Raw genomic sequence first — 114,539 nt, forward strand, 5'->3', positions numbered from 1 at the left:
CTTGCCGGGATTGAGCAGCATCTCGCTGATGCGAGAGGCCGGACAGATTTTCTTGATCGGGTTGCGGCCCTGGCCCAGACCGGCGGGCATCGCTGCGCCGGACTGCGGCATGCCGCCGCTGCCGTAGTGCCAGCTGAAGCCGACGCCCTGTCCCGGCAGGCCGATCTTGCCCGTCATGCAGGCGAAGTTGATGATCGCCCAGTGGGTCATCTCGCCGTGGTGGGCGCGCTGCAGCGCCCAGGCGCCGGCGATCTCCGTGCGCTTGGCGGCCATGAGTTCGGCCAGTTCGCGGATCTTCTCGGCCGGCATGCCGGTGATCTTGGCGGCCCATTCCGGCGTCTTGGCGACCCCGTCCGGCCCCTTGCCCTCCAGATGCTCGATGAACCGGTCCGCGCCCACCGTGTGGGTCTTCAGGAACTCCTTGTCGTGCTTCCCGGTCTTGTAGACATGGTAGCTCATGGCCAGGAACAGGGCCGTGTCCGTGTTCGGGATGATCTTCACCCACTCGGACCCCAGCGCCTCGTCCGTCGGCGTGACCTGCGGGTTGATGGAGATGAACTTGACGCCGGCCTTCTTGATCTCCATCCAGCGCGGGTACATCTGGTGGTCGGCCACCGTGTACTCGATGCGGTTGTTCTTGAACGGATCACAGCCGACGAAGACGAACACCTCGGTGTTGTCGCGGATCTGCTCCCACGAGGTCTGCGCCGAGTAGACCTCCATGTCGCCGATGACGAAGGGCAGCAGGATCTGCGAGGCGCCGGCCGAATAGTCGCCGGTCGTCATCGAGCAGCCGCCGATGATGTTGAAGAAGCGCCCCTGCAGCGCGTTCGGCCGGAAGATGCCGGAGTGCGACCAGCCGCCGTAGGACGAGCTGAAGATCCCCTCGTTGCCGTACTGGTCGATGGTGTCGAGGATCGCCTTGGAGGTGAGGCCCAGCGCCACGTCCCAGGACACGCGGACGAAGGGCTCCTTGCCCCGCAGCTCCGGCTTGGTGCCGGTGCCGGTCTCGATGCCCTCCAGGTAGGACTTGCGCACCATCGGGTAGAGGACGCGCGTCTTGTCGTAGGTGCGCTCGATGATGCCTTCGGTGAGCATCGGCGTCGGCATCGCGTCGTACTTCTCGGCGAGCGGGCGCACGGCGGTCAGCCGGCCGTTCTGGACGACGGCGTGGAAGGGGCCGTAATGGCTCGCGTGCGGGATCGTCGTCGGAACGCTGCCGGCGACGGCCTTCGCTGCGGAGGCAACGCCCCCGGGGATCAGCGCGCCGGCGGCGACGCCGGACGACAGCGAGAGGAAGAAGCGCCGGGACAGGTTCATGAGGGGCCTCGCGATGAGGGTCGGCGCGCCGGAGCGCGGTCGAACGGATCTGCGTCTGGGACCAAGCGTCTTGCCGAGGCCCCGTTTCCCAATCAGGATACGGCGGCGATGCGAACGAGATTCCGGCCAGGTATGAACAGGGCGAAAGAAATTGTAAGCGGATGTAACAAGCGCCGGGCGTGGGTGCCGCTTGCCGCCGCGCTTGTCCTCGGGCTGTCCAGCGCGCCCAACGCGGTTGCGGAAACCTGGCGCCTGGAGGCGTGGGAGCGCATGCTCGACTACAGTTCGCCGTCCCGCCGGCTGGACCACCAGCCGCTCGACACGGCGGCGCGCCCCTGGCGGCTGTGCGCGCTCTATCCGCACCTCAAGGACTCCTATTGGCTCAGCGTGAACGCTGGGATGATCGAGCAGGCGCGCCGGCTCGGCGTTGCGCTGACCGTGAAGGAGGCCGGCGGCTACGACCACGCCGAGGGCCAGCGTGAGCAGTTGAAGCAGTGCGCCGACGGGCGGGCCGATGCGATCATCCTGGGTTCGGTCAGCGCCGACCTGCATACGCCGGCCATCGTCGAGGTCGGGCGTCGCATTCCGGTTCTGGCGACCGTGAACAGGGTGCGGCCGGAGGGCGTCGACGCGATGGCCGGGGTGGATTGGTACCGCATGGGTTACCTGACCGGCCGCTTCCTGGCCGAGCGTCACCCGAAGGGCTCGCCCATGGTTCGGGCGGCCCTGTTCCCAGGCCCGCCGGTCGACGGCGGTTCCGCCGGCAAGATGCGTGGCTTCACCGATGCGCTCAGCGACGCGGCGGTGGAGATCGCCGCAGTGCGTTACGGCGACACCGGCAAGCTGGTGCAACTGTCGCTGATCGAGGATGTCCTGGAGGAGGATCCCTCGATCGACTACATCGTCGGTGCCGGCGTCGCCGCCGAGGCGGCGGTGGGAGCACTGCGGGCGCGCGGTCTCCAGGGCCGGATCCATGTCGTGGCCGACTATTTCACCCACGGGGTCTATCGGGGCATCAAGCGCGGGCACATCCTCGCGGCGCCGACCGACCAGCCGCTCCTGCAGGGGCGCATCTCCATCGACCAGGCGGTGCGCGTGCTGGAGGGACTCCCGGTGCCCAAACATGTCGGCCCCGAGGTGATCCTGGTCACCCAGGACTCCGTCGACGGCATCGACCTTGGCGCCTCCCTGTCGCCGCCCGAATTCAAGCCGACCTTCGGCGTGCCGGTGCCGGGTGCCGCGGACGGGATGGCCGATGACCGCGCCTCAAACAGGCACCTTCAACCAAACAGACACCTTTGAAGTGTGACGCCGCCATGAAGCCACCGGGTCATCCCGTCCGCCTGCTGGTCGTCGAGGACGAGGCCGTCTCGCGCGAGAAGCTGGCCGCCTATCTGGCGGCCGAAGGGTTCGAGGTCCTCACCGCGGAGGACGGCAACGCCATGGGCAAGCTCATGCGCGACTACGCCGTCGATCTTGTGCTCCTCGACATCAACCTGCCGGGCGAGAGCGGATTGACGCTGGCGCGCGAACTGCGTGCGAGGTCGGACATCGGCATCATCCTGGTGACCGGGCGGGCCGACGAGGTGGACCGCATCGTCGGCCTGGAGATCGGCGCTGACGACTACATCACCAAGCCCTACAGCATGCGCGAGCTGCTGGTGCGAGTGCGCAATCTTCTGCGCCGGACCACCGGCGTGACGCGCCCGGCCGGCGAGGCGTCAGCGATCCGTTTCGAGGGGTGGAGCTTCGCCCCCGAACGGCGGCGCCTGGAAGCGCCCACCGGGGACCTGATCAAGCTGACGCGCGCCGAGTATGAGCTGTTGTCGGCGCTGGTCAGTCGGCCGGGGGTTGTGCTCAGTCGCGACCATCTCATGGACCAGATCAACCACCGGATCTGGGCGCCCAACGACCGGTCGATCGACGTCCTCGTCGGCCGCCTGCGGCGCAAGCTCGAACCCGATCCGCGCAGCCCGACGATCATCGTGACGGCCCACGGCGAGGGCTATGTCTTCACCGCCGAGGTCACGCCGGGCGGCTGAGCCGCCGGCGCTCCCCGTCGAGCAGCGCCCGCCCGGCGTCGAGCGCCTTGCGGAGGTCCGCGAGGTCGGTCTCGGACGGCGGCGTGCCGGACCGGCACAGCGTCTCAATGCGGCGGGCCTGTGCGCTGGCCGCCATCAGCCCAACCTGCGCGCACGCACTTTTGAGCGCGTGCGCCGCGTCGCCGACCGCCGTCCAGTTCCCCACCGCGGCGGCGCGCTCCAGAAGGCCGGCCAGCCGGCCGCTTTCCCGTTCGAAGGTCGCGAGCAACGCCGACACGGTGCCGTCGCCCAGCCGGGCGCGGTCGGTGGCGAGCACATGGGCGTCGAAGGCGGGCAGGTCCAAGGCGAACGCCGCGTCGGACGCATGGAACGCCTTGTGCCCGGCCAACACCGCGCGCATCGCCGCGAGCAGATGGACCGGGTCCACCGGCTTGCCGACCAGCCCGTCCATCCCGGCTTCGGCGTAACGGCCGACATCGCGTTCGATGACGTGCGCCGTCAGCGCGATGATCGGCAGCCGGGCGACGCGGGGGGCCGGATGCGCCCGGATCGCACGGGTGGCGGCGAAACCGTCCATGACCGGCATGCTGATGTCCATCAGCACCAAGTCGGGCAGCACGCGGTCGGGACCGCTCCGGTCGACCGCAGCTAGCGCCTCCCGGCCGTTCACCGCTTCGACGACGGTGTGGCCCATGCGCTCCAGGAGGGTGCGTGCCACCAGACGATTGACTTCGGTGTCCTCGACCAGCAACACGGTCATCGCGGGCAGCGGGTCGCCCTCGCCATCCAGCAGGTCCGGCGCTTGTGGCTCCCGCCCGGCCGGCAGCGGCAGGGTGAAGTGGAAGGCGCTCCCGCGCTGCGGCGCGCTGTCGGCGCCGATCGTCCCATTCATGCCGTGGACGAGGCGTTCGCAGATGGCGAGTCCGAGCCCCGTCCCGCCGTACCGGCGCGAGGTGGAGTTCTCCGCCTGTGTAAAGGCGTCGAACAGGCCCGGAAGCTTGTCTGCGGCGATGCCGATGCCGCTGTCGGCGACCTCGAAGCGCAGGGTCCAGACCGGCTCGCCGTCGGCCGCGCGGACCGGCCCCTCGCCCTCGACGGAAACGTAGATTTCCCCTTCCTCGGTGAACTTGATGGCGTTACCGATGAGGTTGGCCAGGATCTGCTGGATCCGCCCAGGGTCACCGCGGAACCACGGCGGCAGGTCCGGGTCGATCTCGAAGCCGAGCAACAGACCCTTGGCCTCGGCCTCCGGCGAGAACAGGTCCCTCAACCGCTCGATCACCGCTTCGAGGGAGAAATCCACGGACTCGAACTCGAGCCGCCCGGCCTCGATCTTCGAGTAATCCAGCACGTCGTTGAGGATGCGCAGCAACATCTGCCCGGAGTCGACGATGGTAGCGAGGTAGCGGCGCTGCTCCGCGTTCAGCTCCGTGCCGCACAGCAGCGTCGCGATGCCGAGCACGCCGTTCATCGGCGTGCGAATCTCATGGCTCATGGTGGCGAGGAAAACGGACTTGGCCCGGTTGGCCGCTTCCGCCCGTTCCGCTTCGTCGGCGAGGCGGGCGTTGGCGTCGCGGAGCATCGCCGTGCGCTCCGAAACCAGATGCTCTAGGTCGGTCTGGTAGTGGCGAAGTTTCTCGTTGGCCAGAACCTGTTGGATCTCCAACTGCCGGCGGCTGATGGCGGTCTGCCGGAACACCTCCAGCGACCGTGCCATGCTGGCCAACTCGTCGCTGCCCTGGATGCCGATCGCGGCGTTGAGATCGCCCTCGGCGAGGCGATCCATGGCGTGGTGCAGCCCGGTCATCCGCCGCAGCAGGTTGCCTTGCACGTAGAAGACGACAATGGCCGCCGACACGAGCAGGGATACGAGCGCCAGACCCAGCAGCGTCGCACGGGCTCCGGACATCGTCCGTACCATGCTGGCGTTGGCGTCGGCGATGAGCGCGTTGGAGTGGGCGGTCACCTGCCCGACGAGGTCCGACAGCGCGTCGATGTCGCTGCGGCTGTCCGCCGCCAGCCGCTCCATCGTCTCGGCGAGCGCGAGGATGTCGAGGCGGAGCCTGAAGATGTTGCCGGGCGTGCCATCGTCGGCGTGCGGCTGCAGCACCGCCAGATGTGCCGCCGCCGCGGCCCGCCGCTCGGGATCGTCGGCGAAGCGGAGGCGACGCTCGATGATCGTCCACGATCGTCGGTACCCCGCCCGCAGGTCCTCGATCTCCTGCTGGCTGGTGAGTCGCGCCAGCCGTCCGATCTGCTGACCGAGGATGCTGCTGAGCAGGCGCAGCTCCGTCATCCGCTGCAATTGGTCCAGGTCCTCCTCGACCAGCTGGTCGAGCACGTCCATCGCCTGAGCGGAGCCTTCCGGCCGCTCGATCAAGCGGTAGATCTGGGCGATGGCGGCGATGGCGCGGGTGTCGGCGTTCTCCACCAGCGTGCGCGACAGATCGACGATATGGTCGGTGGCTTTCAGCACCTGCCCGGTGGCGTCGGCGAACCGCTGTTCGAGGTCGACCTGCGTCAGCAGCAGGTCCTTCTGCCGATCGACGTTGGATGACAGCCGGTTCACGATGGTTCGCAGTTCGGCCATGGTCGCCGGGGCCGCGCCCTGCGCCTGCAGGTCATCCACGAGAGCCGCCAGGGTCCGGCCTCCCGTGCTCAGCAGCCGGGATCGCTCCTCGACCTCGCGCACGGTGGTCGCGCGCCCGAGGACGATGAGATCGGAGGCCACCCGCGCGCTGACCTCGGACACCTGATGCGCCGTCGCCATAGCCGGGACGGCGCTGCCGATCATCAGGGTTTCGGCATCCTCCACCGCGCCAAAGCCCAGCCACGCGGTCAGCGCGGCAATGAACGCCAAGGCCGCCACCGCCCCGAAGGCGAGCAGCAGCCGTTCGCGAATTCCCATGCCATGCAGCCGAACCATGCGGCGCTCCCACCCGTGCTGGAGGTGACGTGCAATCCACCGATATCGTGCCGCCACGACCGGGCCATGGCGGCTGGGCACAGACGGTTATGGCCTTTGTTTTCGCGCGAGGCAAAGGAAGTGGAGCGGAGGGAGCGTAACACCCTTGGCCGCTGACGAGGCAGCGCGCTGATACGGCGCTCTGATGTTCAGTTCTGCGTCCAGTGAACTGATGGGCTACCGGGACCGGACCTGGGAGACGCGCGCCGGCGCCATCGACCTGCGCATCCCCAAGCTGCGGCGCGGCTCCTACTTCACGGCCTTTCTGGAGCCGCGCCGCACCGCGGAGAAGGCGCATCTCGGGCTGAAGGCCGCCGCCTCCAAAGTGCTGGGGGCGACACTCCAGAGGTATCGAGTTCATTGCATGAGGAATCTCCTCGCCTGGGTCGGCAAGGCGCACCAGACGATGGTCGCCGCCACCATCCGCACCGCCTTCGCCCAGGAGACCGCCGAGGCGGCGCATGAGCCGTGGCGCCGGGTGGCGGACAGCCTGCGGCCGCGGTTCTCCAAACTGGCAGCCCTGATGGACGAGGCGGAGTTCGATGTGCTGGCCTACGAAGTACCCCAAGGACCTGCGCACCAAGTTGCACAGCACGAACCCGCTGGAACGTCCGAATGGCGAGATCAAGAGGCGCACCAATGTCGTCGGCATTTTCCCTGGCGAAGGGGCGGTTGTGCGCCTCGACGGCGCCTTGCTGCTGGAACAGCACGACGAGTGGGCGGTGTGCTGGCGCTACATGACCATGGAAGGCATGATTGACCTGTGCCACCGCTCACAGCGCTGACTCGCTGCCCACCGCCGCGGAGTAGACCGGCGGCCTCAACCCGCCGAAGAGAACTGAGGCCCCCTCATACCGCCGAGCGTAAGTCCTGACTTATGCTCGGAGGTAAAGGCCGCGACTGCGGCCCCGCAGGCCCATGCCTGCGAAGGCAAGCGGCCGGACGGCCGCGCCCGCCGTCTGAGGGCGAGCGTAAAGTCTGATGTGTCAGAATTTACGCTCGATGATATCAGACACCACGCCTCGGGGCACGATCCAACCTGATCGGAAACCGCTCTAGCTTCTGGCGCAAAGCCGACGACATCGCCCTGTGGAAAAGGAGAGGGGTTAACTGTTCAGATTGCCATCGGCGGCAAAGTCAACTCTCGGTGGGTACGCCCCCTCGCAACCAACGACACTCGACAGCCCGCCTCACATGAGGAGGCCTGTCGGCGTTTGGCGTTATGTTTCGCCGATTCAATTCACGAGCAATATCTCATGCCGAGCCGTGGTGTAGATTATTTCAAACACCCTTTGTTCAACGTCATGATCCGCGCGTCGATGGCGTGAAGCAGGGCTGCATCGTGAGAAATGGCGATGATTGCCAATTTGCGGGCCCGGATCACCTCCAGCATTGCGTGCCAGAGCCGGGCTTGGGAGATGGCGTCGTGCATCGCCGTCATCTCGTCGGCGATCAGCACCCGGGTGGCGGGGCCGAGTGCCCGGACGATGGCGACGCGCTGGAGTTCCCCGCCGGACAGTTCGTGCGGGTAGCGGCCGTGCCAGTCCGGTTCGATGCCGAAGCGTTGCAGGGTAGCGTCGTCGGGCCGCCACCCTTCGGCCAGGATGCGGCCGACCTTCCACCGGGGGTTCACGGCGGTTTCCGCATGTTGGAAAAGAACCTGGACGGGTGAAACCCCGGTCGCGGGCAGTGGCGCGCCGTCGAGCCTGACCTCGCCCCGGATCGGCCTGAGAAAGCCGCCGAGGATGCGGGCCAGTGTCGTCTTGCCTGTTCCCGATGGTCCGCGGATGCCGAGCACCTCCCCCGGCGCCGCGGTCAGCGAAACATCATCCAGAACCTTTGGGCCGGAGGCGGACCAGGCGAAATCGATGCTGCGCGCCTCAAGCATGATGGCAGCGCACCTGCCCTCGACCGCGCTCGGTCCATTCCGGAGGGATGGCGCAGGTTCCGCTGGCACGGTCGCACTCCCCGCGATGCCGGCAGCCGTCTCCGGCCACGCCGGAGGCTTGTGTTTGCGCCGGGGCGGAGAACCCGTGTTCCGGCAGGGCGGAGCGCAAGGCCCTGGAATAGGGATGAATGGGCTGGCCGTCGCGGAAGGTCCGGGCGTCGGCGATCTCCACCGTGCGGCCGCCGTGAAGGATGGCGACACGGTCGGCGAAGGGCAGAACGGCGGACAGGTCGTGGGTGATGACGACGACCATGCACCCCTCGTCCGCCAGACGGCGCAGCAGGGTCAGCGCCACCCGGCAGGCGTCCGGATCGAGGCCGGTGGTCGGCTCGTCGGCGATCAGCAGCTCGGCCTGGGATACCGTGGCGATGGCGGTCAGTACCCGCCGCGCCATGCCGCCCGACAACTGATGGGGAAAGAGCCGGGCGGTCGCGGCGGCGAGATCGAAACGGGCGAGTTCCCCGGCTATGGCGGCCGGTCCGTGCGGCCGGCCGGCGGCTCGGGCCCCCCAGCCGACCTGCCGGCCGGCGGTCGCGGTCGGGTCGAGCCAGGTCACCGCCTGCGGCACCAACGCGATGCGCCGCCCACGCAGGCGCCGTTGCCGGGCGAGGTCGAGAGGCTCTCCGGCAAAACTCATCCGCCCCTCGACGCTGGCGTTCGCCGGCAGGATGCCGAGGACGGCATGGGCGAACAGGCTCTTGCCGGCGCCGCTCTGCCCGATCATCGCCACCAGTTCGCCGGGCCGGGCATCGACATCGACCCCGTCCAGCACGGTCATGTCCTGTCGTCGCAGCAGACCGCGGTAGCGGGTGAAGCGGACCCGGAGGTCTTTGACGGCCAGCATCGGCTACTCCTGCGAACGGCGGGGATCGAGGATCAGGCGCACGCCGGCCGCGACGCGCTCGAAGGTGAGCACCATGACGAGCAGCGACAGGCCGGGGAGCAGGCCGAGCCACCACAGCCCGGCGGTCAGATAGCGCATGGATTCGGACAGCAGCACGCCGATGGCCGGCAGGTGGGGCTCCAGTCCGAAGCCGAGGAAGGTCATCGCGGCCTCGTGCAGGATGGCGTGGGGAAACAGCAGGATGGCACCGACCAGGGCCTGCGGCAGCACATGCGGCGCGATATGGCCGACGGCGATGGAGAGGCGCGAGCGCCCGAGCTTGCCGGAGATCGCAACATAGTCGGAGATCAGCACCGATTTCACCTCGGCGCGCACCACGCGGGCGAGACTCGGCCAATGGGACAGCACCACGGCAATGATCACGCCCCGCGTCCCACCGCCGAAGGCGAAGGAAATCAGGATCAGCAGCACCAGATGCGGCAGCGCCATGGTCAGGTCGATCAGCCCGCCCACCAGGAAATCGAGACGCCGGTCGACGGCGGCGACCACCCCCAGGATCACCGCCAGCAGGGCCGCGAAGCCGGCCGACATCAGCCCGATGCGCAGGCTGACGGCCAGACCCTTGACCGTGCGCACCAGCATCTCCCGGCCGAGCGGATCGGTGCCGAAAGGGTGGTCGAGGCTGGGCGCCAGCGACCGTTGCGACAGGTTGCTGCGCAGCCCGTCGTCCGGCAGCAGGGCCGCGGCGACGGCAATCGCCGCCAGGGTCGCCAGTGCCGCCCCGGCGCCGATCAGCGTGCGGCCGCGGCCGGTCGAGGCCAGCGGCACGGAGGCCGCCGGGGCGCTGTCCACGGCGAGGCTCATCGGACGGCATCCGCAAGGCGGCGCTGACGCGGGTCCAGCGCGTGGTGGAGAATGTCGGCGATCAGGTTGCCGGTGAACACGAAGACGGAGGCGAAGAGCGCGATGCCGAGCAGGAGCGGCGCGTCGCTGCGCGTGCCGGCCAGTACGGTGGCCTGTCCCAGGCCGGGATAGGCGAACACCGTCTCAGCCAGGATCGAGCCGCCGAACAGTTCGCCGAGATGGGCGAATTGCAGCGTCAGCGCCGGCAGCGCCGCGTTGCGCAGCCCGTGGCGCATCGCCACCGGCAGGCGCCGCAATCCCTGTGCGAAGGCCAGGGTCGCGTAGTCGCTGGCCATCACCTCCCGCACCTTGTCCCGCGTGTGCAGCGTCACCTGCGCGATGCCGAGCAGCGACAGGGTCAGCGCCGGCAGGGCGAGATGGGCAAGCCGGTCGGCCAAGGTGACGTCCGCGGCGACCACCCCCGGCGGGCCGGCGCAGCAGAAGGGCGCCCAGCCCAGGGCGACCGAGAACAGCATGAGGAAGAGGATCCCCATCCAGAAGGTCGGCGCCGAGGCGAGGGCGAAGCAATAGGTCCGGATGGCCCGGTCGATCCAGGAGCCCTCAAGCGCCCCGGCGACGATGCCGAGCGCGAAGCCGATGGCGCCGGCCAGCAGCCAGGACAGCGTCATCAGGGCGAGCGACGTGCCCGCCCGGTCGATCAGCACCTCGGCCACCGGCTGGGAGAAGATCATCGAGGTGCCGAAATCGCCCTGCAGCAGGTTGCCGGCCCATCGTCCGAACTGGACCAGGGGCGGCTGGTCCAGGCCCCATTTGGCGGCGATCAGGGCCTGCTGCTCCGGTCCGACCCGGTTCATGCGGTCGCCGACATAGGCGCGCACCGGATCGACCGGCGAGACGGACAGCAGCGTGAAGGCGCTGCCTGCGACCAGCGGCAGGAGAATCGCCAGGCGGATCAGCCGGCCGGCGAGAAAGCGCATCCAGAAGCGGCTGGTTCGTGTCACCGCCATCCTCCCGGGTTCGGGGCCGGATCGTGGATCACGGGCAGGTCCAGCGCCAGTCTTCCAGATTGTAGGTGATGGGGAAGCCGTGGCCGTGCGGCTCGATCTGGCGGGGCCCGATGTCGAGGCATTCGGAGACGAAATAGACGTGATCGATGTTGACCATCCAGGCCCAGGCGGCATCGCCCTTCATGCCGTAGCCGGTTTTGCCGTCCCAGGCGGCGGCCTGCCATCCGGGAACCAGATCGGCCATCGACGCCGCCGACAGCGCCTTGTCGAAATGGGCCTTCACCGCCGGATTGTCGTAGAGCCCGGTGTTGAACCACCAGCCGCCCTCCGCGCCGGTTCCGACATAGAGGTTGTAGGCCTCGAACGGATCGTGGCTGCCGGCGCCGAAAACCACGACGTTGGAATGCATCCTCGGCCGGATCTCGTCCCAGCTCCGGCCCAGCACCTCCACCTCGATACCGAGTGGACGGATCATGTCGGCGCTCGCCAGGGCCAGGGACTGCCGGGTGGAATCGGCGGCGGAATAATATATGCTGAACTTCGCCCGGACGCCGTTCTTTTCCAGGATTCCGTCGGCACCCGGCTTCCAGCCGGCGTCGGCCAGGATCTTGCGGGCAGCCGCCGGATCGGCGTCGGCGAGGCGATGCGCGGGGTTGTCCCAGGGCAGGTCGTCGGCGGGACCGTAGGCCGGCCGGCCGAAACCGTTCAGCACGGCCGCCGCCAGGGCGTTGCGGTCCAGCGCCACGTTCACCGCCTTGCGGATGGCGGGATCGGCGGTCACGTTGTTGCCGATGGGATAGCCCTTGCCGGTCTTCCGGCCGGTGTCGGGCTGGATCGGGAAGGCGAGGCCGCGGTTGTCGACCGTCTTGGCAACGACCTGGACCATGCCGGCCGGGACGGTGCCGGCGAGCGCATTGGAGATCGCCGCCACGTCGATCTTGCCGGTCCTGGCGGCGGCATAGGTGGCGTCGTCCTTGGTGAAGAGGAAGGTCACCTTCGAGAAGGCCGGCTTGGTGCCGTAGTAGAGGGGGTTCGGTTCGACGATCGCCTGCTCGCCCCCGGTCCAGGACACCAGCCGGAACGGGCCGGAGCCGATCGGCGCGCGGCCGTAGGTCCTGGCGTCGTACGCGTGCTCGGGAACGATCCCGAGGATGGAGAGCGTATTGAGGAAGGTGATGCGGGGCGCCTTCAGTTCGAAGACCACGGTCTGCTGGTCGACGGCCCGGACGGAGACGAGTTCGGTGAGGTCGAGCACCGACCCGGTCTTCTTCGCCGTCTCATAGGTGAAGGCGACGTCCCTGGCGGTCAGCGGCCGTCCGTCGGAGAATTTCACGTCGCCGCGGATGGTCACGGTCCAGGATTTGCGGTCGTCGGACAGGGTCCAGGCGGTCGCGAGGTCGGGAACGAAGTCCAGCTTGGCGTCGCGCTTCAGCAGCGTCGACTGGAACAGGGGATAGCCGTATTCACCCCAGCCGAGCGTCGGGTCGAAGCCGCTGTCCGGCTCGCCATGCACCGCCAGCATCAGCTCGGTCTTGGGCGCGGCGGCGGCGGGAAAGGTGGCGGAGGAGACGGCCAGCAATGCGGCGGCGAGAACCGGATACAGCAGGGATCGCATTGCGTGTCCTCTCGGTGGTCATGGCCAGGGGGCGCGGCGGCCCGGAAAGGCGTCGCCAACGTGCCCCCTGCTCCCTTCGGGCAGCTTCAATTCACCTGTATGATATATTTCAAAAAACGTCATACCGGAAATGGGGGATTTGACGCAGTTCCGGTACGGGGAGGCACGACTGGGAATTTTCACGGCGACAGTCGATGCACGCGGCCCTTGGCTTGGCCTCTCCTTGATCGGTCGGCCGGCCGGTTGGGCATGGTTCCGGCCCGCCCGTCCTGCATGAATGGACGGGTGAAGCGACCGGGCTTATGGTTGATGAGGGGAACGGTAATCCCAGCCGAATGTGATGTCTATCGAGAATCGTCATACCCTGCTCGACAGGGTAGGGTGATTCGATCCGAGATCGAAGCAATGAGGATGCCATGCAACGGGTGACCATCACGCTGGACGACGATCTGCTCGCCGACATCGACCGTCTGGTGGAAACCCGCGGCTATCAGGGCCGGTCGGAGGCGATCCGCGATCTGGCCCGTGCGGGACTGGCCGAAACCGCCCTGGAGGAAGGCGAGGCGGGGAATTGCGTGGCGGCACTGGTCTATGTCTACGACCATGCGGCGCGGGAACTGTCGAAGCGGCTGACCAACGCCTTCCACGACCATCACGAATTGTCCCTGACCACGCTGCATGTCCACCTCGACCACGGCAGCTGCATGGAGGTTTCGGTTCTGAAGGGGGACGGCGATGCGGTGAGGAAGATGGCCGAGCGGGTGATCGCCGAACGCGGCGTCCGCCACGGGCGGGCCGTGATCATCCCGGTGGGCGACGACGATTCAGGCGCCGGGCATGAACATGGGCATCACCATCATCACCACCGGGATAAGCCGTAGACCGGACGGAACCGCGGTGATCCCATGCTTCTAAACGGCCCGGTACAGGCAGGTCCGCTTGCCGCTCAGGGCAAGATCCGGCCATCAACGTGGCGGCCTGTGAAATCCGGCGTGGCTTGGCTCCCTCAAACCTGCAGCAATCGCGCCGAATATCGACGGATATCGACTGTATCCTTCATGACCAGACATGAATTGGTTCATCGCGGGCTTTGCGGTGAAAGGGCGGCTCGTCCGGCACCGGTCAGGATCATGTCGTTCTGCGGAGCATGGACGCGGGCGCAAAGCACGTCGCGATAGTGGCGCTCCAGCGGATTGTCGCGCGAAAGGCCGGGATTGCCGGTGACCTCGATAGCCCGTGCCACCGCGTCGATGGCGTTGTTGGTCACCGTGTATTTCACCAGCAGGGCGTCGCTTTGCGAGGGCGGAGTGCCGCCGTCGAGCGCCGCCGACAGCGAACGCAGAAGGATGCGGTTGGTCAGCAGCAGCGCCTCGATCCCGCCCAGCGCCTCCTGCAGGCGGGGAACGGTCGCCAGCGAAGCCCCGCCGAGCCCGGTCGGCTTGCGGGCGTGCAGGAAGCCGATCAGCCAGTCGCGTGCGGCACGGGCGATACCGTCATAGACGCCACTGAACAGTGTGGACATCCAGGCGGTGGCGATCGCATCGGGGGCGGTCCAGCCGGCGGGCGGGCGCAGTTCGCCGGCATGGTCGTCGGGAACGAAGACGTCGTGGAACACCACCTCGTGGCTGCCGCTGGCCCGCATGCCGATGTGGTTCCAGCTTTCCCGCAACTCGATCCCCTGTTCGGCCAGGCCACCGCCGCGCGGAACCACCCAGGTGCCGACCAGCGGTTCCGGGTCGTCGGTGCGCGCCCAGACGCCGAGCCAGGACAGGGCGGGACTGCCGGTGGAGTAGATCTTGGTGCCCGAGATGCGCCAGCCGCCCGGTACCTTGCGCGCCGTCGTCGCCGGCAGGCCGCCGCGGTGGGGCGTGCCCAGCTCCGGCTCCACCCGCAGGATGTTGATCAGGGCACCGTCCGTCGCGGCGGAGCGGGCGATACGCTCACGCAGAGCCTCCGGCCAGGCGGACCCGCGCCAGAGCTGGCTGTGGATGACATACTGCAGCACCAGAACCAGCGCGGTGGATGGCTCGCCGCGGGCGATGCCGTTCACCACGGCCAGGGCATCGCCCAGCCCGCCGCCCCTGCCGCCTGCGGATTCCGGCGTGACCAGCGCCGGAATTCCCACCTCCGCCAGCCGCTCGAAATTCTCGAACGGGAAGCTGGCGGCGGCGTCATGCTCGTCGGCGCGCTGCGCGAACTCCGCCGACAGGGCCGCGATCAGCAACGGGTCGACTGCCGGAGCAGTGCGGGACTCGCCAAAACTGGCGGCCGGAAAGGGCAGGTCGTCGAAGGGCATGGCAGGCGGTTCCGCTACAGGTGTGGGATCAGGCGAGGTCGACCGTGATGCGCCCGGCGAAGCGCTGGCTGTCGGTGGAGCGCTTTATGACCGACACGCTCTTCAGTTCGTCGGTGTAGAGCGCCAGCTGCTGGCGCAGCTCGTCGCCGATGGGGGTGACGTTGTGGGCGTGGCTGCGCAGCATCGCCTCCAACTCCTCCACCGGGAATTTCGGGGCGTAGGGGGCGTAGGCCGCAGCGGCGGCGCGCAGGTCGGCATAGGCGGCGTGCTGCGCCTCGATCAGCGCCGTGGTCAGCGCCTTTGCCGCCGGGCGGTTCTCGCGCAGCAGGCTGCCGCGCACGCCGACGAGGCAGCAGGTGCGGGTGGCGAACTCGCCGCAGACGTTGTTGGTGATCTCCGCCATCCGCGGATCCTTGGTGTGGCGCCAGACCAGCGGATCGCCGTCGGCGATGGCGTGGATCTCGCCCTTCTCCACTGCCAGCCCCAGCAGGTCGGCGGGGAACTGGCGCCATTCGACGTCCTTGTTCGGGTCGATGCCGAATTTCGTCAGCACGACGGAGAAGAAGTTCTTCGACGGGCTGGCCATGTCGCTGACGCCGATGGTCTTGCCGGGCAGGTCCAGCACGGTCTTCACCCCGGCTTCCTTCGCCCCGAACAGCCGCATGCAGCCGCCATGCAAGCCGGCGGAGATCTTCACGTCGAAGCCCTGCTCCAGCGGCTTCAGCCAGCGCAGGGCCATGCCGACGCCGGCATCGGCCTTGCCGGTGGCGATGGCTTCCAGAAGCTGGTCGGTGGAACCGGTGAAGTTGATCAGCTCCACCTCCAGCCCGTGCTTCTTGAACAGGTCGAGCTGGAAGGCCAGCGGCACGGCGGAGAAGCAGACGGCTCCGGCGTTCCAGGACAGGCGCAACGGCTCGGCCGCCACCGCCCGCCGGCGCAGGACGAAGGGAGCGGCGAGGGTGACGGCGCCAGCGGCGATCAGGTCGCGGCGGGAAAGCGGGCGGGAAAGAGGAATAGCCGAATTCGCGGTCATTGTTTGTGGGCTTTCGCGAAGGGTGGGGAGGCGGGGAGGGGCGGTTTTTGGAACGGCGCGCCGTCACTCCGCCGCGACGGCCCGGGCGCGCCGGCGCTCGGCCAGCAGCTGATGGACGCGCGGCAGAAGATCCCGGCCATAGGCGATGGCATCGGGCAGCGGATCGAAGCCGCGGATCAGGAAGGTGGTGACGCCGAGGTCGTAATAATCCAGCAGCGCGTCGGCGACCTGATCGGGCGTGCCGACCAGAGAGGTGGAGTTGCCCTTGGCCCCGGTCAGGGCGGCGATGGCGGTCCACAGGCGCTTGTCGTGGCGGTGCCCCTTGTCGGCGATGGCCAGCAGGCGGCGGGCGCCCTCGTTGTTCGGCAACCCGCCACGGCTGAATCCGGTCTTCTCCAGCAGCGCCTTGGCCTTCTCGTAGATGGCCTCGGCCTTGGCCCAGGCGGCGTCCTCGGTGTCGGCCAGGATCGGGCGCAGCGACAGGCTGAAGGCCGGCTGCGGACGGCCGGCCTTGGCGACGGCGGCACGCACGCGGGCCAGCAGCTCCCGCACCTGATCCTGGGTTTCGCCCCACACCGCATAGGTGTCGGCATGGCGCCCGGCGACCTCGACGGCCGCCGAGGAGGCGCCGGCGATCCACACCGGGATGCCGGACGGGTTGTAGGGCTTCACTTGCGAGAAGGCGTTTTCGACCTGATAGAAGCGGCCCCGGTAGTCGAAGGGCTTGTCGCTGGTCCATTCGGCGCGGACGATGTCGAGGAATTCCGACGTGCGGGCATAGCGCTCGTCCTTGTCGTCCACCGTGTTGCCGTCGCGGGCAAGCTCGCCGCGCTCGGCGCCGGTGATGACGTTGATGGCGACGCGGCCGCGGCTGAGCTGGTCGAGGGTCGCCAGTTGGCGGGCCAGGATCGTCGGCGCCTGGAATCCGGGCCGGTGGGCGATCAGCACGCCCAGCCGGTCGGTGACGCCGGTGATGTGCTGGCTGACCTGCAGGCTGTCGGGTGCGTCGGCGTGGAAGGCCTGGAGCACCGAATCGAAGCCGCCCAGCTCATGCGCCTTGGCGACCGTCTCGATATAGTCGCGGTCCACCACCGGACCCTGGCGCGGGATGATCTCCGACGAATTGTGGTTGCCGACGAAGCCGACGAAGCGGATCGGGTGGGATGGCGGGGTATGGGCAGCGGTCATGACGATGGTCCCCTTTTCACGGCTGGCGAAGGTGCAGGGCGGTGCCGGCCGACACGCCGATGGCTGTCTTGGAGCTTCCGAGGCCGGTCGATTGTTTGCAGTGGATACGGGAGAAATCTTATCCCTATTGCGTGAATAGGAAAAATAAAAACACCGAGAAAACTGTTGAGAAAAACTTAAGTAACAGTAATTTTTAGTTAAATTTGTGCGCCCAGCTCACGCAGGGCTTCGCCCATTGATTCCGTCAGGGGTCCATGCAGCCGGTCGACCGCCGCCCACAGGGCGGACAGGCTGTGGCTGGTGAAGGTGATGCGCCCTGGGCGTCCGACGCCCGGCCCCGGGCGGCCGACAGCGCCTCGTCGTTCAGGGCGACGATGCGGCGGGCATAGCCGAGCAGCAGGTGGCCGGCTTCGGTCGGCGCCACCGTCCGCCCGGCCTTGCGGAACAGCGGCTGTCCGACCTGCTCCTCCAGTTTCTTCATTCGCAGGCTGATGGCCGACTGGGTCCGTCCCAGCCGTTCGGCGGCGCGGGCGAAGCTGCCATGCTCCATGGCGATCACCAGCGCCCGCAGCACGTCCATGTCGAGGTTGATGGGGAGCATCGCCGCCTCGCCGCCTCCCTGCCGTCAGGCCGGAAGCGCGCTGTTGAAGCCGGGAGCGAAGTTTTCCCCCGTGTCCGGCCGTTTGGGGATATTGCCGAACTCCCGCCGAATATCGGTCTTTGTCCGTCGCCGGTCCGCCGGCACCGCGATCTGGGTACGGTGCATGCGGCGGCGCTGGTCGTCGGGGAAGGGATCGCGGCGGTGCATGGTCCAGCGGTTGTCCCACATCACCAGATCGCCCATCCGCCAACGGTGGTGCCAGGCAAGCTCCGTCCGCACCGCCGCGGCCCAGATCTCGTCGAGCAGGGCCTCGCTTTCCGCGACGGACAGGCCGGGGATATGGGCATGGGGACGGCGACCCAGCAGCAGCGCCTTGGCCCCGGTCACGGGGTGGGTGATGACCAGCGGATGCACCGTGCCGGGCGAGGTGGCGACATCGGCCGGCGCGGCGAAGCCCTGGCGCAGATAGCCGCCGCTGTTGGTCGTGCTGTCATGCTTGATCGACAGCCCCTCCACCCGCCGTTTCAGCGCGTCGGGCAGGGCGTCATAGGCGGCGAACATGCTGAGGAAGCCGGTGTCGCCACCCTCGGCCGGCACCTCCAGCGCATAGAGGCTGCTGGCGTAGGGCGGCGTCTCCAGATAGGTCATGTCGGCGTGCCACACCGACTCTCCCGCCCCCAACGCGCCGATGGGCCGGCCGTTCTCCGTGATGTTGGAGATGACGTAGACCTCCTCGTAACCCGGCGCGTGCAGCCGTCCGTTCTCGGTGATCGGCGCCTTGTCGAGCGGGCCGAAATGAGCGGAGACGCGGACGAGGTCGGCGTCCGACAGGGTCTGGTCGCGGAACACCAGCACCAGATGGCGGTCCAGTGCGTCGGCCAGCGCCGATGCGGTGTCGGGGCCGAGCGGCTGCGACAGGTCGAGGCCGTGGATCTCGGCGCCGAGCGTGGGCGAGACCGGGTGGGCGGTGAAGTCGGTCTGAGAAGTAATTGTCTTGGACATGATGGGGCCTCAGCTGCCGGCGCGGTCGTGGATGCCGGCGAAGAACAGGTCGCGCCAGTCCGCCGGCCGGTTGCGGAGGGAGCCGATGCGCGCCATGAAGTCGGTGAAGGTGCCGATGCCGCGCGGGGCGAGATCGTAGGAGATTTCGGGATGCGCGATCATCGCCGCCACCTCCTCCACGCCCAGCTTGGAGTTCTCGATGCGGATGTAGGCGCGGGCCGCTTCCTGCGGGTCGGCCTTGATCTGCGCCACCGCCTCCTCCAACGCCGCCAGCACCGCCTTGGTCAGTTTCGGGTTGGCATCGTGGAAGGCGGTGGAGGTCCACAGCGCGCTGAAGGAGGCCGGGCCGCCCAGCACGTCGTAGCTGCTCAGCACCTTGTGGATCCTCGGATCGCGCAGCTGCTGGTCCTGGAAGGGCGGGCTGGTGAAGTGCGCCGTGATTTCCGTCCTGCCGGACAGCAGGGCGGCGGTGCCGTCGGGATGGGCCAGCGAAACGGTCTGGGGGTCGAGCTTCGCATGCTGGCCGGGGCCGAAGGCCTGCTCCGCCGCGATCTGCAGCACGATCGCCTGATAGGAGGCGCGGACCGACGGGACGACGATGCGGTCCTTCGCGGTGAAGTCCTTCAGGCTCTTCACGTCGGCGCGGTTCGTGTTGAGGTAGGCCGGCTGGGCGTTCAGCGCCGCCAGGCCGCGCAGGTTGGCGTTCCCCTTCGTCTTGTCCCAGGCGATGATGAAGGCCGGAACCCCCGCCGCGCCGAAATCGGCGTTGCCGGACAGGGTGGCCTCGGTGATCGTCGTCGGATTGCCGAGCGGGGTGTAGCTGGCCTTCACCTCGCCAAGACCGGCGGCGCGCGCCTGCTTTTCCACCAGCCCCTTGTCCTGCATGACATAGAGCGGCAGATAGCCGAGGCCGAGGTTGCGGGCGAAGCGCACCTCCGTCGCCTCCGCTTGCGCCGGTGCCGGCGTCAGGCCGGCGATTCCGGTGGCGAGGAGCAGCGCGGTGCCCAGCAGGCTCCGGCGCAGGATGGATACGGGCTTGGTCATGATGGGTCTCACCGGGTGCATCAGATGACGTGGAAGTTGTGGGCGCCGTCGCGCTTCAGCTGATCGACCAGTTCAAGCTCCCAGTCGATGTAGGCCTGCATGGCGGCGGCGCTGTTGTCGGTGCCCTCGTAGGGGCGCTTGTAGACGTCGTCGGGCTCACCCCCCAGCCGGCCGGGGTCGGTGCTGAGCGGCAGCCCGGCGGCGACCCAGCCCCTGGTGCCGCCCTCCAGCAGCGGCGGGCGCTGGCCAGCGGGGAAGTCCGCGACGGCGTATCGGGTCAGCGTGCCGTCGCCGCAGGTCAGCACCGGCCGGACGCCGGAAGGCAGGCGGGCGATGGTCTCGGCCAGCCGGGCGCGGGTGGAGAAATAGGCGCCGGGAATGTGGCCGGCGCGGTAGCGCGGGCTGCGGGTGATGTCGATCACCGCCGCCTCGCCATTCTCCAGCAGGGCCAGCAGGGCGCGCGGCGCGATCGTCTCCGCCCCCACATCCGGCTCCGGCGGCAGGCGGCGGCGGTCCGCGCCCGCCTCGCTGCCGAGCGCGGAGACGTCACCCTCCAGCACATGCACCTCCCAGCCGAGCTGGGCGAGCCAGGAGGCGGTCATGTCGGCGCGCGGACCGCCGCCCCCGGCCGGATCGTCGGTCAGGACGATGCGGGCGCCGCGCACCGCCACATGCTCGTCGGTCGCCTGGACCAGCTGGCCGCCGGCGGCATGGCGGAAGCCCGGCAAATGTCCCGCCTCATATTCCTCCGGCGTGCGCACGTCGAAGAGGTGGAGCGTGCGGCGCTCGTCGCCGCGGAAGCGGTCGAGCGTCTTCGCATCGATCCGGCCGACACCGGCCCGGTCGGCCACCGCGCGGGCCGCCCGGCGGCCGGCGGAGTCACCCTCGGCCGACACCTCAGGGAAACGGTCCTCCCGTCCGCTGTCCAGCGTCAGCCCGGCCAGGGTCCAGCCGATGGTGCCGTTGCGCAGGGCGGCGACCCGGTTGGGGATCCCGGCATTCACCAGGGATTGGGTTCCGATGATCGACCGCGTGCGGCCGGCGCAGTTGACCACCACCAGCGTGCTCGGGTCGGGGGCGATGTCGTGGACCCGCTTTACCAGCTCCGCCCCCGGCACGCTGATGCCGCCGGGGATCGACATGGTGCGGTATTCCTCGAAACGGCGGGCGTCGAGGATGACCAGATCGGCCTTGGCGTCGATCAGCGCCTTGACCCCCGCCGCCGGCAGCGAGGGGGTGCGGCGATGGTGTTCGACCCATTCGCCGAAGGCTTTGCTCGGCACGTTCACGTCCCGGTAAACCTCGAACCCGGCGGCGATCCAGCCGGCCAGCCCGCCTTCCAGCAGCGTCACGTCGCCGTATCCCAGCGCCCGGAGCCGGCGGGCGGCGGGTTCGGCATAGCCCTCGCCATCGTCGTAGACGGTGATCGGCACGCCGTGCCGCGGCAGCAGGTCGTAGGCCAGCAGTTCCATCCGGCTGAACGGGACGGAGACGGCGAACAGCGGATGGGCCAGCGAGTAGGGGCCTTCCTCCCGCACGTCGAGCAGGGCGACCTCGTCGCGCCCGATCCAGGCGCGGCGGATGTCGGCGGGTTTGCGGATGGCGAAGGGGGCGGCTGCGGTCATGGTGTCTGGTGATCCTCAGGCGGCGTGGTGGACGGGCTGCGAACGGTCCCACAGGTTGGGCAGGGCAGCGTTGGCATAGCCGGAGATGAAGGGCTTGCGCCGGCCGGTCAGCGGGTCGAACATCGAGCGCCGGATGGCGCCGATGTTGCCGCCATAGACGTGGATGCTGATGGATGGCCGGTCGGCCAGCGCATTGGCGATGGCGTGGACATCGCCGATGCGGGGCGACACGGCCTCGACCGAACCCGTGTTCAGGATTTCGGGCGGATGGGCCAGGAGCGGGCCCTCCTGCGGCTGGAGGTCGTATCGTTGCGAGCGCTCCGCCCCGCGCAGAACGCCGACGAGGCCCCAGACGGTGTGGTCGTGGATCGGCGTCCGCTGCCCCGGCCCCCAGACGAAGCTGACGACGGAGAAGCGCTCATACGGGTCGCAATGCAGCAGATACTGGCGGTAATGCACCGGATCGGGCCGGGCATAGGCATCGGGCAGCCAGTCGTCGACGGCGATCAGGCCGGCCAGCAGGCCGCGGCCGGCATCGAGCACCGCCGCCTCGTCGTCGCCGTGCCGTTCCACCAGCCGGGTGAGATCGGCGATGAATCCGCGCAGGCGGGGCAGGTTGGGGGCGGCTGTTTCGGTTGAGAGGCTGTCGGGCATGATCGGGAATCCTCACCAGGTCTCGGCAAGGCCGAGCAGTTCGAGAATGCGGTGGCGCAGGTCGGTCAGAACGGGATCACCGCGGTGGCGGGGATAGGGGCGGTCCACGGCCAAATCGGCCTTGATGCGGGCGGGACGGCCGCTGAACACGATGACGCGGGTCGCCATGAACAGCGCCTCCTCGACGTCGTGGGTGACCAGAAGCCCGGTGAAGCGATTGCTGCGCCACAGATCGACCAGCTCGCTCTGCATGGCCAGCCGCGTCAGGCTGTCGAGCTTGCCCAGCGGTTCGTCGAGGATCAGCAGGCGCGGATCGTTGACCAGGGCGCGGGCCAGCGCCGCACGCTGCGCCATGCCGCCCGAAAGCTGGTGCGGATAGGCCTTCTCGAAGCCGGTGAGGCCGACCAGGGCCAGCGCCTTGTCCACCCGATGGCCCTGGGCGCGCAGCAGGCCACGCGCCTCCAGCCCCAGGGCGACGTTGTCGCGCACGGTGCGCCAGGGATAGAGAGTCGGATCCTGGAACACGACGACGCGCGACGGGTCGGGGCCGTCGATCGGGCGGCCGTCGGCCAGGATGCGGCCATGGCTGGGCGGCTCCAGCCCGGCGACGAGGCGCAGCAGGGTGGATTTGCCGCAGCCCGACGGTCCCAGCAGGGCGACCAGCTCGCCCGGTTCCACCCGCAGCTCCACCCCGTCCAGCACCGGCAGCGGCGCGCCGTGCAGTTCGAAGCTGTGGCTGACCGCCTGCACGTCGATGGTCATGCCCGCGGTTCCGGTGTGTTCGAGCGCTACCATTTGAGCATTCCCTTCTGCCAGGCGAGCAGGCGGTCGCGGACGCGGAACAGCAGCGCCACCAGACCGGAGCAGAGCAGCGCCATCATCAGCAGCGCGGCATACATGTTGCCGTAGGCGGCCCAGCCCTGGGCCCATTGCAGGTACCAGCCGACCCCCGACTTCACGCCCAGCATCTCCGCCACCACCAGCACGGCGAAGGAGGCGCCGAGTCCCATGAAGAGCCCGACGAAGACATGCGGCATCGCCGCCGGCACGGCGACCTTCAGCACCAGGAAGCGCTGGGACGCGCCCAGCGTGCGGGCGATGTCGTAATAGGCGCTGTTGACCCCGGCCACGCCGGACCAGGTCAGCACGGTCACCGGCACGCCGCTGGCGAGCGCGATCAGGAAGACGCTGGCGCTCCAGCTGGTGGGGAAGGCGAAGAAGGCGATGGGGAGCCAGGCGGTGGCCGGCAGCGGGCCGATCAGCCGCAGCACCGGGTGGACCCAGTAGCCGACCGCCCGCGACCAGCCGATGGCGACACCCGTCACCACCCCCAGCACCGAGCCGACGGCATAGCCGGTGACCAGCAGAGTCAGCGAGGCGGCGAAGCAGTCGAGCAGCCGCGGCCAGTCGTCGAGATAGACCTCCAGCAGCGCCTGCGGCGGCACGAAGAAGGGGCGCGGCAGCAGGCCGAGCTTGGCGGTCAGGATCTCCCAAGCGATGACGCCCAGCGCCAGGGCGATCAGCCAGGGCACCGATGCCGAAAGTCCCGCAATGAAGGATCCCAGCCGGCTGCGCGGCGCCGGGCGGATGACCGCGGTCAGCGGGGCGACCAGCGCCAGCAGCCCGGCGGCGACCACCAGCAGGCTGGCGAACTCTCCGGTCCGTTCCCATGCCACGGCATCGACGGAATCGGCGGCATCGGGCCACAGGGCGGTGACACCGGATGCGGCGAACCACAGCAGGGCGGCGGCGGAAAAGCGCAGCGGGAGGTCGGATGGCAGTAGGGTGAATGACGGGGAGGCGCCACTCGGCAAGGCTCCGCCGTTGGCCGCCGGCAGGGCGGCGGCCGTGTCGTTAACGCTCATGATTGGTCTCCGGTGCGGCCGGTTCGGTCGTTGGATGGGCCGGCCGTTACGGCGTTTGGATCACAGTCCCCTGAATCACAGGATCACCACGGCCTTCGACGCATCCAGCCGCGGCGCCCGCGGGCGCGACGGCGGTCCGTCGGCATGGCCCAGCGCCACCAGCAGATTGGTGCGCAGCCGGCCGTCGGCGAAGAACTCCCTATCGACCGCTTCGGCGTCGAAGCCGGACATCGGCCCGGCATCCAGCCCCAGCAGGCGGGCCGCCAGGATCAGATAACCGGCCTGGAGCGATCCGTTGCGGAACGCCGTGGTCTCGGCCAGCGACGGCTCGTCGCTGAACATCGCCGATGGGTCGTAATGCGGGCTCAACAGCGGCAGATGTTCGAAGAAGCGGCGGTCATAGGCAATGATGGCAATGGCGCCGGCCGTCAGCTTGGACTGGTTGCCGCGGCTCAGCGCCGGGCGCAACCGCTCCTTCGCCTTCGGCGTCGTCAGGAAGACGAAGCGCGCCGGGCTGCCGTTGAAGGCGGTCGGCGCCAGCCGGACCAGATCGTAGAGGCGGAGGAGCGCGTCCTCCGGGACCGGCCTGTCGGACCAGGATTGCGGCGTGCGGGCACCGAGAAACAGGCGGTCGGCGGCCAGGGCGATGTCGTCCGGCAATGGTTCGGTGACGGGAAGATGGATGTCCGGCATGGGAGCGGTCTCCGTCGGGGAATTGGGTCACGACCACGCAGGCTGGCGGCGGTCGTCGATAGGTTTGGCCTTGGGGACGGCGCGGGGCAGGGTGCCGGTAGGCGTCACGGTCCTGAACCGCCACTTCTTCTTGGTGAGTGTGGAGGCGGCCGCCAGCCCGATCAGGCCAGCGCCGCCAGCGCCGCCAGAAGTATGGCCGAGACGATGCCAAGCCCCAGGGGCAGCAGGCCACCGTCCTGATCGCCGGTGTCCGTGACGCCATCGTCGGCCACCCCCGCAGCCGGGGCTGCGGCCGGCCCGTTCGGCGGCAAAGGCGGCAGCACGAGCGCGCCGGAGGGGCAGAGCGACGCCATCACCATCCGGTCGAAATCATCCAAACCCTGCATGGCAGATCCCCTTGTCAGGTGGTGGGTTGTCAGGTGGTGGGAGCCGTGGCGCTTCCGATCGGCCGCGGGAATAACACAAAGCCATAGCGTTTAATTTCTGAATTACCTATAGGAAAATAGGAAAATGGGACGAGGTCAAGCGCCAGCTTCGTATCGTGTGATGTTTTTAGGGGAACCCGTACCGCCGACGGCGTCAGGAGGCGTCCTGCAGCAGGGCCCCCAGGCGGCGCAGTCCCGGTTCGATCCGGTGGGTGGCGATGGAGGTGAAGCCGAGGCGGAAAAAGCGGCGTCCCTCGGCGGGGTCGAGGAAGAAGATGTCGCCGGCCTCGATCAGCACGCCCTGGTCACGCGCGCTGCGGACGAGATCGCGGCTGTTCAGGCCGGGCGGCCCCTCGATCCAGAAGCTCTTTGCGCCGAAATCGCGGCGGAAGCGGCAGCCGGGCAGCAGGTCGGGCAGCAGGTCGGCGATCCGCGCCGCCCGCTCCTCCAGCACGGCGGCGGTCCGGCGCAGGTGGTGGCGGTAGTGGCCGAGCTGGATGAAGGTGGCGAGGCTGCGCTGGTTGTTGGTCGGCGGGTGGCGCAGCATCAGCCGGCGCAGGACGCGCAACTCGTCGATCACCGGCTTCGGCGCCACGACGTAGCCGATGCGCAGGCCCGGCGCCAGAATCTTGGAGAAGCTGCCGGTGTAGATCACCCGGTCCGCCCGGTCGAGGCTCTTCAGGCAGGGCAGGTCGGCATCCCCCTCCACCGACAGGTCGGATTCGTAATCGTCCTCGATCAGGACGACGTCGTGGCGGGCGGCGGCGTCCAGCAGGGCGCGCCGCCGCGCGATCGGCATGACCGCCGTGGTCGGGCATTGGTGGCCCACCGTCACGAAGGCGACCCGCCGGCTGGCGAACACCGCGTCGGGCACGACGCCGAAGCCGTCGGCGGTCAGCGGCAGCATGTCCGCCGTCACCATGCCGACCATGTGGCGGACGTCGGGATAGCCCGGATTCTCGATGCCGACCGGCGTTTCGCGCCCGACCAGCAACTGGACCAGCATCGACAGCGCATGCTGCGAGCCGATGGTGATGATGATCTCCCCCGGAGCGGCGAAGATGCCGCGCCGCGGCAGCACCTTGTGGCGCAGCTGGTCGATCAGGTCGGGATCGTCGTCGTCGATCATGTCGCGGGCCCAGCGGGTGATCTCCTGCACGCTGGACGCCGCCTTGACGCTCTCGCGCCAGGGGTTGGTCGGGAACAGGCTGGGATCGAACTGCCCGAACAGGAAGGGATAGGGATAGTCCATCCAGTTGCGCGGCTTGCTGATCTGCGGCATCCGCGACGGACGGATCGCGAAGCGCGCCGCCCAGCCGCCGGCCCTGTCCGCCGTGGTTGCGGCGTCGGCCTGTCCCGATCCGCGCTTGTCGTCCGCCGTTGCGACGAAGCAGCCGCTGCGCTCCCGCGAGACCAGCAGGCCGTCGTCGATCAGAAGCTGGTAGGCGGCATTGACGGTGTTGCGCGAGATGCCCAGCGCCTCGGCGAGGCTGCGGCTTGAGGGAACCCGCATGTCGGGCGCCAGCAGGCCGGTCCTGATGGCCTCCGCGATGATGGCGCCGACACGCGCGCTCAACCCCTGCGGGTCACGCTCCATCCCGCCGAACAGCAGCCGCCAGGCGGTGTCGATCTGCATGGTGCAACCGTCCTTCTCTTTCCGGCCCTGTCGAATGGATCCGCCTGCTGCGGGATGCGGAAAAAGCAAGAAGGATGCCGGTTCGCGGGCGGCTGGAACTCCGGCGGCAGGGCGGTTGCGGCGCTTGCCGGACGGGCACTTGCCCAAACAGGCGCCACATGGCGCGGGATGCGGCAGTGCAACAGGCGGCGGACCAGTCACCGCCGCAAACCGCATGGATCTGGACCTTTCGGCGGGGAAGGGGCTGCGTCCTAATGACCGCATCGGATTGATCGGCCTCGACGGAGAACCCGCCATGACCTTCAGCAAGACCCTGCTCGCCACCGCCTTCGTCGCTATCGGCGCGCTGTTCGGGGCCTCCGCCCCGGCCATGGCCGCGGAGAAGACCGTCACCTTCGCCTATCAGGACATGATGACCCCCATCCGCGTCCTGATGGAGAGCGGGGAGTTGGAGAAGAAGACCGGCTATGCCGTGAAGTGGGTGAAGTTCGGCGGCGGCGGCGACGTGATCCGCGCCATGGCGTCGGGCAACGTCGACGTCGGCGAGGCCGGTTCCTCCCCCATCGCGGCGGCCGCCTCGCAGGGGCTCCCCATCACGCTGTTCTGGATCCTCGACGACATCGCCAACGCCGAGCAGCTGGTCGCCCGCAACGGCAGCGGCATCAAGTCCATCGCCGACCTGAAGGGCAAGACGGTGGCGGTGCCCTTCGTCTCAACCGCTCATTACCAGTTGATGTATGCGCTGCAGGAGGCCGGGCTGTCGGGCAAGGACGTCAAGCTGCTGAACATGCGTCCGCCGGAGATCGCCGCAGCCTGGGAGCGCGGCGACATCGACGCCACCTTCATCTGGGCGCCGGTCCTGGCCGCCGCGAAGAAGAACGGCACCGTCATCGCCAGCGCCGGCGATTTCGCCAAGAAGGGCAAGGCGACCTTCGACGGCATCGTCGCCACCAAGGCCTTCATGGCCGCCAACCCGGACTTCATGACCACCTTCGTGAAACTGCTGGCCGCCGCCGACGCCGATTACGCCGGGACCGGCGACAGCTGGACCGCGACCTCGCCCCAGGTGGCGGCCATCGCCAAATGGACGGGCGCCGCGCCGGCCGACGTGCCGGACGGGCTGGCGGCCTACCGCTTCCTGAGCCTGGAGGAGCAGTCGTCCAAGGAGTGGCTGGGCGGCGGCGCCGCCGAGGCGCTGAAATCGACAGCGGAGTTCCTGAAGAGCCAGGGTCGCGTCACCGAACTGGCCCCCGACTACGGCCCCTTCGTGACCGCCGACGTGGTCAAGGCGGCGGCCAAGTAACGGCCCGGTTCCATCCCTACGCGTCAGGAGGCCCAGCATGCTCGAAGTCCGGAATGTCAGCGTCCAGTATGGCGGCGGCGAAACTGGCACCGTCGCCCTGTCCTGGGTCAACCTGACCATCGGGCCGGGGGAGTTCGTGGTGGCGCTCGGCGCGTCGGGCTGCGGCAAGACGACCCTGCTGTCCTGCATCGCAGGCTTCCTGCCGGCGACGGACGGAGACATCCTGCTGGACGGCAAGCCGGTCACCGGGCCGGGAGCCGACCGCGGGGTGGTGTTCCAGCGCCATGCCCTGATGCCCTGGCTGAACGTGGTCGACAATGTCGCCTTCGGCCTGAAGATGCAGGGCATCGGCAAGGCGGAGCGGACGCAGCGTGCCCGCAACATGCTGGAACTGGTCGGGCTCGCGTCCTTCGCCGACAAGCGGATCTACGAGCTGTCGGGCGGCATGCAGCAGCGCGTCGGCATCGCCCGCGCGCTGGCCGCCGATCCTCGCATGCTGCTGATGGACGAACCGCTGGGCGCCCTCGACGCCTTCACCCGCGAGCAGATTCAGGAGTTGATCCTGCGGGTGTGGGCGGAGACGCGCAAGATGGCCTTCTTCATCACCCACGAGGTGGAGGAGGCGATCTTCCTCGCCACCAAGCTGATCATCATGACCCCGCGCCCCGGCCGGATCGCCGAGACGATCCCGCTCGACTTCAGCCGGCGCTTTCTGGCCGGGCAGGATGCGCGGTCGGTCAAATCCTCCCCCGACTTCATCGCCATGCGCGAAAGGGTTCTGGGCTTCATCCACGACCGCACCGGCAGCCATAGCGACGCCGCCACAGGAGAGGCCGCATGAAACCCACCACGACGGACTCCACCCTTCCGGACTCCACCCTTACGGATCGGCCGAAGTCCTCCGACGCCCTGGCCGGCATTCCGTCCGGCATGGTGCCGCTGAACCGTCTGCGCCGCCGGATGCAGGGTTTCCGCTCCCAGCCGGCGCTTATCAGCATGGCGGCCATCCTGGCCGCGCTGGCGTTGTGGGCGGCGCTGACCGGCCAGGGCGTGGTGAAGCCGCTGTTCCTGCCGAAGATCGGAACGGTCTTCCAGGCCTTCCTCGACGCGGTGGACGGGCAGATCGACGGGGCGCCGCTGACCGAGCACATCGCCATGAGCCTGCTGCGCGTGGTCAGCGCCTTCCTGCTGGCGGCGCTGATCGGCATCCCGGTGGGGCTGGCGACCGGGCTCAGCCCGTCCTTGCGGGCGGCGCTCGATCCCTTCATCGAATTCTACCGGCCGCTGCCGCCGCTGGCCTATCTGCCGCTGGTCATCATCTGGTTCGGCATCGGCGAGACGTCGAAGATCCTGCTGATCTTCTTCGCCTGCTTCGCCCCGGTGGCGCTGGCCGCACGGGCCGGCGTCACGGCCGCCGCCGCCGATCAGGTCAATGCCGCCCGCGCGCTGGGCGCCAGCCGCTGGCAGGTGGTGGTGCATGTGGTGCTGCCGGCGGCCTTGCCCGACATCCTGGTGGGGCTGCGAATCGGCATGGGTGTGGGCTGGACGACCTTGGTCGCCGCCGAGATGGTCGCCGCTTCCACCGGCATCGGGCAGATGGTGCTGAACGCCTCCAACTTCCTGCGCACCGACATCGTGCTGATGGGGATTTTCGTCATCGGCGCCTTCGCCGCCCTGTTCGAGTTCGGCATGCGCTGGCTGGAACGCCGGCTGGTGCCCTGGAAGGGCAAGGTCTGAACCCGCTGCGGGAAGGTCGCGCGCAGGATGTCCACTTTCCCGCAGTCCATCGTTCCGCTGTCGATGATCCTCTTCGGCGGCGTGACCTTCATCGCCGCCGCCTTCCGCGGGGTGACGGGGTTCGGATACGCCCTGATCGCCGCGCTGGGGCTGCTGTTCCTGCCCTCTCCCGCCGCCGGGATTCCCTTCATCCTGATCAGCGACCTGTTGCTGACCTTCTTCCTGCTGCTGGACCGCGAGCAGGGGAGGGTCGACTGGGCGGTGTCGGGGCTGCTGCTGGCGATGGGCTTCGCCGGCGCGCTGTGCGGCAGCCTGATCGCCGCCGGCCTCGACGACGAAACCGCGCGGGTGCTGGTCGCCGTGACCATCTTCGTCGCGGCCTGCGTCGCCCTGGTGCGCGAGCCGCCGCCCTGGCTGCGGCACCGGGCGATCGGCGCCGGCCTTGCCTTCGTCGTCGGCGTGCTGCTGGCCGCCTTCGCCGTCGGCGGACCGCTGATCGCGGCGTGGCTGCTGGCCGGCGGGCGGGACCGGCGGACGATCAAGGGCACGCTGGCGGTGTTCTTCGGCGCGGTCGATGCGCTCAGCCTCGCCGGCCGCGCCATGGTCGGAGCCATCGACCCCGGCGTGGTCGGGCTGCTGGCGACCTACATGGGGCCGACGCTCGCCGGCTACGCCGCCGGCCGGCTGCTGTCCGCCCGCATCGGCTTCGACGGCTGGCGGCGGCTGGCCTCCGGGGGGCTGCTCGCCGTGGCGGTCGCCGGGCTGATCCAGACCGCCGTCACACTGGGCCTGAGCTTCACCACTCCGTCATGAGGAAAGATCACGCAATGTCGAACTTAGCCCCGCAGATCGCTCTCGTCACGGGCGCCACCTCCGGCTTCGGCGACGCCATCGCCCGGCGGCTGGCGGCGGAGGGCTGGCGGATCGTCGCCACCGGCCGGCGCTGGGACCGGCTGGACGCCCTGGTCGAGGCGCTGGGCGGGCCGGCGGTGGTCCATCCGCTGTGCTTCGACATCCGCGACGAGGAGGCGACGCGCGCCGCCCTGGCCTCCCTGCCGGCGGAATTCGCCGGCATCTCCGTCCTGGTCAACAACGCCGGGCTGGCGCTGGGCACCGGGGCCGCGCAGGACTGCGGCCTGGAGCAGTGGCGGGCCATGATCGACACCAACGTCACCGGGCTGGTGACCATCACCCGGCTGCTGCTGGACCGGCTGATCGCGCGGCGCGGGCTGATCGTCAATCTCGCCTCCATCGCCTCCAACTGGCCCTATCCCGGCGGCAACGTCTATGCCGGCACCAAGGCCTTCGTGAAGCAGTTCTCGCTCGGCCTGCGCAGCGATCTGTCGGCGCAGGGCGTGCGCGTGACCTCCATCGAGCCGGGCCTGTCGGAAAGCGAATTCACCCTGGTCCGCACCGGCGGCGACAAGGCGGCCTATGACGCGCTCTATGCCGGCGCCGACCCGCTGCAGCCGGAGGACATCGCCGAGACGGTGCGCTGGGTGGTGTCGCTGCCGCCCCACGTCAACATCAACAGCGTGGAGGTCATGCCGGTCAGCCAGTCCTGGGCGCCGTTCAGAATCCACCGCCAAACCCCCGCCTGATCCCGCCCTGAGCGGCACCGCATAACACCCGAGGAGATGACCGATGGATGACGTCCTTCGGAACCACCAGTCGCGCACCAACGATATCCGCCACGTCATCGAGGCCGACCGCGCCCATGTCTGGCATCATCTGACCCAGCACAAGGGCTTCGAGACGACCGACCCGCGCATCTTCGTCGAAGGCAAGGGGATGCGGGTGTGGGACGCCACCGGTCGCGAGTATCTCGACGCGGTGTCGGGCGGCGTGTGGACGGTCAATGTCGGCTATGGCCGGGCCAGCATCGCCGACGCGGTGCGCGACCAGCTGGTGAAGCTCAACTATTTCGCCAACTCCGCCGGGTCGATCGCCGGCGCCCGCTTCGCCGAGAAGCTGATCGGCAGGATGCCGGGGATGAGCCGGGTCTATTATTCCAACTCCGGTTCGGAAGCGAACGAGAAGGTGTTCAAGATGGTGCGCCAGATCGCGCACCGGCACCATGGCGGCCGCAAATCCAAGATCCTCTATCGCGAGCGCGACTATCACGGCACCACGCTCGGCACGCTGGCGGCGGCGGGGCAGGCGCAGCGGCGCGCCCAGTTCGGCCCCTTCCCCGACGGCTTCGTCGAGGTGCCGCATTGCCTGGAATACCGCAGCCAGTACGGCGCGGTGGAGAATTACGGCGAGATGGCCGCCGATGCCATCGAGGCGGTGATCCTGCGCGAGGGGCCGGACACGGTCGGCGCGCTGTGCCTGGAGCCGATCACCGCCGGCGGCGGCGTCATCACCCCGCCGAAGGGGTATTGGGAGAAGGTGCAGGACATCTGCCGCCGTCACGACGTGCTTCTGCACATCGACGAGGTGGTGTGCGGCGTCGGGCGCACCGGTGCGTGGTTCGGCTATCAGCATTACGGCGTGCAGCCGGATTTCGTCACCATGGCGAAGGGGGTGGCGTCCGGCTATGCCGCGATCTCCTGCACCGTGACGACCGAGCGGATCTTCGAGCTGTTCAAGGACGATCCCGCCGACCCGCTGTCCTTCTTCCGCGACATCTCGACCTTCGGCGGCTGCGTCGCCGGGCCGGCGGCGGCGCTGGAGAATATGCGGATCATCGAGGACGAGCATCTCATCGCCAACACCCAGGCGATGGGGGAGCGGCTGCTGTCCGGGCTGTGGGAATTGTCGGAGCGTCATCGCGCCGTCGGCGACGTGCGCGGCAAGGGGCTGTTCTGCGGCGTCGAGCTGGTGCAGGACCGGGCGACGAAGGAACCGGCGGAGGAGAAGCTGGTGCAGGCGGTCGTCGCCGACTGCATGGCGAACGGCGTCATCATCGGCGCGACCAACCGTTCGCTGCCCGGGCTGAACAACACGCTGTGCCTCAGCCCGGCATTGATCGCCACCGCCGACGACATCGACCGCATCGTGGCTGCGATCGACGGCGCATTGTCGCGCGTCTTCCCCTGATGATCCTCCCTCGCTTCGGTGGTTCTTGCGCAAGTCCGAGGCTTCGAAGAAGATCGGCGCAAAATGCACAAGAGCCACCGGCCGGGCAGGATGGCTCAGCCGCGTTCCTCGGCTAGAAAGCGCGCGAATGCCTGCAGCGTTTCCGCGCTGACATGGTGCTCGATGCCCTCGGCGTCGATCCGCGCGTTCTCCGCACTGACGCCGAGCGCCAGAAGGAAGGTCTCCACGATCTGGTGGCGTTCGCGGGTGCGCTCGGCGATGTCGCGGCCCTCGCCCGTCAGGAAAACGCCGCGATAGGGGCGTTGCGTGATCAGCCCGCCGTCGGCCAGCCGCTTCAGCATCTTCGCCACCGTCGGCTGCGTCACGCCGAGAGCGGCCGCGATGTCCACCTGACGGGCTTCGCCCTGCTCGTCGATCAGGTCGGCGATCAGCTCGAGATAATCCTCCTGCAACTCCAAGCGCCGCGCGCGCCGGGCCTGCCGAAAGCTCTCGACACGATCGTCGGCCTCTTCCGTGCCGGTGGAGTGTTGTTTCTCGCTGGTCATCTGCATTGGCCTTGCTCCGGGCACGGACCGTAAGCAACTTGCGGAATTATAGCAAAGGCTTTGATTCGGACGCGCACGCGAAATGGAGGCCACCCTCCACTATAGAGCAAAGCCTGGCCTCTTGAAATTAGCCGAGGCTATAACAAATCGACTGGGCATCAGAAATGGGGGACTCCGTGGCGCGGCACGCTCCGGCAGCCGGTCCCGAACGCGGGAGGACAGTGACCGATGCGAGTGTCGAGGCGATGTCTCTTGGGGGCGGCCACCGCCTTTCCGGTCATGGCGGCCATGCCCTTCGCGATGGCCCCCGAGCCGGCGCGGGCGCAGGCCGCCCCGCTCTCCGTGGTGGCGACGACCGGCATGATCGCCGACGCGGCGCGGCAGGTCGGCGGCGGGCTTGTGGAGGTCCGCGCGCTGATGGGGCCGGGCGTCGACCCCCATGCCTACCGCCTGACCCGGACCGACATCGTCGCCATGACCAAGGCGGACCTCGTGCTTTGGCACGGCCTCTATCTGGAAGCCCAGATGGTGGACTTCATGCGCGACCTCGCAAGGAAGCGGCGTATCGTGGCGGTCGCCGAGACCCTGCCGCGCGAGCGGTTGCGAGCGCATGAGGACTATGCCGACAAGTTCGACCCTCATGTCTGGATGGATCCGAACCTGTGGTCCCTCGTCGTGGTGGCGGTGCGGGAGGCGCTGATCGAGGCGAAGCCCGACGCTGCCGACGCCTTCCGGGCCAACGCCGACAGGCATCTGGCCGAGTTGACGGAACTTGCCGGCTATGCCGTGGGCGCACTCTCCTCCGTGCCGGCCGAAAGCCGGATCCTGCTCACGGCCCATGACGCCTTCAACTACTTCGGCCCGGCCTACGGCTTCGAGGTGATGGGCATCCAGGGGATTTCCACGGAGAGCGAGGCGGGGATCAGCCGCATCTCCGAACTCGTCGATCTTCTCGTGACGCGGCGCATCGGCGCGGTCTTCGTGGAATCGTCGGTCTCGGAACGCAACATCCGCGCGCTGATCGAGGGGGCTGCGGCAAGGGGCCACAAGGTCGTCATCGGTGGCGAGCTTTTCTCCGACGCCATGGGAGCCGACGGCACCTACGAAGGCACCTATGTCGGCATGATCGACCACAACGCGACGGTCATCTCCCGTGCCCTGGGCGGCGACGCGCCCGAGCGCGGCATGAAGGGCCGCCTGTCGGCCGGTAGCTGAGGGAGAACGCGGCGATGACATCCTCCGCGCTCAAGCTCGCCGCCGCGCATGGCCAGGCCGTGCGGCGGGACGCCGCGACGGAAAGCCCGCTGGCGGTTCGGGGCATGACCGTGTCCTATGGCGGGAAGCCGGCCATCTTTTCGGTGGACGCCACCGTGCCGGCCGGCTGCATGGCCGCCATCATCGGTCCCAACGGCGCCGGCAAGTCGACGCTGCTGAAGGCTGTGCTGGGCATCGTGCCGGCGCTGTCGGGAACCGCCACCGTGTTCGGGCTGCCGCTGGCGCGGGCACGCAGCCGCATCGCCTATGTGCCGCAGCGTGCCAGCGTCGACTGGGATTTCCCCACGCGGGTGATCGACGTGGTGCTGATGGGTTTCTACCGCGAAGTCGGCCTGCTGCGCCCGATACGGGCGCGCCACCGGGAGGCCGCGCGCGCCTGCCTCGACCGGGTCGGCATGGCCGATTTCGCGGAACGGCAGATCGGACAGCTTTCGGGCGGGCAGCAGCAGCGCGTCTTCCTCGCCCGCGCGCTGGCCCAGAACGCCGACCTCTACCTGCTCGACGAGCCGTTCGCCGGGGTGGACGCGGCCACCGAGAAGGCCATCATCGACGTGCTGAAGTCCCTCAACGCGGAGCGCCGCACGGTGGTGGCCGTCCATCACGACCTCGCGACGGTGGCCGACTACTTCGATCATGTGCTGTTCATCAACGTGCACAAGATCTCCGAGGGGCCGGTGGCGAGCACCTTCACGGCCGAGAACCTGCAGGCGACCTATGGCGGGCGGCTGGCGACCTCGCATATCGAGCAGTTTCTGCCGTCCGGAGCGTGATCCATGCCGATCGGCGCCTTCCTTGACGCTTTGCTTCTCCAGGCCGGCTACAACGCCGCCCTGGTCGCTGTCGGCGCGGCGCTGCTGGGGGTGGCGGCCGGCAGCGCGGGTACCTTCCTGTTCCTGCGCAAGCGCGCGCTCGTCAGCGACGCGGTGGCGCATGCGACCCTGCCGGGCATCGGGCTGGCCTTCATGGCGATGGTCGCGCTGGGGGGCGACGGGCGCAACCTGCCGGGCCTCCTGCTGGGTTCGGCCGCTTCCGCCGTGGTCGGCCTGCTGCTGGTCGAATGGATCACCCGCCGCACCCGTCTTGCCGAGGACGCGGCGATCGGGGCCGTCCTGTCGGTGTTCTTCGGCTTCGGCATCGTGCTGCTCACCGTCATCCAGACCATGTCCGGGGGGCGGCAGGCGGGGCTGGAGAGCTTCCTGCTGGGCTCGACCGCCGGCATGCTGTTCCAGGACGCCGTGGTCATCGCCGCAGGCGGCGCCCTGGCGGTCGGCGCGGTGGTGCTGTTGCGCCGGCCGATGACGCTGGTGGCCTTCGACCCAGGATACGCGGTGGCCTCCGGCGTCCGGGTGCGCTGGATCGATCTGGCGATGATGGGGCTGGTGATGGCCGTAACGGTCATCGGGCTGAAGCTGGTCGGGCTGATTCTGGTGGTGGCGCTGCTGATCATCCCGGCGGTCACGGCGCGCTTCTGGACCGACCGCACTGACCGCGTCCTGTGGATCGCCGGGCTTCTGGGCGGTACGGCCGGCTATCTGGGCGCCGCGGTCTCCGCCTCCGCGCCGCAGCTGCCGACCGGGCCGATCATCGTTTTGATGTGCTTCGCCCTGTTCACCGTCTCGCTCCTGTTCGCGCCGACGAGGGGCGTGCTGGCGGCGATCCTGCGCCACCGGCATTATCGGGTGCGCGTGCACCGGCGCCAGGGGCTGCTGGCGCTCGCGCGGGGCGAGGCGATCCTGGATCCGCTCACCATCGCCGTCCTTCGGCGCGAGCGGCTGATCCGCCGCGACCGTGTTCCGACCGAAGCCGGCGTGGCGCAGGCGGCGAAGGTGCTGCGCGACGAGAAGCGCTGGGAGATCGCGCGCCGCATCCATTGGGACGATGCCGTTGCCGGCCAGTACGACGGCCTTACGCCGATCGAAGCCGTGCTGACGAGGGACGAGATCGCCGAGATCGACCGCAGGATCGGCGGTCCCGCGATGGTCGGGGGAGGGGCCTGATGGGTGCGGAGTTCGTTCAGCTGAGCCTGACGCCCATGGTGATCGGCACCTTGGCGGCCATTGCCTGTGCGCTGCCCGGCAATTTTCTGATGTTGCGGCGGCAGGCGCTGATCGGCGACGCCATCAGCCACGTCGTCCTGCCGGGGATCGTGGTGGCCTTCCTGGTCGCGCGGTCGGTCTCGACCTGGCCGATGATGATCGGGGCCGGCGGCGCGGCGGTCGTGGCCGTGATCCTGATCGAGGCGATCAAGCGGTTGGGCCGCATCGAGCCCGGAGCCGCGATGGGGGTCGTTTTCACCTCCATGTTCGCGGCGGGCGTGCTCCTGCTGGAACAGACCGACACCAGCACGGTCCATCTGGACGTGGAGCATGCGCTGCACGGCAATCTGGAAAGCCTGATCTGGCTATCGGCGGAAGGCTGGCATTCCCTGCTCGACCGGCAGGCTTTGGCCGAACTGCCGCCGGAGCTGTGGCGGCTGGCCGCCGCCACCACGCTGATCGTCCTTCTCACCCTGCTGTTCTGGCGCCCGCTGAAGATCTCCACCTTCGACGACGGCTACGCCGATGCCATCGGCATTCCCACGGCCCTGCTCGGCTTCGGGTTGGTGGTGACGGCTGCCGTCGCGGCCGTTGCGGCCTTCGACGCCGTCGGCTCGATCATCGTGATCGCCATGTTCATTTGTCCGCCCGCCGCCGCGAGGCTGATGACGAACCGCCTGGAGGCGCAGGTCCTGTGGAGCGTGGCCTTCGCCGTGTTGTCGGCGATCGTCGGCTACACGCTGGCCGGCTACGGCCCCCTGTGGTTGGGCGGGCAGTACGCGGTCAGCGCCGCCGGCATGATCGCCACCGTTTCCGGGGTGATCCTGGGGCTGGCCTGCCTTTTCGCCCCCCACCGCGCGCGCGTCGGCATGGGGCGCGAGACGGCCGGGTAAGGGGAGCAACTCGTCTTTCTTGCGAGGCGGCCGGTTTCAAAGGCCTGGAGCGACCCCATGTCTACGGCTCCCGACCCGGACTTCCTGGCCGGGTCTGGTCTTTCCTGCGCCAGCCCTTGAACCCCAACGAGGAAGGGAACGATGAGCAACCTGAGCAAAGTCCTCGGCGTCATCCTGGCCAACGGGCTTGCCGGCCGCACGGGCCGGGGGCCGGCCTTTGCCGCTGCGATGCCTCTGCTCCTCGGCAAGAAGGGCAAGAAGAAAAAGATGAAGCACCTCTACGGCCACGGCTATGGCGGTCCGCATGGAACTCCCTATGGACCGGCCGCAGGGATGGGCGGGCTGGCCGGCGGATTGACGGGCGGCCATGGTTCGGGGCTGCTTCAGAAGGCGGGGCTCGCCTCGCTGGCCTACCTCGCCTACCGCGCCTATCAGGACAGCCAGAAGCCGGCGCCGGCCGGATCGCAGCCTCCTCCCGCCGCCGGCGGGCCGCTGGGCGGCATCCTCGACCGGTTGGGGCTTGGTGGCGCGTTTGGCGGTGCCATGGGGGGCGGCGCCGCGGGAGGTGGTGCCATGGGGAGTGGCAGCGTCCTGGGCGGCGGTGCGGCGGGTGGTCTCGGCGACCGTCTGGCCGGGGTGCTGCGCGGCGGTGCGCCGGAACCCGATATGGGCGACGCCAAGGCGCTTCTGCTGATCCGCGCCATGATCGCCGCGGCGAATGCGGACGGGCGGATATCGCCCGATGAACAGAGCCGTATCCTCGACAGCCTGGACGCCGCCCAGGCCGATCCGGAAGACCGGCGGATCGTCGAGGCGGAATTGCGGTCCCCGCGCCCGATGGACGACATCGTCCGCGAGGTGCGCGACCCCGATACGGCGGAGCAGGTCTATCTCGCCTCCGAACTGGCGGTGCGCGGCGGCAGCGAGGTCGACCGTCAGTATCTGGCCTACCTCGCCGCCCGCCTCGGCCTGTCGGACTCCCGGCGGCAGGAGTTGGACTCGATGGTGTGACCCGTGGGTATTCCGTCAGGGGCGTGCCGGCGGGTCGGTGACGATGCGCACCGGAACGCCCTTGGCGGCGGGGGTTTCCGACGCCTCGTCGTGGTACCAGAGCGGGATCAGCGGGTTCATCTCCGGATAGTAGGAGCCGACGCAGCCGCGCGGCAGCTGGAAGGGCGTCACCGTCAAACCGTTCACCCGCCGGTCGACGCCGTCGCCGGCATCGCCGGCAAGCCCGACCACCTGCCCCTCCCATAGCCCGGCGGCGGCGATGTCGGCCGGGTTCATCAGCAGCACGTCGCGTGTGCCCTCGATCCCGCGCAGCCGGTCGGAATAGCCGTAGATCGTGGTGTTGAACTGGTCGTTGGACCGCATGGTGATCAGCCGGTAGCGGCCCGGCGCATCTTCGAACCCGATCGCGCGCAGATGCCCCGGCGGGGTGAAATGGGCCTTGCCCGACGGCGTCTTCCACACCCGGTCGCGCGCCGAATTGCCGCGGTAGAAGCCGCCCGGCGTGAAGACCCGTTCGTTGAAGCGGTGGAACTGGTCGGGATAGGTCTCTTCGATCAGGGCGCGGATGCGGCGGTAGTCGGCCACCCATTCATCCCATTTGACCTTCGGGTTCGCCGGCAGGGTCGCCTTGGCCATGCCGGCGACGATGGCGACCTCCGATTTCAGATGGGGGCTGGCCGGCGTGTTGTTGCCGAGCGAGCCGTGGATGCAGCTCAGGCTGTCCTCCATCGTCACCGCCTGCGCGCCGCTTTCCTGCAAATCCTCCTCCGAGCGGCCCAGGCAGGGCAGCAGGAAGGCGACCTCGCCGTTGATCAGGTGGCTGCGGTTCAGCTTGGTCGCGATCTGGACGGTCAGGCGCATGCGGGGCCAAGCCGCCTCCATCCGGTCGCGCTCGGGAATGGCGCGGACGAAGTTGCCGCCCAGCCCGATGAAGGCCTTGACCTCGCCCGACAGGATCTTCTCGCAGGCCTTGACGGTGTTCAGCCCCTCCTTGCGCGGCGGCTCGAAGCCGAACTGTTCGGCCAGCCGGTCGAGCGGCACCAGTTCCGGCTTTTCCGCGATGCCGACGGTGCGCTGGCCCTGGACGTTGGAATGGCCGCGGACCGGCGAGATGCCGGTGCCCTCGCGCCCGATGTTGCCCTTCAGCAGCCACAGGTTCACCAGCGCGGCCAGCGTTTCCGACCCGCGCACATGCTGGGTCAGGCCCATGCCGTACATGGCGATGGAGCGGTCGGCCTCGATGTAGACGTCGGCGGCCTGCTTCAGATCCTCGCGCGTCAGACCGGATTCCCGTTCGATCTCGTCCCAGCTCACGGCCTCCACCCGCGCCTTCATCTCCTCGAAGCCGACGGTGTGCTGCGCGATGAAGTCGGGGTCGATGACGTGCCGCTTCTGGCTGGACCAGCGCGCATCCTCCGCCGCCAGCACATGCTTGATCAGGCCGGTGATCGCGGCGATGTCGCCGCCGGCCTTGACCTGGAAATAGAGCGTCGAGATCCGCGTGTCCTTGCCGGTCAGCATCTCCAGCGGGCTCTGCGGATTGCGGAAGAACTCCAGGCCCTTTTCGCGCACGGGGTTGAAGGTGACGATCTTCGCGCCGCGCTTCACCGCCTGCTGCAGCGGGTGGAGAAGGCGCGGGCTGTTGGACCCGGTGTTCTGGCCGAAGAAGAAGATGGCGTCGCAGCTTTCGAAATCGTTCAGAACGCTGGTGCCGACCGGCGATCCGATGACCTTTTGCAGTGCGACCGAGGTCGTCTCGTGGCACATGTTGGAGCTGTCGGGCAGGTTGTTGTGCCCGTACAGCCGCGCGAACAGCGCGTAGAGGTAGGAGGTCTCCAGGCTGGCGCGGCCGGAGGCGTAGAAGACCGCCTGTTCCGGGTCGATGGCGCGCAGTTCCGCGCCGATGGCGGTGAAGGCTTCCTCCCAGCTGCAGGGCACATAGCGGTCGGTGGCGCGGTCGTAGCGCATGGGGTGGGTCAATCGCCCCTGCTGCTCCAGGTCGTGGTCGTTCCAGCCCTTCAGTGCGCTGACCGTATGTTGGGCGAAGAACTCCGGCGTGCAGCGCCGGCTCGTCAGCTCCCAGATCGTCGCCTTGGCGCCGTTCTCGCAGAACTCGAAAGTGTGCGGCTCGGCCGGCTTGCCCCAGGCGCAGGATACGCACATGAAGCCGCCGGGCTTGTTCTGCCGGCGCAGCGTGTCGAGCACGGCGGGCGTCGGCCTCTCATTCCCCATGATCCGGGTTATGGAGCCGACCGAGCCCCAGCCGCCGGCGGGCCTATCGTAATGCAGGGTGTTCTCGTCGTCCGACAGTCCGTCGATGCTCATGGCGCGGGTCCTTCAGCGGATTGGTCTTGAGGTCAGGACGGGCATGATCTTTTGGGCGGCGTGGCCGCCGGACTCCCGGTTACGTCCAACCGGCCGCGAGGCGACTGGTTCCGCACCACGGCCGCGCGGGCGGAGCGTCCGCCCCCCCCCAGGCCCACGCTGCCGCAACGACATAAGCCCTCCGTTGAGCGGGGGCCGGGCGTAATGGAGCCGCGCCTGTTCTGTTGGCGAGGGGGACAGGCTGCCGTGCCGCATCCAGCAAGGATCGCCGGAAGCGGCACGGCGGCGTCCGGGGAAGCGCCCCCGGAAAGAAATCCTCAGGTCAGTGGAGAACCATTCATGCCCAACGCCAAAGACAACCTGATCGCATGGCTGCGCGACGCCCACGCCATGGAAAGCCAGGCGGTCGAGATGCTTGAGCGTCAGGTCGATCGTATCAAGAACTACCCGGAGATGCTGGCGAAGGCCCAGGAGCATATTCAGGTTTCCAACCGCCAGGCGGAACGGCTGAGCCAGTGCCTGCAGTCGCTCGGCAGCAGCACCTCGTCGATCAAGACCGGGGTCGGCATGCTGATCGGCAATGCGCAGTCCCTGTCGGGCGTGTTCGCCGACGACGAGGTCGTGAAGGCCGGAATCTTCGATTATGCCTTCGAGCATTTCGAGATCGCCAACTATCGCGCCCTGATCGCCGCCGCCAACCGGGCCGGCGAGACGGAGATCGCCCGCACGCTCCAGCAGAGCCTGGACGAGGAGATCGAGATGGCCTCCTGGCTGGAGCAGCGCCTGCCCCAGGTCACCGAAACCTACCTGTCGCGTCAGGAAGCCGGGGAGCCCGCCGAAGCCAAGCGCTGATCGCCGGAACACCGGAGAACGGGCCGGGGAACGGGAAAGCAGGGGCACGCCGGGGCCGCGCCGATGGGCGCGGTTCCCGGCTTGCCCGTTTTCGGATCAGCGCTTCTTCTGCTCGCTGGTCCGCTTCACCTCAGGTTTGGACAGAACGCTCCGCAACAGTTCTGCGTTCTGCCGTGCTTCCTGCATCTGCTGGTCCCAATTGGCGGCGATCTGGCTCTGGCCGCGTTCCCTGGCATGAGCCGCCAGCCGCCGGAACAGTTCGACACGCTCTTCATGGGTGCGCAGGGCCACCCAAAGGGCCTTTTCCATCGTCTCCGTCTGCGCTTCCTCCATGCTGTCGGGGCTGTAGGCATGGCCGACCTGGCAGCGGAAGCGCAGCACCGGGCCGTCCTGGATCTCGGAGAGGCCGCCGCCGCATTCGGGGCAGGAGAGGGTGGTCGGCCTGCCGACCGCCCTGGTATCGTCGGACATGGTCGTGAACTCCTGCTCAGCGATCCGCGCCTCGGTCGCGATGTCGAGCGGGACGGGAGGGCTTGGCGGTGCCGACTCCGCGGCAAGCCGGACGAGCAGGGCCGGCATACCGTCCAACGGCAGGACATGGTCGACCTCGCCCCGTTCCACGGCGCTCCGCGGCATGCCGGACCATTCGGCCTCCTCCGGATCCTGGGCTATGCCGATCCCGCCGCAGCGGCGGATCGCCCGCAACCCCGAGGTGCCGTCGTCCAGCGTGCCCGACAGCACGATTCCGACCACCCGGCTGCCGAAGGCGACGGCGGCGGAGCGGAAAAGCGGATCCGCCGCCGGCCGGGTGCGGTTTTCGCGGGGGCCGCGGCGGATCAGCACGCGGTCGCGGTGGACCAGCAGATGATGGTCGGGCGGCGCCACATGGATATGGCCTGGGCGGATGGGCTCTTCATCGGTCGGGTGGAAGGCCGGCAGCCAGCCGATCCGGTCGAGCAGTTGAGGCAGCGCGCTTTTCGCCGTCGGAGCGATATGGACGACGACGAACACCGTCGGCGCGCATTCCCTCGGCATGCCGCCGAACAGCCGCGTGAGGGCGCCCAGCCCGCCGGCCGATGCGCCGATGACGATGATGTCGCGATTATCCATCGAACCAGAACAGTGCCGGGCTTGTAGCGTTTCAACAGCCCGACAATATTTTCCGGCACTCCTTCTACGGTTCACGCATGCGGCCTAGAACCTCGCACCGCTTGAGTGGAATGCACGCCGGCGACTATGCTGCGTCCCACATGGTGGGTATGCAAGACGATGACGAAAAACATGGAAGATGCCGACAGCGATTTCGGCAGCCTGATTCGCCACATCCAGGAAAGCCGTGGAATTGACTTCCGCGGTTACAAGCGCACGAGCCTGGAACGGCGCATCCGCCGGCGGATGGAAGAGGTCGGCTGCGACAGCTTCGCCGCATACCATGCTTTCCTGGAGGCCCATCCCCAGGAATTCGTCGATCTTCTGAACACCGTCCTGATCAACGTCACATCCTTCTTCCGCGATAGCGACGCCTGGGACGTGCTGCGGCGCGATGTCGTTCCCCGCATTCTGGAGCGGAAGGGCAGCAATGGACCAATCCGCATCTGGAGCGTCGGCTGCGCGTCGGGTGAGGAGCCCTACTCCCTGGCGATGCTCTTCGCCGAGGTGCTGGGAACGACGGATTTCTGCCGGCGGGTCAAGATATACGCCACCGACCTGGACGATGCGGCCCTGAACACGGCACGCCACGCCACCTATGCGTCGCGCGAGGTCGAATCCGTTCCGCAGCCGCTGCTGGAACGCTATTTCGAGCGAACCAACAACCACTACGTGTTTCAACGCGAACTGCGCAAATGCGTCATCTTCGGCCGCCACAACGTGGTCAGTGACGCGCCCATCTCCCGGATCGACCTGCTGGTCTGCCGCAACTTGCTGATCTACCTGGAGGCCGATACCCAAGGCATCGTTCTTCCCCGTCTGCATTACGCGCTGGTCAATGACGGTTTCCTGTTTCTGGGGAAGGCGGAGACGCAGCTTGCACGGTCGCGCATGTTCGAGCCGGTGGATCTCAAGAGCCGCATCTTTTCCAAGGTGCCGCAGGAATGGCGCCGCACCGCCGGGGGCAGCCTGGCGCTGGCCAATGACGCCGCTGGCACCCGGGCCAACCAGCAGGCCCGACTGCTGGAAAGCATCGTCGACAGCAGTTCCACCGGCTATCTGGCGGTCAATGCCGAAGGCGTGCTGGTGTTCGCCAACGTCCATGCCCGCCGCCTGTTCGACATCGAGGAAACCGATATCGGCCGCCCCTTCCACGACCTGACCATTTCCTACCGGCCGACGGAGCTGCGCAGCCGAATCGAGGAAGTGCGCAATTCCGGCCGCATGGTGCGCATCGAACATCAGACCTTCACGCGGGCGGGGTCGGAGCCGGTACGGCTGACCATCGAGGTGGCGCCGCTCTACAGCCGGGATGGCAAGGCCTTCGCCACGCTGCTCAGCTTCTTCGACACCAGCCGCATCTTCCTGCTCCAGCAGGAGATCGAGGCGGCGCAGGAAAGCCTCGAGACGACCATCGAGGAGCTTCAGTCTTCCAACGAGGAGCTGGAGACGACCAATGAGGAACTCCAGTCTTCCAACGAGGAGTTGGAGACGACCAACGAGGAACTCCAGTCCACCAACGAGGAACTGGAGACGATGAACGAGGAACTGCGCTCCACCAACGAGGAACTGGAGGTCGCCAACGAGGAGATGCGGCGCCAGAGCGAGGAGGCCGGGGAGTACCGCCGCTACTCCGAATCCATCCTCCGCAGCATCGACGTCGGCATCATCGTTCTGGATGAAAACCTTACCGTTCAGTCCTGGAATCGCTGGAGCGAGAACATCTGGGGGCTTCGGAACGAGGAAGTGACGGGTGAGCCTTTCCTGGACCTCGACATCGGCCTGCCGGTGCCGCGGCTGCGCCGTCCGCTCCAGGACATTCTGAAGACCCAGGCTCCCGTCGATCCGGTGGAGATGGAGGCGATGGACCGCCGCGGCCGGCGGATCACCTGCCGCATCCGCATGTCCCCGCTGCTCTACGACAACCGTCTCGACCGCGGTGCCGTCCTGATCATCGAAGACGTGACCGAACGGGCGCGCTCCGATGCCTTCGCGAATTACCTCGGCCGCATCGTCGGGCAATCGTTGAACGAGGTTTATTTCCTCGACCCCATCACCTTCACCTTCCATCTGGTCAACAAGGGTGCGGAAGAGAAGCTGGGCTATTCTCTGGATATCTTGAGGCAGATTCCCCTGCACGACATGATGCCCAGCATCGATGCGATCGCTTTCGACAGGCTGGTGGCGCCGCTGCTGTCGGGAGAGAAGGCGGAAATCGTCTTCGAGACGACGATCGAACGCAGCGACCAGTCGGTTCGCCCGGTCGAGATCTGCATGCAGTATTTTGCCGAGGAGCAGCCGCCCATCCTGGTGGCGCTCGCTCACGAAGTGACGGAGCGCCAGCGCATAGGATCGGACGGCGACAAGGTGGAGGCGATGCCCGGATGATGGTGGAAGCGCGGGACGCCCGATCGGTCGCCTTGCGTCGTCCCAACTTGTCGTTCGATATTGAACATTTGTATTACCACTCGGAACTTTGGCGGATGCGGATAGTTTATAGAGTTCAATATATGTTGCCGTAAGCTCCCCGCTTGTTGCACCGTAGCTCGTCCTTGGGTGGAAGGAACATGGTGCCATGTCGGAAACGCATGGTTTGCAAACCGGTCGCTCTGTGAAGGCCAAGCCTTTGATCGTCCAGCCGATCTGGGATTGGCTCGATCATGCGGTGATCGTGACCGACTGCAACCTCGCGGCACCCGGCCCCACCATCCGATATGTGAACCGCGCCTTCACCCGCCTTACAGGCTACCGCGCGGATGAGGTGATCGGCAGGTCTCCCCGCCTTTTGCAATGTCCCCGCACCGATCGGGCGGTGGCGGCGGCGATCAGGCGCGACCTGGGCGAATGCGAGATCGCCCGCGGCACGCTCGTCAACCGCCGCAAGGACGGCACCGAATATCTGTGCGATCTGGTCATAACCCCGCTGGTCGGACCGACTGGCGAAACCGCGCATTTCATCTGCGTCGCCAGTGATTTGAAGGAGGATCAATCCCAAACCGCCGTCACGCGTCTCTCGGGCGAACTGGAGCAGGCGGTAACCCTGATCGAGGATCTGGAAAGGCGCCAGGAAGAGGCGGACGAGCTTATCGCCCGGCAGAAAAGCGAACTGGCGGCGCTTGCCGAACGGTACAGGGCGATGCGTGTTCGGCTGGACGATACGCAGGAACGTCTGTCGTTGCGCGAAAGCGCGTTGGATCGCTCCGATAGGGAAATTCACCGGTCCGGCTCGGAATTGGATGCTTCCATGGAAGAGCTGCGTGCGATGGACGAGGAACTGCGCGTCGCGCTGGAGCAGATGGAAGAAGCCAATGAGCATCTTGCCCGCTCCAACGAAGAACTGCGCCGTCTTCAGGCCGCCGATGCCGACAAGCTTCATCTGCTCGCTTCCGCCAGTCACGACCTGCGCCAGCCGGTGATGTCGATGGGGCTGTTCCTTGACGTGCTGCGCAGCCGCCTCGGCGAAGCCGAGCGTCCTATTCTCGGCGGTCTTATGGCCGCCCATGTTTCGATCCGCACGCTGTTGGAAGGCATGCTGGACACCGCGAGGCTTGATGCCGGTGCGTTGGAACCTATGGTCGAACCGGTGCGGATGTCGGTCATGCTGGATGTCATCCAGGGCGAGTTCATGCTCCAGGCCGAAATGCGCGGGCTGCGCTTCCGCGTGATCCCTTCCACCGCCACCGTGTACAGCGACGCTCAGCTTCTGGAGCGCATCCTGCGGAATCTCGTCGCGAATGCGCTGAAATACACCACGGCCGGCGGTATTCTCCTGGGAGGCCGCCTGTGCCGCGATGCCGGGAACCGCAGGCATCTGCGCATCGAGGTGTGGGACACCGGCCCCGGCATCGCCGAACATAACATGCAGTCGATTTTCGAGGAGTTCCGGCAACTCGACAACTGTGATCGGGACCAGAAACGCGGCGTCGGGCTTGGGCTGGCCATCGTGTCGCGGTTGGCCCGGCAGTTGAGCCATGAGGTCGGCGTCCGGTCTTGGCCGGGGCGTGGATCCGTCTTTTCGGTGACGGTTCCGTTGGAGCCGATGCACCGCAGCTGATGTTGGGCGGTCACACGCTGGGCGGGCCTGTTGAAGCGGCGCTGTCCGCACCCGGCTACGCCACCTTTGGTCTATGTGTTGCCTATCCAAACGCACCTAAAGACTAGAGCATCGCGCCTGAAATCTGAATCGACAGTTGCGCTTGGGCCGTTGACGTGATTCACCGTTGTTGGAGGTGGATCATGGGGCGCAGCTATTCGTCGGACCTTCGGGTTCGGATTTACGGAGAGGTCGAGAAAGGCGGTTCGCGTCGGGCGGCGGCGCGCCGGTTCGATGTGAGCGCGAGCACGGGCGTGCGGCTTGCTCAGCGCATGGCGGCAACGGGCTCGCTGGACCCGGCCCGGCAGGGGCGCCCACCGGGCGGTGGCAAGCTGGCCCCGCATGCCGAACTTCTGATCGGCTGGGTGGAGAAGCAAGGCGACATCACCATGCCCGAACTGGCGGCCAAGCTGAAGGCCGAGCGCGGGGTCACGGTCCACCCCGCCTCGCTGTCGCGCTTCCTGCTCGCCCGCGGCTTCACTGTCAAAAAAAACGGTGCTGGCGAGCGAGGCCGGTCGCGCTGACGTTGCTGAGGACCGCCGGAGTTGGCGCAGCCACCGTCAGCCCCGGATGCGCGAGGAGCCGGATCGGCTGGTGTTTCTCGACGAGACCGCAACCACCACGAAGATGACCCGACTGCGCGGACGGGCCAAGCGCGGCCAGCGGTTCAAGGCCACGGCGCCGTTTGGCCATTGGGACACCCAGACCTTCATCGCTGCCCTGCGCTGCGACGGGCTGACCGCCCCGTGGATCATCAAGGGCGCGATGAACCGGACGCTCTTCGAGACCTATGTCGAGACACAACTCGCCCCGACCCTGCGGCCGGGCGATGTCGTCATCCTCGACAACCTATCCAGCCATAAGAGTGAAAAGGCCAAGGCCATCCTCAAGGAACGTGGCGCTTGGTTCCTCTTCCTGCCGCCCTACAGTCCCGACCTCAACCCTATCGAAATGGCGTTCGCCAAGCTCAAAGCTCATCTCCGCCGCATCGGCGCCCGTACCATCGAGGAGTTGTGGAGGGCTGTCGGCTCTATCTGCGACCTCTACACACCAGACGAATGCTGGAACTACCTCAAACATGCAGGATATGCGTCAGATTAAACGCTCGAAACTCTAGCAGGATGGGTGGTTTATCCCGTCCGTCCGTTGGCACTAAGGTTGCGACGTTGCCCTGCCTCTCCGCGGAGGTCGACACTTTTTATGAATGAAAGGGAACAAACGTGGATCATCATGCGCAGCATGTCCATGGTTCCGTGGAGCAGGAACTGGCCTCCGCCCGCCGGAGTCCGTCCGACGATCCCTTCAAGTTCCTGATCGTCGACGACCATGCCCTGGTCCGTTACGGATTGTCACTGGCGCTGAGGCAGCGCTACGAGGGGGCCGTGATCGTGGAGGCGGGATCGCTTGCCGAGGCGATGCGCAAGGCCCGGTCGGAAAGTGATCTCACCGCCATTCTCTACGACCTGCAGATGGGCGACAGCGACCAGCACAGCGGCCTTGCCGATATGCTGGAGGCGGCGGGAGACGTGCCGGTGATCGTGGTGTCGGGAGCGACCGACGGCACGGTCATCGCCTCCTGCATCCGTGCCGGCGCCCGCGGTTTTGTCCATAAGGGCTGTGAGGGGGTGGTGCTGGATCAGGCGCTTCCCATCGTGCTGGACGGCGGCATCTTCGCCCCTGCGCCGCCCGCAGCGCGCGACGGCCGTCCGGTGCGCATCGCCATGGCCGCATCCGTGCCGGTGAGGACCGATAGCGATGCCGTCAACAGCCTGACCGAGCGCCAGCGCGAAGTGCTGCGGCTGCTGCTGGAAGGCCAGTCGAACAAGGAGATCGCCCGTGCCCTGGGCGTGCTGGAGGGGACGATCAAGGTGCATCTGCGCACGGTGATGCAGCGGCTGGGCGTGCGCAACCGCACCCAGCTGGCGCTTGCCACCGTTCGGGCGGGGATCAAGCTGCAGTCCTGATCCGCGCTGTCGGCGCCGCCCCTATGCGGCTGCGGGTCCGATCCCGCGCTGTTGGGCGGCATCCAGCAGGCTCACCAGTTCGCCCGACACCCACCAGCGGCATTTGCGCCGCTCCTCCGCTGCGACGGTCACCACGCGCTCGATCAGCCGGCTTTCCCCGGCATTGAGCTCGCGGCCGTCGCGCAGCGCCCGTTCGACGATGGCCAGCAGGGTCTTGTCGATGGCGGTGATCTCGATGGGGTAGCCGGTTTCCTCCGCCAATTCGCACAGCTCGGCCATGGCGGACAGCGCGTCGTCGCGCCCATAGCTGCCGATCTGGCGGAACAGCCCGGCCAGATGTTCGCCGATGGCGGTCAGCCAGGGATTGGTCGAGGCGGCGATGCCGCGGCGGCGCAGGCGATGATTGAAGCCGTTGATGAAGCGCACCGGCTCGATCAGCGGACGAACCGACGAGCTGGCGTTGAGAGTCAACAGGCGATGGCTCAGCACCGGCACCACCTCCCCCTCCACCAGTCCGGTGACACGGCCGACGGCGGCGGACACCGCGGCCCAGTTCCGGCCGCCGCGCTCCACCCCGAAACCCTGCAGCGTGTCGTACCAGCGGAAGGCGCGTTCCTGCAGGCGGTCCACCGTCTCGCCCGCGGTGAGTTGCGGCGGGGCGGGGCGGCCGAGATGGAGATCCTCCAGCTTCTGGCGCAGGCATTGCCAGGCGAACTGGACATGGCCCACCGCCGCCTCCACCAGCGGCGAGTTCGGGAACAGGCCATAGAGCGCCAGCGCCTGATCGGGATCGCGCGCGCCGTTCACCAGGGACAGGGCGTAGAACAGGGCGCCGTCCGGCGTCCCCGCATGCTGCGCCATCTCCGACACGGTGTGGAGGATGCCGATGGTGTCGCGCGGACGCACCGCTCCGCGCCACAGCGGCGCGTGCTCCAGCATCGCGTCCAGCATCGCCAGATCGCCCATCGACAGCGGCGCGACGCTGGTCAGGCCGCGCTTGCGCAGCAGGGTGATCCGCTCGGCGTTGGCGGTCGCCAGCAGCGTACCCGCCCCGCCGCGCTGGCGCAGGACCGCGAGCGAGCCGAGGCGAAGCTCCTCCGCCCATCCGGCCGCGGCGGGGGAGGCGAGGACGGCATCGAGCGGATGCTCGCTGGCCCGCGCGGCGATGTCGGCCTGCACCCGGCCGGCCAGTTCGCGCAGGTGGGGCAGCAGGGCGAACCACCAGGCGCTGGCATCCACCACATGCATGCAGCCGGGCGGCCGTGTCTCGGCCATCATCAGCGCATCGGTGCGCAGCATCACCGGGTCGAACCAGCCGGTCCAGATGCGGCGGGCGTGTTCGGTGCGCGGGCCGTTCAGCATGGCGACGATCAGGCGCCCGATCTCCACCGTCATCTGGTCGTCTTCCAGATGCCCGGCCTGCACCAGTTCGAACAGCTTGGATTTCTGCGCGCGGTCGAGCGGGGCCAGGATCGCCTTGACCTTTTCAAGGCTGACGGTCGCCGGATCGGGTTCGGCAGCGTGAAGCTGGGCGGTCTGAAGGGAGGCGCTGCGGTTTGGGCGGCCGGCCATGGGCGTTCACGGGCGCTGCTGAATCGACGCAATTTTAGGTACTAGCAGCGATCATTGCTACTGATATGTAGTGACATATTCTGTCGAGCTGTGTCGGTACGCTGCCGCGCGGCGCACAGCGCGGCCGTCCGGCAGCCATGGGGCGGCATTGAAACGACTTGTGTCAAATGTTGCATAAATTTATTTCATTTAAGGGCCAAATCGCGCCTTCCCGCCCAGTGGTTGTGGGCTCATTATCCACGCAGGCAACGCTTCCAGCACGAAGGCGGTCCCCATGGTCCCGCAGCAAATCGCCGACACCACCCTCAGGTTGTTTCCCGCCATGAGCCAAGCCGAGTCCAGCAGGGCCCAACAGGTCGCGGATGATGTCGTCGCCCGTCTGACCGGCAGTGGACTGTCGGACGCCGGCCTGTCGGACGCCGAGCGTGCGGAGGCTTGCGAGGCGGCGCTGAAGCAGCTGATGGAATACCTGATCGAGCGCGAAGGCTGGGTGGCGGAGGAGTTCACCGCCATCGCCCGTTCGCTGGGCGCCTATTGAAGGTCAGCCGGCTTCGAACCGAAAGGCTGTCCTTCGGCCTGTTGCAAGGTCCCTCCATCGCAGGCAAGGTCCGAGGAAGCCTCATCGGTTGCGGAGCGGAACAGCGTGTCGCAGAAAGTCATCGGCCTCATCGGAGGGATGAGCTGGGAAAGCTCGGCCGAGTACTACCGCATCATCAACGAGCGGGTGCGCGACCGCCTGGGCGGGCTGCACTCGGCCCGCTGCCTGATGTGGTCCTTCGACTTCGCCGAGATCGAGGCGCTCCAGCATGCCGGCCGCTGGGACGACGCGACGGCCCTGTTGATCGACGCCGCCCGGCGCCTGGAGCGGGGAGGGGCCGACTTTGTCGTCATCTGCACCAACACCATGCATCGCATGGCCGATGAGGTGCAGGCGGCCATCGGCCTGCCGTTGCTGCACATCGCCGATCCGACGGCGGAGCGCATCCGCGCCGCCGGCCTGGGGCGAGTCGGTCTGCTGGGCACCGCCTTCACCATGGAACAGGACTTCTACAAGGGGCGGCTCGTGCAGAAGCATGGGCTGGAGGTCCTGGTTCCCGACGAAGACGACCGTGCCGCCGTTCACCGGGTGATCTACGACGAACTGGTGCAGGGCCGTGTCGTGGAATCCTCCAGGCAGGCGTACCGCGGCGTGATAGAGCGCCTTGTCGGGCGCGGGGCGGAGGCGGTGATCCTCGGCTGCACCGAGATCATGCTGCTGGTCCGCCCGGAAGACAGCCCGGTGCCGCTCTATGATACCACCGCGATCCATGCCGAGGCTGCGGTGGAGCTGGCGCTTTCCAACATCTGAAGCCGGCATCCACCGCCATCCCCTATCGTTTCCCGTTCGCTCCATTCTCCCCGTTCGCCACGACAAGGTCGGGGTGGATGCCCAGGACCTCCGCGGCCATCTTGGCGACGTTGATGTCGATGGGGGGCGGGGCGATGTTGACGCCCTCCTTCAGGGCGGCGGTGACGATCTCCAGCACCTTGATGCGGGCATGCCATTTGGAGTTCGCCTCCACCGCATGCCAGGGCGCGTGGGGGGTGGAGGTGCGGTCGAACATCGTCTCCGTCGCCTTGACGTAATCGTCCCATTTGGCGCGGTTGCGCAGATCCTCCTCCGTCAGCTTCCAGCGCTTGTAGGGGTTCTTCATCCGCTCGCGGAAGCGTTCCAGCTGTTCATCCGGGGTGATGTGCAGGAACAGCTTGACGATGCGCGCGCCGTCGTCGGCCAGCAGCCGCTCGAACTCGTTGATCTCGTCATAGGCGCGCTTCCACTGGTCCTTGTTGGCGAATTTCTCCACCCGCTCGACCAGGACGCGGCCGTACCAGGAACGGTCGAAGATGGCGAAGCTCCCGGCGCCCGGCAGCTTGGTCCAGAAGCGGTAAAGGTAATGCTTGCTCTGCTCTTCCGGCGTGGGGGCGGAGATCGGCCAGACGTGGAAGCCGCGGGGATCGAGCGGCTCGGTCATGCGGCGAATCGCCCCGCCCTTGCCGGCGGCATCCCAACCTTCGAACACGATGATCGCCCGGCGCTTCTCATGCCAGTAGGTCTGCTGGATGTGCAGCAGCTCCTTCTGCAGCTTGCCGAGTCGGCGGTCGTAATCCTCCGCGTTGTCGTACCGCGTCGTGTTCTGATCCAGTTTAGCGAGGCGGATTTTCGCGACCTTGCCGGACTTTTCGGCCATACGGGGCATCCTGTTCTGGTAGGTTTGGTGCGATTGTCGCGTGCGGCGGGCGGAACCTTCACCGCTCCGCCGGGTTGACCGGCGGGGGCATGTGCCGGCCGTCGCGCCGGTCCGGTCGCCTCCCCGGAAAGGGTGAGGTCATCCCGTCCGGTCGATCCCACATCGGGACCGGCGGGCTGTCAACGGAGAAGCAGGGCCAAGGAAGGGGGTTTCATGAGCATCGTCGGGCCGCGCATCTATAACCTGTTTCCGACCCTGGCGGGACCGGTCCGCGATTGGGCCGGGCATCTGCCGCGGATCCAGGGGATGGGATTCGACTGGATCTTCCTGAACCCGATCCATCAGCCCGGATTCTCCGGCAGCCTCTATGCCATCAAGGATCCCTACCGGTTGCACGACGCGCTGCGCGGCGGATCGCAGGAAAGCGACGACGAGCTGCTGCGCCGCTTCACGGCCGAGGCCGGGGCGCATGGCCAGTCGGTGATGATGGATTTCGTCATCAACCACACCTCGCGCGACGCGCTGCTGGTCGAGCGCCATCCCGACTGGTACAAGCGCGGCCCCGACGGCGACCTGCATCGCCCGGGCGCGGTCGATCCCAACAACACCAACCACGTCACGGTGTGGGGCGACCTCGCCTCGCTGGACTACGACCGGGCGGAGTCGCGCGCCGGGCTGATCGGCTATTGGTCGGACTATCTGCGCCATTACATCGGGCTGGGCGTGAAGGGCTTCCGCTGCGACGCCGCCTATCAGGTCCCCGCGGAGGTGTGGAAAAGCCTGATCGACGCGGCCCACGCCGTCGACCCGCAGGTGAAGTTCTTCGCCGAGACGCTGGGCTGCACGGTGGAGCAGGTGCGCGAGCTGTGCGGCGCCGGCTTCGACTTCCTGTTCAACAGCGCCAAATGGTGGGACTTCAAGGCCGACTGGCTGCTGGACCAGTATGAGGAGTTCCGCTGGATCGCGCCGTCCATCGCCTTCCCCGAGAGCCACGACACCGACCGTCTGGCGGCGGAGGTCGGCAGCCAGGACGCGGTGCGGCTCGCCGCCCAGCTGAAGATGCATTACCTGTTCGCAGCCAGCTTCTCCACCGGCGTGCTGATGCCGGCCGGCTACGAATACGGCTTCACCCGCAAGCTGGACGTGGTGCGCACCAGCCCCGCCGACTGGGAGCAGCCGAAGCTGGATCTGACCGGCTTCATCGGCGCGGTCAACGCCATGAAGGCCGCCACCCCGGCCCTGAACGTCGAGGGGCCGCAGCGCCGCGTGACCTCCCCCCACAGCCCGGTGCTGGGGCTGATCCGGCAGGTGGACGGCGCCGCCCTCGACCAGCCCGACGGCTGCGCCATCCTGGTGCTGAACCCGGATGAGAACCGGCCGCACACGCTGGACGTCGGCCCGATCCTGGCCGCCACCGGCGGAACCTACGAGGCGTTCGAGGATGTGACGCCGGAGGCCGATCCGCTGCCGATGGAGCCTGGCGCGCCGATGACGCTGCGCCCGATGGAACTGCGCGTCTTCCGCGCCCGCGCCGCCCGCAGCCACCCGGTCGAACTCCACGACGTGGAGGAGCGGGAGTGGATGGATTCCATCGCCGCCGGCCGCATGACCATCGAGAACGTCTATCCCGAACTCGACGGCGGCCGCTTCGCGGTCAAGCGCGCGGTCGGCGACGTGATGGAGGTGTGGGCCGACATCTACACCGACGGCACCTTCGTGCTCGCCGCCTCCGTCATGTACAAGGCGGACGGCGACGACGAGTGGAGCGAAGCGCCGATGCGCTTCTACGAGAACGACCGCTGGGTCGGCCGGGTGCCGCTGACCCGCAACGCCCGCTACACCTACAGCATCGAGGCGTGGCGCGACGTCTGGGAAAGCTGGCGCGCCGACTTCAAGAAGAAGGTCGATGCCGGCATGGACGTCGATCTGGAGCTGGTGGAGGGCCGCCGCTTCGTCGAGCAGGCGCTGGAGCTGAACCATGGTGACGGGCGCGCCGCGCTGGCGGCCGTCATCGAGCGGATGCAGGCGCTGGCCGGCCGCGAGGCCATCGACTACGCCCTGTCGGACGAGCCGCGCCGGGTCATGGCCCTGTATGGCGAGCGGCAATACAAGTCGCGCTATGTCCGCGAACTGGAGGTCTACGTCGACCGCACCGCCGGCGCCTATTCGGCCTGGTTCGAGATCTTCCCGCGTTCCGCCTCGCCCGACCCGTCGCGTCCGGGAACCTTCGACGACGTGGTGAACCTGCTGCCCATGGTGCGCGACATGGGCTTCGACGTGCTGTATTTCCCGCCGATCCATCCCATCGGCCGCGCCTTCCGCAAGGGCAGGAACAACACGCTGAATCCCGGTCCGGACGATCCCGGCGTGCCCTATGCCATCGGCGCGGAGGAGGGCGGACACGACGCCATCGACCCGACGATCGGCGATTTCGACAGCTTCCGCCGTCTGGTGCGCGAAGCCAAGCGCCACGGCATCGAGATCGCGCTGGATTTCGCCGTCCAGTGCTCCCCCGACCATCCCTGGGTGAAGGAGCATCCGCACTGGTTCTACTGGCGGCCCGACGGCAGCATCCGCTATGCCGAGAATCCGCCGAAGAAGTACCAGGACATCGTCAATGTCAGCTTCTACCGCCAGTCCTACCCGGACCTGTGGTACGCGCTTCGCGATGTGGTGCTGATGTGGTGCAAGGAGGGTGTGCGCATCTTCCGCGTCGACAACCCGCACACCAAGCCCTTCCCCTTCTGGGAATGGATGATCCGCGAGGTGCAGGACCGCTACCCCGACGCCCTGTTCCTGGCCGAGGCCTTCACCCGTCCGAAGCTGATGAAGCGCCTGGCCAAGGTCGGCTTCACCCAGTCCTACAGCTACTTCACCTGGCGCAACACCAAGCAGGAGCTGACCGAGTATCTGACCGAGCTGACGCAGGGGGAATCGAAGGAGTACATGCGCCCCAACTTCTTCGCCAACACCCCCGACATCCTGCCGAAGATCCTGACCCAGGGCGGCCGTCCGGCCCACATGATGCGGGCGGTGCTGGCGGCGACGCTGGCCGGCGTCTACGGCCTCTACGGTCCCTACCTGCTGTGCGAGGCGGAAGCCTATCCCGGCAAGGAGGAGTACAATCATTCTGAGAAGTACGAGGTCCGGCACTGGGATTGGAACCAGCCCGGCAACATCCGCGACTACGTCACCGCCATCAACCGCATCCGCCGCGAGAACCCGGCGCTGCAGCAATTCACCAACCTGCGTTTCTACAACGCCTTCGACGACAACATCCTGCTCTATGGCAAGATGACGGCGGCCAAGGACAACGTGATCCTGATCGCGGTGAACCTCGACCCCCACAACGGCCATGGCGGGACCATCGAGGTGCCTCTGTGGGAACTGGGCCTGCCCGACGGCGCCCATGTCCAGGTGGAGGATCTGTTCAGCGGCCACCGCTTCACCTGGATCGGCAAGTTCCAGCACGTCTGGCTGGATCCCCACCGCAACCCCGCCGCGATCTGGCGGATCGTGCCGCCGGGGGTGTGACGGCGGCATTTGCTCGCAGGCGCCTCCTCGCAAACCTTCTCCCGCGATCGGACCGGCCTCTGGCCGGCCGAGAGCGGGGGGGTGGGGGGCCGTCACCAGCACTCCACAATAAAAAAGCGGCCCTGCAGGGCCGCTTTTCAATTCAGTCCATCCACCGGTCAGCGGCGGCGGATCAGCGTCACGCCGCCCACCGTCCTGTCGAGGAAGGCGATCATTGTGTCCGGCTTGTGGCCCACGGAGGAGGCGGCGAAGGCCATCCACCAGCGTGCCATGGGAGTCGTCCAACCATATCGGTCGGCAATGACCTGAACATCCAGGGTAGAGGTCATGGTCGTCTGGGCTGTCGTCGCGGCGCCGGCTGCGCGGGCCGTACCGGACGGGGTAACCTGGGATTCGACGCTGTGCATGGTTCCTCCCAACGGGGACTTTCGGTGTCCGCCTGCGCGGTACCTTATCCTTCAACCGCCGGAAGGGGCAGAGTTGCTTTGGTGCTAACGGGTACTATACCTTTGGCTGCAAAGCCGGCCGGCGCTCGGGCATCCTTCGGATAGGCGGATCAGATGGCATCGGCGTTTCCGATGCCCCGACCGTAGTGCCCAGGCAGAGTCGCGGAGCCGATTTCCCGATCAATCCATCGGGGCATGTCGCCATGTCGCATTCTTGTCCCGCAGTTCCTTACCTGGCGGCGAGCAGAGCCCGCGGCGCGCGGTCGGCGCCGCTCGCAAGCGGCATCTTCGGGTTCCCGATCCAGGCGATGATGTCGTTCACGACAAGCTGACCCTTCAGGTCGCGCAGCAGCATGTGATAGCCGTCGGGATAGACCGCGACGACATGCCGGCCGCCGGCTTCGAAGTCCTTCAGCGCCCGTTCCACCGGCCGCGGCGGCAGCACCTCCTCATGCGCGCCGTAGAGCACCAGCGACGGCGTCTGCAGCTTCCGGCAGGCGTCGAGCGCCGCGCCCATCAGGTCGGTCAGCCCCTCCAGCGCATCGACGCGCGATCCCTTGATGACCAGCGGGTCGCGGCCCAGCGCCCGCAGCATCTCGATGTTGTCGGACGCTTGAATGTTCAGGTCGCGCGGCGGGTGCAGCACCATGCCGGGCACCAGATTGTAGGTGACCCACAGGGCGGCCCGCGGGAAGAAGCCCATGGCCTGCCGTCCCCAGACCGCGGGAGCCACCAGGATGGTGCCGTCGACCTTGGGCGGGTTGGGGCCGGTCATGGCGGTCAGCACCACCGCTCCGCCCATGCTCTCGCCCATCAGATAGACCGGCACGCCGGGATGCCGCTTGCGCACCATCTCCACAGCCGTGCCGGCGTCGCTGACCAGGGTCGGCGTGCCGGCCCACACGCCGCGGTCGCGGGTGGCGCCGAAGCCGCGCTGGTCATAGGCGTAGGTGGCGATGCCGGCCGTCGCGAACTCGCGGCCGGCGCCGTCGAAGGCATTGGAATAGTCGTTGTAGCCGTGCAGGGCCACCACGGCGGCCCTCACATGGCCGTGGGCCGGAAGCCAGGAGCGCATCGGCAGCTCGAAGCCGTCCGCGGCGATCAGCAGCTTGTCGTTCAACTGCGGCTGGACGACGGCCGCTCCCATCGGCTGGAAATCCGCGGCACAGCCGCCAAGCAGAAGTCCCAGCCCGAGAACAGCCGCCAATCCGCTATGCCGCATGGATTACCCCTGTGTCGCTGTGCGCACCACCCGTCAGTTGGAGGAATATATCCTCCAGATCCGATTCCTCGGTCGTGACATCGACGATCCCGACCCCGGATTCGGCCAATGCCGACAGGATGGCGCCCGCGCGCTGTCGGCTGGGCTGGTAGCGGACGACCATGCGCCGCGGCTCCGGCAACTCCACCGTATAGCCCTCCAGCGAAGGCGGGGCGGCCGACAGGTCACGGTCCAGCGTCAGGCACAGCGCCTTGTTGTCCACCCGGCGCAGCAGGGTCCGCGTCGGTTCGCAGGCCACCACCTGCCCATGGTTGATGATGGCGATGGTGTCGCACAGCTCCTCCGCCTCCTGGAGGTAGTGGGTGGTCAGCAGCACGGTGGTGCCGGACTTGTTCAACGTGCGCACATAGTCCCAGAGCTGGCGGCGCAGCTCCACATCGACGCCGGCGGTCGGCTCGTCCAGGATCAGCACCGGCGGGGTGTGCACCATCGCCTTCGCCACCATCAGCCGGCGCTTCATGCCTCCAGACAGGGAGCGCGCGTGGGCATCGGCCTTGTCGGCCAGTCCGACGGCCTCCAGCAGTTCCTCCGTCCGGCGCTCCCCCTTCGGCACGCCGTAGAGGCCGGCCTGAAGCTCCAGCATCTCGCGCGGGGTGAAGAAGGGATCCATGTTCAGTTCCTGCGGCACCACGCCGATGGAGGCGCGGGCGCGGCGAGGCTGCTCCGACACCTCGTGGCCCCAGATGCTGGCGGTGCCGCCGGTCTTGTTGACCAGCCCGGCGAGGATGTTGATCATCGTCGACTTGCCGGCGCCGTTGGGGCCGAGAAGCCCGAACAGCGACCCGCGCGGAATGGCGAGGTCGATGCCCTTCAGCGCGTGCTTCGGCCCGGCCTTGCCGGTCGGCTGGTAGATCTTGGTCAGGCCGCGCAGCTCGACCGCGTTGGCCGGGAGAGAGACGGGCGTGGGGGTGTCGGTGGGCGCGGCCATTGATCCTGAACCATGATGTTTGCGGTTGGCGAAAAAGCCCGGCGAACCGGCGGTTTCCCCCGTTGATCCGCGGCGCGCGATGGGTATCATCCGGCCGCGCGCGCGGCACCTCTCGACGGGGCCCGGACAGCGGGCGTGTCCACGATGGCGTGAACCGGCGCGCCTGTCAAAACAGAGGATGACTGCCATGCAGCCGACCGAGACGATCCTTGTTGAAACCTCGACCGTCGGGTGCGACGGCGGCGGCGGCGCGCTGGGCCATCCGCTGGTCTACCTGACGCTGGATGGCGAAGGGCAGGTGGAATGCCCCTACTGCTCGCGCATCTTCAAGCTGAAGGAAGGCGCCAAGGTCGCCCACGGTCATTAAAGCGGATTGCAATCCGCTTTCGACCGCGACGGCGGTCCCGGCCGCTCATGCGGCCGAAGCCCGACCGGCGAATGAGGTTATCCGACTCTAAAGCGAATGCAAATTCGTTTTGACTGACCCTCGGCCGCGCCGCCCCGGTTCCGGGCGGCCGGCCAGCAGGGCCAGCGTCGCAAGCGCCTGTTCCACCGCGAGTCGCGCCGCCAGTTCCGGATCAGCCGAACTCCCGGCGATCGCGCTGATTAAAAAATCGGCATCGACATCATGACGGCCACCCTGGGCGCGCCCAGGACGTTGCCGAGGAAGACCAGCCCTTGGTTGCGCAGGATGCCGCCGCCCGCCATGCCTGCCTGCCTGCCGAAGCCGGCTCCTGCATGGCGATTGCTCAAATACTGGGCTGCAGTGAGTAAAAATCAGACATCCGTGTACGAACTACTGTGATCTTGCGGCAGTGAGGCGATTCCACTCTCTCTCCCAAGTCTTTCAGTTCTTTAATACAGTTCTCGCTAATGACCCTTATCCATCAAGGGCTTGCCGCTCAAGAGCGGCGGGAACTCCGCCTATTGGACAGGATGGGTTACCTTTTTGTTATATTTTCCCGTTTTGCTATGTCACAGTATCGCCGATGGCGCTTGACGGGCGTTGTCGGGCCGACGTCTACTTTACCGCATTGCGGAAAGGTGGAGATTCCACAATCGTTGTTTGAGTCGTACGCTTATGTTGTTTCCAGGCGGTTTGGGATTGGCGTCGGATGAGGCGCGGACAATGAGCCACGAGACTGAAGAACAGTACCGCAGCATTTTTGAAAATGCTGTCGAGGGCATTTACCAGACCACGGTCGACGGGCGATACCTTCGGGTCAATCCGGCGCTTGCCGACATCTATGGCTACGCGTCGCCGGACGACCTGATCGCCAACCTCACCGATATCGCCTGCCAACTCTACGTCGATCCCGGCAAGCGGGAGGCTTTCGCCGACCTGATGGCCCGCCAGGACCGCGTCCACAGTTTCGAGGCGCGCGTTTTCCGCCGCGACGGCTCCATCATCTGGATTTCGGAGAGCGCGCGTTGCGTGCGCGATGCCGACGGCCGCATCCGCTATTACGAAGGCACCGTTCAGGACATCACCGAACGCAAGCAGCACGAGGAGAAGATCCGGCTGCTCGCCACCGTGTTCGACAGCGTCGCCGACGGCATCCTGATCGTCGATCCGGAACTGACCGTCCAGGCGATCAACCCGGCCTACGAGATCATGACCGGCTTCCAGCGGGAGGAACTGCTGCGCCGGCCGCTGGTCCTCTTCGCCCCGGGTTCGCACGAGCGCGACTTCATCGACTCCATCTGGACCATCGCCCGCCAGTCCGGCCGCTGGCAGGGGGAGGTCACCAGCTTCCGCCATTCCGGCGACGCCTTTGCGGCGGCCCTGTCGGTGACGTCGGTCCGCGCGCCCAACGGCGTGCTGGAACACTACGTCCTCACCATCGCCGACATCAGCCAGCGCAAGTCGCAGGAACACCAGATCCGCTATCAGGCCAGCTTCGACCGGCTGACCGACCTGCCCAACCGCTGGCTGGTCTGCGAAAGGCTGGAGGAGGCGATCGTCCGCGCCCAGCGGACCAAGAGCAAGGTCGCGGTCGCCTTCCTCGACCTCAACCGCTTCAAGCAGGTCAACGACACGCTGGGCCACCATGCCGGCGACGAATTGCTGAAGCTGGTGGCGCGGCGCCTGCGCAACTGCACCCGCATGACCGACACCGTGGGCCGGCTGGGCGGGGACGAGTTCCTGATCGTCGCGCCCGACGCCGCCGACCGCTCCGCCGGGGCCCGGCTGGTGGAAAAGGTGCTCTATTCGATGGACGAACCCTTCGCCGTCCACAATCAGGAGCTTTTCTGCGGCGCGTCCATCGGCATCGCCTTCTATCCCGACGACGGCGAGACGGCGGACCAGCTTCTGCGCAACGCCGACCTCGCCATGTACCACGCGAAGCGCAACCCGGAGCACAAATACGTCTTCTACGACGGCGAGATGCGCGAGCGGTCGGGCTTCGCGCTGGGGCTGGAAAGCGACCTGCGCCGCGCCACCGCCGGCGGCGAGTTCGAACTGCATTTCCAGCCGAAGATCGACCTTGCCGGCAACCGCACCATCGGGGCGGAGGCGCTGATCCGCTGGCGCCACCCGATCCGCGGCATGGTCAGCCCGGCGGAATTCATCCCGCTGGCTGAGGAAACCGGTCTGATCTGGGAGATCGGCGCCTGGACGCTGATCGAATCCTGCCGCCGGCTTGCCGACTGGATAAGGCGCGGCCTGCCCATTCCGTCCGTTTCTGTCAACCTGTCGCCGCGCCAGTTCCAGGATGCCCGCCTCGTCGGTTTCGTCCGCAGTGTGGTCGAGTCGGCCGGCATCCCGCCCGGACGGCTGGAACTGGAACTGACCGAAGGCGCCATGATCGGCGACATCGAAAAGGCGGTGACCATCCTGAACGGCCTGAAGGACATCGGCGTCCGCCTGTCCATCGACGATTTCGGCACCGGCTATTCCTCTCTGGCCTATCTGAAGCGCTTCCCCATCGACACGTTGAAGATCGACCGCAGCTTCGTCCGCGACATCGTCAAGTCCACCACCGATCCTGCCATCGTCGGCACCATCGTGAACCTCGCCGAAAGCCTGGGCTTCGACACCATCGCCGAGGGGGTGGAGACGCAGGATCAGGCCGACATGCTGCGCCAGCAGCGCTGCACCCGCATCCAGGGCTTCCTGATCAGCCGCCCGCTGCCGGTCGACCAGTTCGAAATCTTTCTCGGCAACAGCGTGGTTCCGGCCTGACAGGCGCGCGGATAGTGGGCGGTACTTCTCTGAGAGAAGCCCTGCGTTTGAAGCGTCTCGCATCGAATCTCATCATGAGCGTCTTTCGTCCGTCACCCACGCCTTCGCGGGGATGACGGCCGATAACGGCTGTCCGGCATGGGCCGGCTGTCGCGATCGCTGCGCGTCTCCGACGATCGAACTGGTGAAATTTCGATAGCGGTAGGATTTCCTTTACGTTTAGGGTGCGAACCTTAAGCGGACACATTATTTCGCGCGCCGCGACATGATGTGTCGGAAACCACCTGTCCCACAGCGATTCCTGCCGAGGCCCTATGACATCGGACGTCGCACGCTTCCTCGGCTTCGCGTTCGCCAACGCGGATGTGCTGATCGAGGTGGATGCGCGCGGGACCATCGGATTTGCGGCCGGGGCCTTGCAGAATCTCCTGGGCATCACGGACACCGACCTGATCGGCCAGCCCATCGACCGGGTGGTGGCGGCCGGCGACCGCGGGCTGGTGCGGCGCCTGCTGCGTACCGCCGGGTCCAACAGCCGGCTGCAACCGCGTGCCGTCGAGTTTGCCGGCGGGGTTCAGGCCACCCTGTCCGGCTACCGGCTTGGCCGTTCCCCCAACGTGCAGTTGACGCTGACCCGGTCGGAGAGCGCCGGCGGCGGCGCGGCGCAGCCGGTCCGCGATGCGGAGACCGGGCTTCTCGACTCCGATGCTTTCCAGACGCAGTTGGGCGAGCGTTTCGGCATCCATGTCGGTAACGCGCCGCCCAAGCTGACGCTGATCAAGATCGCCGATTTCGGCGAGGTGAAATCGCGGCTCGGCCCGGAACTGACGTTGCGCCTGCTGGGGGAGGTGGGGGCGCTGCTGCGCGTCCATGCTGCCGACGACACGCTGGCGACCCGGCTGGGGGAGGACCGATTCGGCCTTGTCCATGGCACCGACGTGTCGGCGGGCGCGCTTTCCAACGAGATCGCGGTGACCGGCGCAGGGCTGCTGCCCGACGGCCGGCCCCTGGCTTCGGAGAACATGACGCTCGACATGGCGGCCCCCGGCCTCAGCCGCGAGGATGCCGGCCGCGTGCTGATGTTCACGGTGAAGAATTTCGCCGAGGATGGCACCGGCTTCGACATCGCCACCATGCATGACGCGGTGAAGCTGCTGGTCGACCAGACGGTGACGCGGGTGACCAGCCTGCGCTCCACCCTGACCGACGACCGGCTGAAGCTGCAGTTCCAGCCCATCGTCTCGCTCGCCACCCGCGGGCTGCATCATTACGAGGCGCTGGCCAGATTCCCCAACGGCGCGCCGGGGCCGACCATCGCCTTCGCCGAACAGGTGGGCATGGTCCATGACGTCGACCTCCTGGTCTGCGAGAAGGCGCTGGAGGTTCTGGCCGCCGATCCCGCCCTGCAGGTCGCCGTCAACATGTCGGCGGCGTCGCTGGGCAGCGACATCTTCGTCGTCGCCTTCCAGAAGCTTGTCGCCCGCAATCCGGCGCTGCGGTCCCGCCTGCTGGTGGAGGTGACGGAGTCGACCGGCCTCACCGACCTGCCGCGCGCCGCCCGCATCCTGGAGGAACTGCGCCGCGCCGGGCACCGCATCTGCCTGGACGATTTCGGCGCCGGGGCGGCTTCATTCCCCTATATCCAGGCGCTGCCGGTCGATTTCGTGAAGATCGACGGCAGCTATGTGAAGCGGTTGGGCGGCAGCCCGCGAGACGACGCCATCCTGCGCGCCATGGTCGGCCTGTGCCGGGAAGTCCGCGTGCAGGTGATCGCCGAGATGGTGGAAACCTCCGATCAAGCGGCGCAGCTCAACGCCTGGGGCTTCGAACTGGCCCAGGGCTATCACTTCGGCAGGCCCGCCGACCGCCCCGACTACCGGGCGCCCGGACTGTTCACTCCGCCGCGCCCGCCCTCCGGCCTCGCCGACGGCCGGGGCTGACCGCCTCGACCAAGGTCGTAGGACGAAATCTTTTTCGTAGGAGTGGAATGAAAGCGGGTGTCTTCGCGTTCATCCGGTCAAAGGGGAACAACCGCTTCCCGACACCAGGAGGATGCCGGAATGACTGGCCGTTGTGGGTTTGGATTGAAAGCCGTGGTTCTGGGCGCTCTGGTCGCCGGATCGATGCTGGGCGTGACCGTCAGCCAGGCGGAAGCGCATGACGGCTGGCGCGGGCGTGGCGACCACGGCCGCGAATGGCATGGTCCGGGCCGTGGCGGTCCGGATTGGCGCCGCTGGGATCGTCCCCGCCCTCACCACAAGCATTGGCGCGAACGCGACGTCCGTTACGCCCCGCCGCGGGTGATCTATGCCCCGCCCCCGCCGCCGCGGGTGATCTACGCGCCGCCGCCGCCGGTCATCTACGCGCCGCCTCCGGTCGCCCCTGGCTTCGGCTTCAGCATCAACATCCGCTGATCGTGAATTGCTGATGATGCGCCCGGCTTCCACCGGCGAAAAGGACGGCTTCCGGCGGGGCGCGTGCCGCATTATGGTGCGCCCGGTTCGGACAGCCGCCCCGCCGGGGCGGAGCAGCCAGGGAGACGGCCTTTGCGGGTTCTTAGTGTGTGTGCCGCTGTGGCGGGCAGCCTTCTGATCGTCACCTCCGCCGGCGCGGCGGAGCCTCGTCTGATGGCGGCGCTCGGCAACGCGATCCTGACGATGACCGACATCGGGCCGAAGCACACGCAGATCTCGATCGACGACAAGCCGGTGTTCGAGGACAAGGAGAGCGACATGCTGTCCTTCGTCGGCGCCTATTCGCTGAAAGACCGCTGGATCGCCCTGTTCCAGGCCGATACCGGCGCCAAGGATTGCCCGGCCCGATTCCGCATCCTTGAGATCGGCGGGCCGCAGCCGGTGGTTTCCCATCCCTTCGGCTCCTGCAGCGATGCCGTACAGGTCACCATCGACAACGACATCCTCACCGTTTCGATGCCGCAGCCGGCCGGCGGCGGCGAAGCCGCATGGACCTACCGCAACGGCAAGATCGGCCGCACGAAGTAGCGGGGGTGCAGGGCTGCGCATCGGGTGTGGCTGGGCGTCGCGGACCGTCGATTGACGGGCGGTGGCGCAGCTTTTAAGGTCCGGACCTCCGCACATTCCCGTTCCGGGACAGGAAGTCCGCCCATGAAGATCAGCCGGCCCAGCCGCCGCCCCAACAATCCGCTCTTCTCCTCGGGTCCGTGCGCGAAGCGGCCGGGCTGGTCGCTCGACGCGCTGGACGGCGCGCTGCTCGGCCGCTCCCACCGCTCCAAGCCGGGCAAGGCCAAGCTGAAGGAGGTCATCGACCTCACCCGCGCGGTTCTGGCCATTCCCGGCGACTACCGCATCGGCATCGTCCCGGCCTCCGACACCGGGGCGGTGGAAATGGCGCTGTGGTCGATGCTGGGTGCCCGCGGCGTCGACATGCTGGCCTGGGAGAGCTTCGGCAAGGAATGGGTCACGGACGTCGCCAAGCAGCTGAAGCTGCCCGACGTGCGCAACCTGGTCGCCCCCTATGGTGAACTGCCGGACCTGTCGTCGGTCGATTTCAGCCGTGACGTGGTCTTCACCTGGAACGGCACCACCGCCGGCGTCCGCGTGCCCGACGGCGACTGGATTCCCGACAGCCGCGAAGGGCTGACCATCTGCGACGCCACCTCCTCGGCCTTCGCCATGGATATGCCCTGGAACAAGCTCGACGTCGCCACCTGGTCCTGGCAGAAGGTGCTGGGCGGCGAAGCGGCGCACGGCATGCTGGTGCTGAGCCCGCGCGCGGTGGAGCGCCTGGAGAGCTTCCAGCCCGACCGGCCGCTGCCGAAGATCTTCCGGCTGACCAAGAACGGCAAGCTGATCGAAGGCATCTTCGAGGGCGACACCATCAACACCCCGTCGATGCTCTGCGTCGAGGATGCCATCGACAGCCTGCGCTGGGCCTTGTCGGTCGGCGGCCTGACCCAGCTGATCCGCCGGTCGGAGCAGAACCTGCGCATCGTCGCGGAGTGGGCGGAGGCCAGCAGCTGGGCCGGCTTCCTCGCCAAGGAAACCGCGACCCGCTCCTGCACGTCGATCTGCCTGCGCTTCACCGATCCGGAGGTCACCGCCCTGCCGGAGGATGCGCAGGCCGCCTTCGCCAAGAAGCTGACCGCGCTGCTGGAGAAGGAGGAGGCCGCCTTCGACGCCGGTTCCTACCGCGACGCGCCTCCGGGCCTGCGTCTGTGGGGCGGGGCGACCGTGGAGAACGAGGATATGGAGGCGGTGCTGCCCTGGCTCGACTGGGCCTTCGCCACCGTCAAGGCGGAAATGCTCGGCCCCAAGCAGGCCTGATGCCGAAGAGTAAAGCGTAAGCCCGGCCCCGGTTCACAGACCGGTCCGGCTCGGGGCGCAGGGCCCTGCCGTGGCGTGAATGCCACAGCGGGGCCTTTTGCGTTCAGCGGTCTTGTGCCGTGCAGCAAAGGTTCCGGCGGCTCCGGCCGAGGAACCGTTCGTACACAGCAGCATTTCTGCACCAGTGTGTCCGCCCCGACGCGGAATCCGGGCCGGCAGGCTTGACCATGGTTATCCACAGAACCGTGGACAAGGTGGTGGATAACCCTGTTGAACCATCGGTCGCGCCTATACGGAATCCGCGGCGGCCGAAGCCGGACCGATTCGCCGGCCGAGTCACCGATGGGGCGGGGCGGATCTCCGGTTGAGGCGGCGGCCTATCCCTAAGATGGGCTGGCGATCCGGCGGTTGTGTCCCGACCCTTAGTGGGAGTTTCGGCTGCTTCGCTGCGCTGCGGCGGCACCGGTCACAACGAAGGAAGGGCTTGGACGGACCATGGCGCACTACCTCATCACCGGCGGCTGCGGATTCATCGGCTCGCATCTGGCCGACCGGCTGCTGGCGGACGGGCATAGGGTGACGATCCTCGACAACCTGTCGAGCGGCCGGCTGGGCAACAAGCCGGAAGCGGCGAAACTGGTGGTGGGCGACGTGGCCGATCCCGATGCGGTGCGGGAGGCGATGGCCGGCGACCATGGCGAAGGGGTGGACGGCGTGTTCCACCTTGCCGCCGTCGCCTCCGTGCAGAAATCGCGCGAGCTGTGGGCGGAGACCCACCGCACCAACCTTCTGGGCACCGTGACGGTGTTCGAGGCGGCGCGCGACGCCAAGCGCGGCGGCCCGATCCCCGTGGTCTACGCCTCGTCCGCCGCCGTCTATGGCGACAACACCAACACGCCCCTGAAGGAGGACGAGCTTCCGCGTCCGCTGTCCGCCTATGGCGTCGACAAGCTGGGCTGCGAGATGCATGCCCGCATCGCATGGTCGATCCAGGGAGTGCCGACGGTCGGCTTCCGCTTCTTCAACGTCTATGGGCCGCGGCAGGATCCGATGTCGCCCTACAGCGGCGTCATTTCCATCTTCGCCCGCCGGGTGGCGCGCGGCGAGGATGTGGAGATTCACGGCGACGGCCAGCAGGTCCGCGACTTCGTCTTCGTCGGCGACGTGGTGCGCATCCTGGCGCTGGCGATGGAGCGGCGCTTCGCCGGCTCCCAGGTGTTCAACCTCTGCACCGGCCGCGCGACCTCGCTGGTGATGCTGCTGGACGTCCTGCAGGAGCTGTGCGGCAGCCAGGTCCGCCGCCGCCACTCGGAACCGCGGGCCGGCGACATCCGGGTGTCGATCGGCGACCCGTCGCTGATGCGCTCCACCTTCGAGACGGTCTGTCAGGTCGGCCTGCTCCAGGGGCTGAGTGCCACCCTGACCGGACGCATGCCTTGAGATCGATGGCAATACCGGAGTATGAGGGGAGAAGATCGATGAGGTGAGCGGAACATGACGGCGGCGCCGGCGAAATCTCCCACTCCACTGTGGGCGAGAGGATATCGAAAGCGGCGGTGCTGACATGGCCCGCCGCCGTTCCCTGACCCTGCGGGGGCTGTTCATCGTCCTTGCTGTGCTTGCCGCCGTCGCGGTGGCGGAGCGGCTGCATATCCTGCCGCCGGGCACGCTCGACGAGATGCTGGGCGAGGAGACGCAGCGCCCCCGTCCGCCGCGCAAGCAGGTACCCGCCGAGCCGCCGCCGCCTGCCATCTCCCGCCCGTCCGACCGCATCGACTATGCCGAGGTGAGCCGGCAGCTCGACCGCATCCGGGTTGAGCCTGAAAGGCGGCGTGGCTATGAGCGGTCGGATTGGCCGCACTGGCTGGCGCTTGATGGCGGCTGTCTGAACGCCCGCGAAAAGGTGCTGATCCGCGACTCGCTCCGCCCGGCGACGCTCGACGCCAAGGGGTGCAGCGTGAAGGGCGGCGACTGGCTCGACCCCTACACCGGGGAGCGCTTCACCGATCCGCAGATGGTCGACATCGACCACCGGGTACCGCTGGCGGAGGCTTATGCCAGCGGCGGCTTCGACTGGAGCCGGGAGCGGCGCGCCGCCTACGCCAACGACACCAGCGATCCGCTGACCCTGCTGGTCGCCAGCCGCGAAGCCAACCGCGCCAAGGGCTCCAAGGGGCCGGAGGACTGGCTGCCGCCGAAGCGGGACGGGATCTGCCTCTATGTCGCCGACTGGATCCTGGTGAAGGCCCGCTGGGATCTGACCATGGACGAGCGGGAGCGGGTGACCGTCGGCAACATCCTGAGCGATTGCCGCGCGTCGGTCGGCCGCCAGCGCTGAAAGACTCTGCATTGTTTCGCATGATACCGGTTTCGCGCTACGGTTCGGGCCGGAAACTGGAGGATGCAGTGAGCGAAGGACGAAACGCCTTGTGGCGGGAAAATGCTGCCGGCCTGGCGGCGAGGCTGGCGAGGCGGGAACTGTCGGCGCGGGAGGCGGTCGAGGCGCATCTGGCGCGCATCGCGGCGAAGGAACCGGAACTGTCCGCCTTCATCACCGTGGCCGCCGACGAGGCGCTGGCCCGCGCCGACGCGCTGGACGCGGCCCCGGCGCCGGTGGGGCCGCTGCATGGGGTGCCGGTGGCGGTGAAGGATCTGACCGACACCGCAGGCATCCGCACCACCTACGGCTCCGCGCTCTATGCCGATCAAGTGCCGTCCACCAGCGACATTGCCGTCGCGCGGATCGAGGCGGCGGGCGGCATCGTCATCGGCAAGACCAACACGCCGGAATTCGGCTTCGGCGCCGTCTGCCGCAACCGCCTGTACGGGCCGACCTGCAACCCCGCCGATCCGGTGCTGACTTCCGGCGGGTCGAGCGGCGGATCGGCGGTGGCGGTGGCGGTCGGCATGGCGCCGCTGGCCCATGGCACCGATTTCGGCGGATCGGTGCGGGTGCCGGCGAGCTTCTGCGGCGTCGCCTCGATCCGGCCGACACCGGGGCTGATCCCGGCGCCGGGCCGCGCCCTGGGCTGGGACACGCTGGCGACCCACGGGGTGCTGGCGCGCGACACCCAAGACTGCGCGCTGCTGCTGTCTGCGATGGCCGGCAGCGACCTGCGCGATCCGACCTCCCTGTTCGGCGACCGCGACGACGGATCGGAGTCGCGGCTTGGCGCCACCGCCGATTTCGGCGCGGCCGTGGTGTCGCAGGCGGTGCGGGAACGCTTCGCCCAGGCGGTCGACCGGCTGGAGCGTGTCGTCGGGCCGGTGGCGCGCCGCCATCCCGACTGCGGCGACGCCATGGCGACCTTCCGCACTTTGCGCGCGGCGCAGACCCGCCACGCCTTCGGTCCGATGCTGGCGAAGCATGGCGCGGACCTGACCGACACCATCCGCTGGAACATCGAGGCCGGCGCCGGCATCTCCGCCGATGCCTATCTGGAGGCGCAGGCCGCCCGCACCGCGCTCTACCGCCGCTTCGTGGCGCTGTTCGAGGACATCGACGTGCTGGCGGCGCCGGCCTGCGGCGTGCTGCCCTGGCCGAACGCCGAGGGCGAGGTGACGGAGATCGACGGGCGGCCGTTGGAGACCATCCTCGATTATCTCGGCGTCACCGCCATCGTCACGCTGGTGGGCTTCCCGGTGCTGACCTTGCCCGTGGGTGGGCCGGCGCGAGGTGACGGGCTGCCCTTCGGCATCCAGCTGATCGCCCGGCCGGGCGAGGAACGGCGCCTGATCCGCCTGGGCCGGCTGCTGGAGCGGGAGGCGGGCTTCGTCCACCATTGGCTTGAAAGCTGAGCGGCTGTGCGGGGCAGGGGAGCGGAATTCTCCGCATTGTGGACAACGCCGCCCCCTTCCCCATCCCTCGCATTTATGGTAAATAGGCGCCCATGGTAGAGACCCGACGCACCGGTGACCGTTCGAACGAGCCGATCCGCCCCGATCCCGGCGGCGGGCGGGTTCCTGCGGTCGGCGCGCGCGCGCGGGCCGACGGGATCGCCACGCAGGGGCGGCAGCGTATCCCGAGCCTGCGCGAACTGGCGGCCCTGGTGGTCAACGGGGTGTTGACCCTGCCGCGCAATTACCGCCGCGGCATGTTCCTCGACGTTCAGGTATAGGCGGCCGCATCCGGCCCGAACAGGCGTTCCATCAGGATCGGCGGCAGTTCGTACTGCGGCAGGCACAGGCTGGTGCTGCGGGCGTGCAGCGTGTGAAGGCACAGTCCCTCCGCATCCGGGAAGGCGTCGACGCGGAAGCGGTCGCGCGCGGCCGTCACGAACGGCGCATCCTCGCAGGCATTCACCGCGGGAAAACGCACCGCTTCCCAGACCGAACGGCGGTAGGCGCAGGAGAAGCCGTAACCGTCCAGATTCCCGGGGGAGGGCAAGGCATCCGGCGCCTCGACATAGCTGCAGCCCTGCCGTCCCCAGCGGTGGTGCGAGCCGCCTTGCGCGGTGTCCCAATAGCCGAAGCGCCGGTGTGCCGCGCTGTAGAGGAACCAGCCCGACAGCTTCACCAGGTCGTAGCCTTGCTCCAGCCGGTGCAGCATCCGCTCCACGTAAGTGGGCGCGTAGAAGTCATCGTCGTCCATGTGGACGATCACCGAACCCTTGGAATGTTCGGCAAGGATGTTGCGCTTCTCGCCGATGGCATAGCGGCTGGGCGAGTAGAAATACTTCAGCCGCGGGTTCGCCAGCGGCTTGAGATAGGCCGATGGGCGCGGGCTGTCGTCGAAGACGAGCCACTCGATCTCGGCATGGGTCTGCGCCTTGATGCAGGCATGCAGGTGGGGCAGGAAATCCTCCCGCTGCCATGTGGGCGTGATGATGCTGACGAGCGTGGTCGCCGGGGGAGGGGCTGTGGTCATGGTCGTTTCTTGCCCGTGCGGGCGCCCTGCGTGTAGACAGGCGGCAGGATAGCACCGCCCGTGGGCCGGTGGTGATCGGAAGGAAGGGAAGTACGTCCGTGGGAGTGATCGACCGCATCTGGATCGCCTTCGCCGCGCTGAACGGCGCCGTCGCGGTCGCCGCCGGCGCCTATGCCAGCCATGGGCTGGCGGGCCAACCGCAGGCGCAGGAGTGGTTCCGCACCGCCGGGACGTATCAGATGGCGCATGCGCTGGCGCTTGTGCTGCTGGTGGCGCTGGCCGGCCGGCTGGGCGGCGGCGCGGCCGGGCGACTGGCCCTGCGGGCCGCGGGGTGGCTGTTCTGTGCCGGAATCCTGCTGTTCTGCGGCACGCTCTATGCGCTGGCCACGATCGGGCCGTTGCCGGTGCCGATGACGGCCCCCGCCGGAGGGTGGAGCTTCATGCTGGGATGGATGGCGCTGGTGGCCGCGGCTCTGCTGGCGCGCGATTGAGGCTTGCGCGCCGCCCTTTATGGAATGGCGCGTTTCAGCGGGCCATGGCGGTGCGCAGGTCGGAGCGGTCGCTGCCGGGATCGTTGGCAGAGTCGTTGCTAAGGTCGTTGGCGGACTCGCTGGAAGTGCCGTTGGCGGAGCCGCCGCCGCGGCCCTCGGCCGCATTCTCCGCCGGGATGCAGTAGAGGCCGTGCAGCGTCGTCATGATCGTCTGCGCCTCGTGCCCGTTCAGCGAGTAGTAGATGTTCTGGGCGCTGCGGCGCGTGCGGACCAGATTGTCGTTGCGAAGCCGGGCCAGATGCTGCGACAGCGCCGATTGGCTGAGTCCGACCAGATCCTCCAGTTCGCCCACCGACCGTTCGCCCTGGCTCAGGTGGCACAGGATGAGAAGGCGCCGCTCATTGCACATCGCCTTCAGCAGGGCGCTCGCGCGGCGGGCGTTTGCCTGCAAATCCTCGATTTTCATCGCTTTCCCGTTGCCCTGTCCGTTCCGATTCGTTTTGCAACCGGGCTGTCGTTGCGCCGCCCGGCAAAGAAAAATGCATGTATGGTAGTATATTCGTACCATGCGGGAATTGTCCACCTGTGGAATTCCGTCATTCCGAAGCAGACACCGATTGTCACCATCGCGACTTGGGCGTTGCCATTACCGCTAATCACCGCTTTTTTCTCGCAGAACGGAACAATAGACGGAAGAGGGGCGCATCCGATGGTTGTGTTTGCCGAATCCAACGATGCGCGCCCATCATCGGCCGATGACACCGGTTTCCAGGTGGGATAGCATTCCGTTCATGACCGACCATCCTTTGGATACCAAGGGCTTGCAGTGCCCGCTTCCCGTCCTGCGCGCCCGCAAGGCGATCAGGGCCATCGCCGTCGGCGACACCCTGACCGTGGAGGCGACCGATCCCGGCGCCCGCAAGGACTTCCCCGCCTTCTGCGAGGCGACCGGCAACCGCCTGCTGTCGGTCGGCGAGGACGACGGCATCCTCCGCTTCGTCATCGAACGGACGGCGTGATTGGCGGACGGACTGATCATTGACCCGCCTGACCATCGGGCGGTGTGACCGGCGCATCGTTGCCGTTACCCCATCGTTGCCGACGCCATCTTGTCGTGTCACGGATTGCCCCGTTTCCAGAAAATGGGCTGTGACGAATCGTCCTGGAATCAGCCTGTACTTTTATTAGCGATACAGGAAGAATGGTTTTCGGAAACGCTGCCTGCGCCGCCCGAAAATCAACGATAACGACCGAAAAAATCGATGTTCACCACCCTGTTCACCCACCCGGCGTGCCTGGAGCACGACACCGGTCTCGGTCATCCCGAATGCTCCGACCGCCTGCGCGCCGTGCTCGCCGCGCTGGAGACGGAGGAGTTCCATATGCTGGAACGGCAGGAGGCGCCGTGCGCCACGGTGGAACAACTCCTGCGCGCGCACCCGCAGTCGCATATCGACCGCGTGTTGTCGCTGATCCCCGAGGTGGAGCATGCCGGGGTCGATGCCGACACGGTCGTCTCGCCCGGATCGGGGGAGGCGGCGCTGCGTGCGGCCGGCGCGGTCTGCGCCGCGGTCGACGCGGTGGCGACCGGCCAGTCGCGCAACGCCTTCTGCGCCGTGCGTCCGCCCGGCCACCATGCGGAGCGTGACAAGGCGATGGGTTTCTGCCTGTTCAACAACGCGGCGGTCGGCGCCTATCACGCCCGCGCCGCGCATGGGCTGCAACGCGTGGCGGTGATGGATTTCGACGTCCACCACGGCAACGGCACGCAGGACATCCTGCAGCACGACCCGGACATGCTCTATTGCTCGACCCACCAGTCGCCGCTCTATCCCGGTACGGGGGATGCGGGCGAAAAGGGCGAGTACGGCAATTGTGTCAACGCGCCGCTGCCGGCCATGGCGGGGTCGCCGGAGTTCCGGCATGCGATGACCCACGTCATCCTGCCGGCCATCGACCATTTCAAGCCGGACCTGCTGATCATCTCCGCCGGCTTCGATGCCCATTCGCGCGATCCGTTGGCCGGACTGCACCTGATCGACGACGATTTCGTCTGGGCCACCCGCAAGCTGGGCGAGCTTGCCCGCACGCATTGCGGCGCGCGCATCGTCTCGGTGCTGGAGGGAGGCTACAACCTGCGCGCCCTCGCCTCCGCCAGCGCCGCCCATGTGCGCGAATTGATGTACTGCTGAGCGGCGGCCTTCCCATCGGGCGGGCGCTTCATTCTCCCGAAAGGAGGAGGGGTCGCCCGAACGCATAGGCCGCACATAGGCCGCAATGGCCGGGGTAGCGGTGTGCCTCGGGCCTTGCGCCGGACGTGGGCGGGGCATACCTTCGCGGGCTTGAGGTCCCATCGATGGTTCTGCCCGACATGCCCCCTTCCACGACGTCTTCGCCCCCTGTTTCCGGCACCGCCATTCCGCCCGACATCGCCGCCCTCAGTTTCGAGGATGCGCTCGCCGAACTGGAGCGGATCGTCCGCCAGCTCGAGGAAGGGCGCGGCAAGCTCGACGACGCCATCTCCTCCTATGAGCGGGGCACGGCGCTGAAGCGCCATTGCGAGATGAAGCTGCGCGAGGCGCAGGCCAAGATCGACCGCATCACCGTGAGCGCCGACGGCTCCCTCGGCACCGAACCCGCCCGGATCGACTGACGTGCAGACCATTTCCCAGACCGAATTCAAAGCCGCGCTGGCCGACATCGCCAAGGCGGTCGAGGTCAAGATCAACGCGCTGCTGCCGACCACCGACCTGCCCGAAGCGCGGGTGTTCGACGCCATGCGCTATGGCTGCCTGAACGGCGGCAAGCGGCTGCGCCCCTTCCTGGTGATGCAGTCGGCCGCCCTTTTCGGCGTCAACCGGGACTGCGCCATCCGCGTCGCCGCGGCCGTCGAGATGGTCCACAGCTATTCGCTGATCCACGACGATCTGCCGGCGATGGACGATGGCGAACTGCGGCGCGGCCGTCCGACCTGCCACCGCCAGTTCGACGAGGCGACCGCCATCCTGGCCGGCGACGGGCTGCTGACCTTCGCCTTCGAGGTGCTGGCCGATCCGGCGACCCACGAGGACCCCAACATCCGCTGCCAGCTGGTGACGGCGCTGGCCAAGGCGTCCGGCGGGCACGGCATGGTCGGCGGCCAGATGCTGGACCTGATCGCGGAGCATGAGAGCTTCGATCTCGGCACCACCACCCGGCTGCAGCGCATGAAGACGGGCGAGATGATCGCCTTCTCCTGCGAGGCCGGCGGCATCCTGGGCAAGGCGAACCCGCCGCAGCGCACGGCGCTCCGCGCCTACGCCCACGACCTCGGCCTCGCCTTCCAGATCGTCGACGATCTGCTGGACGTGGAGGGCACGGCGGAAGAGACCGGAAAGACCGTCGGCCGCGACGCCCAGGCCGGCAAGGCGACCTTCGTGTCGATCCTCGGCCGCGACCGTGCCCGTGCCCAGGCGGAAATGCTCGCCGATCAGGCATCGCAGCACTTGGACATTTTCGATGGGCGTGCCGATATGTTGAAGGCGGTCGCCGACTTCGTCGTCGCGCGCCGCGCCTGACCAGAGCTTGAGGACCATCACGACGTGACCGCCACCAAGACTCCGCTGCTCGACCTTTGTCCGACGCCAGCCAAGCTGCGGGCCCTGAAGCCCGAGCAGCTCCGCCAGTTCGCAGACGAGTTGCGCACCGAGACCGTGGATGCCGTATCGGTGACCGGCGGCCATCTCGGCGCCGGGCTTGGGGTGGTGGAGCTGACCGTGGCGCTCCATTACGTCTTCGACACGCCCCATGACCGGCTGATCTGGGACGTCGGGCATCAGTGCTATCCGCACAAGATCCTGACCGGGCGGCGCGACCGCATACGCACGCTCCGCATGGGCGGCGGCTTGAGCGGCTTCACCAAGCGGTCGGAGAGCGAATACGACCCGTTCGGCGCCGGCCACAGCTCCACCTCCATCTCCGCCGGTCTCGGCATGGCCGTCGCCAGCAAGATCAAGGGGGAGCAGCGCAACGTCATCGCCGTGATCGGCGACGGCTCGATGAGCGCCGGCATGGCGTATGAGGCGATGAACAACGCGGCGTCCACCAAGTCGCGGCTGATCGTCATCCTCAACGACAACGACATGTCCATCGCCCCGCCGGTGGGCGCGATGAGCGCCTATCTGTCGCGGCTGATCTCGTCCAAGCCGTACCTGTCCCTGCGCCATCTGGCCAAGGAGATCGCCGACCAGTTGCCGCGGCCGCTGCGCAACGCCGCCCGCCGGGCGGAGGAATACGCCCGCGGCATGGTCACCGGCGGCACCCTGTTCGAGGAGCTGGGCTTCTACTACATCGGTCCGATCGACGGCCACAACCTGGACCATCTGCTGCCGGTGCTGCAGAACGTCCGCGACGCCGACGACGACAAGCCGGTGCTGATCCACGTGGTCACCAAGAAGGGCAAGGGCTACGGCCCGGCGGAGGAATCGGCCGACAAGCTGCACGCCGTCGCCAAGTTCGACGTGGTGACCGGCGCCCAGTCCAAGCCGAAGTCAAACGCCCCCACCTACACCCGCGTCTTCGCCCAGAGCCTGATCGCCGAGGCCGCGGCCGATCCGACCATCGTCGGCATCACCGCCGCCATGCCGTCCGGCACCGGGCTGGACATGTTCGCGGAACGCTTCCCCGACCGCAGCTTCGACGTCGGCATCGCCGAACAGCATGCCGTGACCTTCGCCGCCGGCATGGCGACGGAGGGGTTCAAGCCCTTCTGCGCCATCTACTCCACCTTCCTGCAGCGCGCCTACGATCAGGTCATCCATGACGTGGTGCTGCAGCATCTTCCGGTGCGCTTTGCGCTCGACCGCGCCGGCCTGGTGGGGGCGGACGGGGCGACCCATGCGGGATCCTTCGATACCGCCTATCTCGGCTGCCTGCCCGACATCGTGCTGATGGCCGCGGCGGACGAGCTGGAGCTGATGCACATGGTGGCGACCCAGGCGGCCATCGACGACCGCGCCTCCGCCCTGCGCTATCCGCGCGGCGAGGGTGTCGGCCTGGAGTTGCCCGACCGCGGCAGCATCCTGCCGATCGGCAAGGGCCGCATCCTGCAGGAAGGCACCAAGATCGCCATCCTCAGCTACGGCACCCGCCTGGGCGAGGCCCGGCGCGCGGCGGCGGAGCTGGCGGCGCGCGGCCTGTCCACCACGCTTGCCGATGCCCGCTTCGCCAAGCCGCTGGACGAGGATCTGGTCCGCCGCCTCGCGCTCGAGCACGAGGTGCTGATCACCATCGAGGAGGGATCGGTCGGCGGCTTCGGCAGCTTCGTGCTGCAGTTCCTGGCGACCTCGGGCCTGCTGGACGGCGGGTTGAAGATCCGTCCGATGGTTCTGCCCGACCTCTATCTCGACCACGATGCACCGGCCAAGCAGTATGAGACGGCCGGCTTGACCGCCCAGCACATCGTCCGCACGGCGTTGCAGGCGCTGGGCATCGAAAATGCCGCGGCACGGGCCTGACCGCGGATAGATCCGAAACCAACCAAATGTCGTAATGCCATTTGTCTAGGGAAGTTTCGGGTTGGTGGACTGGTGCCGAGCGCGAGCGACGCCTTACACTTCCCAGGCTGAAATGGTAGCTCCCCGGTCACGGTGGAGGCGTCGGCAGCATACGGGACGGCTACGGGATAAGGGGCGATGGCGCACTTCATGGCAGTCACGGCGTACCGGAACGCAGGATTCGGGACGGAATCCGGCGCGGAGCGGACGGCGGAAGCCAGCGGTTCCGGCATCGACGATCCGGTGCTGCTGCGTTGCCTGCTTGACCAGCTGCCGACTCCAACCGCCCTGGTGGAAGAGGAGGGCGACTGCTGCTGCTACGCCAACGCCGCCTTCCGCGCGCTGGGGGTGGTTGCGGGCTCGATCATCACGGACAGCTTTCCCGCCCTGTCGCCGATGCTGCTGGCGGAGGCGCGCAACAGCGCCCGGCCGCAGCGCAGCCGCGCCGCGGGCGACCGCGCGAAGGACGGCGAACGGTTCTGGGATTTGCGCGTCACCCCGATTCTGGGCCTCAACGGTGTCGTCCGCGCCCTGATCGTCACCGCGGATGAGACGCCGGAGGCGGTCGCCGAGCATGAACGTCGCCTGCGCGACGTCAGCCACCGGCTGAAGAACACGCTGCAGCTCGTCTCCAGCCTGCTGACCCTGCAGACGCTGTCCAGCAAGGATCCCGAAGTCCGCCGCGCTCTTCAAAGCGCCGGCAGCCGTGTCGGCATCGTCACCCAGGCCCACCAGCGCACCCATGGCGCATTGCGCGGCGGCACCATCGATGCGGCGCCGCATCTGCGCGAACTCTGCCAGGAGTTGGAGGCGACGCTTCCCGGCGCCCACCGCATCCAGGTCGCCGCGGAGGAAACGGAGATGCCGGTGGAGTCGATCATCCCCTTCAGCCTGATCGTCAGCGAGTTGGTCGGCAACGCCGCCCGCCACGCTTTTCCGGCCGGGGCGCCCGGCACCATCGACGTGCGGTTCGGCCGCACCGGCGGCGGTGCCGTTCGCCTGGAGATCGCCGACCGCGGCACCGGCCTGCCTTCCGGGCTGGACATCACCCGTGCGGCGACGCTGGGGCTGAAGGTGGTGCGCGCTTTCGTGGGCCAACTGCGCGGAAAGCTGAGCGCGGACAGCAGCCCCTATGGCACCCGTGTGACCGTCGACTTCCCCGCCGCCTGACGAATCCGCCCCCCGGGGCTTGCCCTTCCGGCCGTTCCGCGTCAGGAATGCGCCGGCATGAGCATGGGCATGAGCGAAGGGCTGAGGGCATGGCACGGATAAGGGCGGATGTGGCGCTGGTGGAGCGCGGGCTGGCGGAAAGCCGGGCCAAGGCGCAGGCGCTGATCCTGGCCGGGCTCGTCTATTCCGACACCAAGCGCATCGACAAGGCCGGCGACCTCATCGCGGCGGAAGCCCCGCTGGCGGTCAAGGGGCAGGATCATCCCTGGGTGTCGCGAGGCGGGTTGAAGCTGGTGAAGGGGCTGGACGTCTTCGCCATCGATCCCGCCGGCCTGACCGCGGTCGATGTCGGCGCCTCCACCGGCGGCTTCACCGACGTGCTGCTGACCCGCGGCGCCGCCAAGGTCTATGCCGTCGATGTCGGCCACGGACAACTGGCCTGGAAGCTGCGCAACGATCCGCGCGTGGTGGTGCTGGAAAAGACCAACGCCCGTCACCTGACCACGGCGGAAATTCCCGACCCGATCGACCTCGTCGTGTGCGACGCCAGCTTCATCGGTCTGGAAGTCGTGCTGCCGGCGGCGCTGGACCTCGTGGTGTCCGGTGGCCGGCTGGTCGCCCTGATCAAGCCGCAGTTCGAGGTCGGAAAGGGCCGTGTCGGCAAGGGCGGCGTGGTGCGCGAGCCGGAACTGCACAGGGAAGTCTGCGACCGCATCCGCGCCTGGCTGGACGCGCGGCCGGGATGGCGTGTGCTGGACATCACCGAAAGCCCGATCACCGGGCCGGAGGGCAACAAGGAGTTCCTGATCGGGGCAGTGAAGGACCGGCTCTGATCCCAAGGACCGGTTTTCCCGACGGGAGCACCCATGAGCCCGCCCCGGCGGGCTTCCTTCGCGGCGGCCGGTCCAGGGGTCCGGCCGGGAAATGCCTGCCATTTCAGTAAATTAAAGATCTTTCATTCGGGAAATTCCGAACGGCCCCCATTCTCGGGATGGTAGCTGGAGCTTGGCAGCCGACCGAGGCATTCCCTCGATGTTCGGGACTGCACGGGCGTGGCTGCATAAGTTCGGCTTGGGCATTTCGCCTCTCGGAGAAAGAAAAAGGCGTGGATATCGAATTCCTCATAGGCCTGGCTCTTGTGCAGGGCATCACCGAATTCTTGCCGGTCAGTTCCTCCGGTCATTTGGTTCTCGCCTCTCAACTGACGGGATGGGACGATCAAGGCCAGACCATCGACATCGCGCTGCATGTCGGAACGCTGGGTGCCGTCATCGCCTATTTCTGGAAGGACAGCCTGGCAATGACCCAGGGCGGCTGGGACCTGTTGCGGGGCCAATCGACGGAGGCGCGTCGTCTGTGCCTGCTGCTGGTCATCGGCACGCTGCCGGTGATCCTTGCCGGCTTCCTGCTTCACGGCCTCATCGCGGATCATCTCCGCAGCGTGGGAGTCATCGCGGCGACGACCATCGGATTCGGCATTCTTCTGTACATTGCCGACGCACGCGGAAGCCAGGCGCGCACTGTCGCCGACATGAGTCCGGGACATGCCGCGATCATCGGCATCGCGCAGGCCTTCGCGCTCATCCCCGGCACCAGTCGCTCCGGCATCACCATGACGGCCGCGCGCATGCTCGGCTATGACCGGGAAAGCGCGGCCCGCTTCTCCATGTTGCTGTCGATTCCGACCATTCTCGCCGCGGGAGGGCTTGCGACGGTTCAGGTGTTGCTGGCGGGCGAGGGTGAAACGTTGGGGTGGGACGCGCTGATCGCGGCCGGACTGGCCTTCGTCGCGGCTTTTCTAACGATCGGCGGGCTGATGGCTTGGGTTCGCCGTGCCAGCCTGACGCCGTTCGTCATCTACCGGCTGGTGCTGGGCGGGGTGCTGCTGTTCGTCCTCTACAACTGACCGCATCCGAATACGGACTTCTAAGGTCGAGGAAGATCGTCAGCAATAAAAAATGTTCATGAGTCAAACAATCAGCAGGCAATTCAAGTAGTCATGTGTTTATACAACCGGTGGGTTGCGCGGAATGCGCTTCTGGCATTTGGTATGCCAGTGTATCTTGTTCTTCGTTAACCCATGGAGGCAATCATGACCTACGCGACCCTTTCGGACTTTCACTCGAAGAAGAGCTTCGCGTCCTTCGTCCAGGCCTTTAAGTCTTTCATGAATGCTTGGTGCGACAAGTCCCGCCTGTACGGCCCCCTGTAAGGCGGCCAGCGCGTGGGCGAGGCCGCAGCGCGGCGAAGTCCGCCTCGCATTTCGGGCCGTGTTGCTTACCCGGCGAGGCGTTCCCTTGAAGAGCGTAAAAGAATGGGCCGTGACCTTGTCGCGGCCCATTCTCGATTCCGGGCAGTTCCCTTGCCTGAAGACACCTATCTGAGGGCACCCTGGCCCAGTTCTTCGTCCGGCAGTCGCCTGCCTGAAGGCACTCCGGCTCAGTCCTTCGTCTGGTAGACGGTCATGAACAGGCGGCTGGCGCGCCTGGGCGGACGGTTCAGGTTGGCTGGGCGGCGCAAGGTCCGCACGGAACCCGCGAAGGTGTCCGGCGCGCGGAAGCGTTGCCAAACCGACGTCATGGCGGAAGCGGTGACGGTCGCGGCGGCGGTGGCGAGACAAAGCGCAACGGCGAGTGCGATCGGCTCCAGCAACATGGCATTCCCTGTACGTTCGGTTCGGAGCGCCGCGGACCCGATCCCGCTGCCCCGATCCCAAGGCTGAACATGCCTGGCAAACAGGCGAGCGCGCATTTTGGCGCGCCCCTACATCAACCCTGGCCGAAAGTATACACGTTTTTAGTCCCGAACCGATCGATTCTTTTCACAATATGAAAAAAATGGGACAATAGCCGGGAAACATCCCGTCGAGCTGCTGACAGCCGGGATGCCGGGGGCTAAATACGAAGGACCACCCGGTCCCGCTGCATGCGGCCGCTTTGTGCACGTATTGCGAAAGCCGCCGATGATGGGGCGGGATGCTTATCCGGCTTGAAAGGGCAGGGCGTCATGGCCGGCAGCATGGCCGGCGATATGGCTGACTCGCTGCCGGCCGGAGAGATAAGAGTAGCGTCCAGGCCGGTCAGCGGCCTGAGGAACACTCCCGAATAACTGGAGCATTCGCACGCCAAGAAACGGCAACTCGAAGAGGAAGCATGGCTTCCTCCGAGATGCCGTTGGCGATCTGTGCGTTCCTGCAAGTGTGCAGGATGAACATATAAAATATAATTCAAAACGGGAAATGAAGGCTGCCCCGCCCCCTGTCGGGACAGCCTTCTGGGAGGGACAATGGCATGTGGCTCAAACACGCCAAGTCGCGTTTTATATAGGAGATATTATTTGGTTTGGCAACACCTGAATCTTTGATCTGCGGCATCTTCAGAGTAGCTGCTGCTGTACTGCCGTACGCACAAAGCTCGATTTTAATCCCTGCATCCGGAACATTTTTTTGTTCGTGAAAAAGCCCGAATGAGGGCGGAGATTTTTTCCCTACGTGTATCTGATATTTGGCATACCAAACATGTTCGCAGCGGAACGGTTTGCCGCTGCTCCCGAACAGGGGTCCGGAAGGATCCATGCGGAACTGAGCCAATGGGCCGCGACCGGTTCAACGCTCATTGCAGGGAGGGACAGGAATTGAGTATCAGCTCGACAAACAACGCGGCGATCGCCGCCGATGGGGCGTTTGGCGCCGCCGACAGCGGGGTCGCCAAGAAGGAAATCCGGCTGGAAGCGCCGGGCACCGGATTCATGGACACCTGGAAGGCGATGGGGCCTGGCATCGCCGCGGCGATGACCGGCATCGGCGCCAGCCACATCATGCACGCGCCGACCGCCGGCGCCCGCTTCGGCTACGATCTCCTCTGGGTGATCCTGGCCGCCTACATCATCAAGTACTGTGCCTTCGAGTTCGCCCACCGCTACACGATGGTGAAGGGCGAGACCATCATCAACGCCTACCACCGCGTCGGCACCTGGCCGCTGTGGTTCATGATCTTCCAGGGCCTCGCCAACACCGTCGGCATCGCCGGCCGCGCGCTGGGCTGCGCCGCCCTGATGTGGGCCGCCTTCCCCTTCATGCCGATGGAGGCGTGGGCCGTCACCATCCTCGTCGGCACCGTCGTCATCCTGTGGCTGGGCAGCTACTCGGCGGTCGAGGGCATCTGTAAGCTGCTGATCATCATCTTCGCCGTGTCCTGCTTCGTGGCGTTCGCGCTGCAGGCGCCGCCGCCGGCCGAATACCTGTCGCGCCTGCTGCCGACGCTGCCGCCGGTCGGTGCCATGCTGCTGTTCGGCGCCATGTTCGGCTACTTCCCGACCACGCTGGAAGTCGCGCCCATGCAGTCGAACTGGGCGGTCGACAAGAAGGCCGGCATGGTCAAGGTCAACGAAATGCGGGCACAGGGGCACACCGTGCACATGGATCCGGATTACATGAAGAAGAGCCTGATCCTCTTCAAGCGCGACATGAACATCAGCTACATCATCTCGATGCTGTCGGGCATGATTTTCCTGATCGTCGGCGCTGCGGTGCTGAACCCGATGGGGCTGGTGCCCAAGGGCAGCGAGATGGGCACGACCATCGCGCGCATCTACACCGACACCTTCGGCGCCTGGATCTTCCCGGTCATCATCGCCGGCGGCGTGGCCGCGCTGTTCTCCACCGTCTTCACCTACTTCGACGGTCAGGCCCGGATCTTCGAAGAATGCGTCGTGCGTCTGAAGAAGGACTGGGACAACCCGCGCATGCGCAAGCTCCTGTACCGCGGCATGCAGGTGCTGTGGCTGGTGGCGGGCATCGCCGTGGTCTTCGGCCTGCCGGAACCGATCTTCGTGGTGCAGGTCGCCTCGGTGATGGCGCTGGTCTTCTCGCCGGTCCTGTTCTGGCTGACCATCAAGGCGGTCAAGGACAACTTCACCTCGGACTTCGAGCGTGAGCTTCTGCCGACCAAGTTCCAGTTCGCCTGGGCGTGGGCCGGCACCGGCAGCCTGGTCCTGCTGACTCTCTACGTCCTCTACTACCAGTTCCTGGGCTGATCTCAGGCTCGTCACGGAACGCGGAGTGTGGCGCCCCGGAGGAGATTTCTCCAGGGCGTCACACCCTGCTTTCCGGTCCGTAAATCCCCATATAGACCGGGCAATGTCGCCTGCGGCAAAAATGGCGGGTATGGAACCGCTTTGACGGAAATCGAATAAGGACAGAATTCCATGGTGGAAAAGACGCAACCCTCACTTCGGCGCCCAATTTCCATTTTCAGGGAATTCATGGAAAGCGAAGCGTCGGGTGGCATTCTCCTGATGGTTGCCGCGGCGCTTGCCCTGATCGTTGCGAACTCTCCCCTGTCGGAGGCCTATTTCGGCACGCTGCACACCTATGTGCTGGGGCTGAGCATCGGGCACTGGGTCAATGACGGGCTGATGGCGGTGTTCTTCCTGCTGGTCGGGCTGGAGATCAAGCGGGAGATGCTGGATGGGCAGCTCTCCACATGGTCGCGCCGGATTCTGCCGGGCGTGGCGGCGGCCGGCGGCATGCTGGTGCCCGCGCTCATCTATGTGGCCTTCAACAGCAGCAATCCGGAGACGATCCGCGGCTGGGCCATTCCGGCGGCGACGGACATCGCCTTCGCCCTGGGCGTCCTGTCGCTGCTCGGGCCGCGCGTGCCGACATCCCTCAAGATCTTCCTGACGGCCCTGGCGATCATCGACGATCTCGGCGCCGTCATCATCATCGCCCTGTTCTATACCGCCGACCTGTCGATGCCGGCCCTGGGTGCGGCGGCGCTCATTCTGGCGGCGCTGATCGCCTTGAACCGCTTTGGCGTCCAGAAGCTCTGGCCCTACCTCATTCTCGGCGCCGGTCTGTGGGGTGCGGTTCTCCTGTCGGGCGTCCATGCGACGCTGGCCGGCGTCACCCTCGCGCTGACGATTCCGCTTCGCCGCCACGCGCCGGGCCAGCCGGACGACATGCATTCCCCGCTGCACCGGTTGGAGCACGGCATCCACGGCTGGGTGGCCTACCTGATCGTCCCCGTCTTCGGCTTCGCCAATGCCGGCGTGTCCTTCGCCGGAATGGACGCGTCGATTCTGACGGGCTCTGTCCCGTTGGGCATCGCGCTCGGCCTGTTCCTCGGGAAGATGGTCGGCGTGTTCGGAACCGCCTGGCTCACCATCCGCCTGGGCTTCGCCGAAATGCCGGCGGGGGCGAACACGGTGCAGCTCTACGGCGTTGCCCTGCTGTGCGGCATCGGCTTCACCATGAGTCTGTTCATCGGGGCCTTGGCCTTCCCGACCTCGCCCGAACTCGGCGATGCGGTTAAGGTCGGTGTCTTCGCGGGTTCTCTGGTGTCCGCGACCGTCGGTGCGCTGCTTCTGCGCTTCGTGTCGCCGAAGACCGAGATTCCGGCCACCGGCTACGCGAAAGCCGATGGGAACGCGGCGTGACATCGCCGAGTTGATGTCGAGAAATTGACATCGACAGTTTGACATCGACAAATCGACGTCGGCAAGTGAACGGCGCCTCCGCTCCCGGGGGCGCCAGCCGGCGGGAGCGGAGGAACGGTGTTCAGGCGGCTGGGTATTGGCGCTTAAGTCTGGGCGCTTGGGTCTAGGCGCTTGGCTTCCCGTCGAGACGGTCCAGAATCTCCTGCGCCTGGGCGAGGAGAGAGTCTCGGGCGGCGGATAGTCGTTCAAGGGCCGTCTGCGACTGATTGATAGTCCAGGTCGCGTGGTAGATTTGCTGATCGAGAACATCGATATCCTTTTCGATGAACGTCAGCCAGTCACGATCGGTCTGTATTTCACGCTCGTTCATGATCGGACCTCCCTTTTCCTTTATGGGTTCCGGCTGTGGGCATGTCCTCCAAAGTTCACGTTGGCCGGATGTTCGGGGGAACGGCCCGCCATTCGGCGGCGGGCCGCGTCCCTCCAAGATTGTCGTCCTCAGTTTTTAGGATCAGTGTTTAGGCTGGGCGAGATCGTAGCGGTCGGCGTTCATGACCTTCGTCCAGGCGGCAACGAAGTCCTTGGCGAATTTCTCGTGGGCATCGCTGCACGCATAGACTTCCGCGAAGGCCCGCAGCTGTGAATGCGACCCGAAGATCAGGTCGATGCGGGTGGCCGTCCATCTGCTCTCCTTGGTCTTGCGGTCCAGCCCTTCATAGATGCCCTCGGCGTTCGGCGGCTGCCATTCCGTGGCCATGTCGAGCAGGTTGACGAAGAAGTCGTTCGTCAGCTTCTCCGGCCGCTCGGTCAGGACACCATGCTTGGAGCCGTTGGAATTGGCGCCGAGCACGCGCAGGCCGCCGACCAGGACGGTCATCTCCGGCCCGGTCAGCCGCAGCAGCGCCGCCCGGTCCACCAGGGCCTCCTCCGGGATCATGAACTGCCGCTTCCTGCTGTTGATATAGTTGCGGAAGCCGTCGGCGCGCGGTTCGAGCGCCGCGAAGGAGTCCACATCGGTCTGGTCCTGCGAGGCATCCATGCGCCCCGGCGTGAACGGAACCTGCAGGGTCAGGCCGGCATCCTGCGCCGCCTTTTCGATCGCCGCACCGCCGGCAAGGACGATCAGGTCGGCGAGGGATATCTTCTTGCCGCCGCCGGCCGATGCGTTGAAGTCGGCCTGGATTGCTTCCAGCTTCTGCAGCACGGTCTGAAGCTGCGCCGGCTCGTTCACCTCCCAATCCTTCTGCGGGGCGAGGCGGATGCGCGCACCGTTGGCACCGCCGCGCTTGTCGGAGCCGCGGAAGGTGGAGGCCGATGCCCAGGCCGCCGAGACAAGCTGCGAAACCGAAAGGCCGGAAGCGAGGATGCGCGACTTGAGCGCCGCGACATCCGCATCATCGACCAGGGGATGATCGAGCGGCGGGATCGGATCCTGCCAGATCAGCGTCTCCTTCGGAACGAGCGGTCCGAGATAGCGCGCCACCGGCCCCATGTCGCGATGGGTCAGCTTGAACCAGGCGCGGGCGAAGGCGTCGGCGAACTGGTCCGGATTCTCGTAGAACCGCCGGGAGATCTTTTCGTAGATCGGGTCGAAGCGCAGCGACAGGTCGGTCGTCAGCATGGTGGGCAGGCGCATTTCCGAATCGGGGCAGGGGCCCGGGATCGACGGCTCCGCATCCTTCGCCTGCCATTGCCACGCACCGGCCGGGCTCTTGGTCAGTTCCCATTCGTATTTGAACAGGTTGTCGAAGAAGTGGTTGCTCCATTTCGTCGGCGTCTGGGACCAGATCACTTCCGGTCCGCCGGTGATGGCGTCGGCGCCATACCCCGTGCCGTGCTTGGATTTCCAGCCCAGGCCCTGGTCCTCCAGCGCTCCGGCTTCCGGTTCCGGCCCCATGAAGGAGGGATCTCCCGCGCCGTGCGTCTTGCCGAAGGTGTGGCCGCCGGCGATCAGCGCGACGGTCTCCTCGTCGTTCATCGCCATGCGGTAGAAGGTCTCGCGGATGTCCTTGGCCGCCGCCAGCGGATCGGGGTTTCCGTTCGGCCCCTCCGGATTGACGTAGATGAGCCCCATCTGCACCGCGCCCAGCGGGTCGGCGAGTTGGCGTTCGCCGCTGTAGCGCTCGTCGCCGAGCCAGGTTCCTTCCGGCCCCCAGAACAGTTCCTCGGGCTCCCATGCATCGACACGGCCGCCGGCGAAGCCGAAGGTCTTGAAGCCCATCGATTCCAGGGCGACGTTGCCGGCGAGAACCATCAGGTCGGCCCAGGACAGCTTGCGCCCGTATTTCTGCTTGATCGGCCAGAGCAGACGGCGCGCCTTGTCGAGATTGGCGTTGTCCGGCCAGGAGTTGAGCGGCGCGAAGCGCTGCTGGCCGGTGCCGGCGCCGCCGCGACCGTCGGTGATGCGGTAGGTGCCGGCGCTGTGCCACGCCATGCGGATCATCAACCCGCCGTAATGGCCGAAATCCGCAGGCCACCATTCCTGGGAGTTCGTCATCAGTGCATGCAGATCCTTGATCACCGCATCGAGATCAAGGGACTGGAATTCCTTGGCATAGTCGAAATCCCTGCCCATCGGGTCGGACAGCGGCGAATTGCGGTGAAGCATCTCGAGATCGAGGGCGTTCGGCCACCAGTCGCGATTCCTGCGGCTGCGACCGCCTCCCCCTTCCCCGCCTCCGGTGAATGGACATTTGCCTGCGCTTTCGTCGGTCCTCGCGTCCATCGGTTCCTCCTGTGACGCTTATAGGTTCACGTAGCGGCAAGTTTGCTTGAATAGAAAACTGTATGTCTGACCAACAATTAGGTAAAATGGTCTTTGTTGATTGCAGCGATAAGGTGATCTTATGATCCCCGGTTCGGTGACTCTCCGGCAGCTCCGCTATTTCGACTCATTGGCGCAGCACGCCCATTTCGGACGTGCGGCAGCCGCCTGTGCCGTTTCACAGCCCGCCCTGTCGATGCAGATCAAGGAGTTGGAGGTAGCTCTAGGGGGCGCGCTCGTCGAACGGGGCAGCCGGAGCGTGCGGCTCACCGCCTTCGGACAGGAGGCGTCCCTGCGGGTCCGCGACATCCTGCGTTCGGTCGATCAGCTTGGGGAACTCGCGCAGCTGTCCCGAAACCGGATCAGCGGCCGGCTGCGGATCGGCATGATCCCCACGATCGCGCCTTACCTGCTGCCGGACGTGATCAAGATCATCACGCGGGAGCACCCTCATGTGGAGATCGAGCTGCGCGAGGCGCTGACGTCGAAGCTGATCGCGGAACTGGCGGAGGGGCGGCTCGACACCGCGATCACCGCGCTGCCGGTGTTCGAGCCGTCCTTGAGCGAGGCGGTTCTGTTCACCGAGAATTTCCTGCTGGTCCGGTCGGCCGAGGATGCGGGAAAGCCGGCGCCCAGTGGGGAAATGCTGCGCGAAATGCGGCTGCTTCTGCTGGAGGAGGGGCATTGCTTCCGCAACCAGGCCCTCTCCTACTGCAACATGCCGTCCCCCTCGCCACGCAAGACGCTGGAGGCGAATTCCTTCTCCACGCTGGTCCAGATGGTCAGGGCCGGAATGGGCGTGACGCTGGTCCCGGAAATGGCGGTGGATTTGGAAACCGGCTTCGGCTCGGTGTCCGTCGTCCGTTTCAAGGATCCGCAGCCCTCGCGGACCATCGGCATGATCTGGCGTAAGACGAGTCCGCTGTCGGCTCAGTTCCTGCAATTGGCGAAACTGCTGGGTCAGCCGGCCGACCCTGAAGGGGACGACGCAATCTCCGACGTCGCCTCCCCAGTCCATCCTGTCGTCGGGAGGCCTCCATCTTCAGAGGCAATCCGTAAGAGAACGAGGCAATAATACCGAGGGTAGGGGCTGTATGACATGCGGATTTAGGCGCTGCCCTGTCGCCAGTTGCTCCTCAAGCCGATCCTCTTATGATTGGCGGCAATGACCGCATCGACGGTCTCGCAAGACGAAGGGTTCGGGACATGAATGACGCAACGGCGGGCTGGATCGAACTCCAGGCCGCGGACGGCCATCGGCTTCGCGCTTATCGGGCCCCGGCCAAGGGCGAGGAAATCGGGCGCCTGATCGTGGCGCCGGAGATCTTCGGCATCAACCGCCATATCCGCAGCGTGTGCGACGGCTTCGCCCAGCAGGGCTTCACCACCGTGGCGCCGGACCTGTTCGACCGTGCCGAGCGCGGGGTGGAACTGGCCTATGACGAGGCCGGCATCCAGCGGGGCATCGCGCTGAAGGGGGCGGTGCCGACGGCGGACGCGCTACAGGACGTCGCGGCGGCGCTGGACCATCTGGGCGGTGACGGGGCCGCGGCCATCGTCGGCTATTGCTGGGGCGGCAGCATCGCCTGGGCTGGGGCGGCGGTCCTGCCGTTGCGCGCCGCCATCGGCTATTACGGCGGCGACATCGGCAAGACGCTGGACAACGCGCCGCGGGTGCCGACCCTGCTGCATTTCGGCGAACAGGACCACGCCATCCCGCTGTCGGTGGCGGAGGGCGTGCGCTCGCGTTATCCGTGGCTGCCGGTGCATGTCTATCCGGCCGGCCATGGCTTCAACTGCGACGAGCGGGGAAGCTTCCATCCGGAAAGCGCGGTCCTGGCGCTTCGGCGGACCGTGGGGATGCTGCGGGCCGTGTTCTGACCGGGCCGGTCCCGCCCCGCGCTTCCTTCCGGCGGCCCAGGCGGATCGGCCAGCGGCGGAAGGCCAGCAGCCCGATGCAGATCAGGGCATAGACCAGCGGCGCCGTCTGCCAGCCCTTCACCAGCATGATGAAGTGCAGGCAGGCGGCCAGCCCGGCAATGAACACGCCCTTGTGCAGGGCGCGCCAGCGCTTGCCGCCCAGCCGCTTCACCATGCCGTCGGTGGAGGTCGCGGCCAGCGCCGCCAGGATCAGGAAGGCACCCATCCCGACCGTGATGTAGGGCCGCTTGACGATGTCCTTCCAGATCGCCCCCCAGTCGAAGAACTGGTCAAGCCCCACATAGGTGGACAGGTGGATGGTGGCGTAGAAGAAGGCGAACAGTCCCAGCATCCGCCGGAAGCGCGCCAGCCCCGCCACCCCCGTCAGCATGCGCAGCGGCGTCAGCGCCAGCGCGATCAGCAGGAAGCGCAAGGCCCACAAGCCGCTGGCCTTTACGCTTTCCAGCACCGGTTCCGCCCCCAGCTCGCCGGTGTAGGCGAGCCGGACGGTCCAGACCAGCGGGACGAGGCAGAGAAGGAAGACGACGGGCTTGGCCCAACGGGACGCGAGCGCGGCGTTCGCGGCGGCGCGCAGATCGACGCCGGCGGCGGCTGGTGCAGGGTCTGCCATGGTCAGTAGTTCGCCTTCAGGTCCATCCCGGCATAGAGCGATGCGACCTCCTCGCCATATCCGTTGAACGGCAGGGTCTTGCGGCGGGAGAATTCGCCGACGCGCCGCTCGGTCGCCTGGCTCCAGCGCGGATGGTCGACCTCGGGGTTGACGTTGGAATAGAAGCCGTATTCGCGCGGTTGCGACTTGTTCCAGGCGGTCGGCGGCTGGTCCTTCACCAGCGTGATGCTGACGATCGACTTGATCGACTTGAAGCCGTATTTCCACGGCACCACCAGCCGGATCGGCGCGCCGTTCTGGTTGGGCAGCACCTCGCCATACATGCCGACGGCGAGCAGGGTGAGCGGGTGCATCGCCTCGTCCAGCCGCAGCCCTTCGGTGTAGGGCCAGTCCAGCACCCAGGAGCGCAGGCCCGGCATCTGCTTGGGGTCGTTCAGGGTCTGGAAGGCGACGTATTTGGCGTTGCCGGTCGGCTCCACCCGCTTCAGCAGTTCGGCCAGGGAGAAGCCGACCCAGGGGATCACCATCGACCAGCCTTCGACGCAGCGCAGGCGGTAGACGCGCTCCTCCATCGGGAATTTCAGCAGGTCTTCGATACCGATGGTCATCGGTTTGGCGACCTCGCCGCCGACGGCGATTTCCCATGGGCGCGTCTTCAACGTGCCGGCATTGTCGGCGGGATCGTCCTTGGCGGTGCCGAACTCATAGAAATTGTTGTAGGTCGTGGCCGATTTCATCGGCGTGACGGGGTCGAACTTGGGATCGGCGGGCTTGATCGTGGTCGGCACCTGGAAGGACGCCGCAAACGCGTTGCCGCTCCACACCGGCAGGCTGCCCAGCGCCATCGCGGCGGCACCGCCGGCCATCAGGCTGCGGCGGCCGAGATACAGATCCCGCGGAGTCACCTCGTCCTCGCGGGCCTGCGAGGCGGCGGGGAATTTGAACAACATCGACCTCTCCCGAACGGACCATTTCTGCCAATAACCATAGGTCTGCGGCTGGCCGCGGGCAAATCACGCTCTCTACACGATTGCGTGAGCGGTCGATGAGTGGAGGCAGCGGCGGCGGATCAGCGTTGGATCAGCGGCGGCCGAGCGGGATGACGATGGCGGGACCGCCGAAACCGCCGCCGCGCGCCGCGCGGCGCACCGGGAAGGGCAGCACGTCCGCCGCCGGCCGGGGCGGGGCGAGGGCATGCAGCCCGGTGAAGGAATGGGCCAGGGCGGCGCCTCTGTTGCAGGCGCGCATCCAGGAAAGCATGCAGTACATCGATGCCTGCATGGGGATCGTCCAGAGAAGCATGGTCAAGCCCTGGGCTGTGACGACGGTGGGATTGGTTTCGCCCCGCGGGAGATGGCTGCGCGCCGAATGATCCCGCTGTGGTTCGAATCCATAACGAAGTCGGTCTGTGAATCGTTCCGACACCTATACCATGGTCGACCAGTGCTGTTCCGAATGGGCAAATCCGTGACGTCGGCGGTCCCCTGTCGGCGAACAAAATTTTACGGCCTAAAGCAAGGGTTGTCTCATCATAGGATAAATCGCGTGACAAAAGCTGCTTACCTGAAGAAGCTCCGGCATCAATCCTAAGTTATAGGCATAGACACTAGGCTGGAAGGCGGTTTCTTACGAAAGGCTAAATTGACCGGAATCGCCTTTACTTCATCGTGCGGGGATGTAGGACTGCGCGGTCACTCGCCGTCTCAGGCTCGGATGCGCGCAGGTGGACTGCGGCTATTCGGCATCCAGGTTGAGGCGGGTTACGTTTACTGGGCCGTACTCCGGATTGCTGCCGGGGCGGCCCATTGCTGTGGCGGAATGCGGTCCATGGTGGGCCGGCGCGTGGGCAAGGGGAACGGCATGACGGCGATGGTGGAAACGGCGGACGCGTTGGATCCGAAGGTTCTGCTGATGGCCTTGCGGCAGCTGCGCAAGGGCGATTTCTCCGTGCGGCTGCCGCTCGACCTGACCGGCATGGACGGCGAGATCGCCGCCGCCTTCAACGACGTGGTGGAGTTGAACCAGAACCTCACCACCGAGGTCAGCCGGCTCAGCGTCGCCATCGGCAAGGAAGGCCGCATCAGCCAGCGCGCCAAGTTGAACAATGCATCAGGCGGGTGGGAAACCTGCATCGACAGCATCAATACGCTGGTCGGCGACATGATCCAGCCGACGACGGAAATCGCCCGCGTGATCGGCGCCGTCGCCAAGGGCGACCTGTCCAAGACCATGGCGCTGGAGATCGAAGGCCGTCCGCTGCAGGGCGAGTTCCTGCGCACCGCCCGCAACGTCAACACCATGGTGGACCAGCTCGTCACCGTCACCACCGAGTTGACGCGTGTGGCGCGCGAGGTCGGCATCGAGGGCAAGCTGGGCGGTCAGGCCCAGGTGAAGGGCGTTGCCGGCAGCTGGAAGGATCTGACCGAGAACGTCAACGTGATGGCGGCGAACCTGACCGGTCAGGTGCGCAACATCGCCGAGGTGACGACGGCGGTGGCCAAGGGCGACCTGTCGAAGAAGATCACCGTCGACGTGAAGGGCGAGATCCTCGAACTGAAATCCACCATCAACACCATGGTGGACCAGCTGAACAGCTTCGCCTCGGAAGTGACGCGCGTGGCGCGCGAGGTGGGCTCCGAAGGCAAGCTCGGCGGGCAGGCGAAGGTCGAGGGCGTCGGCGGTACCTGGAAGGACCTGACCGACAACGTGAACATGATGGCGGCCAACCTGACCGGTCAGGTGCGCAACATCGCCGAGGTGACGACGGCGGTGGCCAAGGGCGACCTGTCGAAGAAAATCACCGTCGACGTGAAGGGCGAAATCCTCGAACTGAAATCCACCATCAACACCATGGTGGACCAGCTGAACAGCTTCGCTTCGGAAGTGACGCGCGTGGCGCGCGAGGTGGGCTCCGAAGGAAAGCTGGGTGGGCAGGCCAAGGTCGAGGGCGTCGGCGGCACCTGGAAGGATCTGACCGACAGTGTGAACATGATGGCGGCGAACCTGACCGGTCAGGTGCGCAACATCGCCGACGTGACCACCGCCGTGGCGACGGGTGACCTGTCGAAGAAGATCACCGTCGACGTGAAGGGCGAAATCCTCGAACTGAAATCCACCATCAACACCATGGTGGACCAGCTGAACAGCTTCGCTTCGGAGGTGACGCGCGTGGCGCGCGAGGTGGGCTCCGAAGGCAAGCTCGGCGGTCAGGCCAAGGTCGAGGGCGTCGGCGGCACCTGGAAGGATCTGACCGACAGCGTGAACCTGATGGCGGCCAACCTGACCGGTCAGGTGCGCAACATCGCCGACGTGACCACCGCCGTGGCGAACGGCGACCTGTCGAAGAAGATCACCGTGCCGGTGAAGGGCGAAATCCTGGAGCTGAAGAACACCATCAACACCATGGTGGACCAGCTGAACAGCTTCGCCTCGGAGGTGACGCGCGTGGCGCGCGAGGTGGGTTCCGAGGGCAAGCTCGGCGGTCAGGCCCAGGTGAAGGGCGTCGGCGGCACCTGGAAGGATCTGACCGACAGCGTGAACGCGATGGCGACCAACCTGACCGGTCAGGTGCGCAACATCGCGGAGGTGACGACTGCCGTGGCGAACGGCGATCTGTCGAAGAAGATCACCGTCGACGTGAAGGGCGAGATTCTGGAGCTGAAATCCACCATCAACACCATGGTGGACCAGCTGAACAGCTTCGCCTCGGAAGTGACACGCGTGGCGCGCGAGGTGGGCTCGGAAGGCAAGCTCGGCGGTCAGGCGCAGGTGAAGGGGGTTGCCGGCACCTGGAAGGACTTGACCGACAACGTGAACGCGATGGCGACCAACCTGACCGGGCAGGTGCGCAACATCGCGGAGGTGACGACGGCGGTCGCCAACGGCGATCTGTCGAAGAAGATCACCGTCGACGTGAAGGGCGAGATTCTGGAGCTGAAATCCACCATCAACACCATGGTGGACCAGCTGAACAGCTTTGCCTCCGAAGTCGCCCGCGTGGCGCGCGAGGTGGGCATCGAGGGCAAGCTGGGCGGTCAGGCCCAGGTGAAGGGGGTCGCTGGCACCTGGAAGGATCTGACCGACAATGTGAACATGATGGCGGCGAACCTCACCGGTCAGGTGCGCAACATCGCGGAAGTGACGACGGCGGTCGCCAAGGGCGACCTGTCGAAGAAGATCACCGTCGACGTGAAGGGCGAGATCTTCGAGCTGAAATCCACCATCAACACCATGGTGGACCAGCTGAACAGCTTCGCCTCGGAAGTGACGCGCGTGGCGCGCGAGGTGGGTTCCGAAGGCAAGCTGGGCGGGCAGGCCAAGGTGGAGGGCGTCGGCGGCACCTGGAAGGATCTGACCGACAACGTGAACATGATGGCGGCCAACCTGACCGGTCAGGTCCGCGGCATCGCCAGCGTCGTCACCGCGGTCGCCGACGGCGACCTGAAGCGCAAGCTGGCGGTGGACGCCAAGGGCGAGATCGCGGCGCTGGCCAACACCATCAACGGCATGATCGACACGCTGGCGACCTTCGCCGATCAGGTCACCAACGTGGCGCGCGAGGTGGGCATCGAAGGCAAGCTTGGCGGTCAGGCCCGCGTGCCCGGCGCCGCCGGCCTGTGGAAGGATCTTACGGAGAACGTGAACCAGCTGGCCGCCAACCTGACCACCCAGGTGCGCGCCATCGCCGAGGTCGCCACCGCCGTGACCAAGGGCGACCTGACCCGCTCCATCACCGTCGAGGCGATGGGCGAGGTCGCGGCGCTGAAGGACAACATCAACGAGATGATCCGCAATCTCCGCGACACCACGCTGAAGAACGCGGAGCAGGATTGGCTGAAGACCAACCTCGCCAAATTCACCCGCATGCTGCAGGGCGAGCGCGATCTGGTCACCGTCTCCAACATGATCCTGTCGGAGATCGCGCCGCTGGTGAACGCGCAGCACGGAGTCTTCTACGTCGCCACCCGCGACCGCGACGAACCGCTGCTGGAACTGGTCGCCTCCTACGCGCTGAAGGAGCGCAAGAACTTGTCCAACCGTTTCCACCTGAAGGAAGGTCTGGTCGGGCAGTGCGCCTATGAGAAGAAGCGCATCCTGCTGACCAACGTTCCGCGCGATTACGTCGCCATCAGTTCCGGCCTGGGCGAGGCGCCGCCGCTGAACATCATCGTCTTGCCGGTGCTGTTCGAGGACGACGTGAAGGCGGTGATCGAGCTGGCGAGCTTCGGCCGCTTCAGCGAGACGCATCAGAGCTTCCTGGAGCAGCTGACCGAAAGCATCGGCATCGTGCTCAACACGATCGCCGCCAACATGCGCACCGAAGGGCTGCTGAAGCAGTCGCAGCGCCTGACCACCGAACTTCAGAGCCAGCAGGAGGAGCTGAAGACCACCAACGAGCGGCTGGAACAGCAGGCCGCCTCGCTGCGCAAGTCGGAAGAGTTGCTGAAGGCCCAGCAGGAAAAGCTGACCACCACAAACGAGGCGCTGGAGGAGAAGGCCGAGCAGCTGGAGAAGCAGAACATCGAGGTGGAGCGCAAGAACCGCGAGGTCGTGCTCGCCAAGGCGGCGCTGGAGGAAAAGGCGGAACAGCTCGCCCTGACCTCCAAGTACAAGTCGCAGTTCCTGGCGAACATGAGCCACGAGCTGCGCACGCCGCTGAACAGCCTGCTGATCCTGTCCAAACTGCTGGCCGACAACCCCGACACCAACCTGTCGGAACGTCAGGTGGAGTTCGCCCGCACCATCCATTCCGCCGGCTCCGACCTGCTGGGGCTGATCAACGACATCCTCGACCTGTCGAAGATCGAATCCGGCACCGTCACGCTGGAGATCGGCGAGGTCGTGCTGGGCGACCTGCGCAACCATGTGGAGCGCACCTTCTCGCAAGTGGCGCAGGAGAAGAAGCTGGCCTTCACCATCGAGATGGACCAGTCGCTGCCCGCCAGCATCCAGACCGACGAGAAGCGGCTGGCCCAGGTGCTGAACAACCTGCTGTCCAACGCCTTCAAGTTCACGGATGCCGGCGGCATCACCTTCCGCGTCGCCCCGGCGACGGAGGGCTGGAGCGCCGCGCACCCGACGCTGAACGCGGCGGCGTCGGTGCTGGCCTTCAGCGTCGCCGACACCGGCATCGGCATCCCCGAGGACAAGCAGCGCATCATCTTCGAGGCGTTCCAGCAGGCCGACGGCACCACCAGCCGCAAATACGGCGGCACCGGCCTCGGCCTGTCGATCAGCCGCGAGATCGCCCGCCTGCTGGGCGGCGAGATCCGGGTGACCAGCACGCCCGGCAAGGGCAGTTCCTTCACCCTCTATGTCCCGCGCAGCTACGACGCGGCGGAGGAGACCGCCAGCCCGCTGGTCGCCGCGGCCAGCACCGCGCTGGCCCCCGCCAGCCTGCTGACCAAGCGGCCGGAGGCGGCGACCCGCCCGGTGGTGGCGTCCGGCCCGCAGGAGGGGCTCGCCCTGCTGGAGATGCAGCCGGCCGGCGACGACCGCGAACGCATCCGCGCCGGCGAGCCGGTGGTGCTGATCGTCGAGGACGACGCGACCTTCGCCTCCATCCTGATCGACCTGGCGCGGGAGAAGGGATTCCGCACCGTCCTGTCGGCCGGCGGGGCGACGGCGCTGCCGCTGGCGCGCAAATACCGGCCGGACGCCATCCTGCTCGACATCGGGCTGCCGGACATGGACGGTTGGGCGCTGCTCGACCTGCTGAAGCGCGATCCGCAGACCCGCCACATCCCGGTCCACGTCATCTCCGCCAAGGACGAGCGGCGGCGCGGCCTGTCGATGGGCGCCTTCGACTATTCGGAGAAGCCGGTGGAGCGCGAGGCCATCTTCGACGCCCTGAACCGGGTGAAGAGCTTCAAGGAGCGCGATCACCGCAAACTGCTGGTGGTGGAGAAGGACAATCCACAGCCGGGCGCCGTCGCCGCACTGATCGGCAACGGCGACGTGGAGAGCCACACCGTCACCTCGATCGAGGCGGCCATGGCGGCGCTGTCGGCCGACCGCTTCGACTGCATGGTGCTGGATCTGTCCAGCCCGGCGCTGCCCGGCCCTACTGCCGCCGATTTCGAACTGGTGGAATGGCTGCGCACCCGCGACACGCTCGCCTGGATGCCGGTGGTGGTCTATGTCGCCTCCGATATCACGGCGGAGGACGAGGCGCGGCTGCGCCGGCTGGCCGAGACCGTGGTGCTGAAGAGCGCCCGGTCGCCCGCCGGGTTGCTCGACGAGACCGCGCTGTTCCTGCACCGCGCCGTTGACAAGCTGCCCGACGACAAGAGGCGCAGCATTCTGGACCTGCGCCAGCACGACCCGTCGCTGGCCGGCAAGCGGGTGCTGGTGATCGACGACGACATCCGCAACATCTTCTCGCTCGCCAGCGTGATGGAGGCACACAGGATCGAGGTCCTGCATGCCGAAAGCGGGCGCGAGGGGATCGAGCGGCTGCGCGCCGATCCGGGCGTCGACGTGGTGCTGGTGGACATCATGATGCCGGAGATGGACGGCTACGAAACCATGCGCACGATCCGCAGCATTGAGGAGTTCCGCGGCCTGCCGATGATCGCCGTCACCGCGAAGGCGATGAAGGGCGACCGCGACAAGTGCATCGAGGCCGGGGCGACCGACTATATCGCCAAGCCGGTGGACATCGACCATCTGCTGTCGCTGCTGCGGATCTGGACCGCCAAGGGCGGCAGGCCGCAGCCGCGCGGCGGAGTTCCGGCATGACCCGGCGCAAGCTGCGTGTGGCGCGGGTGGCGCGGCGCGGGCCGTTCGTGCCGCCGTCCGCCTTTCCGGTGCCGGCAGTCCGCCGCTCGCGGCTGCTCGGCACCACAAGCGTCCATCTGGGCGGCTTCCAACCGGGCGGCGTCCAGCCGGCCGGCAAGGATGCCGTCAGCCAGACGCTTCTGCCGCCGGATGTGGCACCGCCCGCACCGGCACCCGTTCCGGCCGCCACACCTGTACCGGCGGCCGGTGCCCCCGCGGGATGGGAAAGCATGACCACCGACGTTCCTCCGCAGCCCGACAAGGTCGACGTGGCGATCCTGATCGTCGACGACGATCCGCGGAACCTGTTCGCCGTGCGCGAGACGCTGGAGGACATGAACGCGCAGCTCGTCCTGGCGAGATCCGGGGAGGAGGCGCTGAAGCACCTGCTGCGCCAGGACTTCGCGCTGATCCTGCTCGATGTCCACATGCCGGGGATGGACGGCTACGAGACGGCGGAGCTGATCCGCCTGCGCGAGAAGTCCCGCCACATTCCGATCATCTTCCTGACCGCCATCAACAAGGACGAAACGCACATCTTCCGCGGCTATGCCAGCGGCGCCGTGGATTACATGTTCAAGCCGGTCGATCCGCACATCCTGAAATGCAAGGTGTCGGTGTTCGTCGACCTCTACCGCAAGACGGAGGCGGTGAAGCGCGAGGTCGAGGCCAAGCAGCGCCTGCTTGATGAGAACGAGCGGGTGCGACGCGAGATGCGGCAGGCCGAACAGGCGCTGCGCCGGTCGGAGGAGCGGCAGGCGCTGATCCTGGGGCAACTGCCCATCGTGCTCTACACCGCCGATCTCACGTCGGGGATTCCGTTCCGCTACCTGTCGGACACGGCGCAGTCGGTGCTTGGCTGCCCGCCCGCCCGCTTCATCGACGATCCCGGCTATTGGGAGGCGGGACTTCATCCCGACGACCGCAACCGCGTGCTGCGCCAGCTGGAGTCGATCCACGACACCGGGCTGACGACGGTCGAATACCGCTGGCGCTGCCCTGACGGCAGCGAGCGCCATCTTCTGGACCAGGCGGTGGTGGTGCGCGACGAGGAGGGCCGGCCGGCCGAGCTGTTCGGCACCATCATGGACGTGACCGAGACGCGGCAGGCCCAGCGCCAGCTTGCCCACGCCCAGAAAATGGAGATGGTCGGCCAGTTGACCGGCGGCATCGCCCATGACTTCAACAACATGCTGATGGTGGTGATCGGCAGCCTGGAGCGGCTGGTCCCCAGCCTTGCCGGCGATCCGAAATCGGCCAGACGAGCGGAGATGGCGCTGCAGGCGGCGCTGCGCTGTTCCGACATGACGCGGCGCCTGCTGACCTTCGCGCGGCGCCAGCAGCTCCACCCGGAGCCGGTCGATCTCGGCGCCCTGGTCGCCGGCATGGGCGAGTTGATGGAGCGCACGCTGGGCGGCGGCGTCGGCATCGCCATCGAAGCGCCAGCCGCCGATGCGGAGCCGCTGTGGACCGCGTCGGTCGACCGGTCGCAGGCGGAATCGGCGCTGCTGAACCTCGTCATCAACGCCCGCGACGCCATGCCCGGCGGCGGCACCCTGCGCATCCGCACCGAGAACGCCCGTTTCGAGGAAATGCAGTCCGCCCATGGCATGTCCATCCCGGCCGGCGACTACATCCTGCTGTCGGTGTCCGACAGCGGATGCGGGATGCCGCCCGACGTGCTGGAACGCGCCTTCGAGCCCTTCTTCACCACCAAGGAGGCGGGGAAGGGGACCGGTCTCGGCCTTGCCATGATTCATGGCTTCGTCAAGCAGTCGGGCGGGCTGATCGGCGTCGACAGCAGTCCGGGTTCCGGCACCACCTTCCGCCTCTACCTGCCGAGGGCGACGGTCGATGCGGCCCACGGCACGGCCTCCGACGACGACGGCGCCGAAGAGGCGTTCGCCGGCCATGGCGAGACGGTGCTGGTGGTGGATGACGACGCCGACGTGCGCGCCGTCGCCCTCCAGGCCGTGGCCGCGCTGGGCTACCGCGTGCTGGAAGCCGATGGGGCCGAGGCGGCGTTGACTTTGCTTGATCGCCAGCCGGTCGATCTTCTGTTCACCGATATCGTGATGCCGGGCGGCCTGAACGGACGCGAACTGGCGCGCGAGGGGCTGCGACGCTACCCCTCTCTGCGGGTCCTGTTCGCCTCCGGCTATGCCAACGGAACCAGTGCGCCGGAGCAGGAGGCCGGCGCCGCGATGCCAGCAGACGACGGCACCGATCCGGGCGCCGTGCTGGGGGCTGCTTTGTGCCGGGCGGAGACCTTGGCCAAGCCCTACCGCGACGGCGATCTTGCCCGCGCGCTGCGCCGCGCGCTGGATCTGCAGTCCCCCCTCGCGCCGGCGGAGGCCGTCCGGGGCTGACGAGGGGGATCGATGGCGGTGCCGTCCCACGCCGCCGGTTGTGCACACCAGGTCAGGTTTTGGTTCATGGTATTATCCGACGATGCGCTCGCCCTGCTTCGAACCTCCATCCGTTCGGTCTGGGCGCTTGAACTGCTGCTTCTCCTGCGTCGAGATCCCGCGCGCGACTGGTCCAACGACGAACTTGTGCGGGAATTGCGGGGCAGCGAGGTGGTGGTGCAGGAGGCACTCGCCGGCTTCCTGGGGGCCGGGCTGGTGGCGGCGCTGGCGGACGGCCGCCACCGCTATCATCCGGCGGTGCCGGTTCTCGACCAGTGGGTCGGGGAGATCGCGCAGGCCTATGCCTCCCGTCCGTCCGCCGTCATCCGGGAGATCTTCGCGGCTCCCGGAAACAAGGTGCAGATTTTCGCCGATTCCTTCCGCTTCCGCCTTAACGATTGACGCCAGTGAATCACATGATCGCCGCTTTCCAATCCGTCCCCGTGGATCGATCGCCCTCTCCTTCGCCTGGGAGAGCGGGGTGGGGAGGCTGACATGGACGTCGTGAAGTCGGCGGTCTATCTGCTGTGCTTTGCCGCCAGCCTGCTGTGCATGGTCCTGCTGCTGCGCAGCTACCTGCGGTCGCGCAGCCGGCTTCTGCTGTGGAGCACGCTGTGCTTCGTCTGCCTGGCGATCAACAACCTGCTGCTGTTCATCGATGCCGTCGTCCTGCCGACCCAGGTGGACCTGCTGCCGTTCCGCCAGTTCTCCGCCATGGCCGGCGTGGGCGTGCTGCTCTACGGCTTCATCTGGGATGCAGAGTGATGCTGCCGACGACATCGAGTTTCTTCACCGGTGCGCTTGCAGCACTCTATGCGGTCGCCGGGCTGTTCTTCCTCAGCTTCTGGAAGCGGACACGCGATGCGCTGTTCGCCTCCTTCGCGCTGGCCTTCGCGCTGCTGGCGGTGAACCAGACCGTGCTGGCGCTCGGCGGGCTGGAACGGGAGGAGCAGAGCTGGGTCTATCTGCTGCGGCTGCTGGCCTTCCTCGTGATCATCGCCGCCATCGTGCGCAAGAATTTCGAGGGGCGCCGCCGCCGCTGAGGCGACGCTGCCGGGTCACTTCCGCCCGTCGCCGAACCGGCGGCAGTCCCGCTCGTCGGTGCCGGATTCCGCCCGGCCACCGTTGGAGGTGCGGTAGCGCGCGTCGTCGCATTGGCCGTTGCCGGCATAGCGGCTGTAGCCGTCCTGTCCCCGTCCGCCGTGCCTGTTGCCGTAATACCCGTTACCTTGCCGATAGCCGCTGTCGTAGCCGCCGCGGCGGTGGTGGCGCCGGTCGCGCTCGTAATCCCGGTCGCCGTCGTCATCGCCGGCGGTCGCGGCCAGCACGCCCAGCCCGACCACCGCGGCGCCCAGCAGCAGGGCGCCCGTCATGTCGTCATCGCCGTTCCCGTTGCCGGCGCAGCCCGGCAGGGCCAGCGACACCGCAAGGCAAGCGGCCAACATCGTCCTGCCGCCGAAGACACCGCGCCGCACTGCTTTTTCCATTGCCGCCTCCCAGCGCATGGGTACTTTCACGCATGAACACACAGGCGGAGCTTTTCATCCAGTACCATTGTAATTTCTTTCTAGAAATATTTGATCCGGCGGGATTTCGCTGCCTTGAACGCATACCCGGGTGCCCACACGGGGCTTGGCCCGGCCGGGACGAAGCCCTATGGTCGGCCTGCTGTCGCCAAAATGGGGAGTGCGTGGATGTTCACCGCCAGGATCCTGCTGCTCGGCTCCGGTGAGCTGGGCAAGGAATTCGTCATCGCCGCCAAGCGGCTGGGCTGCGAGGTCATCGCCTGCGACAGCTACGCCAACGCCCCGGCGATGCAGGTCGCCGACCGGGCGGAGGTGTTCTCCATGCTCGACGCCGACGCCCTCCGCGCCGCCATCGCCAAGCATCGCCCCGACTTCATCGTGCCGGAGGTGGAGGCGATCCGCACCGAGGTGCTGCACGAGTTCGAGGATGCCGGCACCACCGTCGTCCCGTCGGCCCGCGCCGCCACCATGACGATGAACCGCGACCGCATCCGCGAGGTCGCCGCGACGGAACTCGGCCTGCGCACCTCGCGCTACCGCTATGCCGAAAGCCTGGACGAGGTCCGCGCCGGGGCGGAGCACACCGGATTCCCCTGCGTCATCAAGCCGGTGATGTCGTCTTCGGGCAAGGGGCAGAGCACGGTGCAGGACGCCGCCGGGCTGGAAGCCGCCTGGGACTATGCGGTGGCGAACATGCGCGGCGACCGCCGCAAGGTGATCGTCGAGGAATTCGTTCCCTTCGACTACGAAATCACCCTGCTGACCGTCCGTACCCGCGACGGCATCCTCTATTGCGAGCCGATCGGCCACCGGCAGGAACGCGGCGACTACCAGGAATCCTGGCAGCCGGTCGCCATGCCGCAGGCGATGCTGGACGATGCCAAGGCGATGGCGGCCCGCGTCGTCGACAACCTGGGCGGTTACGGCATCTTCGGCGTCGAGTTCTTCGTGACGGCCGACGAGGTCGTCTTCTCCGAACTGTCGCCGCGTCCGCACGACACCGGCATGGTCACGCTGCTGTCGCAGAACCTGTCGGAATTCGAACTGCACGCCCGCGCCATCCTCGGCCTGCCGATCCCCAACATCGTCTGCCGCGCGCCATCGGCCTCCGCGGTCATCCTGGCCGACCGCGAGTCGGAGAATTTCCGCATCGAGGGGCTGGCCGAGGCGCTGAGCCTTGGCAGTGCGGAGCAGGAGGTGGATGTCCGCCTGTTCGGCAAGCCGACCACCCGCAAGAACCGCCGCATGGGCGTGGCGCTGGCGACCGGCACCGACACCGACGATGCGCGGGCGCGGGCCAGGCAGGCGGCGGACAAGGTGACGATCCGCTACCTGTAACGGGAGGGGACGTGCCGGGGCGGAGCGGCCTGTACCATCGAGCGTAAAGCCTGACGCATCGGGCTTTACGCCCGCCCTGGAACGGTAAGCGGCCCTTGCCGCCCGAGCAGCCTGTCCACCCGCCGCAACGCCGGGAACATCGCCGCCCACAGACCGGCCAACCAGACCGCCACCACCTGCATCCGGATCGTCAGCCTCGAACAGACCCGCGCGGACCAGAACAGAGCGAAAGCGCGGTGGCGGAAGGCGGAGCGGAAGCCATCCCCGGCCGCGGGAGCACTGGTCATTCAAACGGGCTCCAGAAGCGTGGCGAGCCCCAGCCCGCCGCCGATGCCGAGCGTGGCGAGCCCCCGGCGGGGCGACGTGCCCGCCGCCGGGAACAGCAACTCGGTGAAGAGGCGCGTCACCAGGATGGCTCCCGACGCGCCGTAGGGGTGGCCGAGCGCCAGCGCGCCGCCGCCGACCGACACGCGCGACCGGTCGATGCCCAGCGCGTCGAGGCTTGCCAGCACCTGGGCGGCGAAGGCCTCGTTGAACTCGATCAGGTCGATGCCGCAGACCGACAGGCCGGGATTGCGGTCCAGCAGCCTGGTCACCGCCGGAACCGGGCCGGTGCCGAGCAGCTTCGGGTCCACGCCCGCCGCCGTGCTGTCGACCACCGCAAGCCCGCGGCCAAGCCCGAGAGTGCGGAACTTTCGCTCCGACACCACCGCCACCACGGCCGCGCCGTCATTGACCGGGCAGGCGTTGCCGGCGGTGACGGTGCCGTCGGGCCGAAGGATGGGCCGCAGCGCCGCCAATTTCTCGAAGCTGGTGTCGGCGCGCGGACATTCGTCGCGCTCGATGACGCGGCCGTCGCGCAGGGTGAGCGGCACGATCTCCCGGTCGAAGCGTCCGGCGGCTTGCGCGGCGACGGCCTTGCGGTGGCTGTCCAGCGCGTAGCGGTCCTGGCGGGCGCGGTCGATGCCATAGGAGGAAGCGACATTCTCCGCCGCCTCGATCATCGACGGGTCGCCGATCTCGTCGGGAGCGAAGCGGGCGCGGTCGTAGAAGGCGGGGCTGCGGTAGAGGCTGGACGGCTTGGCGACGCGCCAGGGGGCGGTGCTGGTGCTCTCCACCCCGCCGGCCAGCACGACGTCGCAGGCGCCGGACTGCACCAGCCGGGCGGCGAGGTTGACCGCCTCCAGCCCCGATCCGCATTGCCGGTCCACCGTCACGCCCGGCACCGACACCGGCAGCCCGGCCGCCAACGCCGACAGCCGGGCGACATTGCCGCCGGGACCGACCGCGTTGCCCAGCAGCACCTCGTCCACCTCGGCCGGCGCGATCCCGGCATCGGCAAGGACGGCGCGGATCACCGGCGCGGCGAGGTCCTCGACCGGAAGCTCGCGCAGGCTGCCGCCGATGCGGCCGACCGGCGTGCGGCGTGCCGCGACGATGACCGGACGGTTGCTCACTCCACCACCTCCAGCCCGCCGGTCTTCGCCCGTTCGCGCACGTCGCTGCGGGCGATCTTGCCGCTGCCGGTCAGGGGCATGTCGGCCGCGGTGAACATCCGCCGCGGCGCCTTGTAGGCCTCCAGCCGCTCCTGGCACCAGCCGCGAAGCTCCGCCAGCGTGGCGCCCGCGCTCTCGCGCCACCAGACCACGGCGGACAGGGCGTCGCCCCAATAGGGGTCGGGCAGGCCGAACACCACCGCCTCCGCCACCGCGGGATGGGCGCGCAACACCGCCTCGACCTCCGCCGGATAGACGTTCAGGCCGCCGGTGATGACCATGTCGCCTGCCCGTCCGACCAGCCGCAGCCAGCCCCCGTCGTCGATCCAGCCGTAATCGCCGACCGTGCCCCAGCCGTCCCGCTCGCGATAGCCGGCGCCGTCGCCGGTGCCGAGATAGCCGTCGCTCAGCATGCCGCTCCGCACCCAGACGGTGCCGGGCCGGCCGCGCTCCACAAGGTTGCCGTCGTCGTCCCGCAGGCTCAACTCCACCCCGTGGAAGGGGCGGCCGACACTGTCCGCGGGCGCCCCCTCGCGCGACGAGCGCAGGCTGACGAAGCTCAGTTCGGATGCGCCGTAATACTCCAGCACCGTGGCGTCGGGACACAGCGCCGCCAGCCGGTCATGCACCGCCGGCGCCAGCTTCGCGCCGGAACAGACCACCCGGCGCAGGGCGGGGAAGCGCCGGCCGTCGCGTTCCGCCGCGTCGAGGATGCCGACCAGCATCGTCGGCACCAGCACGAGCGTGGTGACGCCGCACTCCGCCAACTGGGTTGCCGCGTCCGCCGGGTCGAATTTCGGCTGGACGCGGATCGTGGCGCCGGCCGACAGCCCTTCCACCGCGCCATAGAGGCCGAGGCCATGGACAAGCGGCCCGGGCACCAGAACGATGTCGTCGGGTCCGATGCCGAACTCCGCCCGGCTCGCCTCCAGCGTCGCCAGCCAGGAGCCCTGGTTGCGGATGAAGGCCTTCGGCCGCCCGGTGGTGCCGGAGGTGAAACCGACCAGAAACGGCGTCTTCGGATCGACCGCCGGAATGCTCCAGCCCGCCGGTTGTGCGGCGATCCAGGCGGCGGCGGTCTCCGTCGTCAGGTTCAGGTCCGGCTGGAAGGTATCCAGCGCCGCGGCGGTCTGCGCGGCGCTCCATTTCGGGTCGAACAGCCCGACGATGCCGCCGGCCGCGACGATGCCGAAGAACAGGGCCGGCAGTTCCGCACGATTGCCGAGGCTGAGCGCCACGCGCGGCGGGGCGCCGTCCTTCCGCATGGCCGCCACCCCGCATCCCGCCCGCCGCGCCTGTTCCAGCAGGGCGGCGTAGGACACCGCCACGCCGTCGAAGACAAGGGCGGGATGGCCGGGATTGCGCCCGGCCGCCAGCGCGAAGGGGCGGGCGAGATTGTCCGCCCCGGCGATGCCGCCGCTCGGCGACGATCGCTCGGGCATTTCTTTATCAAGCATGGATCGGCAGGATGCCGGCCCGGCGGACGCTCGAGGCGGCGACGGCGGCGACGCCGGCCTTGATCAGGTCGCCCGGCACGAAGGCCAGCGAGCCGAAGACCGCCTTTTCGATCGGCAGGCCGGCGACCAGCCACAGCCAGGGAATGCCGCCGGCATAGACGACCAGAACCCCGCCGCCGACGCTGACCGCGAACAGGCGGATGGGATTGGCGCCGGTGGCGAAACGCTCCGCCAGCCAGCCGGTGACGAAGGCGGCCAGCGGGAAGGCCAGCACGAAGCCGCCGGTCGGGCCCATCAGCACGCCGATGCCGCCGCGCCCGCCGGCCAGCAGCGGCAGACCGGCGGCGACCAGCAGCACGAACAGCAGGGCCGCGATGCCGCCGCGCCTTGCGCCCAGGATGGTGCCGGCCAGCATGACGCCCAGCGTCTGCGCGGTGATCGGAACCGGCAGGAAACCGAGCGGGATCGGCGGCGCCATGCCGAGCCCGCCCAGCAGGGCGGCGAACAGGGCGCAGAGGACGAGGTCGCGGGTGGACAGCATGACGGACGCTTCCTTCGGCTGACGGCGTTATCGTTGAGAGGTGTTCCTGGTTCCGGTTTCTGCCGGATCGTATCCCCGCGCTTCCAATGCGGCGGTCAGATCATCGGCCATGGTGAGGATCTTGACCAGCAGCGGAACGAACAGGGCGGCTATGTTGCGCTCGACGCCGCGGGCGCGTTGGGCCATCCGCACCTCGCGCACCTGCTCGCCCAGCAGGGGGATGAAGCGGATGGCCAGGGCCAGCATCAGCGCCATCTTGGCCGGATTGACCCCGACCGGGCGCAGCAGGCCGAACAGCCGCTCGAACAGCTCGACCATGTCCATGACGCGGGTGGTCAGCGTGACCAGTGTCGCCAGCAGGATCAGGGCGGCGAAGCGGGCGACGGCGACCGCCGTCTCCTCCCACCCGCCGCCGGCCAGCAGCGCCTGGAAGCCGAACAGCAGGGTCAGCATGACCACCGGCGCCCGCAACTCCTTCAGCACCCGCCGGACCGGCAGCTTCGCCGCCACCAGCACGGCGGCGCCGACCGCCCCGGCGGCCAGCGCTCCCCAGGCGCCGGGCAGAGCCAGCACCAGGATGGTCACCAGCAGCAGGCCGCCCAGCTTCGCTCCCGCCGGCAGGCGGTGGATCGCCGACTCCCGATGCAGGTAGAGCCCCAGCATCAGCCGAGCCGTTCCACATAGGCGGGTATGGCGTCCGCCGGCAGACCGTCGGCCACGACGCGGCCATCCTCCAGAACCAGCGCCCGGTCGAAGTCCTTCACCATGTCCAGGTCATGGGTGACGACGATCACCGTCTGCGGCAGGCCGCGCAGCAGCTCGATCACCTTGCGGCGGTTGCGCAGGTCGAGCAGGGTGGTCGGCTCGTCGAAGACCACGTAGGCCGGCTCCAGCACCAGCACCCCGGCGATGGCGAGCAGCTGCTTCTCGCCGCCGCTCATCTGGTGGGCCGGCTGGTGGCGGTAGCGGTCGAGACCGTAGCGCTCCAGCGCCCCGGCCACGCGGCGGGCGATCTCGTCCTTCGGCAGCTTGCGCGCCTTCAGCCCGAAGGCGATGTCCTCCTCCACCGTCGGGTAGACGATCTGGGTGTCCGGATTCTGGAAGACGAAGCCGACCCGCTGGCGCACCGCGCGTCCGTCGGTCCGCGTGTCCAGTCCATCGACGGCGACGCTGCCGGTCGTCGGCACGATCAGCCCGTTCAGCAACCGCGCCAGCGTGCTCTTTCCCGACCCGTTGCCGCCGAGAATGGCGATGCGCCGTTCCGCCAGCCGCAGCGACAGATCGTGCAGGACGGGACGGTCGCCATAGGCGTGGGTGACGGACCGGAGTTCGATCATCGATGGAGACGGGGCTTTCGCGTTGCAGTCCTGTTGCGCTTGCGAAAGCTACTTAGCCGGTTTGCGGGCGGGGTGCCAGAGGGGAACAAGTCCCCATCCAGGGTCAAGACGGTCAAGCTTGGCGCAATCCCGCCATGGCTCACCGGTGAGTCATGGGCTCGACGATCCAAATCCGGTCGCCAGGGGAGGTTGCCGGAGTGGCATCGAAGCCGCCGAGTTCCGCCACCACCCGGAAGCCGTGGCGGGTAAACAATGCCCGCATTTCTTCCGAAGTGCACCAGCGCAATTCCAGAACCTCATCTTTGCTTCTCAGGACCCTATTTTCCTTGTCCAATATCTCATAGGTGACGGTGAATTGCGCGATCTTCCTTTCCTGATCTACCTGATTACTCTTGAAGGTTCGGGCGACGTTGAAGGGAGAACCCTCCAGATTGATGAGCACCCTTGGATTCCGGTGGGCCGGGCGGAGACGGCTGTCGTTGTCGCAGGCCCCCCAGCAATCGAGGACGGCCCGGCCGTTATCGGACAGAAGCCGATGCAGGCCGTCCAGAAACCTGCTTCTGTCGTCGTCGTTCAAAAGAAAATTGAAGACGCGGAAGGGAGCGATCGCGAGATCGAAGCGGCGGCCGAGGCGGAGCGCGCAAACGTCCGCCTGGCAAATATCCGCCTGAATGAATGACACACGCCTCTTCACAGCCTCGTCGGCGGCCTCCAGCTTGCGGTGGGCGATCGCAAGCATGTCGTCGGAAAGGTCGAGACCGATCACTTCGTGCCCGGCCTCGGCAAGTGCGAAGGTCAGCCGTCCGGTTCCGGCACCGATGTCCAGGATCGGCGTTCCGCCGCCGATCGCGAGCGTTCGATAGAATGATGCCTCACTCTCCGGACACAGCGCGCCATCGATCAGGTCGTACAGTGCCGCACTGAAGCTGCCCTGTCCGTAGTAAGGCTCCGTCATTCCGCCTGCCGCCCTTCGGGCCGATGAAAGCTCCCCGATTGGAGCTGTTGGGGCCGCAGTTATTCATATCCGGCCAGCATCGGGCAAGGCCATCGTCGCAGGTCCGAATGGTCATCCTCCTGCCCGGCTCGGATCGCCTTGCCCTCGGAACCACGTTGCGGCCGGACGGTCAAAAGCTGTTGCGCTCATGGTAGGTCTGAAGGAACTGCTGCACCCGCGGTTCGGTGGATTCGTGGAAGACCTCGCGCGGGGTGCCGAAGGCGGCGATGCGGCCATGGTCGAGGAAGGCCACCCTGTCGGCGACATTCGCCGCAAAGCCCATCTCGTGCGTCACCACCACCATGGTCATGCCGTCCGCCGCCAGATCGCGCATGACCTGCAGCACCTCGCCCACCAGTTCGGGATCCAGCGCAGAGGTCGGCTCGTCGAACAGCATCAGGTGCGGTTCCATCGCGATGACGCGGGCGATGGCGACGCGCTGCTGCTGGCCGCCGGACAGCCGGGCGGGATAGCTGTCGGCCTTGGCGGACAGCCCCACCCGGTCCAGCATGCGCCGGGCGTGGGCGGATGCTGCGGCCTTGTCCATGCCGCGGACCTGCACCAGGGCTTCCGCCACATTCTCCAGCGCGGTCATGTGGGGCCACAGGTTGAACTGCTGGAACACCATGCCGACGTTGCGCCGCAGATCCCGCAGGTCGCGGTTCGACAGGCGGCGGCGCGGCGTGCCTTCGGTGTAGCCGACCAGCTTGCCTTCGATGCGGATCTCGCCGCGGTCGTAGACCTCCAGGAAGTTGATGCAGCGCAGCAGCGTGCTCTTGCCCGATCCGCTGGGGCCGATCAGGCAGACGACCTCCGACTTGTTGACGGTCAGGTCGATGTCGCGCAGCACCTCGTTGGTGCCGAAGCTCTTGCTGACGCCGCGGATGGAAACCATCGGCACGGCATCGGCGGCGGCGGCGGAACGGGGCGGGGAGGCGGTTTCGGAAACGGCGGTCATCACGCCCTCGCGGTTGCGGTCTGGGTCGAATCCCCCTGCGGCGACGCATGGGTCAGGAAACGGGTGACGCGGGCCTCCAGCCGGCGGCCCAGGCGCGACACCACCTCCACCAGCAGCCAGTAGAACAGCGCCATGCCGACGATCGTCTCGAAGGTGGCGAAGGTCTCCGCCGCCATCGTCTGCATCTCGTACATCAGTTCGGGCACGGTGATGATCGACAGCACCACCGTCTCCTTGGTCAGGATCGCCAACATGTTGACGATGGCCGGGATGGTCGACACCAGCATGGCCGGCACGATCACCCGGCGCAGGATGGAGCCGTAGGACATGCCGAGGCTGAGTGCCGCCTCCACCTGTCCCTTCGGCACCGCCTGATAGCCGGCGCGGAAGATCTCGGCGAAATAGGCGCTGCCGTAGATGCCGAGGCCGATGATGCCGGCGGTGGTCGCCTCCAGCCGCAGGCCGATGGACGGGCCGCCGCTGTAGAGCAGGAACAGCTGGATCAGGAAGGGCGTGCCGCGGATCACCTCGATATAGGCGCGGATGACCCAGCGCAGCGGCTTCAGCGGGATCTGGCGCAGCAGCATCAGGACGAAGCCCAGCACCATGCCGATCAGGCTGCCGGCGCCCCAGCACAGGATGGTGACGCCGAAGCCGCGCAGCAGCGCCGGGCCGTACTGGACGAGGATGGCGAAGTCCAACATCGGATCAGGCCTGTTGCAGGCGGCGTTCGACCAGCGTGCCGAACAGGGCCAGCACGCCGTTGATCGCCAGATAGATGAGGCCGGCCGCGAGGTAGATCTCGAGCGGTCGGTAGTTGCTGGCCGAAATGGTCTGGGCGGTCCGCGTCAACTCCGCCACCCCGACGACCGATATCAGCGAGGACGCCTTCAGCAGCAGGATCAGCTCGTTGACCAGGGCCGGCACCGAGATGCGGAAGGCCTGCGGCAGCAGGATGCGCGTCCAGATGGCCGATCCGGGGAAGCCCAGCGCCAGCGCCGCTTCGGATTGGCCGTGCGGGACGGCGTTCAGCGCGCCGCGGTAGATCTCCGATACATAGGCGCCCGATGCGAGGCCCAGCGCGGTGATGGCGGCGACCAGCGGCGGCACGTCGATGCCGATCAGCGGCAGCATGTAGTAGATCAGCAGAAGCTGGATCAGCAGCGGCACGCCGCGAAAGAAGCTGACATAGACGCCGCCCGCCATGTCCGCCGCCCAGTTGCCGGACTGCCGCGCCACGCAGACGACCAGGCCGATCACCTGTCCCAGCAGCACGCCGAGCAGCGAGACCCAGACGGTCGTGACGGCCGCCCCCAACAGATGGGGAAGGGCGTCGATGATGACGCTGAACTTCATTGATGGGCCTTTGTCGAGCGATCCTGCCCCTCTCCCGACCCGGGAGAGGGAAGGGGCCCATGGCGCAAGCCATGGGAAGGGCGGGGGGTGATGCAAGGATCGAGGAATCCATGTCCGGATTGCCCCTCACCCTCCCCACTTCGTGGGTCCCCTCCCTCTCCCGTGGCGGGAGAGGGAAGGTTGTGCCCCAGCCTTACAGCTGCGGTTCCGGAACGGTGGTCGGCAGTTCCTGCGAGACGCCGAACCACTTCTTCTGGATCTCGGCCATGCGGCCGTCCTTCTGGATCTTCACCAGCGCGGCGTTGACCGCCTCGATCAGGCTCTTGTCGTCATCGCCGAGGCGGCCGACCCACGAGAAGTAGGAGGGCTTGCCGAAGGGCGGCTGGACGACGGTGAAGGTCTCATTGCGCTTGGCGGCGGCGAAGGCGAGGTTCGGCAGCGAGTTGACCGAGGCGTCGATGCGGCCGGCGGCCAGATCGGCGTAGGACTGGTTGCTGTCGACATATTCGCGCACGTCCGGCGGGGTCGGCAGGGTCTGGGCGTATTCCTTGAGCTGGGCCAGCTGCGAGGTGCCCTTGCCGCCGCCGACCTTCTTGCCGGCGATGTCCTCCGGCTTGTTGATGCTCTTGTCGTCGGTGCGCTTCATGATCGCGGCGGTCGCCTCGGAAATCGGAACGGTGAAGGCATAGCGCTTCATGCGCTCCTTCGTGATCGTCACCGGGGCGATGACCAGATCGAACTTCTTGGCTTCCAGGCCGGGCAGGACGCTGGTCCAGGGCAGGTCGATATACTTGGGCTTGACGCCCAGTTCCTTCGCCACCTCGTCGATCAGGTCGCGGTCGACGCCCTTGTATTCGTTGTTCTCGAGGAAGTCGAACGGCGGGAACTGCATCTCGGTGGCGACGGTGAGGACACCGGCCTTCTTCACGTCGGCCAGCGTATCGGCCATCGCCGTGCCGGCGGCGGCGCCGGTCACCAGCAGAGTGGCGCCGAGCAGCGCCGCCTTGAACATCGTCCGAACCATACCCTTGCTCTCCATCGTGAGTGGTCCCCGGTGGTGGCCGGCCAACTGTGGCCGGTCCTTTTGTGTTTACAAATTCAACTCGGTCGCGCTGTCGGTGATCGACGAACCGCTCAGGCTGAACCGGTCGCCGACCGAGAGGAAATGAACGAGCGTCACCGGCCGGCTGAGATGCATGGTCTGCCGCCGGATCGACAGGCAGGCAGCCCCGGCCTCCACCCCCAGCAGCGCCGCCATCTCCGCCGTGGCGTTGACCGCGCGCACCGTATGGTCGGCCGATGACCAGGGAACCCGCTCGACCAGCCAGCGGCTGGGCGCCACGCTGTCGAACGGTTCCTCCGCCACTTCGGGAACGGCGTCGAGGCTGACGAGGCGCCGCTCATGCTGGATCGGCGTCCCGTCGCTGAAATGCAGGCATTCCAGCGCCAGGATCGGCGCACCGTCGGGCAGGTCGGGCCAGCGGATGCCCTGTCCGTTGCTTATGCTCTTGCGTTCCCGGATGCGGAACTCGTAAACACGGCCCTCCCGCGCGACGACGTCGCCGATGTCCTCGATGGGCAGGGCGAAACGGTCGCGGCGGCCGGTGGCGACGAAGGTTCCGGCACGGCGGCGGCGGACGAGGAAACCCTCCCGCGCCAGCAATGCGATGGCCTTGTGCACGGTCTGGCGGGAGACGCCGTAGAGGCTCGACAACTCCGCCTCGTTGGGCAGGCGTTGGCCGGCCTGCCAGCGCCCCCGCAGGATCTGGCCGGCGACGGCGCGCTTGATCTGGTCGAACAGCGCGCCCCGGCCGTCGAGGGTAAGGCCGTCAAGTGCTTGTCGGTCAAGGGCTTGGCCGTCGAGTGCTTGGCCATCGGGGGCAAGCTCGTTCCGCGGGGCGCGTGCCGGCGTGGATGCCGGTCCGCCGCCGCGGTCCCGTCCGGTCAGGCCTTGCCGTGCCACCCCCTGCACCCCGCTCTCCGCGCCCCGATATGACGTTCGGCGATAATGTATGTACATAATCTTACGGTCAATCGCCAATTCCTGGTCCGGCGGGAGGTTTTGCTGCGACGCGGCGGAAAATCGCCTATCCCGTTCGCCGGGGCTTGCGCAGCCGCCTGAAAAAGCCAATTGGAGTGCGGGATTTACGATAAAGTCGGTTCGGGCGCGTGCATGTCGATGTGGCAGGGCAAGGACGGGTTGAGGGGGCCTCGGGCGACGGTTCGGGACGATCTGGTCGGATGCCCGGATTGCGGGCGGCTTCACCGTGCCCGTGAATTGCCTCGCGGCGGCCGGGCCGTCTGCACCCGGTGCGGCTCGCTGCTGTACCGGCATGTCGCGGGCGGGGTGCGTCATGCCCTGCCCATGGCGCTGACCGCGCTGCTGCTGCTGGGATTGATCGCCGTCGCTCCGCTGATGGCGGTGAATATCCAGGGGAACATCCGCGACGGTCTGGTGGCGACCGGGTTGGAGGAGTTGGCCGACCAGGGGATGTGGCCGCTGGCGCTGCTGGTCGGGACGCTGGTGCTGGGCGCGCCGGTGGTCCGCGTGTCGGCGGTGATCGCCGTGCTGCTCAGCCTGCACGGCGGACGTCCGCCGAAATCGCCCCGCGTGATCGCCCGGCTGTTCGCCCTGACCGAGACTCTGCGCCCCTGGGCGATGCTGGACGTCTTCCTGCTCGGCCTGCTGGTCGGCTATTCCAAGCTGTACGGATTCGCCAATGCGGAAATGCTGACCGGCGGGCTGGCGCTCGGCGGCTATGTGCTGGCGATCACCGTGATGGACCAGGGGCTCGACCGCCGGGCGCTATGGTCGGCCATCGACCATGTGCCTGCCGGCCCTTCGCCCTTCCCCCGGCGCTGGGTCTCCTGCCCGGTCTGCCAGCGGGTCCACGGCCATGACCATGAGCCCGTGCCGCACCTCTGCACCCGCTGCGACAGCCGTATGCACAAGCGGGAACCCGACAGTCTGCAACGGACCACGGCCCTGGTGGCGACCAGCGCCATTCTCTATGTGCCGGCCAACCTGCTGCCGGTGATGACCGTCGTCAATTTCGGCCGGGGCGATCCCAGCACGATCCTGGGCGGCGTCGGGGAGTTGGCGGCGTCCGGCATGTGGCCGCTGGCGCTGCTGGTCTTCATCGCCAGCATCGCGGTGCCGC

General features: G+C 67.3%; 99 protein-coding genes and 5 pseudogenes (2 of these 104 only partly in view). 56 read left to right on the forward strand and 48 right to left on the reverse strand.

Features of this window, described 5'->3' with window-relative positions; translation table 11 throughout:
• A protein-coding gene (locus DM194_RS18865; protein ID WP_111069089.1) for a molybdopterin-dependent oxidoreductase crosses the window boundary here: on the reverse strand, positions 1 to 1,320 show its start. The gene continues 1,347 nt to the left of window position 1, outside the view; the window shows 1,320 of its 2,667 coding nt (coding positions 1–1,320); the start codon lies at positions 1,318 to 1,320; the stop codon falls past the left edge of the window.
• Positions 1,321 to 1,503: 183 nt separating this feature from the next.
• Between DM194_RS18865 and torT the strand changes: the two genes are divergently transcribed.
• Both torT and torR read left to right on the forward strand, forming a co-directional pair.
• A complete protein-coding gene (gene torT / locus DM194_RS18870; RefSeq protein WP_246024462.1) occupies positions 1,504 to 2,622 on the forward strand; it encodes a TMAO reductase system periplasmic protein TorT in 1,119 nt (372 codons plus the stop codon).
• A 14-nt stretch (positions 2,623 to 2,636) separates the two neighbouring features.
• On the forward strand, positions 2,637 to 3,362 hold the full coding sequence (torR, locus tag DM194_RS18875) for a two-component system response regulator TorR (RefSeq protein ID WP_111069091.1): 726 nt from the start codon (positions 2,637 to 2,639) through the stop codon (positions 3,360 to 3,362).
• On the opposite strand, the gene torS is transcribed toward torR, so the two are convergent.
• Positions 3,346 to 6,288 carry a TMAO reductase system sensor histidine kinase/response regulator TorS gene (torS, locus tag DM194_RS18880; protein WP_111069092.1) on the reverse strand — a complete coding sequence of 981 codons (2,943 nt, stop codon included), beginning with the start codon at positions 6,286 to 6,288 and terminating at the stop codon, positions 3,346 to 3,348. The two genes, torR and torS, sit on opposite strands and share 17 nt — an antisense overlap.
• Positions 6,289 to 6,499: 211 nt before the next feature.
• Between torS and DM194_RS29170 the strand changes: the two are divergent.
• Both DM194_RS29170 and DM194_RS18885 read left to right on the forward strand, forming a co-directional pair.
• Positions 6,500 to 6,562 (forward strand): annotated as a pseudogene (locus DM194_RS29170) (hypothetical protein); the annotation flags it as partial.
• Between the two features lie 57 nt (positions 6,563 to 6,619).
• Positions 6,620 to 7,112, forward strand: a pseudogene (locus tag DM194_RS18885) (transposase); the annotation flags it as partial.
• Between the two features lie 491 nt (positions 7,113 to 7,603).
• Here the strand turns inward: DM194_RS18885 and DM194_RS18890 are convergent.
• The 5 genes from DM194_RS18890 to DM194_RS18910 are packed head-to-tail and all read right to left on the reverse strand — an operon-like array spanning position 7,604 to position 12,605.
• On the reverse strand, positions 7,604 to 8,215 hold the full coding sequence (locus DM194_RS18890; protein WP_111069093.1) for an ABC transporter ATP-binding protein: 612 nt from the start codon (positions 8,213 to 8,215) through the stop codon (positions 7,604 to 7,606).
• Positions 8,208 to 9,119 carry an ATP-binding cassette domain-containing protein gene (locus DM194_RS18895; protein WP_111069094.1) on the reverse strand — a complete coding sequence of 304 codons (912 nt, stop codon included), beginning with the start codon at positions 9,117 to 9,119 and terminating at the stop codon, positions 8,208 to 8,210. Before DM194_RS18895 ends, DM194_RS18890 begins: the two co-directional genes overlap by 8 nt.
• A 3-nt stretch (positions 9,120 to 9,122) precedes the next feature.
• Complete coding sequence (locus DM194_RS18900) at positions 9,123 to 9,983, reverse strand: ABC transporter permease (protein ID WP_111069095.1); 861 nt, start codon at positions 9,981 to 9,983, stop codon at positions 9,123 to 9,125.
• The gene (locus DM194_RS18905) at positions 9,980 to 10,990 is read right to left on the reverse strand and encodes an ABC transporter permease (RefSeq protein ID WP_425457307.1); all 1,011 of its coding nucleotides are present in this window, start codon (positions 10,988 to 10,990) and stop codon (positions 9,980 to 9,982) included. Before DM194_RS18905 ends, DM194_RS18900 begins: the two co-directional genes overlap by 4 nt.
• Positions 10,991 to 11,018: 28 nt before the next feature.
• Complete coding sequence (locus tag DM194_RS18910) at positions 11,019 to 12,605, reverse strand: ABC transporter substrate-binding protein (protein ID WP_111069097.1); 1,587 nt, start codon at positions 12,603 to 12,605, stop codon at positions 11,019 to 11,021.
• 416 nt (positions 12,606 to 13,021) lie between these two features.
• Between DM194_RS18910 and nikR the strand changes: the two genes are divergently transcribed.
• The gene (nikR, locus tag DM194_RS18915) at positions 13,022 to 13,486 is read left to right on the forward strand and encodes a nickel-responsive transcriptional regulator NikR (RefSeq protein ID WP_111069098.1); all 465 of its coding nucleotides are present in this window, start codon (positions 13,022 to 13,024) and stop codon (positions 13,484 to 13,486) included.
• Positions 13,487 to 13,683: 197 nt separating this feature from the next.
• Here the strand turns inward: nikR and DM194_RS18920 are convergent, their stop codons facing one another.
• The 13 genes and pseudogenes from DM194_RS18920 to DM194_RS18980 form a co-directional block, all read right to left on the reverse strand.
• Positions 13,684 to 14,901, reverse strand: a complete 1,218-nt coding sequence (locus tag DM194_RS18920; RefSeq protein ID WP_111069099.1) for an acyl-CoA dehydrogenase family protein — start codon at positions 14,899 to 14,901, stop codon at positions 13,684 to 13,686.
• A 28-nt stretch (positions 14,902 to 14,929) separates the two neighbouring features.
• Positions 14,930 to 15,934, reverse strand: coding sequence for an ABC transporter substrate-binding protein (locus DM194_RS18925; protein WP_111069100.1), 1,005 nt, complete (start codon positions 15,932 to 15,934; stop codon positions 14,930 to 14,932).
• Between the two features lie 63 nt (positions 15,935 to 15,997).
• Positions 15,998 to 17,122: an LLM class flavin-dependent oxidoreductase gene (locus DM194_RS18930; RefSeq protein ID WP_111069101.1), complete on the reverse strand. Its 1,125-nt coding sequence runs from the start codon at positions 17,120 to 17,122 to the stop codon at positions 15,998 to 16,000.
• A 334-nt stretch (positions 17,123 to 17,456) separates the two neighbouring features.
• Positions 17,457 to 17,723 (reverse strand): annotated as a pseudogene (locus DM194_RS18935) (LysR family transcriptional regulator); the annotation flags it as partial.
• Positions 17,724 to 17,747: 24 nt separating this feature from the next.
• A complete protein-coding gene (locus tag DM194_RS18940) occupies positions 17,748 to 18,725 on the reverse strand; it encodes a TauD/TfdA dioxygenase family protein (RefSeq protein WP_246024463.1) in 978 nt (325 codons plus the stop codon).
• 9 nt (positions 18,726 to 18,734) lie between these two features.
• A complete protein-coding gene (locus DM194_RS18945) occupies positions 18,735 to 19,769 on the reverse strand; it encodes an ABC transporter substrate-binding protein (protein WP_246024464.1) in 1,035 nt (344 codons plus the stop codon).
• A 20-nt stretch (positions 19,770 to 19,789) separates the two neighbouring features.
• Positions 19,790 to 21,394 (reverse strand): rhodanese-like domain-containing protein, encoded by a 1,605-nt coding sequence (locus tag DM194_RS18950; protein WP_111069103.1) that lies wholly within the window; start codon positions 21,392 to 21,394, stop codon positions 19,790 to 19,792.
• Between the two features lie 15 nt (positions 21,395 to 21,409).
• Entirely contained in the window at positions 21,410 to 22,048 is a 639-nt protein-coding gene (locus DM194_RS18955) for a cysteine dioxygenase family protein (protein ID WP_111069104.1), read from the reverse strand.
• Positions 22,049 to 22,060: 12 nt separating this feature from the next.
• Positions 22,061 to 22,843, reverse strand: a complete 783-nt coding sequence (locus tag DM194_RS18960) for an ABC transporter ATP-binding protein (protein WP_111069105.1) — start codon at positions 22,841 to 22,843, stop codon at positions 22,061 to 22,063.
• Complete coding sequence (locus DM194_RS18965; RefSeq protein ID WP_111069106.1) at positions 22,837 to 23,913, reverse strand: ABC transporter permease; 1,077 nt, start codon at positions 23,911 to 23,913, stop codon at positions 22,837 to 22,839. Before DM194_RS18965 ends, DM194_RS18960 begins: the two co-directional genes overlap by 7 nt.
• Before the next feature lie 75 nt (positions 23,914 to 23,988).
• Positions 23,989 to 24,606: a malonic semialdehyde reductase gene (locus tag DM194_RS18970; protein ID WP_111069107.1), complete on the reverse strand. Its 618-nt coding sequence runs from the start codon at positions 24,604 to 24,606 to the stop codon at positions 23,989 to 23,991.
• A 161-nt stretch (positions 24,607 to 24,767) separates the two neighbouring features.
• Positions 24,768 to 24,992, reverse strand: a complete 225-nt coding sequence (locus tag DM194_RS18975) for a hypothetical protein (protein ID WP_111069108.1) — start codon at positions 24,990 to 24,992, stop codon at positions 24,768 to 24,770.
• Positions 24,993 to 25,185: 193 nt separating this feature from the next.
• Entirely contained in the window at positions 25,186 to 26,667 is a 1,482-nt protein-coding gene (locus tag DM194_RS18980; protein ID WP_111069109.1) for an aminotransferase-like domain-containing protein, read from the reverse strand.
• Positions 26,668 to 26,962: 295 nt separating this feature from the next.
• Between DM194_RS18980 and tauA the strand changes: the two genes are divergently transcribed.
• Genes tauA through DM194_RS19010 form a run of 6 tightly spaced genes read left to right on the forward strand, consistent with a single transcriptional unit; the run spans position 26,963 to position 32,749 of the window.
• Positions 26,963 to 27,970, forward strand: a complete 1,008-nt coding sequence (gene tauA, locus DM194_RS18985) for a taurine ABC transporter substrate-binding protein (protein WP_111069231.1) — start codon at positions 26,963 to 26,965, stop codon at positions 27,968 to 27,970.
• A 37-nt stretch (positions 27,971 to 28,007) separates the two neighbouring features.
• Positions 28,008 to 28,811, forward strand: a complete 804-nt coding sequence (gene tauB, locus DM194_RS18990) for a taurine ABC transporter ATP-binding subunit (RefSeq protein WP_111069110.1) — start codon at positions 28,008 to 28,010, stop codon at positions 28,809 to 28,811.
• Positions 28,808 to 29,707 (forward strand): ABC transporter permease subunit, encoded by a 900-nt coding sequence (locus DM194_RS18995; protein WP_425457308.1) that lies wholly within the window; start codon positions 28,808 to 28,810, stop codon positions 29,705 to 29,707. Before tauB ends, DM194_RS18995 begins: the two co-directional genes overlap by 4 nt.
• A 27-nt stretch (positions 29,708 to 29,734) precedes the next feature.
• Positions 29,735 to 30,520 carry a sulfite exporter TauE/SafE family protein gene (locus DM194_RS19000; RefSeq protein ID WP_111069111.1) on the forward strand — a complete coding sequence of 262 codons (786 nt, stop codon included), beginning with the start codon at positions 29,735 to 29,737 and terminating at the stop codon, positions 30,518 to 30,520.
• A gap of 14 nt (positions 30,521 to 30,534) precedes the next feature.
• On the forward strand, positions 30,535 to 31,308 hold the full coding sequence (locus tag DM194_RS19005; protein WP_111069112.1) for an SDR family NAD(P)-dependent oxidoreductase: 774 nt from the start codon (positions 30,535 to 30,537) through the stop codon (positions 31,306 to 31,308).
• A 43-nt stretch (positions 31,309 to 31,351) separates the two neighbouring features.
• The gene (locus tag DM194_RS19010; RefSeq protein ID WP_111069113.1) at positions 31,352 to 32,749 is read left to right on the forward strand and encodes an aminotransferase family protein; all 1,398 of its coding nucleotides are present in this window, start codon (positions 31,352 to 31,354) and stop codon (positions 32,747 to 32,749) included.
• 95 nt (positions 32,750 to 32,844) lie between these two features.
• On the opposite strand, the gene mntR is transcribed toward DM194_RS19010, so the two are convergent.
• Positions 32,845 to 33,294: a manganese-binding transcriptional regulator MntR gene (gene mntR, locus DM194_RS19015; protein WP_246024486.1), complete on the reverse strand. Its 450-nt coding sequence runs from the start codon at positions 33,292 to 33,294 to the stop codon at positions 32,845 to 32,847.
• 228 nt (positions 33,295 to 33,522) lie between these two features.
• Here mntR and DM194_RS19020 point away from each other — a divergent pair, with 228 nt between their 5' ends.
• From DM194_RS19020 to DM194_RS19040, 5 genes are all read left to right on the forward strand, one after another.
• Positions 33,523 to 34,509 (forward strand): metal ABC transporter solute-binding protein, Zn/Mn family, encoded by a 987-nt coding sequence (locus DM194_RS19020; RefSeq protein WP_111069115.1) that lies wholly within the window; start codon positions 33,523 to 33,525, stop codon positions 34,507 to 34,509.
• A 14-nt stretch (positions 34,510 to 34,523) separates the two neighbouring features.
• Complete coding sequence (locus DM194_RS19025) at positions 34,524 to 35,339, forward strand: metal ABC transporter ATP-binding protein (RefSeq protein WP_111069116.1); 816 nt, start codon at positions 34,524 to 34,526, stop codon at positions 35,337 to 35,339.
• A gap of 3 nt (positions 35,340 to 35,342) precedes the next feature.
• Positions 35,343 to 36,566, forward strand: coding sequence for a metal ABC transporter permease (locus DM194_RS19030; protein WP_111069117.1), 1,224 nt, complete (start codon positions 35,343 to 35,345; stop codon positions 36,564 to 36,566).
• Complete coding sequence (locus DM194_RS19035; protein WP_111069118.1) at positions 36,566 to 37,498, forward strand: metal ABC transporter permease; 933 nt, start codon at positions 36,566 to 36,568, stop codon at positions 37,496 to 37,498. Before DM194_RS19030 ends, DM194_RS19035 begins: the two co-directional genes overlap by 1 nt.
• A 141-nt stretch (positions 37,499 to 37,639) precedes the next feature.
• Positions 37,640 to 38,509 (forward strand): tellurite resistance TerB family protein, encoded by an 870-nt coding sequence (locus DM194_RS19040; RefSeq protein WP_111069119.1) that lies wholly within the window; start codon positions 37,640 to 37,642, stop codon positions 38,507 to 38,509.
• A gap of 15 nt (positions 38,510 to 38,524) precedes the next feature.
• Here DM194_RS19040 and DM194_RS19045 read toward each other — a convergent pair whose 3' ends face one another.
• Positions 38,525 to 40,834 carry an FdhF/YdeP family oxidoreductase gene (locus tag DM194_RS19045; protein WP_111069120.1) on the reverse strand — a complete coding sequence of 770 codons (2,310 nt, stop codon included), beginning with the start codon at positions 40,832 to 40,834 and terminating at the stop codon, positions 38,525 to 38,527.
• Positions 40,835 to 41,173: 339 nt separating this feature from the next.
• On the opposite strand from DM194_RS19045, the gene DM194_RS19050 reads away from it, so the two are divergent.
• The gene (locus DM194_RS19050; RefSeq protein ID WP_111069121.1) at positions 41,174 to 41,686 is read left to right on the forward strand and encodes a YciE/YciF ferroxidase family protein; all 513 of its coding nucleotides are present in this window, start codon (positions 41,174 to 41,176) and stop codon (positions 41,684 to 41,686) included.
• Positions 41,687 to 41,782: 96 nt separating this feature from the next.
• Here the strand turns inward: DM194_RS19050 and DM194_RS19055 are convergent, their stop codons facing one another.
• On the reverse strand, positions 41,783 to 42,796 hold the full coding sequence (locus tag DM194_RS19055; protein ID WP_111069122.1) for a chemotaxis protein CheB: 1,014 nt from the start codon (positions 42,794 to 42,796) through the stop codon (positions 41,783 to 41,785).
• A 159-nt stretch (positions 42,797 to 42,955) separates the two neighbouring features.
• Between DM194_RS19055 and DM194_RS19060 the strand changes: the two genes are divergently transcribed.
• The 4 genes from DM194_RS19060 (at position 42,956) to DM194_RS19075 (ending at position 48,892) form a co-directional block, all read left to right on the forward strand.
• Positions 42,956 to 45,223, forward strand: a complete 2,268-nt coding sequence (locus DM194_RS19060; protein WP_176581462.1) for a CheR family methyltransferase — start codon at positions 42,956 to 42,958, stop codon at positions 45,221 to 45,223.
• A 187-nt stretch (positions 45,224 to 45,410) separates the two neighbouring features.
• Positions 45,411 to 46,889 (forward strand): ATP-binding protein, encoded by a 1,479-nt coding sequence (locus tag DM194_RS19065; protein ID WP_111069124.1) that lies wholly within the window; start codon positions 45,411 to 45,413, stop codon positions 46,887 to 46,889.
• 182 nt (positions 46,890 to 47,071) lie between these two features.
• A protein-coding gene (locus tag DM194_RS19070; RefSeq protein ID WP_246024304.1) for an IS630 family transposase occupies positions 47,072 to 48,029 on the forward strand; the annotation gives its coding sequence in 2 pieces (ribosomal slippage) (positions 47,072 to 47,413 and positions 47,415 to 48,029; 957 coding nt in all).
• Between the two features lie 119 nt (positions 48,030 to 48,148).
• Complete coding sequence (locus DM194_RS19075; RefSeq protein ID WP_246024465.1) at positions 48,149 to 48,892, forward strand: LuxR C-terminal-related transcriptional regulator; 744 nt, start codon at positions 48,149 to 48,151, stop codon at positions 48,890 to 48,892.
• A gap of 21 nt (positions 48,893 to 48,913) precedes the next feature.
• On the opposite strand, the gene DM194_RS19080 is transcribed toward DM194_RS19075, so the two are convergent.
• On the reverse strand, positions 48,914 to 50,464 hold the full coding sequence (locus DM194_RS19080; RefSeq protein ID WP_111069125.1) for a hypothetical protein: 1,551 nt from the start codon (positions 50,462 to 50,464) through the stop codon (positions 48,914 to 48,916).
• A 274-nt stretch (positions 50,465 to 50,738) separates the two neighbouring features.
• Here DM194_RS19080 and DM194_RS19085 point away from each other — a divergent pair, with 274 nt between their 5' ends.
• Both DM194_RS19085 and DM194_RS19090 read left to right on the forward strand, forming a co-directional pair.
• Positions 50,739 to 51,002, forward strand: coding sequence for a hypothetical protein (locus DM194_RS19085; protein ID WP_246024466.1), 264 nt, complete (start codon positions 50,739 to 50,741; stop codon positions 51,000 to 51,002).
• A gap of 105 nt (positions 51,003 to 51,107) precedes the next feature.
• On the forward strand, positions 51,108 to 51,812 hold the full coding sequence (locus DM194_RS19090) for an aspartate/glutamate racemase family protein (protein WP_111069126.1): 705 nt from the start codon (positions 51,108 to 51,110) through the stop codon (positions 51,810 to 51,812).
• A gap of 22 nt (positions 51,813 to 51,834) precedes the next feature.
• On the opposite strand, the gene DM194_RS19095 is transcribed toward DM194_RS19090, so the two are convergent.
• Positions 51,835 to 52,692, reverse strand: coding sequence for a polyphosphate kinase 2 family protein (locus DM194_RS19095; RefSeq protein WP_111069127.1), 858 nt, complete (start codon positions 52,690 to 52,692; stop codon positions 51,835 to 51,837).
• Positions 52,693 to 52,905: 213 nt separating this feature from the next.
• Here DM194_RS19095 and DM194_RS29175 point away from each other — a divergent pair.
• The 3 genes and pseudogenes from DM194_RS29175 to DM194_RS29185 form a co-directional block, all read left to right on the forward strand.
• Positions 52,906 to 53,439 (forward strand): annotated as a pseudogene (locus DM194_RS29175) (alpha-amylase family glycosyl hydrolase); the annotation flags it as partial.
• Between the two features lie 864 nt (positions 53,440 to 54,303).
• Positions 54,304 to 54,831 (forward strand): annotated as a pseudogene (locus tag DM194_RS29215) (maltotransferase domain-containing protein); the annotation flags it as partial.
• An 885-nt stretch (positions 54,832 to 55,716) separates the two neighbouring features.
• A complete protein-coding gene (locus DM194_RS29185; RefSeq protein ID WP_425457311.1) occupies positions 55,717 to 56,226 on the forward strand; it encodes a hypothetical protein in 510 nt (169 codons plus the stop codon).
• Between the two features lie 675 nt (positions 56,227 to 56,901).
• On the opposite strand, the gene DM194_RS19110 is transcribed toward DM194_RS29185, so the two are convergent.
• Together DM194_RS19110 and DM194_RS19115 are read right to left on the reverse strand one after the other, a co-directional pair.
• Positions 56,902 to 57,819, reverse strand: a complete 918-nt coding sequence (locus DM194_RS19110; RefSeq protein WP_246024467.1) for an alpha/beta hydrolase — start codon at positions 57,817 to 57,819, stop codon at positions 56,902 to 56,904.
• Positions 57,820 to 57,883: 64 nt separating this feature from the next.
• Positions 57,884 to 58,882 carry an ABC transporter ATP-binding protein gene (locus DM194_RS19115; protein WP_111069131.1) on the reverse strand — a complete coding sequence of 333 codons (999 nt, stop codon included), beginning with the start codon at positions 58,880 to 58,882 and terminating at the stop codon, positions 57,884 to 57,886.
• 178 nt (positions 58,883 to 59,060) lie between these two features.
• Here DM194_RS19115 and DM194_RS19120 point away from each other — a divergent pair, with 178 nt between their 5' ends.
• From DM194_RS19120 to DM194_RS19165, 10 genes are all read left to right on the forward strand, one after another.
• Positions 59,061 to 59,249: a zinc-finger domain-containing protein gene (locus tag DM194_RS19120; RefSeq protein WP_111069132.1), complete on the forward strand. Its 189-nt coding sequence runs from the start codon at positions 59,061 to 59,063 to the stop codon at positions 59,247 to 59,249.
• A 762-nt stretch (positions 59,250 to 60,011) separates the two neighbouring features.
• Positions 60,012 to 62,069, forward strand: coding sequence for a sensor domain-containing protein (locus DM194_RS19125; protein WP_111069133.1), 2,058 nt, complete (start codon positions 60,012 to 60,014; stop codon positions 62,067 to 62,069).
• A 314-nt stretch (positions 62,070 to 62,383) separates the two neighbouring features.
• Positions 62,384 to 64,009 (forward strand): EAL domain-containing protein, encoded by a 1,626-nt coding sequence (locus tag DM194_RS19130; RefSeq protein WP_111069134.1) that lies wholly within the window; start codon positions 62,384 to 62,386, stop codon positions 64,007 to 64,009.
• Between the two features lie 153 nt (positions 64,010 to 64,162).
• Positions 64,163 to 64,483 (forward strand): hypothetical protein, encoded by a 321-nt coding sequence (locus tag DM194_RS19135; RefSeq protein WP_111069235.1) that lies wholly within the window; start codon positions 64,163 to 64,165, stop codon positions 64,481 to 64,483.
• A gap of 159 nt (positions 64,484 to 64,642) precedes the next feature.
• A complete protein-coding gene (locus tag DM194_RS19140) occupies positions 64,643 to 65,071 on the forward strand; it encodes a hypothetical protein (protein ID WP_246024468.1) in 429 nt (142 codons plus the stop codon).
• A 123-nt stretch (positions 65,072 to 65,194) separates the two neighbouring features.
• Positions 65,195 to 66,373: a phosphoserine transaminase gene (locus DM194_RS19145; RefSeq protein WP_111069136.1), complete on the forward strand. Its 1,179-nt coding sequence runs from the start codon at positions 65,195 to 65,197 to the stop codon at positions 66,371 to 66,373.
• Positions 66,374 to 66,868: 495 nt separating this feature from the next.
• A complete protein-coding gene (locus DM194_RS19150; RefSeq protein WP_111069137.1) occupies positions 66,869 to 67,813 on the forward strand; it encodes an SDR family NAD(P)-dependent oxidoreductase in 945 nt (314 codons plus the stop codon).
• A 124-nt stretch (positions 67,814 to 67,937) separates the two neighbouring features.
• Positions 67,938 to 68,711: an HNH endonuclease family protein gene (locus DM194_RS19155; RefSeq protein WP_111069138.1), complete on the forward strand. Its 774-nt coding sequence runs from the start codon at positions 67,938 to 67,940 to the stop codon at positions 68,709 to 68,711.
• A gap of 68 nt (positions 68,712 to 68,779) precedes the next feature.
• Positions 68,780 to 70,171, forward strand: coding sequence for an amidase (locus DM194_RS19160; protein ID WP_342792456.1), 1,392 nt, complete (start codon positions 68,780 to 68,782; stop codon positions 70,169 to 70,171).
• A gap of 92 nt (positions 70,172 to 70,263) precedes the next feature.
• The gene (locus DM194_RS19165; RefSeq protein ID WP_111069140.1) at positions 70,264 to 70,491 is read left to right on the forward strand and encodes a hypothetical protein; all 228 of its coding nucleotides are present in this window, start codon (positions 70,264 to 70,266) and stop codon (positions 70,489 to 70,491) included.
• On the opposite strand, the gene DM194_RS19170 is transcribed toward DM194_RS19165, so the two are convergent.
• Positions 70,482 to 71,240 carry a glycosyltransferase family 2 protein gene (locus DM194_RS19170; protein WP_111069141.1) on the reverse strand — a complete coding sequence of 253 codons (759 nt, stop codon included), beginning with the start codon at positions 71,238 to 71,240 and terminating at the stop codon, positions 70,482 to 70,484. The genes DM194_RS19165 and DM194_RS19170 overlap by 10 nt on opposite strands.
• Positions 71,241 to 71,338: 98 nt before the next feature.
• Between DM194_RS19170 and DM194_RS19175 the strand changes: the two genes are divergently transcribed.
• Positions 71,339 to 71,731: a DUF423 domain-containing protein gene (locus DM194_RS19175; RefSeq protein ID WP_111069142.1), complete on the forward strand. Its 393-nt coding sequence runs from the start codon at positions 71,339 to 71,341 to the stop codon at positions 71,729 to 71,731.
• A gap of 34 nt (positions 71,732 to 71,765) precedes the next feature.
• Here DM194_RS19175 and DM194_RS19180 read toward each other — a convergent pair whose 3' ends face one another.
• A complete protein-coding gene (locus DM194_RS19180; protein WP_246024469.1) occupies positions 71,766 to 72,197 on the reverse strand; it encodes an ArsR/SmtB family transcription factor in 432 nt (143 codons plus the stop codon).
• A 325-nt stretch (positions 72,198 to 72,522) separates the two neighbouring features.
• On the opposite strand from DM194_RS19180, the gene DM194_RS19190 reads away from it, so the two are divergent.
• The 8 genes from DM194_RS19190 to DM194_RS19230 all read left to right on the forward strand — a co-directional run bounded on the left by DM194_RS19190 (position 72,523) and on the right by DM194_RS19230 (position 80,341).
• Positions 72,523 to 72,750, forward strand: a complete 228-nt coding sequence (locus DM194_RS19190; protein WP_111069144.1) for a sulfurtransferase TusA family protein — start codon at positions 72,523 to 72,525, stop codon at positions 72,748 to 72,750.
• A gap of 243 nt (positions 72,751 to 72,993) precedes the next feature.
• The gene (locus DM194_RS19195) at positions 72,994 to 73,923 is read left to right on the forward strand and encodes a histone deacetylase family protein (protein WP_111069145.1); all 930 of its coding nucleotides are present in this window, start codon (positions 72,994 to 72,996) and stop codon (positions 73,921 to 73,923) included.
• 164 nt (positions 73,924 to 74,087) lie between these two features.
• Positions 74,088 to 74,384, forward strand: coding sequence for an exodeoxyribonuclease VII small subunit (locus tag DM194_RS19200; RefSeq protein ID WP_111069146.1), 297 nt, complete (start codon positions 74,088 to 74,090; stop codon positions 74,382 to 74,384).
• A gap of 1 nt (position 74,385) precedes the next feature.
• Positions 74,386 to 75,288, forward strand: coding sequence for a polyprenyl synthetase family protein (locus DM194_RS19205; RefSeq protein ID WP_111069147.1), 903 nt, complete (start codon positions 74,386 to 74,388; stop codon positions 75,286 to 75,288).
• A gap of 24 nt (positions 75,289 to 75,312) precedes the next feature.
• Positions 75,313 to 77,226: a 1-deoxy-D-xylulose-5-phosphate synthase gene (gene dxs / locus DM194_RS19210; protein WP_111069148.1), complete on the forward strand. Its 1,914-nt coding sequence runs from the start codon at positions 75,313 to 75,315 to the stop codon at positions 77,224 to 77,226.
• 189 nt (positions 77,227 to 77,415) lie between these two features.
• On the forward strand, positions 77,416 to 78,435 hold the full coding sequence (locus DM194_RS19215; protein WP_246024470.1) for a sensor histidine kinase: 1,020 nt from the start codon (positions 77,416 to 77,418) through the stop codon (positions 78,433 to 78,435).
• A gap of 89 nt (positions 78,436 to 78,524) precedes the next feature.
• On the forward strand, positions 78,525 to 79,268 hold the full coding sequence (locus DM194_RS19220) for a TlyA family RNA methyltransferase (protein ID WP_111069150.1): 744 nt from the start codon (positions 78,525 to 78,527) through the stop codon (positions 79,266 to 79,268).
• Between the two features lie 272 nt (positions 79,269 to 79,540).
• Positions 79,541 to 80,341: an undecaprenyl-diphosphate phosphatase gene (locus tag DM194_RS19230; protein WP_111069152.1), complete on the forward strand. Its 801-nt coding sequence runs from the start codon at positions 79,541 to 79,543 to the stop codon at positions 80,339 to 80,341.
• Between the two features lie 533 nt (positions 80,342 to 80,874).
• Here DM194_RS19230 and DM194_RS19235 read toward each other — a convergent pair.
• Complete coding sequence (locus DM194_RS19235; protein ID WP_111069153.1) at positions 80,875 to 81,090, reverse strand: hypothetical protein; 216 nt, start codon at positions 81,088 to 81,090, stop codon at positions 80,875 to 80,877.
• Positions 81,091 to 82,068: 978 nt separating this feature from the next.
• On the opposite strand from DM194_RS19235, the gene DM194_RS19240 reads away from it, so the two are divergent.
• Both DM194_RS19240 and nhaA read left to right on the forward strand, forming a co-directional pair.
• A complete protein-coding gene (locus tag DM194_RS19240) occupies positions 82,069 to 83,469 on the forward strand; it encodes an Nramp family divalent metal transporter (protein WP_246024471.1) in 1,401 nt (466 codons plus the stop codon).
• 171 nt (positions 83,470 to 83,640) lie between these two features.
• Positions 83,641 to 84,873, forward strand: a complete 1,233-nt coding sequence (gene nhaA, locus DM194_RS19245) for a Na+/H+ antiporter NhaA (RefSeq protein WP_111069155.1) — start codon at positions 83,641 to 83,643, stop codon at positions 84,871 to 84,873.
• A 163-nt stretch (positions 84,874 to 85,036) separates the two neighbouring features.
• On the opposite strand, the gene DM194_RS19250 is transcribed toward nhaA, so the two are convergent.
• Positions 85,037 to 85,243 (reverse strand): hypothetical protein, encoded by a 207-nt coding sequence (locus tag DM194_RS19250; protein WP_111069156.1) that lies wholly within the window; start codon positions 85,241 to 85,243, stop codon positions 85,037 to 85,039.
• A gap of 141 nt (positions 85,244 to 85,384) precedes the next feature.
• On the reverse strand, positions 85,385 to 87,598 hold the full coding sequence (katG, locus tag DM194_RS19255; protein WP_111069157.1) for a catalase/peroxidase HPI: 2,214 nt from the start codon (positions 87,596 to 87,598) through the stop codon (positions 85,385 to 85,387).
• Positions 87,599 to 87,719: 121 nt separating this feature from the next.
• On the opposite strand from katG, the gene DM194_RS19260 reads away from it, so the two are divergent.
• Positions 87,720 to 88,712 (forward strand): hydrogen peroxide-inducible genes activator, encoded by a 993-nt coding sequence (locus tag DM194_RS19260; protein WP_111069158.1) that lies wholly within the window; start codon positions 87,720 to 87,722, stop codon positions 88,710 to 88,712.
• 131 nt (positions 88,713 to 88,843) lie between these two features.
• Positions 88,844 to 89,518 (forward strand): dienelactone hydrolase family protein, encoded by a 675-nt coding sequence (locus DM194_RS19265; RefSeq protein WP_111069159.1) that lies wholly within the window; start codon positions 88,844 to 88,846, stop codon positions 89,516 to 89,518.
• Here DM194_RS19265 and DM194_RS19270 read toward each other — a convergent pair.
• From DM194_RS19270 to DM194_RS28250, 3 genes are all read right to left on the reverse strand, one after another.
• Positions 89,430 to 90,188, reverse strand: coding sequence for a protein-methionine-sulfoxide reductase heme-binding subunit MsrQ (locus DM194_RS19270; RefSeq protein WP_111069160.1), 759 nt, complete (start codon positions 90,186 to 90,188; stop codon positions 89,430 to 89,432). The two genes, DM194_RS19265 and DM194_RS19270, sit on opposite strands and share 89 nt — an antisense overlap.
• 2 nt (positions 90,189 to 90,190) lie before the next feature.
• Positions 90,191 to 91,138 carry a protein-methionine-sulfoxide reductase catalytic subunit MsrP gene (msrP, locus tag DM194_RS19275; RefSeq protein WP_111069161.1) on the reverse strand — a complete coding sequence of 316 codons (948 nt, stop codon included), beginning with the start codon at positions 91,136 to 91,138 and terminating at the stop codon, positions 90,191 to 90,193.
• Between the two features lie 130 nt (positions 91,139 to 91,268).
• Complete coding sequence (locus DM194_RS28250) at positions 91,269 to 91,490, reverse strand: hypothetical protein (protein ID WP_162630119.1); 222 nt, start codon at positions 91,488 to 91,490, stop codon at positions 91,269 to 91,271.
• 567 nt (positions 91,491 to 92,057) lie between these two features.
• On the opposite strand from DM194_RS28250, the gene DM194_RS19285 reads away from it, so the two are divergent.
• From DM194_RS19285 to DM194_RS19305, 5 genes are all read left to right on the forward strand, one after another.
• Positions 92,058 to 97,928 (forward strand): HAMP domain-containing protein, encoded by a 5,871-nt coding sequence (locus DM194_RS19285; RefSeq protein ID WP_111069236.1) that lies wholly within the window; start codon positions 92,058 to 92,060, stop codon positions 97,926 to 97,928.
• Entirely contained in the window at positions 97,925 to 100,336 is a 2,412-nt protein-coding gene (locus tag DM194_RS19290; RefSeq protein ID WP_246024473.1) for a response regulator, read from the forward strand. The genes DM194_RS19285 and DM194_RS19290 overlap by 4 nt, the downstream gene beginning before the upstream one ends.
• Positions 100,337 to 100,402: 66 nt before the next feature.
• Positions 100,403 to 100,777: a hypothetical protein gene (locus DM194_RS19295; protein WP_111069163.1), complete on the forward strand. Its 375-nt coding sequence runs from the start codon at positions 100,403 to 100,405 to the stop codon at positions 100,775 to 100,777.
• A 93-nt stretch (positions 100,778 to 100,870) separates the two neighbouring features.
• Entirely contained in the window at positions 100,871 to 101,140 is a 270-nt protein-coding gene (locus DM194_RS19300; RefSeq protein WP_176581463.1) for a DUF5985 family protein, read from the forward strand.
• The gene (locus DM194_RS19305) at positions 101,140 to 101,418 is read left to right on the forward strand and encodes a DUF5985 family protein (RefSeq protein ID WP_111069164.1); all 279 of its coding nucleotides are present in this window, start codon (positions 101,140 to 101,142) and stop codon (positions 101,416 to 101,418) included. The genes DM194_RS19300 and DM194_RS19305 overlap by 1 nt, the downstream gene beginning before the upstream one ends.
• 15 nt (positions 101,419 to 101,433) lie before the next feature.
• Here DM194_RS19305 and DM194_RS19310 read toward each other — a convergent pair whose 3' ends face one another.
• Positions 101,434 to 101,862, reverse strand: coding sequence for a hypothetical protein (locus tag DM194_RS19310; RefSeq protein WP_111069239.1), 429 nt, complete (start codon positions 101,860 to 101,862; stop codon positions 101,434 to 101,436).
• A 207-nt stretch (positions 101,863 to 102,069) separates the two neighbouring features.
• Here DM194_RS19310 and purT point away from each other — a divergent pair, with 207 nt between their 5' ends.
• Complete coding sequence (gene purT, locus DM194_RS19315; protein WP_111069165.1) at positions 102,070 to 103,239, forward strand: formate-dependent phosphoribosylglycinamide formyltransferase; 1,170 nt, start codon at positions 102,070 to 102,072, stop codon at positions 103,237 to 103,239.
• Positions 103,240 to 103,304: 65 nt separating this feature from the next.
• Here purT and DM194_RS19320 read toward each other — a convergent pair whose 3' ends face one another.
• The 12 genes from DM194_RS19320 to DM194_RS19375 all read right to left on the reverse strand — a co-directional run bounded on the left by DM194_RS19320 (position 103,305) and on the right by DM194_RS19375 (position 113,341).
• Positions 103,305 to 103,526: a hypothetical protein gene (locus tag DM194_RS19320; protein WP_111069166.1), complete on the reverse strand. Its 222-nt coding sequence runs from the start codon at positions 103,524 to 103,526 to the stop codon at positions 103,305 to 103,307.
• Positions 103,527 to 104,696, reverse strand: a complete 1,170-nt coding sequence (locus DM194_RS19325; protein ID WP_111069167.1) for a thiolase family protein — start codon at positions 104,694 to 104,696, stop codon at positions 103,527 to 103,529. It abuts the gene before it with no gap.
• Positions 104,693 to 106,177, reverse strand: coding sequence for a class I adenylate-forming enzyme family protein (locus DM194_RS19330; protein WP_111069168.1), 1,485 nt, complete (start codon positions 106,175 to 106,177; stop codon positions 104,693 to 104,695). Before DM194_RS19330 ends, DM194_RS19325 begins: the two co-directional genes overlap by 4 nt.
• Positions 106,178 to 106,184: 7 nt before the next feature.
• Positions 106,185 to 106,730: a biotin transporter BioY gene (locus tag DM194_RS19335; RefSeq protein ID WP_162630124.1), complete on the reverse strand. Its 546-nt coding sequence runs from the start codon at positions 106,728 to 106,730 to the stop codon at positions 106,185 to 106,187.
• Positions 106,731 to 106,760: 30 nt separating this feature from the next.
• Complete coding sequence (locus DM194_RS19340) at positions 106,761 to 107,396, reverse strand: energy-coupling factor transporter transmembrane component T family protein (RefSeq protein WP_111069170.1); 636 nt, start codon at positions 107,394 to 107,396, stop codon at positions 106,761 to 106,763.
• Complete coding sequence (locus DM194_RS19345; protein ID WP_111069171.1) at positions 107,396 to 108,070, reverse strand: energy-coupling factor ABC transporter ATP-binding protein; 675 nt, start codon at positions 108,068 to 108,070, stop codon at positions 107,396 to 107,398. The genes DM194_RS19340 and DM194_RS19345 overlap by 1 nt, the downstream gene beginning before the upstream one ends.
• A gap of 139 nt (positions 108,071 to 108,209) precedes the next feature.
• Positions 108,210 to 109,025: a class I SAM-dependent methyltransferase gene (locus tag DM194_RS19350; RefSeq protein ID WP_111069172.1), complete on the reverse strand. Its 816-nt coding sequence runs from the start codon at positions 109,023 to 109,025 to the stop codon at positions 108,210 to 108,212.
• 169 nt (positions 109,026 to 109,194) lie between these two features.
• Positions 109,195 to 110,022, reverse strand: coding sequence for an amino acid ABC transporter ATP-binding protein (locus DM194_RS19355; RefSeq protein ID WP_111069173.1), 828 nt, complete (start codon positions 110,020 to 110,022; stop codon positions 109,195 to 109,197).
• A complete protein-coding gene (locus tag DM194_RS19360; protein ID WP_111069174.1) occupies positions 110,022 to 110,726 on the reverse strand; it encodes an amino acid ABC transporter permease in 705 nt (234 codons plus the stop codon). Before DM194_RS19360 ends, DM194_RS19355 begins: the two co-directional genes overlap by 1 nt.
• 4 nt (positions 110,727 to 110,730) lie before the next feature.
• Complete coding sequence (locus DM194_RS19365; protein WP_111069175.1) at positions 110,731 to 111,378, reverse strand: amino acid ABC transporter permease; 648 nt, start codon at positions 111,376 to 111,378, stop codon at positions 110,731 to 110,733.
• A gap of 193 nt (positions 111,379 to 111,571) precedes the next feature.
• Positions 111,572 to 112,402: a transporter substrate-binding domain-containing protein gene (locus tag DM194_RS19370; protein WP_246024474.1), complete on the reverse strand. Its 831-nt coding sequence runs from the start codon at positions 112,400 to 112,402 to the stop codon at positions 111,572 to 111,574.
• Between the two features lie 66 nt (positions 112,403 to 112,468).
• Entirely contained in the window at positions 112,469 to 113,341 is an 873-nt protein-coding gene (locus DM194_RS19375) for a histidine utilization transcriptional repressor HutC (RefSeq protein ID WP_246024475.1), read from the reverse strand.
• A 210-nt stretch (positions 113,342 to 113,551) separates the two neighbouring features.
• Between DM194_RS19375 and DM194_RS19380 the strand changes: the two genes are divergently transcribed.
• A protein-coding gene (locus DM194_RS19380) for a paraquat-inducible protein A (RefSeq protein ID WP_246024476.1) crosses the window boundary here: on the forward strand, positions 113,552 to 114,539 show its 5' portion. It continues 299 nt past the right edge of the window; only the first 988 of its 1,287 coding nucleotides appear in the window; the start codon lies at positions 113,552 to 113,554; its stop codon lies off the right edge, out of view.

It is taken from the genome of Azospirillum ramasamyi (genome assembly GCF_003233655.1).
Classification (GTDB): domain Bacteria; phylum Pseudomonadota; class Alphaproteobacteria; order Azospirillales; family Azospirillaceae; genus Azospirillum; species Azospirillum ramasamyi.

Coding starts and splice junctions, on each gene's coding strand:
- DM194_RS19370 (WP_246024474.1), bottom strand. CDS start 112,402: ATGGTTCGGACGATGTTCAAGGCGGCGCTGCTCGGCGCCACTCTGCTG.
- DM194_RS19360 (WP_111069174.1), bottom strand. CDS start 110,726: ATGTTGGACTTCGCCATCCTCGTCCAGTACGGCCCGGCGCTGCTGCGC.
- DM194_RS19030 (WP_111069117.1), top strand. CDS start 35,343: ATGCCGATCGGCGCCTTCCTTGACGCTTTGCTTCTCCAGGCCGGCTAC.
- DM194_RS18910 (WP_111069097.1), bottom strand. CDS start 12,605: ATGCGATCCCTGCTGTATCCGGTTCTCGCCGCCGCATTGCTGGCCGTC.
- DM194_RS19025 (WP_111069116.1), top strand. CDS start 34,524: ATGACATCCTCCGCGCTCAAGCTCGCCGCCGCGCATGGCCAGGCCGTG.
- DM194_RS19250 (WP_111069156.1), bottom strand. CDS start 85,243: ATGAACGAGCGTGAAATACAGACCGATCGTGACTGGCTGACGTTCATC.
- DM194_RS19320 (WP_111069166.1), bottom strand. CDS start 103,526: ATGACCAGTGCTCCCGCGGCCGGGGATGGCTTCCGCTCCGCCTTCCGC.
- DM194_RS18940 (WP_246024463.1), bottom strand. CDS start 18,725: ATGTCCAAGACAATTACTTCTCAGACCGACTTCACCGCCCACCCGGTC.
- DM194_RS18980 (WP_111069109.1), bottom strand. CDS start 26,667: ATGCAGATCGACACCGCCTGGCGGCTGCTGTTCGGCGGGATGGAGCGT.
- DM194_RS19300 (WP_176581463.1), top strand. CDS start 100,871: ATGGACGTCGTGAAGTCGGCGGTCTATCTGCTGTGCTTTGCCGCCAGC.
- DM194_RS19180 (WP_246024469.1), bottom strand. CDS start 72,197: ATGAAAATCGAGGATTTGCAGGCAAACGCCCGCCGCGCGAGCGCCCTG.
- DM194_RS19235 (WP_111069153.1), bottom strand. CDS start 81,090: ATGTTGCTGGAGCCGATCGCACTCGCCGTTGCGCTTTGTCTCGCCACC.
- DM194_RS18960 (WP_111069105.1), bottom strand. CDS start 22,843: ATGGTAGCGCTCGAACACACCGGAACCGCGGGCATGACCATCGACGTG.
- DM194_RS19040 (WP_111069119.1), top strand. CDS start 37,640: ATGAGCAACCTGAGCAAAGTCCTCGGCGTCATCCTGGCCAACGGGCTT.
- DM194_RS28250 (WP_162630119.1), bottom strand. CDS start 91,490: ATGCTTCTCTGGACGATCCCCATGCAGGCATCGATGTACTGCATGCTT.
- nikR (WP_111069098.1), top strand. CDS start 13,022: ATGCAACGGGTGACCATCACGCTGGACGACGATCTGCTCGCCGACATC.
- DM194_RS19165 (WP_111069140.1), top strand. CDS start 70,264: ATGGTAGAGACCCGACGCACCGGTGACCGTTCGAACGAGCCGATCCGC.
- DM194_RS19150 (WP_111069137.1), top strand. CDS start 66,869: ATGGCGCACTACCTCATCACCGGCGGCTGCGGATTCATCGGCTCGCAT.
- DM194_RS18895 (WP_111069094.1), bottom strand. CDS start 9,119: ATGCTGGCCGTCAAAGACCTCCGGGTCCGCTTCACCCGCTACCGCGGT.
- DM194_RS18920 (WP_111069099.1), bottom strand. CDS start 14,901: ATGCCCTTCGACGACCTGCCCTTTCCGGCCGCCAGTTTTGGCGAGTCC.
- DM194_RS19000 (WP_111069111.1), top strand. CDS start 29,735: ATGTCCACTTTCCCGCAGTCCATCGTTCCGCTGTCGATGATCCTCTTC.
- DM194_RS19155 (WP_111069138.1), top strand. CDS start 67,938: ATGGCCCGCCGCCGTTCCCTGACCCTGCGGGGGCTGTTCATCGTCCTT.
- tauA (WP_111069231.1), top strand. CDS start 26,963: ATGACCTTCAGCAAGACCCTGCTCGCCACCGCCTTCGTCGCTATCGGC.
- DM194_RS19065 (WP_111069124.1), top strand. CDS start 45,411: ATGTCGGAAACGCATGGTTTGCAAACCGGTCGCTCTGTGAAGGCCAAG.
- nhaA (WP_111069155.1), top strand. CDS start 83,641: ATGGTGGAAAAGACGCAACCCTCACTTCGGCGCCCAATTTCCATTTTC.
- torR (WP_111069091.1), top strand. CDS start 2,637: ATGAAGCCACCGGGTCATCCCGTCCGCCTGCTGGTCGTCGAGGACGAG.
- DM194_RS19290 (WP_246024473.1), top strand. CDS start 97,925: ATGACCCGGCGCAAGCTGCGTGTGGCGCGGGTGGCGCGGCGCGGGCCG.
- DM194_RS18965 (WP_111069106.1), bottom strand. CDS start 23,913: ATGAGCGTTAACGACACGGCCGCCGCCCTGCCGGCGGCCAACGGCGGA.
- DM194_RS19010 (WP_111069113.1), top strand. CDS start 31,352: ATGGATGACGTCCTTCGGAACCACCAGTCGCGCACCAACGATATCCGC.
- DM194_RS19345 (WP_111069171.1), bottom strand. CDS start 108,070: ATGATCGAACTCCGGTCCGTCACCCACGCCTATGGCGACCGTCCCGTC.
- katG (WP_111069157.1), bottom strand. CDS start 87,598: ATGGACGCGAGGACCGACGAAAGCGCAGGCAAATGTCCATTCACCGGA.
- DM194_RS18930 (WP_111069101.1), bottom strand. CDS start 17,122: ATGACCGCTGCCCATACCCCGCCATCCCACCCGATCCGCTTCGTCGGC.
- DM194_RS19340 (WP_111069170.1), bottom strand. CDS start 107,396: ATGCTGGGGCTCTACCTGCATCGGGAGTCGGCGATCCACCGCCTGCCG.
- DM194_RS19060 (WP_176581462.1), top strand. CDS start 42,956: ATGACGAAAAACATGGAAGATGCCGACAGCGATTTCGGCAGCCTGATT.
- DM194_RS19085 (WP_246024466.1), top strand. CDS start 50,739: ATGGTCCCGCAGCAAATCGCCGACACCACCCTCAGGTTGTTTCCCGCC.
- DM194_RS19295 (WP_111069163.1), top strand. CDS start 100,403: ATGGTATTATCCGACGATGCGCTCGCCCTGCTTCGAACCTCCATCCGT.
- DM194_RS19215 (WP_246024470.1), top strand. CDS start 77,416: ATGGCAGTCACGGCGTACCGGAACGCAGGATTCGGGACGGAATCCGGC.
- DM194_RS19110 (WP_246024467.1), bottom strand. CDS start 57,819: ATGGGAGCGGCCGTCGTCCAGCCGCAGTTGAACGACAAGCTGCTGATC.
- DM194_RS18905 (WP_425457307.1), bottom strand. CDS start 10,990: ATGGCGGTGACACGAACCAGCCGCTTCTGGATGCGCTTTCTCGCCGGC.
- DM194_RS19265 (WP_111069159.1), top strand. CDS start 88,844: ATGAATGACGCAACGGCGGGCTGGATCGAACTCCAGGCCGCGGACGGC.
- DM194_RS19220 (WP_111069150.1), top strand. CDS start 78,525: ATGGCACGGATAAGGGCGGATGTGGCGCTGGTGGAGCGCGGGCTGGCG.
- DM194_RS18945 (WP_246024464.1), bottom strand. CDS start 19,769: ATGACCAAGCCCGTATCCATCCTGCGCCGGAGCCTGCTGGGCACCGCG.
- DM194_RS19055 (WP_111069122.1), bottom strand. CDS start 42,796: ATGGATAATCGCGACATCATCGTCATCGGCGCATCGGCCGGCGGGCTG.
- DM194_RS19260 (WP_111069158.1), top strand. CDS start 87,720: ATGATCCCCGGTTCGGTGACTCTCCGGCAGCTCCGCTATTTCGACTCA.
- DM194_RS19285 (WP_111069236.1), top strand. CDS start 92,058: ATGGTGGAAACGGCGGACGCGTTGGATCCGAAGGTTCTGCTGATGGCC.
- DM194_RS18890 (WP_111069093.1), bottom strand. CDS start 8,215: ATGCTTGAGGCGCGCAGCATCGATTTCGCCTGGTCCGCCTCCGGCCCA.
- DM194_RS19050 (WP_111069121.1), top strand. CDS start 41,174: ATGCCCAACGCCAAAGACAACCTGATCGCATGGCTGCGCGACGCCCAC.
- DM194_RS19080 (WP_111069125.1), bottom strand. CDS start 50,464: ATGGCCGGCCGCCCAAACCGCAGCGCCTCCCTTCAGACCGCCCAGCTT.
- DM194_RS19095 (WP_111069127.1), bottom strand. CDS start 52,692: ATGGCCGAAAAGTCCGGCAAGGTCGCGAAAATCCGCCTCGCTAAACTG.
- DM194_RS19350 (WP_111069172.1), bottom strand. CDS start 109,025: ATGACGGAGCCTTACTACGGACAGGGCAGCTTCAGTGCGGCACTGTAC.
- DM194_RS18995 (WP_425457308.1), top strand. CDS start 28,808: ATGAAACCCACCACGACGGACTCCACCCTTCCGGACTCCACCCTTACG.
- torS (WP_111069092.1), bottom strand. CDS start 6,288: ATGGTTCGGCTGCATGGCATGGGAATTCGCGAACGGCTGCTGCTCGCC.
- mntR (WP_246024486.1), bottom strand. CDS start 33,294: ATGACCAGCGAGAAACAACACTCCACCGGCACGGAAGAGGCCGACGAT.
- msrP (WP_111069161.1), bottom strand. CDS start 91,138: ATGTTGTTCAAATTCCCCGCCGCCTCGCAGGCCCGCGAGGACGAGGTG.
- DM194_RS19355 (WP_111069173.1), bottom strand. CDS start 110,022: ATGACCGCCGTTTCCGAAACCGCCTCCCCGCCCCGTTCCGCCGCCGCC.
- DM194_RS19195 (WP_111069145.1), top strand. CDS start 72,994: ATGTTCACCACCCTGTTCACCCACCCGGCGTGCCTGGAGCACGACACC.
- DM194_RS19270 (WP_111069160.1), bottom strand. CDS start 90,188: ATGGCAGACCCTGCACCAGCCGCCGCCGGCGTCGATCTGCGCGCCGCC.
- DM194_RS19190 (WP_111069144.1), top strand. CDS start 72,523: ATGACCGACCATCCTTTGGATACCAAGGGCTTGCAGTGCCCGCTTCCC.
- DM194_RS19305 (WP_111069164.1), top strand. CDS start 101,140: ATGCTGCCGACGACATCGAGTTTCTTCACCGGTGCGCTTGCAGCACTC.
- DM194_RS18925 (WP_111069100.1), bottom strand. CDS start 15,934: ATGACCGCGAATTCGGCTATTCCTCTTTCCCGCCCGCTTTCCCGCCGC.
- DM194_RS19145 (WP_111069136.1), top strand. CDS start 65,195: ATGAAGATCAGCCGGCCCAGCCGCCGCCCCAACAATCCGCTCTTCTCC.
- DM194_RS19365 (WP_111069175.1), bottom strand. CDS start 111,378: ATGAAGTTCAGCGTCATCATCGACGCCCTTCCCCATCTGTTGGGGGCG.
- DM194_RS18955 (WP_111069104.1), bottom strand. CDS start 22,048: ATGCCCGACAGCCTCTCAACCGAAACAGCCGCCCCCAACCTGCCCCGC.
- DM194_RS19170 (WP_111069141.1), bottom strand. CDS start 71,240: ATGACCACAGCCCCTCCCCCGGCGACCACGCTCGTCAGCATCATCACG.
- DM194_RS18950 (WP_111069103.1), bottom strand. CDS start 21,394: ATGACCGCAGCCGCCCCCTTCGCCATCCGCAAACCCGCCGACATCCGC.
- DM194_RS19020 (WP_111069115.1), top strand. CDS start 33,523: ATGCGAGTGTCGAGGCGATGTCTCTTGGGGGCGGCCACCGCCTTTCCG.
- DM194_RS19120 (WP_111069132.1), top strand. CDS start 59,061: ATGACTGCCATGCAGCCGACCGAGACGATCCTTGTTGAAACCTCGACC.
- DM194_RS19125 (WP_111069133.1), top strand. CDS start 60,012: ATGAGCCACGAGACTGAAGAACAGTACCGCAGCATTTTTGAAAATGCT.
- purT (WP_111069165.1), top strand. CDS start 102,070: ATGTTCACCGCCAGGATCCTGCTGCTCGGCTCCGGTGAGCTGGGCAAG.
- DM194_RS19115 (WP_111069131.1), bottom strand. CDS start 58,882: ATGGCCGCGCCCACCGACACCCCCACGCCCGTCTCTCTCCCGGCCAAC.
- DM194_RS19005 (WP_111069112.1), top strand. CDS start 30,535: ATGTCGAACTTAGCCCCGCAGATCGCTCTCGTCACGGGCGCCACCTCC.
- DM194_RS19045 (WP_111069120.1), bottom strand. CDS start 40,834: ATGAGCATCGACGGACTGTCGGACGACGAGAACACCCTGCATTACGAT.
- DM194_RS19310 (WP_111069239.1), bottom strand. CDS start 101,862: ATGGAAAAAGCAGTGCGGCGCGGTGTCTTCGGCGGCAGGACGATGTTG.
- DM194_RS19330 (WP_111069168.1), bottom strand. CDS start 106,177: ATGCCCGAGCGATCGTCGCCGAGCGGCGGCATCGCCGGGGCGGACAAT.
- DM194_RS18975 (WP_111069108.1), bottom strand. CDS start 24,992: ATGCAGGGTTTGGATGATTTCGACCGGATGGTGATGGCGTCGCTCTGC.
- DM194_RS19200 (WP_111069146.1), top strand. CDS start 74,088: ATGGTTCTGCCCGACATGCCCCCTTCCACGACGTCTTCGCCCCCTGTT.
- DM194_RS19035 (WP_111069118.1), top strand. CDS start 36,566: ATGGGTGCGGAGTTCGTTCAGCTGAGCCTGACGCCCATGGTGATCGGC.
- DM194_RS19130 (WP_111069134.1), top strand. CDS start 62,384: ATGACATCGGACGTCGCACGCTTCCTCGGCTTCGCGTTCGCCAACGCG.
- DM194_RS18970 (WP_111069107.1), bottom strand. CDS start 24,606: ATGCCGGACATCCATCTTCCCGTCACCGAACCATTGCCGGACGACATC.
- DM194_RS18900 (WP_111069095.1), bottom strand. CDS start 9,983: ATGAGCCTCGCCGTGGACAGCGCCCCGGCGGCCTCCGTGCCGCTGGCC.
- tauB (WP_111069110.1), top strand. CDS start 28,008: ATGCTCGAAGTCCGGAATGTCAGCGTCCAGTATGGCGGCGGCGAAACT.
- DM194_RS29185 (WP_425457311.1), top strand. CDS start 55,717: ATGCGGGCGGTGCTGGCGGCGACGCTGGCCGGCGTCTACGGCCTCTAC.